We start from the raw sequence: 112353 nt of genomic DNA on the forward strand, positions 1-112353 counted from the left end.
ACGCGTTGCGCCGGGCCGCCGACCGGGAGCCGGCGCCGCGCGGGGACCGCGTCCAGACCGGCTGACCATCCGACGGCAAAGCGCCCACCATGACCCGAAGGTCACGGTGGGCGCTCGCCGGTGGGGCCGGCGGCGGCGGGCAACACTCACCCCCGTAAGCATCGCCCGCTCGCGCCGCCGGTCCAAACAGGTGGGCACCGTCCCCCAACGGTTGATCCACCCGTCCCCTCGCACCTCGCCTGGTGCGCGGATCTGATCGATCCGCCGCTCCCCCGAACGTTTCCAAGCGTGGCGCGGTGCAATAAAGCTAGTTCGGCCGGATTCTGGATTCAACCCAGATGGGCTGTCTCGCCGGTCACAACTGACGAGTATCCCCAGCTCGCGCCTCGGTCTCTGGCAACAGCCGGGTACCCGTCGGGCATTCCCGCAAACACCTCAGCCGTCCTCACGATCGGGTGACTCCGTCCGGAAGAAGTTGCTCTGCCGGCCGTCACGCATCTGCTCCTGATAGATCAGGTTGAGCCGGCGCAGATCGAACGTGTAGAACCAGTCATCCCAGGTGATCTCGCGAATCCGGCTACTTTCCCGGTATCCGGGGATGTTGAAGGTCAACACTCCGGCCCGACCGTCCCGCTCGGTGCCCGCGATGGTCGCCGGCTTCGCGCCGCGCTCCATCGCCCAACGTCGGATCACCTCGTGATTCGCGGTGATCAGGCTCCGCCCCGGCCGCTCCGGCCGGTCGGCCGTCGACGAGATCACCTGCGAGCTGCGGACCGACCGTCCGCTGCCCCGTCCGGTCCGGATCCCACCGGCCGTCGTGCCACCGGCCGACGGTCGGCTGGCCGTGGCCCGCTTCGCCGGCGCCGCCCGCTTCGCCGTGGCCCGCTTGGCCGGTGCCGCCCGCTTCGCCGGCGCGGCCTTCGCAGTGGCCCGCTTGGCGGCCGGTCGCGACGGCGCCTTCTTCGCGGGCGCCTTTCGCGCTGGCGCGGTACGCGCGGTCGTCGACGTCCTGCGTGCGGCGGTCGACCTGGCCGCTGTCGTCTTCTTCGCCGCGGCCGTCTTACGGGCCGCCGTCGACGTCCGTGCGCTGGTCGTCCGCTTCGCCGCGGTCGACCTGCTCGCGGCGCTGGTCCGCTTCGCAGCCGTCGTCTTCTTCGCGGCGCTCGTCCTCTTCGCCGCTGTCGTCTTCTTCGCCGCGGCCCGCTTCGCGGGAGCGCTCTTGTTCGCGGGCGCCGCCTTCGCGCGACTCGGTGCGGCCCGCGACGCCGACTTCTTCGTCGCGGCGGCCCGACCGGCCGACGCCCTGGTGCCGGCGGCCCGACCTGCCGGTCCGGTGCTGCGTCGTCCCGCCCCACCGGCGTCGGAACGCATCGAGCGCACCAACTGTTTCACCAGGTCAGGCTTGCGCAACGCGGAGATCCCAGAGACCCCGCGTTTGCGCAACTGCCCGCGGATGTCGTCCACCCGCATCCGGGAGATCTCCGACTCGGAGACCCCGGGAGTAGCCGGGCTCTGGTTGCCGGCCTGCCGTTTGGTCCTGGTCGCAGTCCCGCCGCGACCTGAGCTGTTCCGCTGAGCCATGAAACGCTCCGCTCCTCGACACTCCGTCATCGGCGCGCGGGGGTCCCTCTGCCGCACCGCGCGGTGCGGCATACCCGTCAGGAGCAGTCCGAACCTCCAGCGACGAACCGGCTCGAACCGAAGCGGTCGGACCCCGGCCGCAAGCCGGTCACCGGGGGACGCAGCGCCGGTCGGCCCCGGTGGAGCGGGTGGAGCGACGCGGGGTCGGCCGTCAGGCGGGGTCGGTGTCGGGACCCGCGCCGGACGGCTCGAAGAGGTGGGCGAAGGCGGCCAGGTTCGCGGTCGACTCACCGCGCTTGACCCGCCACTCGTACTCGCGCCGGATCGAGCTGCCGAAGCCGATCTCCAGCATCGTGTCGAAGGACTCGTCGGAGTAGGTGAGCACCGAACCGAGCAGCCGGTCCAGCTCGTCGGCGTCCACGCCGGCCGGGTTGACCCGCCCGGTCAGGTACACGTCGCCGACCGCGTCGGTGGAGAAGGAGACCCCGTACATCCGGGCGTTGCGCTGCAACAGCCAGGCCCACAGCTCCTCGCGCCGCTCGTCGGGCTGGCGCATGACGAACGCCTCGATCCGCAGGGCGTGCTCACCGACGATCAGGTTGCAGATCGTCTTGAGCTTGTGGGTGCCCGGCAGGGTGACCGCGTACGAGCCGGGCCCGGTCGACTCCCAGGCCAGGTCACGTTCGGCACAGACCGACTCGATCAGAGTCGCAAGATCGCTCTTCGGGCTCACCGGACCCACTCTACGACCGCCCCGGCCCACGCGCCGGATGACGACGAGCCGGCGGACACCCCGGCCGGCGTGCGGTCACCACCGTCCGGGCGGCCGGACCTCTGGTCACCAGGAGCAGGAGAGGGCGGGATCCGCGGCCAGGTCGGCGGCGAGGCGGGCCCGGCGGGCGGCGATCGCCTCGCCGTAGACGTCGAGCAGGCCCGAGACCGTGCGGTCCCAGGAGAAGTGCCGAGCGTGCTGCGCGGCGCCGCGGGACAGCCTGGCCCGCAGGGCACGGTCCGGCAGGAGGCGGCCCAGGGCGCGGGCCCAGTCCACCGGGTCGTGCCCGTCGATGAGCACCCCACTGGCGTGGTCGCGCACGGCCGTGACCAACCCGCCGACGGCGGCGGCCAGCACCGGCGTACCGCAGGCCTGCGCCTCCAGGGCGACGAGCCCGAAGGATTCGTTGTGCGACGGCACCGCGACCAGATCGGCGGCCCGGTACAGGGCCGGCAGGTCGTCGCCGGTGCGCGGCGGCAGGAAACGGACCCGGTCGGCGACTCCGAGCGTCGCGGCCAACTCGATCAGGGCGGTCGGCCGGTCCAGCCCACTGCCGCTGGGCCCGCCGCAGATCACCACTGTCACCTCGTCGGCCAGGACCGGATCACGCTGACGCAATGCGGCGATCGCGCGGATGAGCACGTCCGGCGCCTTGAGTGGTTGGATCCGACCGACGAAGGCCACCACGTACCCGTCGACCGGCAGACCCAGCCGGCGGCGGGCGGCGCGGGCGGCCACGAACCGGTCGCCCGACGCGGGCCGGAACCGGGCCAGGTCGACGCCCGGCTGTACGACGGAAACCTGGTCGGGGACGGCGTCGTACCGCTCGACGAGGTCGCGGGCCTCCACCCTGGTGTTGGCGACCAGCCGGTCGGCCTCGGCGACGACCTGCTCCTCGCCGATCACCCGAGCCTTCGGTTCCGGTCGGTCGTCGGCGGCGAGCTGGGCGTTCTTGACCTTCGCCAGGGTGTGCGCGGTGTGCACGAGCGGCACTCCCCAGCGCTCCTTGGCCAGCCAACCGACCTGCCCCGACAACCAGTAGTGGGAGTGGATCAGGTCGTAGTGCCCGGGTGGGCGGGACGCCTCGGCGCGCAGCACCCCGGCGGTGAAGGCGCAGAGCTGGCCGGGCAGCTCCTCCTTGGTCAGCCCTTCCAGGGGACCGGAGGTGATGTGCCGGACCTGCACGCCGGGGGCCATCTCGACCACCGGGGGGAGATCACCCGAGGTGGCCCGGGTGAAGATCTCCACCTCGACGTCGGCCTCGGCGAGCCGCCGGGCGACCTCCAGGATGTAGACGTTCATCCCGCCGGCGTCGCCCGTGCCGGGCTGGTGCAGCGGAGAGGTGTGCACCGACAGGGTGGCGATGCGGCGGGGCCGGGGCCACGGTCGGGCACCTCGCTGACGACCGACACCGGTGTGCAGTTCCGCCACGTCCGCTCCTTCAGTCACGGTTAATGCCGTCTCGCACGACCGGCGCTTCTCGGTCAACCTGTACGCCGGATGTCATCTTCCCCATCGGGCTACGGAAATGCGTCGGCGCGGCCGGCCGGGGTGACGGACCTCATCAACCGGCGGCCCGCGCGACGGAGCCCCGTGCCCGATCGCAGGGCTTCGGACGACCGGGGCGACAATGACGAGATGACCTCTGTCGCCATCGTCACCGGAGCGTCCAGCGGGATCGGAGCAGCCACCGCCCGCCGGCTCGCCGCCGAGGGTTTCCACGTGCTCGCCGCCGCCCGCCGCGCCGAACGGCTCGCCGGCCTGGTCGCCGAGATCACCGCCGCCGGCGGGCAGGCCACCGCGGTGACCTGCGACGTCACCTCGGACGAGTCGGTGGCCGGGTTGGCCGAGGCCGCCGCCGGTGCGCCCGGGCCGGTCACCCTCCTGGTGAACAACGCAGGCGGAGCGCGCGGGCTGGACCCGGTGGAGTCCGGCTCGGTAGCCGACTGGCAGTGGATGTACGACGTGAACGTGCTCGGCACCCTGCGGGTCACCCAGGCGCTGCTGCCGGCGCTGGAGGCGTCCGGTTCCGGCACCATCGTGGTGGTCTCCTCCACCGCCGGCCTGACCGTGTACGAGGGCGGCGGCGGCTACACCGCGGCGAAGCACGCGCAGACCGCCATCGCCGGCACGCTCCGCCTGGAGCTGTGCGGCAGGCCGCTGCGGGTCATCGAGATCGACCCCGGAATGGTGAAGACCGAGGAGTTCGGGCTGGTCCGCTTCGAGGGCGACGCCGATCGGGCGGCCGCCGTCTACGCCGGGGTGCCGGGGCCGCTGGTCGCCGAGGACGTCGCCGACTGCATCGCCTGGTGCGCCACCCGCCCCGAACACGTCAACATCGACCGACTGGTGGTCCGGCCGCGGGCGCAGGCGGCGCAGCACAAGGTGCACCGGGTCTCCTGAGTCGGGGACCGGACCCATGAGCGGGGCTCCACGACGCCGGCCGCTCGGCGTGGTCACCCGGGGCACGACCAACCCGAACCGGCTGCGCCGGGTGGACAACTGGATCGTCGCTACCTGCGGCGACCGGCTGCGGGCGGCGGTCGATCCGCTGGTGGTGGACCTCGGGTACGGCGCCACGCCGGTGACCGCCGTGGAGTTGCGGGCCCGGCTGGCCGCCGGGGTCCGTCGGGACGTACGCCTGGTCGGGCTGGAGATCGACCCGGCGCGGGTGGCCGCCGCGACCCCGGCCGCCGACCCGCCGGGCCTGACCTTCGCCCGGGGTGGTTTCGAGTTGGCCGGGCTCCGGCCGGTGCTGGTCCGCGCGTTCAACGTCCTGCGCCAGTACGACGAGAGCGAGGTGGCCGACGCCTGGCGCACGATGACCGCAGCGCTCGCTCCGGGTGGGGCGCTCGTCGAGGGCACCTGCGACGAGCTGGGCCGGCTGGCGAGCTGGCTGCTGGTCGACGCGGACGGGCCGCGGACGTTGACCCTGGCCGCGAAGCTCACCACGCTGGGGAGTCCCGCCGAGTTGGCCGAGCGGCTGCCCAAGGCGCTGATCCACCGCAACGTCCCGGGTGAGGCGGTGCACGACCTGATCCGGGCCCTGGACGACGCCTGGCAGGCCGCGGCCCCGTACGCCACCTTCGGCCCCCGCCAGCGCTGGTTGCGGGCCGTGGGCAGGCTGCGGGACGACGGCTGGCCCGTGCGCGACGGCCCGCACCGCTGGCGGCACGGCGAGCTGACCCTCTCCTGGCCCCTCCCGCGCACGCACCCCTGACCTCGCGATCTTGCACTTTCGGTCGGCGTTTTGCCCGATTACATCCGTTATGCCACGACAGAAACTGCAAGATCGCGGAGCGGTGTGGGGGGTGGGGGGTTACAGGGCGCAGTTGATCAGGACCGGCTCGGGGTGCAGGGTTACGCCGAGGCGGTTGTGCACGGTGTCGCGGATGGTGCCGGCGAGAGCCAGCAGGTCGCTGGTGCTGGCGGTGCCGCTGCGGTTGGTCAGGGCCAGGGTGTGCTTGCTGGAGATGGCCACCCCACCCTCGCCGGGGTGGCCCTTGATGAAGCCGGCCTTGTCGATCAGCCAGGCCGCGCTCACCTTGACCAGGCCGTCCGCCCCGGGCCAGGACGGGGGCTCGCCCAGGTCGGTGGAGCGTTCCAGGAGCTGCTCGTACGTCGCCCGGTCGAGCACCGGGTTGGTGAAGAAGGAGCCGACCGAGCGGGTGTCGGGATCGGCGGCGTCGAGCACCATGCCCTTGCCGGCGCGCAGCCGCAGCACCGCAGCCCGCGCGTCGGCCAGTGGCACCCGCTCGCCCACCTCGACTCCGAGCGCCCGGGCCAGCTCGGCGTAGCGCACCGGGCCGGACAGCGGCGAGCGGGTGAGCCGGAAGTCGACCGAGAGCACCACCCAGCGGTCCTGGTACTTGAAGATGCTGCCCCGGTAGGCGAACCCGCACTCGGCCGCGGGGACGACCCGACGGGTGCCGTCGAGCCGGTCGTACACCTCGACGCCGGTGATCGTCTCGGCGACCTCCTGGCCGTACGCGCCGACGTTCTGGATCGGGGTGGCGCCGGTGGAGCCGGGGATGCCGGAGAGGCACTCCAGGCCGGCCCAGCCGTTTCCGATGGTCGCGGCGACCAGGTCGTCCCACGGCTCGCCGGCCTCGACGCGTACGGTGACCGACCCGGCATCTTCGGTGAGGACCCGCAGGCCACCCGAGCGCACCAGCACGACAGTGCCGGGGAAGCCGGCGTCGCCGATCACCACGTTGCTGCCGCCGGCCAGGACGAGGATCGGCTCGTCCGCGACCTGGACCGCCTGGATGATCTCGTCGGCGCTGGTCGCGGCCACGATCCGCCCGGCCGGCCCGCCCATCCGTAGCGTGGTGTAGCCGGCCAGTGGACCCGGAATGGCACGATCGACTTCGGTTGTCGGCTGGGCGGAGGCGTCTGACACGTCTTTCACCTTAGGCTGATGGGCAGCCGTGGCACCCACTGGTGGTCCGGCACCCCCGGGAGGATGGCGATGAGCAGATTGCAGGGCAGCAAGGACTTCTGGATCGGGGCACTGCGGGCCGAGGGCCCAGCGTTCGCCGCGGCGGTCGCCGAGGCGCCGCCCGAGACACCCGTGCTGTCCTGTCCGGGCTGGACAGTCAATGATCTCACCCTGCACCTCGCGGGCATCTACCACTGGGTTTATTCCTTCGCCGGCTCCGGGAAGAACGAGGTGCCGGCCCGCCGGGACACGTCCGTGGCGCCGCCCTCCGGGCTGAGCGCGCTCCAGCTCTGGCAGCAGGGGTACGACCAGCTGATGACCCTCTTCGACGGGCTCGACCCGGAGGCGCCGGCGTGGAACTGGGCACCGCAGCCGAAGAAGGCCGGCTTCTGGCCGCGCCGGATGGCGCACGAGACGGCGGTGCACCGCTGGGACGCCCAGCTCGCCATCGCCGCCGGTGAACCGGTCGAGGCCAAGCTCGCCGCCGACGGGGTGAGCGAGGTGCTGGACACCTGGTTGCCGGCCGGTCGGCGGCAGGTGAAGGGCGACTGGCACGGGGTGGTGCAGCTCGCGGCGACGGACGCGGATCAGGAGTGGTATCTGCGGTTGCGCGGCGAGGGGGTGGCGCTGCTCGACACGGCGACCATCTTCGACCACGACGATCACCACGCCCGCGCGCAGGTCAGCGGCACCGCGAGCGATCTGCTGCTGGCGCTCTGGGGGCGGGTGAGCTTCGAGACCCTCGACGTCACGGGTGACCGTGTGCTGCTCGACGGCCTGCGTACCGGCTGATTCGACACCGGGCGCGGCCCGGTCCACGTTGACGAGGGCGTCACCCCGACGGGGGTGACGCCCTCGTCGTGCGTCGGGGTCGCCGACAGATTCGAGAGAGCGCTCTCTTGACAGTGCCCGGCGAACCCTCCACCCTGACGTGAGAGCGCTCTCTTGGCCTTCTGCCACCACCTGACCACCTTGAGAGAGGTCCATATCCGATGGCTGTCCTTCCGCGCCGCCGCCTCGCCGCGGTGGCCCTCGCCGCCACGACCGCCCTGCTCGTCACCGCCGGCTGCGGCGGCGGCGACGACGCCGAGGCGGACGGGCCGATCACGCTGACCGTCGACGTCTTCGGCCAGTTCGGCTACGACCAGCTCTACCAGGAGTACATGGCCGCGCACCCCGACGTGAAGATCGTCGAACGGGGCACCGGCAGCAACCTCGACGAGTACTCGCCGAAGTTGACCCAGTGGCTCGCCGCCGGCCGGGGCGCCGGTGACATCGTGGCCATCGAGGAGGGCCTGCTCGTCGAGTACAAGGCCAACCCCGGCAACTTCGTCAACCTGCTGGACCACGGCGCCGCCGACCTCAAGGGCAACTTCCTCGAATGGAAGTGGAACGCCGGCCTGACCCCCGACGGCAAGCAGCTCATCGGCCTCGGCACCGACGTCGGCGGCATCGCCATGTGCTACCGCAAGGACCTCTTCGAGAAGGCCGGGCTGCCCACCGAACGGGACGCGGTCTCGAAGCTCTGGCCGACCTGGCAGGACTACATCGCCACCGGCGAGAAGTTCGTCGCGGCCAAGACCGGCGCGTCCTTCCTCGACGCGGCCACCAACACGTTCAACACGATCCTCCTGCAGACCGCCGGCAACACCACCGGCTACAGCTACTACGACACCAACGGCAACGTCGTCGTCGACAGCAACCCGGCCGTACGGCAGTCCTGGGACACCACCATGGACATCATCGACTCGGGACTCTCCGGCAAGTACGGCTCGTGGTCCGAGGAGTGGGTGTCCGCCTTCAAGCAGACGAAGTTCGCCACCATCGCCTGCCCCGCCTGGATGACCGGTGTCATCGAGCAGAACTCCGGCCCGGCCGCCAAGGGCAAGTGGGACATCGCCCGGGTGCCCGGCAACGGCGGCAACTGGGGCGGGTCGCACCTCGCCGTGCCCAAGCAGAGCAAGCACCAGGCCGAGGCCATCGAGCTGGCCAAGTTCCTGACCAGCGCCAAGGGCCAGATCGGTGCGTTCAAGGCCAAGGGACCGCTGCCCTCCTCGCCGCAGGCGCTCGACGACCCGGCGATCGCCGGCTCGACAAACGCGTACTTCTCCGGAGCGCCCGTCGGAACGATCTTCGGCACCGGCGCGAAGAGCCTCAAGCCGGTCTACATGGGCCCCAAGAACCAGGCCGTCCGCACCGAGGTGGAGAACGCCGTACGGACCGTGGAGCTGGGCCAGCGCAGCCCGACGCAGGGCTGGACGGACGCGGTGACCAACGCGAAGAAGGCCGCCGCCAAGTAGCCCGAGCCAGCGTGCGGGCGGGCTCCTGGGAAACCGGGGTCCCGCCCGCGCGACGGAAAGGAGTCCTGAGGGCATGACCGTCCAGCTCGACGCCCGCCCCCCGGTCGCACCGACTGCCGGGCAACCCCGCCGATCCTCGGGTCGGCTCAGCCGGCTCGACACCCGCTTCTCGCCGTACCTCTTCATCGCCCCGTTCTTTTTGATCTTCGGAGTCTTCGGGGCGTACCCGCTGGCGTACACCTTCTGGGTCTCGCTGCACGACTGGGACCTGCTCGGCACCGACCACCCGTTCGTCGGCGCGGAGAACTACACCCGGCTGCTGGCTGACGCCGACTTCTGGCACGCGCTGGTCAACACGATGGGCATCTTCGTCATCTCCACGGTGCCGCAGCTGCTCGCCGCGCTCTGGCTGGCCAACCTCCTGAATCGGGGGCTGCGGGCGCGTACGGGCTGGCGGATGGCGGTGCTCGTTCCCAACGTCACCTCCACCGCCGCCGTGGCGATCGTCTTCGGGGTGCTCTTCGGCCGCGAGTTCGGCATGATCAACTGGCTGCTCGACCTGGTCGGCATGGACGCGATCGACTGGAAGTCCAACCGGGTCGCCTCCTGGGTGGCCATCTCCGCCATGGTCGACTGGCGGTGGACCGGCTACAACGCGCTGATCCTCCTGGCCGCGATGCAGGCCATCCCCCGCGACCTGTACGAGGCGGCGGCGATCGACGGCGCGAGCCGCGCCCGGCAGTTCTGGTCGGTCACCGTGCCGCTGCTCAAACCGACGATCATCTTCTGCACGATCATCGCCACCATCGGCGGACTGCAGCTCTTCACCGAACCCCGGATGTTCAACTCCGGCACCAACCCGATCCGCGGCGGACCGCTGCGCGAGTCGCAGACCCTGACCATGTACATGTTCGAGAACGCCTTCGCCCCGCACTACAACTTCGGGTACGGCTCGGCCGTGGCCTGGCTGCTCTTCGCGCTCATCGCGATCGTCGCGGCGGTCAACGTGCTGATCCTGCGCCGACTCGGCGGCGGGGCCGGCCCTCGAAAAGGAGCAACCCGATGAGCCGGCTCTGGCGGGCGAGCCCGCTCACCTACCTGGCCCTGATGTTCGCCGCCATCCTGTCGATCTTCCCGATCTGGTGGATGTTCGTCATCGCCAGTCGCAGCAACGACGCGATGGGCCAACTGCCACCCCCGGTCACACCCGGCGGCAACCTGGGCGCCAACATCGCCCGCCTGTTCGACAACACCGACGCGTACTTCCTGACCGGGCTGATCAACTCGACGATCGTGGCCACCACGGTCACCGTCTCGGTCGTGTTCTTCTCCAGCCTGGCCGGGTTCGCCTTCGCGAAGCTGCGCTTCCGGGGGCGCAACGCGCTGCTGTTGGTGATCATCGCGACGATGATGGTGCCGACGCAGCTCGGCGTGATCCCGCTCTACCTCCTCATGACCAAGCTGCAGTGGAACGACAGGCTGCCCGCGGTGATCGTCCCGGTGCTGGTCACCGGCTTCGGGGTGTTCATGATGCGGCAGTACGCCGGCCAGGCCATCAGCGACGAGCTGATCGAGGCCGCCCGGATGGACGGCTGCGGCACCCCGCGGATCTGGTGGCACGTGGTGCTGCCGGCGCTGCGCCCGGCGGCCGCCGTGCTCGGCCTGCTCACGTTCATGACCACCTGGAACGACTTCCTGTGGCCGTACGCTGTGCTGAACGACCCGGCGAACCCGACCGTTCAGCTCTCCCTGCGAGCGCTGTCCGACGGGTATTACCAGGACATGTCGCAGGTGTTCACCGGGACGGCCATCGCGACGCTGCCCCTGTTGCTGGTCTTCGTGCTGTTTGGCCGCCAGATCATCGGCGGGATCATGGAAGGTGCGGTCAAGGCATGAGTGAACTCCGGTTTCCCGAGCACTTCCTCTGGGGTGCGGCCACCGCCGCGTACCAGATCGAGGGCGCGGCCCGCGACGACGGTCGCGGCCCGTCCATCTGGGACACCTTCTGCCGTACGCCAGGCAAGGTGTACCAGGGCCACACCGGCGACGTCGCCTGCGACCACTACCACCGGTACGCCGACGACGTGGCGCTGATGGCCGACCTGGGTCTGCGGGCGTACCGGTTCTCGGTCGCCTGGCCCCGGATCCAGCCCGACGGCAGCGGCCCGGTCAACCCGCGCGGGCTGGACTTCTACGACCGGCTCACCGACACACTGCTCGCCCGGGGCATCGACCCGATCGTCACCCTCTACCACTGGGACCTGCCGCAGAGCCTCGGCGACCGGGGCGGCTGGACCAACCGGGAGACCGCCGAACACTTCGCCACGTACGCCACTGCCGTGTACGCCCGCCTCGGCGACCGGATCGACGTCTGGACCACGCTCAACGAGCCGTGGTGCTCGGCCTACCTCGGTTACGGCAACGGGGTGCACGCGCCGGGCGAGCAGGACGGGGCGGCGGCCTTCACCGCCGTACACCATCTGCTGCTCGGGCACGGCCTGGCGGCGCGGGCGCTGCGGGCGGCCGGCGCGCGCAGCGTCGGCATCACCGTCAACCCGGCCGATGTACGCCCGGCGGACCCGCAGAGCGCGGCCGATGCCGCAGCCGTCCGCCTGGTCGACGGCCTGCACAACCGGATCTTCCTGGACCCGCTGCTGGCCGGCGGCTATCCCGACGACGTACGCGAGCACATGGCCCGCATCGTCGAGCCGACGTTCATCCGCGACGGCGACGAGAAGCTGATCGCCGCCCCGATCGACCTGCTCGGCATCAACTACTACGCGCCCACCTACGTCGCCGGCCGCCCCGACGGCGACGGCGACGGCGCGTACCCGGGCACCGAGGGCGCCGTGCACTTCCTGCCGCCGGCCGGGCCGCTCACCGACATGGGCTGGATGATCGAGCCGTCCGGGCTGACCCGGTTGTTGGAGCGGATCGCCACCGACTATCCCGGTGTGCCGCTGTTGATCACCGAGAACGGCGCGGCGTTCCCCGACAAGGCGGGCAGCGACTCGCCGGCCGGGCCGGGCCAGGTGATCGACAACGACCGGATCGCCTACCTCGACGGGCACCTGCGGGCGGCGCACGAGGCGATCTCCCGGGGCGTTGATCTGCGCGGGTATCTCGTATGGTCATTCCTGGACAACTTCGAGTGGGCGGAGGGTTACCGCAAGCGGTTCGGGATCGTGCACGTCGACTACCTGACCCAGCGGCGCACACCGAAGGCCAGCGCCCGGTGGTACCAGGAGGTGATCTCCCGGAACGGGCTGTGACGAGCGGGGGAAAGTCGCGATGACCACGGCTCAGCGGCCGACGCTCGAGGCGGTGGCGGCACGGGCCGGGGTGTCCCGGGCCACCGTCTCGCGGGTCGTCAACGGCTCCACCACAGTCGCCGAACCCATCCGGGAGGCCGTCAACCGGGCGGTCGCCGAGCTGGGGTACGTGCCCAACCTGGCCGCCCGCAGCCTGGTCACCCAGCGGACCGACTCGATCGCCCTGGTCATGCCGGAGGCGGCCACCCGGGTCTTCTCCGACGACCAGGTCTTTCCCGGCATCATCCGGGGCGTCAGTCAGGAGTTGGAGGCCGCCGACAAGCAGCTGGTGCTGATGCTGGCCGGCTCACCGGCCGGGCACCAGCGGGTCGAGCGGTACACCACAGGTCGCCACGTGGACGGGGTGCTCTTCGCCTCGCTGCACGGCGCCGATCCGCTGCCGGGCACGCTGGCCCGCCTCGGCATCCCCGTGGTGGTCAGCGGCCGGCCGCTCGGCGACGTGCCCGTGCCGTACGTCGACGTGGACCACGTCGGTGGGGTCACCACCGCCGTCCGACACATGATCGACGGCGGTCGCCGGCGGATCGCCACCATCGCCGGTCCGCAGGACATGGTCGCCGGGATCGAACGGCTGATCGGCTACCGGGAGACGGTGGCCGCCGCCGGGCTGCCCGAGCTGATCGCCGTCGGCGACTTCACCCGCGAGTCCGGTGCGGCGGCGATGGACCGCCTGCTCACCGACCATCCCGACCTGGACGGGGTGTTCGCCGCCTCGGACCTGATGGCACATGCGGCCCTGCGCACGCTGCGTGCGGCCGGCCGGCGGGTGCCGGAGGACGTGGCGGTGATCGGCTTCGACGACATCGAAACCGCCGCCTACACGGAACCGCCGCTGACCACCGTCCGGCAACCGATCGTGGAACTCGGCCGGCGGATGACCCAACAACTGCTCCGCCTCGCCGCCGGCGAGGAGATCGAGCAGTCGCTGATGCTGCCGACCGAGCTGATCGTCCGCGCCTCGGCCTGACGGGGGCTGCTGCCCCGCTTCAAGATCCGCACGACGCCTCTCCGGGCGCAGGGGTCGCTTAATGCGTCGCTGTGGCGGGCGATCGTCGTTAGCCTCGCCGGCATGCCGGATCCTGTCGCGCTGCTGCACGTCCCCGCCCTGTCCGACGTCGCCGAGTACGCGTACGCCGCCACCGTCGATCCGCCCGCCCGGCTGGTGTTCACCGCCGGCGCGTGCCCCCTGGACGCCGAGGGCCGTACCGTCGCGCCAGGTGACCACGCCGCGCAGGCCCGGCAGGTGCTGACGAACCTCTCCACCGCCCTGGACGCGGCCGGCGCGCGGCTGACCGACGTCGTCAAGACCACCGTGTACGTGGCGTCGTCGCAGCAGAAGGACCTGGTGACCGTCTGGGAGGTGGTCCGGGACTTCTTCGGCGACCACGACCCACCCAGCACCCTGCTCGGGGTGGCCGTGCTCGGCTACACCGACCAGCTCGTCGAGGTCGAGGCCGTCGCCGCCGTACGGACGGGGGCCTGACATGCGTATCCGTGTGGCGCAGCCGGACGACGCCCCGGGCGTGGTGGCCCTGCGGGCGACCGTCCACCCGTACCTGGTGCGTGGGGTCGAGTCGACCCGCAAGATGATCGCCGAACCGCCGCCCGGGGAGGACTGGACGGCGTTCGTCGCCGAGGTGGACGGCCGCGTGGTGGGGTGGGTGTCCGCCGAACGCATCGGGACGACCTCGGCGGCGAACGTCGGGGGCATCAACCTGCTGCACGTGCACCCGGAGCACCGGCGGCGAGGCGTCGGGACGGCGTTGTTGACCGCCGCGACCGACTACCTGCGCCCGTTGGGAATCCGCCGGGTACGTGCCATGGCACAGCCGGACGCGCTGCCGTTCGCCCGTCACCACGGGTACGAGCCCAGTCGGGAGGTGCGCTATTCGGCGCTCGACCTGAATCCGACGCCAGCGCTGCCCGAGCCGCCCCCGGGCGTACGGCTGCATCCGATCGCCGACCTGGACCCACACCTGCTGTACGTGGCGGACGTGGCCTCGGCGGTGGACGAACCGGGCGACGTGCCTGTCGACGCGAAGAGCTACGAGAGCTGGCAGTACGACGTGTGGGACAACCTCGGGCTGGACAAGACGTCCAGCACCGCCGTCGAGGTCGACGGTGCGGTGGTCGCCTTCAGCCTCGTGAAGCGCGACGGCGACCGGATGTGGTCGGACTACACCGGCTCCGTCCCCGCGTACCGGGGGCGTGGGCTGGCCCGGCTGGCCAAGGCGGCGGCGCTGCACCGGGCCGCCGCCAACGGCGTCCGGATCGCGTACACCTCGAACGACGAGGCCAACGCGCCGATGCTGGCGATCAACGCCCGACTGGGCTACCGGCCCGTGGGATCCCAGTGGTCCTGCCTGGCGGAGCTGACCTGACCAGCTCCGCCGGCAGCCTCAGCCGCTGTCGCGGTCGAGGTACGGGCTGAGGACCTCGCGGGCGAGGTTGGTCGCCTCGTCCAGGGCGAGCCCTCCCTCGATCATGCGACTCAGGGCGTAGACGATCGACTGCACCAGTTCGGCCACCCGGACCGGGTCCGAGGAGCCGTGGTCGGTGAGGGCGGCGCGCAGCGGGGCTTCCAGGCGGTCGTGCATGAGTCGGCTGGAGCTGGCGAGTGTCTCGCTGCTGCCGGCCGACGCCAGCGCGCGGGCCAGCGCGTGATCGCCGCGGGCAACCAGTTGCAGGTTGCTGTCCACGTACGCCTGGATCTTCTGGCCGGGGGTGCCGGCCGCGTCCATCTGCTTCTCGACGTAGGCCGACCAGCGGGGGAACGTCTCGGTGACGAGGGCGTCGAACATGTCGGCCCGGGACTTGAAGTACGAGTAGACGCTGGACCGGGCCAGACCGGCGTGCTGGGCCACCTCGGCCAGACCAGGGATCTGCTCGGGGTGTTTCGACAGCAGGGTGCGTGCCGCGTCGAGCAGCGCGGCGCGTTGGGACGCCCGGTGCTCGGCGACGGTCGCGGCCTGGATCTTCGGCACGCCGCCCCCCTCGTTCCGGACGGGCGTGGCCGGCCGGCCTCTGCGGCCGTGCCCCACCCGTCGTCGTGGTCAGCTGCTGGCCGCGAGCTTGCCGTCGACCATCTCGTAGACGGTGTCACAGTATTGCAGGACGTCGTGGTCGTGAGTGACCATGACCACCGCCACCGACCGCTGCCGGGCCTCGTGGGCCAGCAGCTGCACGATCTCGTGACTGCGTGCCCGGTCCAGCGCCGCCGTCGGTTCGTCGACCAGCAGCACGCTGGGCTCGGTGACCAGTGCCCGCGCGATTCCGACGCGCTGGCGTTCGCCGCCCGACAGCTGGTGGGGGCGCCGGCCGGCCTTGTCCGCCATACCGACGTCCGCGAGCAGTTCCAGCGGGTCCCGGCCGGACCGCTGGGACCGCGGCCCCAGCCGCAGGGGCAGCCGCAACTGGTCGGCGGCGGTCAACGCGGGCAGCAGGTTGCCCGACTGGAACACGAACCCCACATGCTGGCGGCGCAGCTCCGTCCGCGTACGGCGACTCGGAACTGTCATGTCCTGACCGGCCACGGTGACGGTTCCGTGGTCGGGCCGGGCCAGGCCGCCAGCGACGGCGAGCAGGCTGGACTTGCCCGCACCGGACGGACCCACGACTGCGGCGAGTTCACCGGGTCGCACCGTCAGGTCGACGTCGTCGAGCGCCTGCACGGTCTCGGCGGCGTTGCCGTGCCGCAGGGACACCGCACGCATCACCAACCCGAGCCGTCCGGGTGCGTCGTCGGCGGGTGTGGTCGAAGCGGTCGGAGCGGGACGGCTGCTCATCGGTTTCCTCCCAGAGCGGTGGCCGGGTCGACAGAGGTGATGCGGATGACCGCCGCGCCGGCTCCGATCAGGCCGAGGACGACGAGGCCGACCCCGGCCGCGGAGATGCTCGGCATGCTCAGAGCGAACGGGATACCGCTGCCGGTGATGAGGGCGCCGAGCGCGAGCCCGATCCCCACGCCGACGGCGACAGCAGCCGCCAACAGCACGAGGGCCTGCGTCAGCGCGTCGCGCAACACCCAGCCGGTCGAGGCGCCCAGCGCCCGCAGGACGGCCACCTCGGGCTTGCGCTGGATCGCCCACACCGCGAAGAACGCTCCGGCGACCAGCGCCGAGATCGCGTACAGGAATCCCTGGATCAGTTGCAGCGTCGTCGTCTCGGCGGTGTATCCCGGCGAGGCGCCGTAGGACTCCTTCAGGGTCAGGCTCTCGGTGCCCGCCGCGGTGTCCCCGGCGGCCAGGTCGACGGACTTACCGTCGTCCGCGCGGACCGCCACGGCAGTGATCTCCGTTGCGGCGCGCTGCGGCAGCGCCGCGCCGGGGGCGGTGCCGGACTTGATGGCCTGCCACGCGGCCAGCGGCACGTACGCCACGTCCACGTGCCCGAAGGTGTCCTGCTGCTCGGTGACGCCGACGACCCGCAGCCGCGTGCCGAGCCGATCGATGGTGACTGTGTCGCCCATGCGCAGGCCCGCGTCCAGCGCCGTGGGGCTGACCACGATCCCGTCCTCGGTTCCCAGTCGCTCACCCTGACTGACCGACGGCGACAGGAACGAGTCGGGCTGGACTCCGAACAGCGCCAGGTCGATCTCCGTTCCCCGGTCCGTACGCGTGTTCACCAGCGTGTTGCCGAAGGGTGCCGCATCCGCGACGCCCGGCTGGGCAGACCACTCGTCCACCGCCGACAGGTCCACCACGCTGCGGGAGAACGCCGAGTCACGCTGGACGTCGTGCGCGAAGGCGAATGAGGTGACCGGCAGGTTCTGCAGCCCGGACACCCCGTCGCGGACCAGGCCGACCGACAGGCCCGACAGCATCACCATCAGCACGGCGATCAGGGCGATCACCGCGCCCATCAGTGCGAAGCGCAGGCGGGCAAAGCTCAGCTCACGAATGGCGAGGAACATCAGCACCCGCCAACAGGGGTTATCGACATCATGTCGACATGTTACCAACATGCTGTTGGCAAGATGGACGTGCGCAGGTGTCGCCCCCACCACACGCCATCCTGCGAAAACAGCCTGGGCGAGCTGACCGTGGACACCAGCCAGGCCGCTAGTGATCAGGCGGGGAGACCCGCCTGCGTCGCGATCAGTCGGCTCGGCTGTCGCTGCGCGGGCGCGTCCACTCCAGGAACCGGGCGACGTACACCGCCGGGTCCGGTCGCAGGCCCAGCCTCAGCGCGTCGGCGAACGCCTCGCGCGCGAGCGTGGTCAACATGAGCAGCATCCCGACCCGATCGTCGCGCCAGCGAGCCAGCAGCGACAGCCGGGCCGCCGAACACGGCCAGTGGGCGCCGCACCGGGTACAGCGCCAGTGCGGCAGGCCCGCGTGATGCGGCCGCGATCGGGGGCTCATCCGACGCACGCTGCCTGGCGGGCGTTCATCAACTGCACGCCCTCGCGCCGCACGTACAGCTCCCGCCGGGCGACCGCGTCACCCCGCGAGCCCAATTCGTACGCGTCGAGCCACACCCACCCGTCGTACGTGTCCCACTCCAACTCACGGATGACCCGCACGGTGATCGGACGCAGGAACTGCACGCTCGCGGTGGGCCGACAGGCGTAGCAGGTCGCCGGCCCGGAACGTCGGTCCTGGTGCTGCGGCCATGCCTCCCCCTCCGGTGGACTAGGAGGGGCCGCCCCTGAGTGCTCGCCCACGGGACGGCCCCGGCTGACACCGCCGCCGGGCTACACCTCCACCAGCAGTGCCGCTCACCTGCCACCCTGCCGAGCGGAGCTGGACGGCTACACCCCGTAGATATACGTTCGGTAGACGTTAGGGACGTCCAGTGGGAGGCGACTATGAATCAGGCGCTACGGGCTGCACTGGCGGACTCGGCGAGACTGTTGAGAGTCTTGCCGAGCAGGTGGGAGTAGATCCGAAGACGGTCACACGGTGGGTCACGCCGGGTAGAGTTCCCCATCCCCGCCATCGAGCGGCAGCGGCGAGTGTCCTGAAGGTTGAAGTGAGGGACATTTGGCCGGACGTTTTGAAGCGCCGTGAGCCGGCGTGGCTGCGGCCATGGGTCGAGACAGAGCTTCAGGCGACCGCTCTCCGCGCGTTCCAGGTATCGGTGATTCCCGGTCTGCTACAGACGCCGGAGTACGCAACTCTGGTCCTCAGCAGCGGGTTGTTGGACGCGGACGAGGTTGCGGGTTACGTGGAGACGCGGCTTCGCCGGCAGGCAGCCGTCCTTAACCGGCGGAAGCCTCCGCTGTTCATCGCGGTCATCGACGAATGCGCGTTGCGCCGCGGGGAGCCCGACATCATGCACCCGCAGCTGGACCACCTGATCGAAATGGCGCAGCGGCCCAACACCTTCCTCCACGTGTTACCGCTTGACGCGGGCATGCACGCCGGACAGGCCGGACCGTTCGTCATTGCAACCACTGAGGATGGCGACGTGGGATATCTCGACGATCAGGCATCGGGCCGGCTGACCAATGAGACAGCCCCACTCTGGGCCATCTGGGATACGCTGCGCTCAGTGGCTCTTCCTCGCCGCCACACCATCGACTTTCTGAGGGCACGAACATGGCTGACCTGAACGACGCCGAGTGGCGTACCAGCACCCGCAGCAGCTCTAACGGCGGCGACTGCGTCGAGGTCGCCGACAACCTGCCGGGCGTCGTCCTCGTTCGGGACACCAAGGACCGCGACGGCGGCACGCTCCGGTTCGCCCCTCACACCTGGCAGGGCTTCGTCGACATGGTGAAGACCCCCGCCCTCTGAGCAGCAACGCCGACAAAGACCCTCGGGCGAGCCCGAGGGTCTTTGCACTATGCCTGGCGACCGCTGTGGCGAACTGTGGTCGCACCAGGAAACAACGAGATCTTGGACAGTTACCGTTCTGAGCGAACGGTAACTGTCCAAGATCTGCGCGGAACCAGCGGAACCAGCGCGACCGGCGCGACCGGCGCGACCGGCGCGACCGGCGCGACCGGCGACGGGACCGGAAGCGCCGCGCGAAGCCTGTCGCGTGTCGAATCCTCGATCACGTGATGCTGACCAAATCCCTACGGTGACTCGCAACCGGTCAGGATCACGTGATCACGCTGCCGGCTACGCCGCCTCGAAGACCTCGCGGGCCGTCGCGTGCGTGTCGGCGCCGAAGAGCACCAGTCGGGCCTCGGTGACGGTTGCTGGGGAGGCCGAGCGCAGCACCGACAGCGCCTGGCGGACCGCGTCGTCGACCGGCCAGCCGTAGATACCGGCGGAGATCAGCGGAAACGCCACTGTGGACGCGCCCAGCTCGTCGGCGACCCGCAGGCTGTTCACGTAGCAGTCGCGCAGCAGTCCCGACCGGTCCTCGCCGGCCGAGAAGACCGGACCGACCGTGTGGATGACCCAGCGGGCCGGCAGGTTCCCGGCGGTGGTCGCCACCGCCTGCCCGGTGGGCAGCCCTCTGCCGTACTTGGCGGCGCGCAGCGCCCGGCACTCGGCCAGGATGGCTGGCCCGCCGCGTCGGTGGATGGCGCCGTCGACACCGCCGCCGCCGAGCAGGGACGAGTTCGCGGCGTTCACGACGGCGTCGACCCGCTGGGCGGTGATGTCCCCCTCGACCAGGGTGATCTCCACGTCAGCTCTCCTCGATCGACTGGCCGAGTGACCGGCGGGCCAACAGGGTGGCACCGGCGACCGCGGCCGGCATGACCAGCACTGCGCCGAGCGGTATGAGGAAGCAGAGGAACACCGCCACCCCGAAGCCGAGCGCCATGGGCCGGTCCGCCTTGAGGATCGTCCGGCGTTGCGGCAGCCGCATGCCACGTCGGTAGAACGGCGCCCCGACCAGCTCGACGGCGAGGAACCAGCCACCCACCGCCGCCCCGATCACCGGCACGACAGTCTGGCCGACCACCGGGATGAAACCGGCGAAGAAGAGCGGGATGCCGACCAACGCCGTGAGGGCCACCAGGCGTACCGAGTCGGCGAGGCTGCGGCGTAGCGACGACCAGAACGGCACGTCCACCGCGTCCGGAGTGCCGCCGAGCCGTTCCTCGACCCGCTCGGAGATCTTCTCGTAGAACGGATCGCCGATGACCAGGGTGACCGCCGTGAAGGCGAGGACACCGAGCAGGCCACCGAGCCCCAGGAAGGCCAGACCGGCGATCACCCGGACCAGGCTGCGGCCGGTGCTCGACCAGTCGTCGGCGAACGGCGTGACAAGCGCGGCCAGGTCGTCCACGAAGTACACCAGGGTGGCGAGCAGGGCCACGAAGAGCGCACCGGAGATCAGCGCCGGCACGATGCCGAGCAGCATCAGCCCGGGGCTGCGGACATAGAGGCCCAGGCCGCGCAGGAGCAGCCTCACCCCGAGGAAGAAGCGTCCGACGACCCCGGTCACCGGGCTGGCGATTCTGCTGGCGTCCACGATCGAGCAGCCTAACCAGCCGTGTCCGAAACCGCCGGGCGGAGCGCTAGCAGCGATGCCGCGCGTCCACATCAACCGATTGACGGACGGCGGCGATCCACCGGGATCGCCGGGGTCCGTCGCCGACCGGTCGATTCGCCGCCGGGTCAGCCCGACGACCCTTGAGGGTACGAAGTCAGCGGCGGCGGAAGGCGGCACGATGCCGGTCATCGAGGTGACCCACCTGAAGAAGCGGTACGGCGATCTGGTCGCGGTGGACGACGTGTCGCTCACCGTGGAGGCCGGGGAGATCTTCGGCGTTCTCGGTCCGAACGGCGCCGGCAAGACCACCACGGTGGAATGTGTCGCCGGGCTGCGCGTCCCCGACGGGGGCGGGGTGTCGGTCCTCGGGCTCGACCCGCGCCGGGACGCGGTCCAGCTGCGGCAGCGGGTCGGGGTGCAGCTCCAGGAGAGCCAGCTGCCCGACCGGCTCCGGGTCGCCGAGGCCCTGGAGCTGTACGCCTCGTTCTACCGCAACCCCGCCGACCCGGCCGCGTTGATCGACAAGCTGGGCCTGGGCGAGAAGCGCAACACCGCGTACAAGAAGCTCTCCGGCGGTCAGAAGCAGCGGCTCTCCATCGCGCTGGCCCTGGTCGGCAACCCGGAGATCGCGATCCTCGACGAGCTGACCACCGGGCTGGACCCGCAGGCCCGCCGGGACACCTGGGGTCTCATCGAGCAGGTCCGCGACAGCGGAGTGACGATCGTGCTGGTCACCCACTTCATGGAGGAGGCCGAGCGGCTCTGCGACCGGATCGCGGTGATCGACCGCGGCCGGGTGGTCGCCCTGGACACCCCGACGGGCCTGGTGTCGGCGGTGGCTCCGGAGCAGCGGGTCCGGTTCCGGCCCTCGGCGCCTGTCGACGACCGGCTCCTCACCGACCTGCCCGAGGTGTCCGACGTGCGGCGGACCGGCGGTCAGGTGGTGGTGACCGGCACCGGTGACCTGCTGCACGCGGTCACCTCGGTGCTCGCCCGCCACCAGATCGTCGCCGCCGACCTGCGGCTGGAGCAGTCCACCCTCGACGACGCCTTCGTCGAGCTGACCGGGCACCGGCCCGTCGACTGAAAAGGGGCAAGCATGCACGCGTTCCGTCAGATCCTGAGGATCGAGGCGCGGCTCTACCTGCGCGACCTGCCGACGCTGCTCACCATAGTCGGGCTACCCACGATGATCCTGGTGGTGCTCGGGTTGATCCCCTCGCTCCGCGAGCCGGATCCGAACTTCGACGGGCAGAACTTCGTCAACTACTTCGCCCCGTCGCTGCTCGTGGTCACCCTGGCCATGGTCGGGGTGAACACGATGCCCATGGCGCTGGCGACCTACCGGGAACGCGGCGTGCTGCGTCGGCTGGCGACCACTCCTGCGCACCCGGGCGCTCTGCTCGCCGCCCAACTGGTGGTGGCCCTGGCCGCGATCCTGGCCAGCGCGCTGCTGCTGATCATCGTCGGCCGGTTGGCGTTCGGGGTGCCGCTCCCGGAGCACCCGCTCGGCTTCGCCCTGGCCTTCGTCCTCGGCACGGCGGCGCTGCTGGCGCTCGGGCTGCTGGTCGCCGCCGTGGCCCGGACGACGAAAGCGGCTCAGGCCCTGGCCGTGCCACTGTTCCTGCTCACCATGTTCTTCGGCGGGGTCTACCTGCCCCGGTTCCTGCTTCCGGACGCCGTGGCGCGGATCGGTGACTACACGCCGCCCGGGGTGCAGGCGCTCCTCGACGCCTGGACCGGCCCCTCGCCGCAGCCGCTGCACCTGGCGATAATGGCGGTGATCGCCGTGACGGCCGGGGCTGGCGCGGCGAAACTGTTCCGCTGGGAGTGAGCGGGGATCCGATGACCAGCAGCGGTGGGTACGACCGGCTGGCCAGCTGGCGAAAGCGCGAGGCGAACGTCTATCGCGTGTTCCCGTACGGCGGGCTGGCGCTGGGCACCCTGCTGGCCCTCGTCGCACCGGCGCCCGCCAGCCCGGGGGCGGCGCCCACCCTCGCCGTCGCCGTGGCTGCCGGCTGCTGGGTCGCCTGGTTCGTCACCCTGCACCCCGACTGGCAGAGCCGGCGCAGGGTGATGGCTGTCTACTACGCCGGGCTGCTCACGTTCGCGGCTGTGCTGGTGGCGGCCAGCCCGTGGTACGGCTTCTTCGCCTGGATCGGATACATCCACGCCTTCCCGGTGCTGCCCGGGCGTTGGCGGGTCGCCGGAATGGTCACCACTGCCACCCTCGTCGCCACCTCGCAGGGCGGCGGTCTGGCCGTGGTGACGTCGCACTGGCCACTCTGGCTGGTGCTGGTGCTCTTCAACCTGCTAGTGGCCGGCTCGGTGAGCTGGTTCGCGACGATGGCCGAGAAGGAGGACGCCAATCGCCGACGGCTGATGGCGGAACTCGGCGAGGCCAACCGTCAACTCACCGAGACGGTCCGGGAGAACGCCGGGCTGCACGCCCAACTGCTCACCCAGGCACGCGAGGCCGGCGTGCTGGACGAGCGCCAACGGATGGCGCGGGAGATCCACGACACCCTGGCCCAGGGGTTGACCGGGATCATCACGCAACTGGAGGCGGCCGAGCAGACCCGGGACCGCTCCGCCGACTGGCGCCGGCACGTCGACAACGCGCTCGCGCTGGCCCGGGAGAGCCTCACCGAGGCCCGCCGCTCGGTGCGGGCGGTCCGCCCGGAGCCGTTGGAGACGGCCCGGCTGCCGGACGCGCTCGTCGAGCTGGGCGGGCGCTGGGCGGCCCTGCACGGGGTACGGGCCGACGTCGCCACCACCGGTACGCCCCGCCCCCTGCACCCGGAGGTCGAGGTGACCCTGCTGCGGGCCGCCCAGGAGGCGCTGGCCAACGTGGCCCGGCACGCCGCCGCGTCACGGGTCGGGCTGACCCTGTCGTACATGACGGACGTGGTCACCCTCGACGTCCGTGACGACGGGACGGGCTTCGACGCCACCGGCCAACCGGCGTCCCGCGAGCCGGGCGGCGGGTACGGGTTGACCGCGATGCGGCAGCGGGTGACCCGGGTCGGTGGCGAGTTGGCGGTCGAGTCCGAGCCGGGCAACGGCACCGCCATCTCGGCGTCCGTCCCCGCGCTGCCGGGAGGTGCCGGTTGACCGCCCCGATCCGGCTGCTGATCGTCGACGACCATCCGGTGGTGCGCGACGGGTTGCGGGGCATGTTCACCGGCGACCCGGCATTCGAGGTGGTCGGTGAGGCGGCCGACGGCTCGGAGGCGTTGACCCTGGTCGCGACGGTGCGGCCGGACGTGGTGCTGATGGACCTGCGGATGCCCGGCATGGACGGGGTGACAGCCATCGGCACGTTGGCCCGCTCCGGCAGCACCGCCCGGGTGCTGGTGCTCACCACGTACGACACGGAGGCCGACGTGCTGCCGGCGATCGAGGCCGGCGCCACCGGCTACCTGCTCAAGGACGCGCCCCGCGAGGAGTTGGTCCGCGCGGTACGGGCCGCCGCCCGGGGTGAGTCGGTGCTCGCGCCGAGCGTCGCCGGGCGACTGATGGGCCGTCTCCGTACGCCGGTCGAGGAGCCGCTCAGCCAGCGTGAGCTGGAGGTGCTCACCCTGGTGGCCCGGGGTGCCTCCAATCGGGAGGCGGCGGCCCGGCTGTTCATCAGCGAGGCCACCGTCAAGACACACCTGCTGCACCTGTACGCCAAGCTCGGGGTCAACGACCGGGCCGCCGCGGTGGCCACCGCGTACGACCGGGGGCTGCTGACCCCCGGCGGGCGGTGAGCGGGGGCCGGGCAGGATGGGCTGGTGCGCGCGTCCCGACTGATCTCGCTGCTGCTGCTGTTGCAGGCGCGCGGATCGATGACGGCGGGTGAGCTGGCGCGGGAGCTGGAGGTCTCCGAGCGGACCGTCTACCGGGACGTGTTGGCGCTGTCCGCCGCCGGGGTGCCGGTGTACGCCGACCGGGGCCGTGCCGGCGGCTACCGGCTGCTCGGCGGATACCGGACGCGGCTGACCGGGCTGACCCGCGACGAGGCGGAGGCCCTCTTCCTCGCCGGGCTGCCCGGCCCGGCCGGCGACATGGGCCTGGCCGACGCGGTGGCCGCCGCCGAGCTGAAGGTGCTCGCCGCGCTGCCGCCGGCGCTGCGCGACGCGCCGGTCCGCGCGGGGCAGCGGTTCCACCTGGACGTGCCGGGCTGGTTCCGGGAAACGCCGCCACCGCAGTGGTTGGCCGAGCTGGCGCGGGCGGTCTGGGGAGACCGGGTGGCGCAGCTGCGGTACCGGCGCGGCGCGCAGGAGGTGACCCGCCGGGTGCAGCCGTACGGGCTGGTCCTCAAGAACGGGGTCTGGTACCTGGTCGGCCGGGTCGGCGACGACACGCGCACCTACCGGGTGGACCGGGTGACCGGTGTCGAGGTGGGCGAGGAGCACTTCGAGCGGAACGAGGGCTTCGATCTGGCCGGGCACTGGCGGGAGCAGGCCGGGGAATTCCTGCGGACCATGCTGCGGGCCGAGGTGACCGTCCGGCTCACCCCCGCCGGCCTGCGCCAGCTCCGGCACCTGGTCGACGCCCCGCACGTGTACGACGAGGTGGTCGCCGCCGCAGGCGAGCCCGACGAGGAGGGCCGCGTGGTGACCCGGCTGCCCGTCGAGTCGGTAGATGTCGCGTACGCCCAGTTGCTGGCGCTGGGCCCGGAGGTGGAGGCGCTCGACCCGCCGGAGCTGCGCGCACGGATGGCGGACGCGGCACGCCGGGCCGCCGCACGCTACGACGGCCCGGCCGTGCCGTGACACCGGTCAGCGAGCCCGCCGGTGACCGGTCAGCGGGTCAGCGGTAGCCGGTGACGTCGGCGGGCTTGCCCGCGTCGACCACCTCGGTGATGTACCGGATGGCCTCCGGCTGGCTGCCGTCGACGTCGGTGAAGCCGTACACCTTCGACAGCGTCCCCGCGTCGACTGACTGACCGTTCCACCGGGCCTTCTCCTCGTCGGCGGCGAGCGCGGCCACCGCGCGGCCGACGAAGGCCGGGGTCTCCGAGATGAGGAAGTGCGGGTCGGTGGCGGCGCCGTCGCGCCAGTTCTCCTCGGTGACGCCGAAGTGCTCCAGCATCGCCTCGGAGCGCAGCCAGCCGGGGGTGAGCGCGACAGCCGTGCCGCCGTGCGGCTTCAGCTCGTGCGCCTGGGTGAAGGCGAGCCGGTTGACCGAGACCTTGGCCAGGTCGTAGAAGACCGAGAGGCGGTAGTTCTCGTCGTTGTACGCCTTGGTGCCGTCGCCGATCTCCACGACCAGGCCACCGGGCTTGCGGATCAGCAGCGGCAGGGCGAAGTGGCTCGTGATGATGTGCGTGTCGACGGCCAGCCGCAGGGTGCGGAAACCCGCCTCCAGCGGCTGCTCCCAGACCGGCTTGTCCCAGGTCACCAGGGGGTCGCCGCCCCAGATGTCGTTGACCAGCACGTCGAGTCGACCCTGCTCGGCGTCGATCCGGGCGACCAGGTCGCGGACCTGGTCGGGCACCAGGTGGTCGACCCGCACGGCGATGCCGGTGCCACCGGCCGCGGTGACCAGCTCGGCGGTCTCCTCGATGGTCTCCGACCGGTCCATCTCCGAACGGCCGGCGCGGCTGCTGCGGCCGGTGGCGTACACGGTGGCGCCGGCGGCACCCAACTGGACCGCGATCTGTCGACCGGCGCCCCGCGTGGCACCGGCGACGAGCGCGATCTTTCCTGCGAGCGGTTGTGTCATGCCTCCGAGGCTGCCAGCGATACCTGACAGCCGTCGTCCGAATTTGTCAGTCCACCAGCCGGACGCGGACCCGACGGTTGGCCCGCCCCTTGCTCTCCACCTTGACCACCTGCACCTTGCCGATCTGGGCGGTGGACGCGACATGGGTGCCGCCGTCGGCCTGGACGTCCAGGCCGACGATGTCGACGATCCGGACCTCCTGCTCGTCCGGCGGAATGAGGTTGGACTGGGTACGGATGATGTCCGGAAGGGCCAACGCCTCGGTACGCGGCAGCACCCGCGTGGCGACCGAGCGGTCGGCCGCCACCTCGGCGTTGACCAGCTCCTCGATGCGGCTCTTGAAATCCGGGGGAACCTCGGGGAGGTTGAAGTCCATCCGGGCCTCGCCCGGTTCCATGTTGCCGCCGGTGACCAGCGCCCCGAAGTCGCGGAACACCACGCCGCAGAGCACGTGCAGCCCGGAGTGCGTACGCATCAGGCGGGTGCGGCGCTCGTCCTCCACCGCGCCGACGACCTCGGTGCCGACCGGCGGTAGCGGGTCACCCTCGGCGGGGATCAGGTACGGGTCGTCGCCCTTGCGGGTGCCGACGATCCGGGTCTGCACGCCCTGCCAGAGCAGTACGCCGTGATCCGGCGGTTGGCCGCCGCCGCCCGGGTAGAACGCCGAGCGGTCCAGGACGATGCCCTGCTCCGGGTCGGCGTGCAGGACCGTGCAGGTCCACTCCCGCAGGGTCGGGTCGGCGAGATCCAGCCGGTGCGTGCGGCCATGTTGTGTGACGCCCATGACAGGGCACGTTACTCGTTGAGGAAGCCGGAGATGCGCCCGCGCAGATCGGCGCGTTCCGACCAGAGAACGCCCGGCCTGTCGTACACGTGCAGGGTGGCCTGGGGCAGCGCGGCGGCGAGCTGCTCGGCGACCTCGACCGGATGCAGGTCGTCGCCGGCGCAGCCGATCACCAGGGCCGGCGCGGTGACCGCCGCCAGGGCGGTGGCGTCGCTCAGCGGCACCTGATCCGCCAGGGTGGCCAGACCGTCGGCCAGACCGTCGCGGAGCAGTTGGTCGAGCCGCTGCCGCAGGTACGCCCAGCCGGCCGGCGTGTTGCGGACCGCCACCGGTAGTTCCAGTGAGACGACGTCGGCGACGGCCGAGGCGTCACCGCTCTCGACGGCCTCCAGCAGGGCGCTGACACGTTCCCAGGCGACCGGCCCACGGGGCTGGTCGAGCACCGCCGGCAGGAAGAACACCAGTTTCTCGAAGCGCTCCGGGCTCTCGGCCAGCAGGGCGCAGAGCGCGCCCGCGCCGAGGCTCGCCCCGAACGCGCGGCTGGCGCCACCGAGATCGGCGATGGCCCGCAGGTCGCGGGCCAGGTCGAGGTAGGTCCACGGGCCGGGCGGCGCCTCGGAGCGGCCGTGCCCCCGGAACTGGAAGAACAGCCGACGACCGGCCACCCCGCTGCCGAACGGTCGCGTGGTGGCGATCCCGTTGCCCAGCCCGTGCGCGAAGACGGTGACCGGATCACCGACGCCGGTGACCAGGCGCTCCAGCTGCACGCCGTGCGGGGTGGCGACCAGTTCCGTCTCCGGCTCCGGCAGAGCGGGCCGGCCGGTACGCGGCCCGCCCGGGCCCGGCCCCCAGGTGCGGGGGCCGCTGTCCGGTGGAGGGGGCCAGCGGAAACCTCTCACCAGAACCCTTTGCCGTCGCTGAGGTCGCGGAGACCGACCCGCACGTCGAGCAGGTAGATGAGCGCGGCGGCGATGCCGATCAGTCCGAAGAGGCTGATCGGACCGCGACTGAGCAGGATCAGCACGAGGCAGACCGCCAGGATGGCGATCCAGCCGCCCTTGGGCAGCGTCCCGATGGCGGAGAATGCGTCGGAGCGCTGCGTGATGGCATGCACCAACGCGACACCCTGGATGATCAACGCGAAGACGAGCAGGATCAGCTCGATCACGTAACGGACTTCGAACGCGAAGATCGGCGCGGCGGTGGCCATGCCGGCAAGTTTATGTCGGCGACCCCGACTACGTCCGTCAAGGACGCCGTCGGGATCGCCGACCTGACGAACTACTCGGCCGCCGGGCGCGTCCGCTTGGTGGCCCGGGGCAGCTTGGCCGACGGGGTCTCGGCTGCCGGCTTGGCGGCCTTCGCCCGGGCGGCCTTCTTGACGGCTGCCGGCTTGGCCTCGGCGATCTCGGCCACCTCGGCCGGGCTCGGCACCTCGGCCGGGGCCGGCGTCGCCGCCGGAGCCGTCGGGGCGGTCGCAGCCGTCGGGGCCGTCGCCTCGGCCGCGGCCGGCGCGGCCTGGGTGGCCTCGATGTCGGCGTTGACCGTCTCGGCGGCCTCCAGCACGCCGGCGCCGACGACCCGCTCGCCACGGGCCACCAGCGCGCCGTACGCGGCGAACGCCCGCTCCTGCGCGGCCTGGGCACCGGCGATCACCACGGCGGCGTTGCGGGTCGCGGCGGCTCGCAACTTGTCGATGTCGGCGACCTCACGGAGCTTGGCCAGGTCGGCCGACTCGCGCAGCTTGGCGAGGTCCAGCTCGGCCTGCGCGCGACCGCGCAGGGTCTCGGCCGTCTCGTTGGCGGTACGCAGCGTCTCGGTGGCCTTCTGGCGCAGCTCGAAACCGGTCAGCACCGCCCGGCCGCCGAGGTCGGCGACGACCCGGGTGCCGTGGAGACCGACGGTCGCGGGCAGCTTGCGCAGCTGCTCGAGGGCCAGCTCGGCGGCACCGGCGGCGGCGTAGATCGGGGCGGGGATGCGGTTGGTCTTCGGCTCGGTCATGACGTCTCCTCCTCGGCCGCCTCGGCGGCCTTCCGGACCGCCGGTCCGGCGGCCTTCTCTTCGGGGGTGCTGCGCTTCTCGGGGGTGCTGGTGCTGCTGCCCGGGGCGGGTGCGGTGCCCGCCTCGGTGACGGCGACCGACTCGAGCACGGCCTCGGTCGGGGTGCCGCCCGCGGTGGTGGGGCCGGTGGCTGCCAGGTTGGCCACGTCGGCCGGCTCGTCGGCGACGTCGGTCGGGGTGGTCGCGGCGGCGGCCTGGGCCTCGGCCTGGGCCTCGGAGAGCCGGGCGTTCTCCCGGCGGAACGTCTCGTAGATCTGGCTGAGCGACTGCTTCTGGGCCATCGTGAGGTCGGTGTCCACCGCGATGGCGGCGAGCACACCGTGGCCCTCCTTGTCGTCGAGCAGCCCGGCCCGCAGGTACATCGCCGGGGTCGAGACCCGCAGCGCGCTGGCCAGTTGCTGGAGCACCTCGGCGCTGGGCTTGCGCAGCCCGCGCTCGATCTGACTGAGGTACGGGTTGCTGACCCCCGCCTGCTCGGCGAGCTGACGCAGCGAGATCTTGGCGTTGCGCCGCAGGTCGCGGATGAACCCGCCGACGTCGGGAAGGTCCTTGGGTGTGGCCATGACCCCGACGCTAGTGCCGCGTGCTAGCTCCTGCAAGCGAAATGCTTGCCAAAGTTAGCAAGGTCTCAGCACCACGTTTGCGCGCCGCTCGCCGGATCCGTACGGTCCGTTGGTGGACAAGATCACAGTCAACGGAGCACTTCTCGCGTACGACGAGGTCGGCACCGGTTCGCCAGTCGTACTGCTGCACGCCGGCATCGCCGACCGGCGGATGTGGCGGGGCGTCGTGCCCGCGCTCGCCGCCCGGCACCGGGTGATCGTCCCGGACCTGCGCGGGTACGGAGACTCGGAGCTTCCTCCGACGCCGTTCGCGCACCACGACGACGTGGCCGGCCTGCTGGACGCCCTCGACCTGCCCCGGGCCGCGCTGGTCGGCTGCTCCTTCGGTGGGTCGGTCGCCGTCGACACCGCGCTCGCGCATCCGGACCGGGTGAGCGCGCTGGCCCTCTTCGACACGGCGGTCTCCGGCAACGAGTGGTCCGAGGAGGCCAACGACCTCTGGGACGACCTGGTCGGCGAGGTCGACCCGGACGACTTCGTCGCCGGGGCGGCCGGCGAGGTGCGGTTCTGGGTGGTCGGGCCCGGCCGCCAGCCGGCCGACGTCGACCCCGGACTGCTGGCGTTCGCGCAGGAGATGGACCAGCGGGCCCTGGCCGCCGAGCTGGCGCTCGGTGCGGTCGAGGTGGGCGAGCTGACGCCTCCGGCTATCAATCGCCTCGGCGAGCTGCGGGTGCCCGTCCTGGTCACCGCCGGCGCCGCCGACGTGCCGGACATCAGCCGCCTCGCCGACCGGATCGCCGCCGAGGTCCCCGGCGCGGTACGGCTGCCGGACGTGCCGGACGCCGCACACCTGTTGCCGCTGGAACGTCCGGAGCCGGTCAGCACCGCCCTGCTCGCGTTCCTGACCTGAACACAAACCCCGACCGCGCCTGGCGCCACCCACCCCGTCGATCATGAAGTTATTGCCACCCACGTCGGCGTGTCATGGCGATAACTTCATGATCAACGGGGTGGGGGCGGGTTACCAGAGCGGGCGGACCGCGCCTACCGGGAGGCCGCCGCCGAAGAGCGGGACCTCGGCGTACTCGGTCAGCACCGGGGCGTCCACGCCGAGCCGGCGCAGCGCGGAGACCAGCACCGGCATCCGGGCCCGGTCGGCCCCATCGTCGATCTTCAGAGCCACCGCGCCGACGCCCGGCAGCCCCACCGCGAACACGCCCTCGGCGCCGACCTTGGCCAGCAGGCCCGGGACACCGCGCATCAGCCGGGTGTCGTCGGCCTGCGTGCCACCGACGATCTCCGGGTGCGCCCGCATCGCGTCGGCCACCGTGCGCGGCACCGAGCCCGGCTCGGCGTCGACCAGCCGGAGGAACGCCCCGGCCAGGCCGGTCAGCGACACCGCCAGCACCGGGGCACCACAACCGTCGACCCCCACCGCCGCCGCCTGCTCACCGGTGAACTCCTCGATGGAGGCCCGCAAACCCTGCTGCAACGGGTGCTCCGGCCGCCAGTAGCCGTCCTGCGGCCACCCGGCGGCCTCGCAGGTCAGCAGCATTCCACTGTGCTTGCCGGAGCAGTTCATCTGCACCCGGCTCGGCCCGCCCCCGGCCCGCAGCACCGCCTCGCGGGCCGCCGCACCCACCGGCAGGTCGGGCGGGCAGTGCAGCGCCGAAGCGTCCAACCCGGCCCGGTGAAGGAGCGCGCCGACCCGGGCCAGGTGGAAGTCCTCCCCCGCGTGGCTGGCCGAGACCAACGCCAAGTCGGCCGGATCGGTCAGCGGCAGGCCGGCGCGGAGCATCCCGATCGTCTGCATCGGCTTGCTGGCCGAGCGCGGAAAGATCGGCGCGGTCACGTCCCCGGCGGTCGCCAACGGCACCCCGGCGGCGTCCAGCACCACCACCGAGCCGCGGTGCGCGCCCTCCACGAACCCGGACCGGACCACCTCGGCGAGCGGCACGCCGCCCTCGTACGTCTTTCCCACGTGCTGGACGGTACCCAGGAGGCTGGACCGCCCGTCGGCGGGGTGACCAGGTCGTCCATCGCCCGGGTGACAGGGGCGCGGGAGGTTGCCGGCCTTACAGCCCGAGCAGCGCGCGGGCCTCGGTGGTGGTCAGCGGCGGACGCTGGGCGAGTTGCGCGAAGCCGACCGCGCGGGCGACCAACTGCATGTTGGACTCGACCGGCCGACCCTTGGCGTACGTCACCGTGTCCTCCATGCCGACCCGCAGGTGCCCGCCGGTCGACAGCGACGCCAGCAGCACCGGGAGCGTGCTCCGACCGATGCCGGTGGCCGAGAAGGTGGTGCCCGCCGGCAGGTCCGCCAGCATCCGGTGGGCGGCGACAAGCGTCTCGGTGGTGCCCGGCATGCCGCCCGGCACCCCCATCACGAAGTCGACGTGCACGTGCCCGCCCGCCGGCAGGCCGTACTTGCCGAGGAGCCGCTGCAACGCGGACAGGTGGCCGAGGTCGAAGATCTCGTACTCCGGCACGATGCCGCGCTCCTGCATCCGGGTGTGCAGGTCGACGATGAACTCCCAGCGGTTGAGGAAGACGTCGTCGCCGAAGTTGACGGTGCCCATGGTGCAGGAGGCCATGTCCGGACGCGCGTCGAGCACGGCGAGCCGGGACGCCTCCGGGTCGGTCACCGCGCCGCCGGAGGAAAGCTGCACGATCAGGTCGGTGCTCTCCCGCAGCGCCGCCACCGTCTCGGCCAGCCGGGCCGGGTCGAGGGTGGGCCGGGCCTCGTCGTCACGGATGTGGACGTGGATCACGGCGGCGCCGAGCGCCTCGCACTCCTTGGCGGTGAGCAGCAGCTCGTCCAGGGTCACCGGCAGCGCCGGCACCTCCGCCTTGGCCGACTCCGCGCCGGTCGGGGCCACCGTGATCAACGTCCCTGTCGTCATGCCGGCGATCCTAGACGCCCCGCTCAGGACGGGTCGATCGCCGCCGCGGTCTCGCCGATCATCAGCGGGGCGTCGTCCGGAACGTTCCGCTTCAGCACCGCGAGAGCGACCTGACCCAGTTCGTGGTGCAGCACGGCGGTCCCCACGAAGCCCACCGCCCGCCCGTCGAGGGTCACCGGCGTACCGGCTGTCGGCGGCTGGTCGGTGGTCACCCCGTCCAGGTGCAGCAGCACCAGGCGGCGCGGGGGCCGACCCATGTTGTGTACGCGGGCCACCGTCTCCTGGCCCCGGTAGCAGCCCTTGTCCAGGTGCACCGCCGGGCCGATGAGGTCCACCTCGGCCGGAATGGTCCGGTGGTCGGTGTCCACCCCGACCCGCGGCTGCCGGGCGGCGACCCGGATCGCCTCGTACGCCCAGAGGCCGGCGACCGGCACGCCCGCCCCACGCAGCTCGGCGACCACCTGCTCCATCGCCGAACGGGGAACCAGCAGGTCCACCCCGAGGACGCCACGTCGCGCCCAGCCGCCCATCGGCAGCGGTCGGACGTCGTACCGGATGCCCGCTCGGGGCGGCACGGCCCCGGCGGCGAACTTCGGACCCGGCACCGGCACCAGGTCCGGCGCGGCCAGCCCGGTCACGCCGAGCGTGCCCAGGGCCTCCGACGCCGCCGGCCCGACCAGCGACAGCAGTGCCCGCTCGGCGGTGGCGTCGCGGGGGTCGACCTTGCTGAAGAACCGCATCTTCTCCAGGTACGCGAGCAGGCCCTCGGTCGCCCCCGGCTCGGTGTCCAGCCAGGTGGTCTCGCCGTCCTCGGCGACCAGGGCGTGCTGCTCGACGTGCCCGTGCGGGGAGAGCACCAGCAGCTCCGTGCCCTCGCCGGCGGCCAGCGTGCTCAGGTGCTGCGAGGTGATCGTGTGCAGCCAGCCGGCCCGCTCCTCGCCGGGCACCGCGATGATCCCCCGGTGCGACCTGTCGACCAGGCCGACAGCGGTGTCCAGGACGCGCTGCTCGCGCAGCGGGTCGCCGTAGTGCGCGGCCACCCCCCGCACCCCGGCCGCGACGTGCGCCGGGTCCGGCTGGTCACGGCTGGCCTCGTCGATGCTCTCGACGGCCACCGCGCCCGCGATGTCGATCATGTTTGATCCCCGTTCTCGCAGCGGTCGCAGACGCCGAAGAGTGACACGTGCCCGATGTCCACCCGGAAACCCCGCTGCTCGGCCAACTGCTCGGCCAGCGGTCGGAGCAGCTCCGGATCGATCTCGTCGATCGCGCCGCACTCCCGGCAGACGAGGTGGACGTGTTGGTGCTCACCCGCCGCGTGGTAGGTCGGCGAACCGTGCGAGAGGTGGGTGTGGGTCACCAGGCCGAGCCGTTCCAGCAGCTCCAGCGTGCGGTAGATGGTGGTGATGTTGACGCCGGCGGCGACCTCCCGGACCGCGGTGTGCACCTGCTCCGGTGTGGCGTGGCCCAGATCGAGCACCGCCTGGAGGACGAGCTGCCGCTGGGCCGTCAGCCGCAGCCCACGGGCCCGGAGCATTTCCGCGAGGGAGGATTCGGACACCATCCGATCATAGTTCGGCGATCGCGCCGACCTCCTGCGCGCGCCCGACCGCCGCTACGCTCGGCGGTCATGGTGACGTCGTCCTCGGGCAGTGTCCCGGCCAGGCCGAGCGCGCGGATCGCGGTGCTGGGGCGCGGCCTGATCCCGACGGACGAACCCCTGCTGCGCGGCGACGACCTGGGCGTCCTGCACGGCGACGGGCTCTTCGAGTCGATGCACCTGCGCCAGGGGCGGCCGTGGCTGCGCGACGAGCACCTGGCCCGGATGGCCAGGGCGGCGGCGGCCGTCGACCTGGACCTGCCCCCCACCGACGCACTTACCGATCTGCTCGACTCGGTGCTCGCGGGCTGGCCGGCGCAGGTGGAGGGCGCGCTGCGGCTGGTCTGCACCCGCGGCTCGGAGGCCGGTGGCCCGCCGACCGTCTACGCCACGCTGACCGCGGTGCCGGCGTCGTCGCTGGCGGCCCGACGGAACGGGATCGCCGTGGCCCTCCTGCCGCTGGGGGTGCCCGCCGCCGCGCGTACCGGCCTGGACTGGCTGCCGGCCGGGATCAAATCCACGTCGTACGCGGTCAACAGCGCCGCCCGCCGCTGGGCGCGCGCCAACGGGGTGGACGACGTGCTCTGGGTCTCGTCCGACGGGTACGCCCTGGAGGGGCCCATCGCCAACGTGGTGTGGCTCACCGGGGACACGATCTGCACGGTGCCCGCCGCCACCACCGGCATCCTGCCCGGCACGACCGTCGCCTGGCTGCTCGCCCACGCCCACGAGCTGGGCCTCGACGGCGCCGAACGGATGGTGACCCCGGCCGAGCTGCACGCCGCCGACGGCGTCTGGTTCAGCTCCTCGGTACGCGGACTCGCCGAGGTCCGGATGCTGGACGGGGTACGCCGGGACCGCTGCCCGCGTACCCCCGCCCTGCACGAACTGCTGGGTTTCCCCGTCGGCTGAGGCGTCAGCCGCCCACCCGGACGAGCCGGGCCGAGAGGTGCGGGCTGAGGGGGTGACCCATCGCCGCCATCTCCTGCGCGTAGAGCAGCGCGCCCTCGACGATGCCGAAGAGGCGGTGCCCGCCGGTGACCTCCTTGGCGGTCGCCGTCCGCACCACCGCGTCGGTGGCGAACTCGACCTGGGTGCCGGTGCGCTTGCCGAGGTGCAGCTCCATCACCCCGGTCGGCGTGCTCAGCAGCGCCTCCAGCTCGTCGGTGGCCCGGCCGTCCACCATGACCGGCCGCCACCAGCCGACCTCACGCCCGGCGGGGCGGACGGGCCGGCTCTGCTCGTCGAGGATCCAGGCGCGCGACTCGTAGTGCAGGAACGGCCGGCCGTCGTGGCTGATCCGGATCTCCTGCGCGTAGTCGAAGTCCTCGATCGTGGGGAAGCCACCCTTGCCCCGGCCACGCCACAGACCGATGTACGGCAACAGGCCGTCCAGCGCCGGGTGCAGCTTCGGGCCGACCCGCAGGTCGTGACTCTCCTCGAACGGGTACTCCTCGACCGGCGGCGCGTTCAGCCACGGCGGCTGCAGCGGGTTCTCGTCGCTCACCGTTCCACCTTCGTTCGCGACTGCGGGGCTCGCAGACCCGGCTCACTCCTCGCGCTCACCAACGTCCCCTCGAAATCTTCACTGCCAGGTAGACCAGGCCGCCAGCGAGCCCGCCCAGGCCGGCGACCAGCAGGCTGACGAACCCGATCTCGGTAACCATCGTGACCATCCTATGCTGGGCCCCATGGCCCGCTCTCTCGTCGTCAAGGTCACCGCTGGGATGGACGCCCCGGAGCGGTGCGCGCAGGCGTTCACTGTCGCCGCCACGGCTGTCGCGGCCGGCGTGGACGTGTCGCTCTGGCTGACCGGGGAGTCGACCTGGTTCGCGCTGCCCGGCCGCGCCCAGGAGTTCGAGCTGCCGCACTCCGCGCCGCTGGCCGAGCTGCTGCACGTCATCCTGACCAGTGGTCGGGTGACCGCCTGCACGCAGTGCGCGGCCCGGCGGGAGATCGGCCCGGACGACGTACTGCCCGGTGTGCGGATCGCGGGCGCCGCGGTCTTCGTCGAGGAGGCGTTGGCCGAGGGCGCGCAGGCGCTCGTCTACTGACCACCGGCACGCCCCGGGGCGACGGCATGGGCGGACTCCGGATACCGACCCGACATCTCGGACAGCTGCCTACGATTCGACTGTGACCGAGGCGACGGAGAGGTTCTTCGAATCGCTGCCGACGCGTGCGCCCACGATCCTGGGCGGCCTGGCCACGGGGACCCTGCAGATCGATCTCGGCATCGACCACCAGACCGAACACTGGCTGGTCCGGATGCGGCCGGGAGCGGTCCAGGCCAGCCGTGAGCGGGGCCCGGCCGACGCCATCTGGTACAGCAGCGCGGCCCTGTTCGACAGGCTGATCACCGGCGAGGCACAGGGACTCGCCGCGGTCCTGCGCAACGAGAGCACCTTCAGCGGTGACGTGGTGCTCTTCCTGGCCTTCCGCCGCTTCTTCCCGAACCCGCCGGGCACCCGTGACCCGCGCGAGGTGGCCCGACAGGCAGCCGGACGGCGGTCGTGAAGGATCTCGTCAGCATCCTGGACGGCAACACCTTCCTCGTCACCGACCACCGCGGAGACATCGAACCGTCCTTCGACTTCCCGACCGGGCTGTTCTCCTTCGACACGCGATTCCTGTCGAGCTGGGTGCTCACCCTCGACGGCGAGCGGCTGCACGCCCTCTCCGTGGACGACAGCGAGTCGTACCGGACCACGTTCTTTCTCGCGCCCGGCGAACCCACCCACTACCTCGACGCCAAGGTGTCGATGATCCGTCGGCGGGAGATCGGAGGTGGCTTCGAGGAGGAGCTGACCGTCCTCAACTACTCCGGCGCGGAGGCCGAGTTCACCGTCCGGGTCGAGATGGGCAGCGACTTCGCCGACCTGTTCGAGATCAAGCACGCCCAGCAGAAGGTCGGCCGGACGACCATCGGGGTGACCAACGACGAGCTGCGGTTGACGTACCGGCGGGAGGCCTTCCACCGCGAGACAGTGGTCCGCTCGACGGTGCCGGCGCAGGTCGACGCCGCCGGGATGACCTTCCGGGTCCGGATCGGGCGCAACAGCGAGTGGACGACCCGGCTGCACGTCTCCACTGTCGTCTACGGGGCGCGGGAGGAGGACATCCGGGCCACCCTGCCGTTCGCGGGCAACCGCGGCGCGGATGCCATCCGCGCCGAGCAGCAGGAGCTGATCGACCGTGCGCCCACGCTCGGCTGTGACTGCCAGCCGCTGGCCGGGGCGTACCGACGGAGCCTCAACGACCTGGCAGCGCTGCGCTACGAGTCGATCGCCCTGGGCGCACGGCTGATCGCCGCCGGGCTGCCGTGGTTCATGACCCTGTTCGGTAGGGACAGCATCATCACCTCGTTGCAGGTGCTGCCGTTCCTGCCGGAGCTGGTCCCGGCGACCATCCTCATGCTCGCCGGTCTCCAGGGGCACCGGGTGGACGACTTCCGCGACGAGGAGCCCGGCAAGATCCTGCACGAGCTGCGGTACGGCGAGACCGCCGGTTTCGAGGAGCAGCCGCACTCGCCGTACTACGGGTCGGCCGACTCGACGCCGCTGTTCGTCATCCTGATCGACGAGTACGAGCGCTGGACCGGCGACACCGCGCTGGTCAAGCGGCTGGAGCCACACGTCCGGGCGGCCCTTGAGTGGATCGACACGTACGGCGACCTGCTCGGCACCGGCTACCTCTGGTACCGCACCCGCAACCCCGAGACCGGGCTGCAGAACCAGTGCTGGAAGGACTCCTGGGACGCCATCTCGTACGCCGACGGCCGGCTGCCCGGCTTCCCCCGGGCCACCTGCGAGCTGCAGGGCTACGCGTACGACGCGAAGATCCGGGCCGCGCGGCTGGCCCGGAAGATCTGGAACGACCCGGCGTACGCCGACCGGCTGGAGCGGGAGGCGGCGGCGCTCAAGCAGCGGTTCAACCACGACTTCTGGATCGCCGACCGGGAGTACTACGCGCTCGCCCTGGACGCCGACGGCCGGCAGGTGGACGCGCTCACGTCGAACATCGGGCACCTGTTGTGGAGCGGGATCGTGGACGAGCCCCGAGCCGGCAAGGTGGTCGGCCACCTGCTCGGGCCTCGGCTCTTCTCCGGCTGGGGCGTGCGGACCCTGGCCGAGGGCGAGGGCCGGTACAACCCGATCGGCTACCACGTGGGCACCGTGTGGCCGTTCGACAACTCGATCATCGCCTGGGGCCTGGGCCGGTACGGCTACCGGGAGGAGGCCGGGCTGATCTGCGACGCGATGCTCGCGGCGTCCCGCTACTTCGACGGGCGGCTGCCGGAGGCGTTCGCCGGCTACGCCCGTAGCCGCACCGGCTACCCGGTGGAGTACCCGACCGCGTGCAGCCCGCAGGCCTGGTCGAGCGGCACGCCGCTGCTGTTGCTGCGGGTCATGCTGGGGCTGGAACCGCAGGGCGAACACCTGATCATCGATCCGGCCGTGCCACCGGGCATGGGCCGGGTGGAGCTGCTGGACATTCCCGGCCGCTGGGGCCGCGTGGACGCGTTGGGTCGCAGCCGAGGCCCGCAGGACCAGCAGACGGGCCGCTGATCCGGGCCCGACGTCCGGCTCAGGCGGGGCAGCCGACGGTGGCGGCGACCCGTGCGGTGTCCGGGCCGAGTTCGGCAAGCACTGTGACGTCGCCGGCGCGGTACGCGTACACCGGGGGGTTGTCCAGCAGTGGGGCGTCCCCGGCCAGCGGGGCGAGCGCGCCGGCGGTGGCCGGGCCCGGCCCGGCGGCGGACCGTGCGGTACGGGCCACGGCGCCGTCCGGGCACGGCGCGGTGACCAGGTCCGGCGCGGCGTCGCCCGGCCGGTCGAGCGCGGTCAGGGCGGCCGTCAGGGCAACGGCCTCCGGGCCGGCGCCGGTGGCCGGCTTCGGGTCGTAGCCGGCGCCCAGCGGCCGGCAGCCGGTGTCGACTGTCAACCGGAGCCGGCCATCCCCGGTCGGTCGTCCCTCGACGGCGACGAATTCGCCCGCGTCGGCGTGGAGTTCCGGCCCGTCAAGGCCGGGGCCGACGCCGGCCCGCCAGGTGGACGGCAGCCGGTCGGCGATGCCGGCCAGCACGGTGCGCTCGGTGCCGGCGGGCGCGAGCACGCCGACCTCGCGCCGCAGCGCGGCGCCGTCGGAGAACGGGGTGACGCGGCAGCCGGCGTCGACCCGCACCGGGCCCAGCTCCAGCAGCCCGGCCGTGCCGGCGGCCCGGGCCAGCTCACCGACGGCCCGGTCGACCACCGGGGCGGCCTTGTCGAGGGACCGCTGCTCGCGCACCGTCGGCGGGTCGTCGCGGACCGACATCCAGGCCAGGCCGGCCAGCAGCACGGCCCACAACACTGTCGCGACCAGCAGCCAGCGCCGCCCACGCCGGGTCGGTGCCGGCGCGGGGGGATCGCTCGACGGGGCCCAACCCGTCTGGACAGCACCGCTCACCCGGCCATGGTGTCACGGGCGGTCCTCCGCACCGGAGGCAGCGGTCGGCGGTCGGGGTGACGGCGGAAGATCAGGCCGGCCGGGGCGGCGGGTCGAGCCGGTAGCCGACCCCGCGCACGGTGTGCACCCGCGGCCCACCCGGCAACCCGTGCAGCTTGCGCCGGAGCCGCTTGATCGCGGAGTGCAGGATCGCCGTGTCGCCGAGGTACGTGCCGGCCCAGACCGCGGCGAAGAGCTGCTCGTGGCTCCACACCACGAGCGGTGGACCGACGAGCCGGGCGAGCAGCTCCCGTTCGGTACGGGTGAGCGGGAGTGGATCGCCACGCCAGGTGACCACGTGCCCGGCCCGGTCGACGACCAGCTCACCCCAGCTGATGCGCCCCTGCGGCGACGGCATGGTGCTCGGTCCGACGGCCGGTGCCGCGCCTGCCGACGGTGGCAACAGCATCGCCCGCAGCTGGGCCAGGTCCGCGCAAGTCACTATCGGACCGTCGAGCTGCCGCAGCACCCGCTCGCGCACCGAGGCGTCCGCACTGACGCAGACGACGATCGGGACCTCCGCACCGGGCCCGCCGACTCCGCCCGCACCACCCGCTACCACCACCCGAAGATAGTGACGGATGCCGATGCATTTCGGGGCCCCGTCGCAACGGTCGGAATGACGCCACGTCACTGACCAGGCACTGACCGGCGTTGTTCACTGTGCACGGCGGTGCGCGCCCGTCCCGAACCCGTCGGGACCCAACGTGGGGAGGAACAGTGCTCCGACCATCAACCCTGAGGTCCGCTCTCTGGCGGACGGCCGTCGCGTGCTGCGCGGCCCTGCTGGCCCTCACCGCCCAGCCCGCGGTGGCCGCCCGACCCGCGCCCCGGCCGACACCGGCCCGCGTGGACCAGCGCCTGCTCGGCCAGCTCGGCACGTCGGGCAGCGCGAGCTTCCTGGTCTACCTGCGGGACACCGCGCCGCTGAGCCGGACGGCGAAGCTGCGCGACCCGGACGATCGGGCGCGCGAGGTGCGCCGGCTGCTCACGACGACCGCCAGGCGCACCCAGAAGGGCCTGCGCTCGCTGCTCACCACCCACAAGGCGCCGTACACCACGTACTGGATCGCCAACGCCGTGCGCGTGACAGGTGACCGGGCGCTGCTCGACCAGATCGCCAAGCGACCCGAGGTGGCCCGGATCGAGCCCAGCCGCAGCTATCCCCTGCTCCGGCCGAAACCGGTCACCGGCGGCCGCGTCACCGCCAACGGCGCCGAGTGGGGACTCACCAACATCAACGCCCCGCAGGTGTGGAGCGAGTTCGCCGACCGTGGCGAGGGCATGGTGGTCGCCAACATCGACAGCGGCGTCCAGTACGACCACCCGGCGCTGGTGGGGGCGTACCGCGGCAACCTCGGCGGTGGCGCGTTCGACCACAACCACAACTGGTACGACCCGGCGGGCGTGTGCCCGAGCGCCGCGCCCTGCGACAACAACGGCCACGGCACGCACACCATGGGCACGATGGTCGGCGACGACCGCGCCGGCAACCAGATCGGCGTCGCACCCGGCGCGAAGTGGATCACCGCGAAGGGCTGCGAGACCGACTCCTGCACCGACTCATCGTTGCTCGCGGCCGGCCAGTGGGTGCTGGCACCGACCGACCTGAACGGCCAGAACCCCCGCCCCGACCTGCGCCCCGACGTGGTCAACAACTCCTGGGGCGGCGCCGGCGGCGACCCGTGGTTCCAGCAGACCATCGCGGCCTGGCGGGCGGCCGGCATCTTCGGCGTCTTCGCGGCGGGCAACGACGGCCCGGCCTGCGGCAGCGCCGGCTCACCCGGAGACAACGCCAACGCGTACGCGGTCGGCTCGTACGACGTGCACGACGCGATCTCCGACTTCTCCGGGCGGGGTGGCGGCACCGACACGTTGTCGTACAAGCCGAACGTCGCCGCACCGGGCAGCAACGTGCGCTCCAGCGTTCCGGGCGACTCCTACGCCGCCTTCGACGGCACCTCGATGGCCGCGCCGCACGTCTCCGGCACCGTCGCGCTGCTCTGGTCGGCGGCGCCGAGCCTGAAGGGTGACGTCACCGCCACCGAGGAGCTGCTGGACCGGACCGCCCGCGACGTCGACGCCACCGCCTGCGGAGGCACCGCCGCCGACAACAACGTCTTCGGCGAGGGCCGGCTGGACGCGTACGCGGCGGTGCGGGACGCCCCGCGCGGCGCCGTCGGGCGGATCACCGGCACGGTCACCGCCGCCGCTGACGGCGAGCCGATCGCCGGCGCGACAGTCGGCGACGGCACCCGCAGCGCCACCACCGGCGCGGACGGCCGGTACGCGCTCACTGTGCCGGCCGGCGCGGCCACTGTCACCGTCAGCGCCTACGGGTACGCCGCGCGGACGGCCACCGTCACCGTCACCGAGGGCGGCACGGTCACCGAGGACTTCGCCCTGACGGCGAACCCGTCGGTCACCGTGAGCGGCCGGGTCACCGACGGCTCCGGGCACGGCTGGCCGCTCTACGCCCGGATCGAGGTCACCGGCCGTCCCGGCGGACCGGTGTTCACCGACCCGGCCACCGGGCGGTACTCGTTCACCGTGCCGGGCAACACCACGTACCGGCTCACCGTCACCGCCCGCTACCCCGGCTACCGCACGGTCACCCGGGACGTGGCCACCGGCGACGGGCCGGTTCCGGCCGACATCGCCGTACCCGTCGAGAGCGCCTGCACGGCGGCCGGTTACACCGGCAGCTTCGGCACGCCGCTCCTGGCCGAAAGCTTCGACGGCGCCGCCGCGCCGGACGGCTGGGCGGTCCGCGACCGCACCGGGGACGGCGGCTGGACCTTCGACGACGCCGGTGAGCGGGGCAACCTCACCGGCGGCAGCGGCGCCTTCGCCATCGCCGACAGCGACCGTCTCGGCTCCGGTAGGACCCAGGACACCGACCTGGTGACCCCGACCGTCGACCTGCGCTCCACGCCCGCGCCGGTGCTGCGGTTCCACAGCGACTGGCGGGCGGTCGGCGTGACCGATGCCGCCGACGTGGACGTCTCCACCGACGGCGGCACCACCTGGACCACGGTCTGGCACCAGACCAGCAGCCGACGTGGACCGCTGCTCGAGGAGGTGCCCCTGGATCCGGCTGCCGGGGCGTCCGCCGTGCAGGTCCGGTTCCGCTTCCACGGCACCTTCGCGTGGTGGTGGCAGGTGGACGACGTGCAGCTGGTCAACCGCGACTGCGTGCCGGCAGCCGGCGGTCTGGTGCTCGGCCTGACCACCGACCGCAACACCGGCACCCCGCTCAACGGGGTCACGGTGGTGAGCGCCGACCGACCGGCGGACCGTGGCACGTCGGCGTCGACACCTGACGACCCGGCCCTGCCGGACGGCTTCTACCGGCTCTTCTCCGGGCTGACCGGGGCGCACCGGTTCACGGCCAGCCGTGCGCCGTACCAGGCGGCCACGCAGACGGCGACGGTGACTGCCGACGAGGTCCGACGGCTGGACGTCGCGCTGGCCGCCGGCAGACTCACCGTCACCCCCACGAACGTCCAGTCGTACCAGTCGTACGGCAGCACCCGGACCACGAAGCTGACGGTCCGCAACACCGGAAGCGCGCCGGCCGCCGTCAACCTGGTGGAGCGCGGCGGGCGGTTCGATCTGCTGTCCAGGGCCGGTGCGCCGCTGCGGGAGCAGCGGATGAAGGGGATCAGCAAGGCCCGCACGGGTACCGCGTACGGCGGGGCGCAGACCGGAACGGAGGCCGTGCCACGGGCGCAGGACGGGTGGACCGGTATCGCCGACCTGCTCGCCGGCGTCTACGACAACGCGGCGGCCACCCTCGACGGGAAGGTCTACTCCGTCGGCGGTGGCGGCGGCAGCGGCCTGGAAGGCAAGGCGTGGCGCTACGACCCCGACACGGACGCCTGGGCCGCGCTGCCCGACCTGCCGACCGCGCGGGCCAAGCCGGTCGCGGCGGCCGTCGGCGGCAAGGTGTACGTCCTCGGTGGCTGGGGAGTCGACGACAACACGGTCGCCTCGGTGGACGTGTTCGACCCTGCCACGGAACGGTGGAGCACGGTGGCCGGAGCGACCAACCCGTTCCCGGCGGCGGCTGCCGGCGGCGCGGTGACCGGTGGGAAGGTCTACCTGGTCGGGGGCTGCCTGGACAACGACTGCACCGACTCGGACCGGCTCGTCGTCTTCGACCCGGCGACCGGCGCGTTGCACACCGGCGCGTCCTACCCGCATCGGGTCTCCTGGCTCTCCTGCGGCGGGATCGGCAGCGCGATCTACTGTGCCGGCGGCACCGGCGGCACCGAGTACACCGACGCCTACCGCTACGACCCGGCGGCGGACGCGTGGCGCCCACTGCCGAACCTGCCGCTGGACCTCTGGGGTTCCCAGTACACGGCGGCCGGGGACCTCCTGGTCCTGGCCGGCGGGGTCACGGCCGCGTCGACAACGGTGACCAACCGGACCATCGCGTACGACCCGGTGGCCGGAGGTTGGCGCGACCTGCCAAACGTCCAGTTCGGCAGGTACCGGGGCGCCGCCGCCTGCGGCGCGTACAAGATCGGTGGTTCGCCGTCGTCCTTCGTGGGCTCCGCCGAGAGTGAGCGGCTGAGCGGCCTGGAGCTGTGCGACGGGGAGGCGGACCTTCCCTGGCTCGCCACGACACCGGGCACCTTCACGCTGGCCGCGGGCGCCTCCCGAACGGTCACCGTCACCATGAGCGCCACTGTCGCGGCCGGCGTGGACCAGCCGGGCACCTACTCCGGCGAGCTGGGCGTCGCATCCGACACGCCGTACCGCGTCTCAGCGGTGCCGGTGCGGATGAACGTGTCGCCGCCGGCCAGCTGGGGCAGGATCCAGGGCACCGTCACCGGGGTCACCTGCGCCGGGGTCACCGTCGGGGTCGCGGCGACGGTCCGGGTGAACCGGGTGGGGACGACTACCGGCTACACCCTGACCGCGGACGCCCAGGGCCGGTACGTGTGGTGGCTGCCGAAGGGCCGCTACGACGTGATCGTCGCCAAGGACGCCTGGGTGCCGCAGACACAGCGCACGCGGATCGAGGCGGGCATCGTCGACACACTCGACTTCACCCTCGATCCGGTCTCGTCCTGCACGAGAGCCACCGGCATCTGACCCGACACGCGTGGGTGGCCGGCGACCTGTCGGCCGCCGGCCACCCGCGCGACGACGACCGGGGCCGGTCACCCTCTGCGGGTGACCGGCCCCGGTCGATCAGAGCGATGGGTCAGGCGACGGTGACGGCGACCTCGTTGATGCCCCGGCCGGCAGTGACGGCGGCGTCGCCGTTGCCGTGCCGGGACAGCGCCCGCAGCGTCCAGGAACCGGGCGCGGCGAAGAACCGGAACTGGCCGGCCGCCGAGGTGACAACCTCGGCGGTGAACTCACCTGTCGAGTCGAGCAGCCGGACGTACGCGCCCGGCACGACCTCGTCCGCCGACGAGCGGACGACGCCGGTGATGACGGTTTCCTTCTCCAGGTCCAGGCTGGCCGGCAGCGGCGCGGCCTGGTCGGGTGCGGCGCAACCCGCGGCGGTGGGAGCAGTCATGGCGGATCAGGCCTCCCCGGGCTCGTCGCCGAGCGCGACAGGCACGCCGACGAGCGAGCCGTACTCGGTCCACGAACCGTCGTAGTTCTTCACGTTGCGGTGACCGAGCAGCTCCTGCAGCACGAACCAGGTGTGCGAGGAACGCTCGCCGATCCGGCAGTACGCGATGGTCTCCTTGCTGTCGTCCAGCCCCGCGTCGCCGTAGATCCTGCGCAGCTCGTCGTCGGAGCGGAAGGTGCCGTCCTCGTTGGCCGCCTTGGACCACGGGACGCTGATCGCGGTCGGGATGTGACCGGCCCGCTGCGCCTGCTCCTGCGGCAGGTGCGCGGGGGCGAGCAGCCGACCGGCGAACTCGTCGGGGCTGCGCACGTCGACCAGGTTCTTGGTGCCGATCGCGGCGACGACCTCGTCGCGGAAGGCCCGGATGGAGGTGTCCGGCTCCTGCGCGACGTACTGGGTCGCCGGGCGGGCCGCCGTCTCGGTGACCAGCGGGCGGGCGTCCAGCTCCCACTTCTTGCGACCGCCGTCGAGCAGCTTCACGTCGCGGTGGCCGTAGAGCTTGAAGTACCAGTAGGCGTACGCCGCGAACCAGTTGTTGTTGCCGCCGTACAGGATCACGGTGTCGTCGTTGCTGATGCCCCGCTCGGACAGCAGCGCCTCGAACTGGGTCTTGTTGACGAAGTCCCGGCGGACCTGGTCCTGGAGGTCGGTCTTCCAGTCGATCTTGATGGCGCCGGCGATGTGGCCGGTCTCGTAGGCCGAGGTGTCCTCGTCGACCTCGACGAAGACGACGCCCGGGGCGTCGAGGTTCTTCTCGGCCCACTCGGCCGATACGAGTGCGGTGTCGCGACTCATCGAATCACTCCCTGGTGAGGATGGATGGTGAGCCAACGCGCGAATATCGATGGGTTGAACTGTCGCACCGCGCGCGGGACCCAGCGGAAGGACGGGATCACGGGTTCGTGCGACGGCGCCGCTGCCGGGCGTTCGGTGGGATCACCGGAAAGGGTCGAGGACCCTGCGTGCCGGTGGCCGCCGTCAGGCGGCCGAAAACAGCCCCGCCGTCAGATGACAGGGCGACACAGGCAGGTGGCCACGCGGCACAGGTCGACCGCGCGCCGTTTGGTGAGGTGGGTCCCCATGAGCACGGAGCCTACCAGCCAGTGACCGGGCTGCCACTGGACCGACCACCATCCGGGATCGTCCGGGCTGCGGGGCAGCTGAAGCGTCCCAGCGGCCCGGACGATTGAGGCGCGACTCAGCCGGCGGAGTTGATCGGCACGTTCTTCGCGTCGGCGGTGACCGCCAGCCCTTCGGGCAACGGCCGGACCTCCCGGACCGCGAGCTGGAACGGCAACTCGGGCAGCGGCACGTCGATGGAGATCCCCTGGGCGTACCGGTTCAGGGCCAGCCGGGCCAGCGGCAGGTTCGGCAGGCCCGCGGCGTCCAGGTTGTTGAAGCGCAGGGCCACCTTGCCGTTCTCGGCGACGGTGACGTCGGCGGTGCCGGCGACTGTGAACTTCTGACCGAGGATGTCGACCGGGGCGGTGACGGCGAGCTTGCCGCCCTGCTCGCCGAGCTTGAGCCCGGGTCGGTTCAGCAGCGCGGCGAGGCTCTCGTAGCTGATCGTGCCGGTGCCGTTGACCGTGTCGGCGACGATGTCGCCCTGCCCGGTCCGCAGCGTGTCGATCGAGGCACGCACGTTGCGGGCGTCCACGTCCAGCACCGGCAGCCGTACGGCGTCACCCTCGACCGACGCCTGCACGTCCCGCAGAGTGATGGAGATCCGCTCGTACCGCCCGTCCAGCACCTGGGTGAGGAACGGCGTCCCGCCGACCTCGACGTCGGGCTTGGCCGACTGCGCCCCCTGCTTGCTGACCTCCTGGCTGACCCGCTCGGCGATGAGCCGCTCGGCCACGCCGACCGCCACGCGGTCGGCGACCACCAGCAGACCCCCCACCACCAGGAGCAGGACGACCAGGCCGATGAGCAGCTTGCGACCGCGCCGTCGGGGCCGGGTTTCGCCAGCCGGATACTCCTGGGCCACGCCGCCTCCTGTCTCCGCCCGCCGCTGATCGGCGGGACGTCCGAACCGGTGCCGCAGCGCGGCGCACCCGTAGGTACCCGACCGGCACCGGCCTCAACCGTGGGCTCAGAGGAACAGCATGCACATGGCGTACGCGGCGGGTGCGGCCAGGGCGAATCCGCCGAGCGGACCCTGCATGTGCCGGGCGACCCACATGGTGGGCGGTTCGCCGGCCATCAGGCGGCCCGCCTCCGCGTACCCCACGGCGAGATCGGAGAGGACTGCGGTGACGGCCGCGACCAGGCCGATCACCGCGGCCCGGGTCGGCGTGAAGGGGGTCACCAGATAGCTGCCGAGGAGCGCGCTGCCCAGCGTGCCCACCATCGCGCCGGCGACGACGCCGGCCGCGCCCCGGGGCACCTGCGGGGCCAGCCGGGGCCACGGCAGCACCGCGTCGGTGAGCCGGGCGACGGTCAGCGCGACCCCGCTCGCGGTCAGGCAGACCGTGATCGCCTGGGTGCCGGCCGGGATGCGGCTGAGCACGATCAGGGTGCCGAAGGCCACGACCCCGACCACGATGAGCAGGGTGGCGCCGAGGGAGTCGGTGACCCGGACCCGGTCGACGCGGCGGACCAGCTGGCCGAGCACGGCGGCGAGGAAGCCGCCGACGGCCAGGTAGCCCAGCGGCGCCAGACCGGCGACGTCACTCTGGACGGCGGCGATGTCGGCGGCCGCGGCGACCGCGGCGCTGATCCCGCCGACCAGCAGCAGCGCGGGTGGGCGCATGGCCATCGTCCAGGCGAGCACGAACAGCAGTTGGACGCCGAAGACGATGAACGCGAACGGCAGGCGGTGACCCGGCCCGGACGTCTGCGCGCCGAGCACCAGACCCACCCCGAGCAGCGCGGCGAAGCCGGCGATGGTCAGGGCCAGCGGCCGGTGCACCTCGACCGGAGCGACCGGCTCCTCCTCCGGCTCGTCGACCTCGTCCTCGGAACGACGGGCCGGCTCCCCGGCGCGGCGGGCCCGGCGCGGCCCACCCCGCCCACGGCGTTCGCCTTCGGCGACGGCCGGTCCGGTGCGCGGCGCGGGCGGATGGCCACGGGTCGGAGCGGCCGGACCCGGGCGGGGACCGTCGGACCACGATTCGCGGCCGGCGTCGGACGAGGTGGAGGGAAACACGCCCCGATCGTGCCAGATGGGCTGCCCGCCGCGCCGGTCACGGGTTTCCGCAACGTTAAAACCTGCGCCACGATCAGGGGCAAGCTAGACAAACGGGAAATGACCTCAAGGCGCAGCCGAGGCGATCGGTTACGCTCAACGCGTTACCCGCCCGTCAGCGACGCCGGGACCACGCTATTTCTCAGCGCACTCTGCCACGAGTGTGTCTGGTCGCGTGCGGCGTTGCGCCGCCGGGACGGAGGTGATCGTGGAGATCCTGCTGCTGGTGACCGCGCGCGCAGGGGAACCGTCGGCTGTGCTGCCGGCGCTCGACCTGCTGCCACACTCGGTTCGCACCGCGCCGCGCGACGTCCGCACCCTGGTTGCCGGGCCCAGCCCCGACGCGGTGCTGGTGGACGCCCGGTCGGAGCTGAGCGAGGCCCGAGCGACCTGTCGGATGCTGCACGCGACCGGGCTCGGGGTGCCACTGGTCGCGGTGGTGACCGAGGCCGGCCTGATCGCGCTGAACGCGGACTGGGGCGTCGACGACGTCATCCTCGCGTCGGCCGGTCCCGCCGAGGTCGAGGCTCGACTGCGGCTCGCGGTCGGCCGCCTGAGCAACGCGACCGCCGGTGCCGGCGGCTCGATCCGGGCCGGTGAGTTGACCATCGACCCCGACACGTACGCCGCCAAGCTGAAGGGTCGCCCGCTCGACCTCACCTACAAGGAGTTCGAGCTGCTGAAGTTCCTCGCCCAGCACCCGGGCCGCGTGTTCACCCGCGACCAGCTGTTGCGCGAGGTCTGGGGCTACGACTACTTCGGCGGCACCCGGACGGTGGACGTGCACGTCCGGCGGCTGCGCGCCAAGCTCGGCTCGGAGTACGAGTCGATGATCGGCACGGTCCGCCAGGTGGGTTACAAGTTCGTCGTCCCGCCGTCGCGTTCCCTGCCCGAGGCGGAGCACGCGCCGCTGCCCGTCTAACCAGCCAGGGCGATTTCCCATATGCCCCTTTTGCGCGGCTCGCCGGTCATATTCTGACTGCCGGGTTGTCGGAAAAGGGGGGCGACGGTGCGGGCAGGTAGCACGGGGGCGAGGGGCCGGCGCGTCCGGCCAGCCGGGCGGAAGCCGTGACGCGGGTCAGCTCGACCGCGCGCGCGGCAGTGATCGTGACGGTGGTGGTGGTCGCGCTGCTCGGCTCGGCGTACGTGCTGGGCCGCAGTCTCGTCCCCGACCAGACCCAGCGACACGCCACAGGTGTCACCACCGAGGGCGACGGCACGCACTACGCCGACCAGCCTCCCGAGAAGCCCTCGACCGGCACCCCGACGGGCAGCCCGACCGCGAGCCAGAGCGCTGGCCCGACCGAGGCCGGCCAGGACGGCTCGGGGCAGAACGCCAGCGGCGACAAGCTGTTCGGCGCCCACACCGACACCGGCAACGCCCGACTCGCGCTGACCTTCGACGACGGGCCGGACCCGCGCTACACCCCGCAGGTCCTCGCGATCCTGCGCGAGTACGACGTCAAGGCCACCTTCTGCGTGGTGGGCGAGAACGCGCAGGATCATCCCGACCTCGTCCAGGCGATCGTCGCCGACGGCCACACCCTGTGCAATCACTCCTGGCACCACGACGTCACCCTGGGCAACAAGTCCGCCGACCAGATCCGCGCCGACCTGGTCCGCACCAACGAGGCGATCCGAGCGGCAGTCCCGGACGCCCCGATCGTCTGGTACCGCCAACCCGGCGGCGCCTGGACGTACCCGGTGGTGTCGGTGTCCCAGCAGCTCGGCATGACCCCGCTGCACTGGTCGGTGGACCCGTCGGACTGGCAGGCCCCGGGTGCCAGCAAGATCGCCGCGACCGTGCTCTCGCAGGTGGAACCGGGTGCCGTGGTCCTCATGCACGATGCCGGCGGCGACCGGCAGGGCACCGTCGACGCGCTGCGCCGGATACTGCCCGCACTCAGCTCGCGTTACGAGTTGGAGGCACTGCCCACCGACCCGACGTGAGCCACTTCCCCCTACTCGGGCGAGAGTCCGGGACGCACCGGACGCAGCGGCTACGGTGATCCAATGAGCAGTGCGGAGCCGACCAGCGACCAGGTGACCCGGACCGACCGACTGGCCCCGACGGAGATCGCCGACGTGCTGGCCCTGGCGCGCACGGCGGGCGACACCGACGGCGCGGACCCGCTCGACGAACACGTCCTGCTCCGCCTGCGCGATCCGCAGGCGCCGGCCGTACACCTGCTGGCCCGCGCCGATGACGGCACCCTCACCGGGTACGCCCACCTCGACACCACCGACCCGGTGGGCGGGATCGGGGTGGAGCTGGTGGTGCACCCCGCGTACCGGCGGCGGGGCACGGGCCGGGCGCTGGCCCGGGGCGTGCTCGCCTCGGCCACCGGGCCACTGCGGGCGTGGGCGCACGGCGACCACCCGTCGGCGGCGGCGCTCGCCGTGGACCTCGGGTTCAGCCGGGCGCGCGTGCTCTGGCAGCTACGCCGGCCGTTGGCCGCCCCGCTGGGCGAGCCGCGTCTGCCCGACGGGGTGACGCTGCGTGCGTTCCGCCCCGGTGCCGACGACGCGGCCTGGCTGGCCCTGAACGCGCGGGCCTTCGCCGAGCATCCCGAGCAGGGGCGGTGGACCTCGGACGACCTGCGGGTCCGCCTCGCCGAGCCGTGGTTCGACCCGGCCGGTTTCCTGCTCGCCGAGGAGACCTCGACCGGTCGGCTGCTGGGCTTCCACTGGACGAAGGTGCACGAGCGGCCCGGGTCGGCCCGCATCGGCGAGGTGTACGTGCTCGGCGTGGAGCCGACCGCGCACGGTGGCGGGCTCGGTCGGGCGCTGACCACCGCAGGGCTCGCGTACCTGCGGGACAAGCGGGGCCTGGACCGGGTGATGCTCTTCGTGGACGACTCGAACACCGGAGCGGTAGCGCTCTACGAGCGGTTGGGCTTCGCCCGCTGGTCCGCGCACATCAACTACCACCTGGGCTGACCGTCGGCCGTCGGGCCGAGCGAGTCACCGGCGGGTAACGGCCGAGCGTCGGCGGGATAACGCTGAACCGGATATATACCCATACTTCCGACAGGTGTATCCCGGTTCACTTAACGGACAACTCACCCTCAGCAAGCGGTCACCTCGGGGGCCGTACGTGTTCACCTTGCGTTCACTTGCGACCGGCGAACCGGCTACCTGGCACTTCTAACTTTCGTGTCAGCCGGTCAAAGCCGGTCCTCGGGCCCCGGGATCGGGGCGCCAAGTCAGACGCGAAGGGAAACCCCTCAGGTGAAGCTCCAGCGGTACGGCGCTATTGCCGGCCTCGCTCTTGCCGCGACGCTCGGCCTCAGCGCATGCGGCTCGGACAACAACGAGCCCGCCTCCGGCGCAACTGCCGCGGGCTCGGCCGCCGCGGTCGACTGCGCTACCGGCACGCTGAACGCCCAGGGCTCGTCGGCGCAGAAGAACGCCATGGCCGAGTGGATCAAGGCGTACCAGCAGAAGTGCGCTGGCACCACGATCAACTACGAGGCTTCCGGCTCGGGCGCCGGCATCCAGGCGTTCATCGCCGGGACCGCCGACTTCGCCGGCTCCGACTCCGCGCTCAAGCCGGAGGAGCAGCCGCAGGCCGACGCCAAGTGCGCCGGCGGCAAGGCCATCCACCTGCCGATGGTGATCGGCCCGGTGGCCGTCGCCTACAACGTCAGCGGCGTGGACAACCTCCAGCTCAAGCCGGCCACCCTGGCGAAGATCTTCGCCGGCAAGGTCACCAAGTGGGACGACGCGGCGATCAAGGCCGACAACCCGGACGCCAAGCTCCCGGCGACCACCATCCAGACCGTCCACCGCTCGGACGAGTCGGGCACCACCGACAACTTCACCAAGTTCCTCTCGAAGACCTCCGAGGCGGACTGGACGCTGGGCAACGCCAAGGCCTGGAAGGCCCCGGGCGGCACCGGCGCCAAGGGTTCGGACGGCGTGGCCAGCTCGGTCAAGGGTGCCGACGGCTCCATCGGCTACATGGAGTGGTCGTTCGCCGAGAACGCCGGCCTGAACATGGCCAAGATCGGCAACGGTAACGGCGAGTTCGCCGCGCTGACCGCCGAGGCCGCTGGCAAGACCATCGCCGGCGCCAAGATCGATGGCCAGGGCGACGACCTCAAGCTGTCGATCGACTACAACACCAAGGAGGCCGGGGCCTACCCGATCGTCCTGGCGACGTACGAGATCGTCTGCAGCAAGGGCCTCGCGGCCGACAAGCTGGCACTGGTCAAGGGTCTGCTGGGCTACGCCGCCAGCGCCGAGGGCCAGAACTCGCTGACCGACCTCGGCTACGCCCCGCTGCCGGAGACGGTCCGCACCAAGGTCGAGACCGCGGTCAAGAACCTCTCCTGACCCGACCCCACCACCTCCGCAACCGAATCGAGCGAGCAGATGGGTGAAACCCCTCACCGCTCGGCCGACGCCGGCACCGGCGGGACGCGCGTGACCCAGAGTCACGAGTGGCCCGCCGGTGCCTCGGCGCGTGTGGCCGAGGCACCAGTCAGCACCCGTTCCCCGGGCGGCGACGGACTGGGCGGCGGCGGCGCACTGCCGCGCAGCCGCAAGTTCGGCGCCGAGCGGGCCTTCCGCGGTCTCACACTGGCCGCCGGCACCGCCGTTCTGGTCATCATCGCCGCCATCGCGATCTTCCTGATCGCCAAGGCGGTGCCGGCCCTGCGCGCCAACACCGAGAACTTCTGGTCCTACGAGGGCTGGTCCCCCAACGAGACGCAGCCGAAGTTCGGCATCGGCACACTCGCCTTCGGCACCGTGCTCAGCGCGGCGCTGGCGCTGCTCATGGCGGTGCCGGTGGCGCTGGGGATCGCGCTCTACCTCTCGCACTACGCACCTCGCCGGCTGGGCACCGCTCTCGGCTTCCTGGTCGACCTCCTCGCCGCCGTGCCGAGCGTGGTCTTCGGCCTCTGGGGGCGGGACATCTTCATCAACCCGGTCCGGGACTTCTCCGTCTGGCTGAACGAGTACTTCGGCTGGCTCCCGATCTTCGGCGGCGACGGCCCGTTCGGTAAGTCGATCATGCTGGGTGCCCTGGTACTCGCGATCATGGTGTTGCCGATCATCACCTCGCTCTCGCGCGAGGTGTTCCTCCAGACGCCGACCGCCAACGAGGAGGCCGCCCTCGCCCTGGGCGCCACCCGCTGGGAGATGCTCCGCACCGCGGTGCTCCCCTACGGCCGCCCCGGCATCATCGCCGCGGTGATGCTCGGCCTCGGCCGGGCGCTCGGCGAGACCATCGCCCTGGCGCTGACCCTCGGCATCACCTTCGGCATCTCGTTCAACCTGATCCAGAACGGCGGCAACACCATCGCCGCCAACATCGCCAACGCGTTCGGCGAGGCGAACGAGACCGGCCGGGGCGCGCTCATCGCCTCCGGCCTGGTGCTGTTCACCATCACGCTGATCGTCAACATCACGGCGCGGGCGATCATCTACCGCCGCCGGGAGTTCACGGAGTCGGCCGCATGACCACAACCGTCACCTCCCACCGCACCCGCCCGCCGGCCCAGCCGTCCTCGCTGCGGGCCCGGCGGCTGCCCGGGTACGCCGCCCCGGCCATCGCCGTGGCAGCCCTGGCGCTCTCCGCCGTGATCGTCTACGGCACCGACATCGGCGGCCCGGTCCTCGTGGTCGTCCTCGGCGCGATCCTCTACCTGGCCGGGCTCTTCGCCGCCGCCAACGCGGTCGAGGGGCGCCGGTCGGCCCGCAACCGCACCTGGAGCGCACTGATCCACTCCGCCTTCGTGCTGGCGGTGCTGCCGCTCGTCTCGGTGGTCTGGACGCTGGTCAGCAAGGGCGCCGAGCGGTTCGACGCCAACTTCTTCCAGACCTCGATGAACAACATCGGCGCCCGGGACCCGAACGGCGGCGCGTACCACGCGATCGTCGGCACGCTGGAGCAGGTCGGGATCGCCACCCTGATCACCGTCCCGCTCGGCGTCCTCTGCGCGATCTACATCGTCGAGTACGGGCGGGGCAAGTTCGCCTTCGCGATCCGATTCTTCGTGGACGTGATGACCGGCATCCCGTCGATCGTCTCCGGCCTCTTCGTGCTGGCGTTCTGGGTGCTGGTCGTGTCGCCGTGGTTCAACGACGGACGGCCGAGCTTCTCCGGCTTCGCCGCCGCGCTCGCGCTGAGCGTGCTCATGCTGCCCACCATCGTCCGGTCCACCGAGGAGATGCTCCGCCTCGTCCCGGCGCCACTGCGCGAGGGCGCGTACGCGCTCGGCATCCCCAAGTGGAAGACCATCCTGCGGGTGGTGGTGCCGACGGCGCTGCCCGGCATCGTCACCGGCGTCATGCTCGCCATCGCCCGCGCGGCCGGCGAGACCGCGCCGGTGCTCCTGGTCGCCGGCGGTGGCGCCGCCATCAACACCAACCCCTTCGAGAACAACCAGTCGTCGCTGTCCCTCTTCGTCTACCAGCAGGCCGGTGACGCGTCGAAGTACGCGCCGGCACGGGCGTGGACGGCGGCACTCACCCTGGTCGCCCTCGTGCTCATCCTGACGATCGCGGCGAAACTGCTGGCCCGTCGCAACAGGCTCAGCCGATGAACCCCGGAGGTACCACCATGGCCAAGCGCGTCTCCGCCTCGAACGTCACCGCCTACTACGGCGGGTTCAAGGCGATCGAGAACATCAACCTGACTGTCGAGCCGAAGACCGTCACCGCTCTCATCGGGCCGTCCGGCTGCGGCAAGTCGACCTTCCTGCGGTCGATCAACCGGATGCACGAGGTGCTGCCGGGCGCCCGGGTCGAGGGCAGCCTGACCATCGACGACCAGGACATCTACCACCGGGACGTGGACGTCACCGCGGTCCGGCGCACCATCGGCATGGTCTTCCAGCGGCCGAACCCGTTCCCCACCATGAGCATCTTCGAGAACGTGGTGGCCGGGCTGAAGCTCAACGGCGTGCGACGCAAGTCGATCCTGGACGAGGCGGCCGAGAAGGCGCTGCGCTCGGCGAACCTGTGGGACGAGGTCAAGGACCGGCTGGGCAAGCCCGGCGCGGGGCTCTCCGGCGGTCAGCAGCAGCGGCTCTGCATCGCCCGGACCATCGCTGTCGAGCCGCAGGTCGTGCTGATGGACGAGCCCTGCTCGGCCCTGGACCCGATCTCCACGCTGGCCATCGAGGACCTGATGTTCCAGCTCAAGGACAAGTTCACGATCATCATCGTGACGCACAACATGCAGCAGGCCGCCCGTGTGTCGGACCGGACCGCCTTCTTCTCCATCGAGAAGACCGGCGACCCGGGCCGTCTCATCGAGTACGACAACACCCAGAAGATCTTCAGCAACCCGAGCGTCAAGAAGACCGAGGACTACATCACCGGCCGCTTCGGCTGAACCTCCCTCTTCCCGTGCGCGACGCAGGCGGTCCGTCTCCGGACGGGCCGCTTCGTCGTTCCCACGGCCGATGACCGCCGATCCGTGAGCTGCCTACGATCATCGGGTGCGTTCACCCGGCAGGCTCCTGCGCGGATGCCGGCCCGACGTGCGGGTCGCCGTCGGCCTGTTCGTCGTGCTCGCGGCGCTGATCCTGGTCACGCCGAACGGTCCACACCACGTGCTCGGCTACGCCGCCGCCCTCGTGTTGGCGGCGGTGCAGGCCAGCACCATCGCGGTGCTGCGCCGCCACCCGGAGGGCGCGATGGCGGTGGCCGTCCTCGCCGGAATCGGCATCGAGGCGCTCAGTCCGGCCATCGGCTGGCTCGGCCAGGTCGCCGCGGTGCTGGCCGGGTACGCGCGCCGGAGGCCACCGTCGCGGTCGCTGTGGGTGCTCGGCCTGCTGCTGGCCGGCACGCCCTGGAAGCTGGCGTACGGCGACTGGCGCAACGTGCTGCTCGCGATCGCCGGCCCGGCGCTCGGCTGGACCCTCGGTGAGCTGGGCCGGACCCGCGCGCTGCGCCGGCAGGACTCCGAGCGGCGCATCGTCACCCAGGAACGCGAACGGATCGCCCGCGAACTGCACGACGTGCTGGTCCACACGGTGTCGGTGATCGTCGTGCAGGCCGGCGCGGCACAGGACGTCTTCGGGCGTCGGCCCGACCTGGCCCGCACGGCGCTCGCCTCGATCGACCTGGCGGCCCGTTCCACCCTGGCCGAACTGCGGGTGCTGTTGCAGACGATGAGCGCCGACGCCGAGCCCGACTCGGCCACCCCGCAGCCCGGCCTGGCGCAACTGGACACGCTGGCCGCGTCGCTGGGTGCCACCGGCCTCACCGTCGAGCTGGACCGGGAGCCAGCCAGGTCACCGTTGCCGGCGGCGGTGGACCTCTCGTCGTACCGGATCGTCCAGGAGTCGCTGACCAACACGCTGCGGCACAGCCAGGCCACGACGGCCCGGGTGCTGGTGCGGTGCTCGCCCCGGTCGGTGCGGCTGGAGATCCGCGACGACGGCCCGGCCCGTCCGAGCGGCCGGGTCGACCGTTCCGCGCACCGGGGGATCGTGGGGATGCAGGAACGGGCCCGGTTGTTGGGCGGGACGCTGGACGCCGGACCGGTGCCCGGGGGCGGCTTTCGGGTACGGGCGGACCTGCCGCTCACCTCGCCATGACGGCGGCGGCCATCCGGGTGTTGATCGCCGACGATCAGGCCCTGGTGCGCGCCGGGTTCGCGATGATCATCGAGAGCCGCGAGGACCTCGAGGTGGTCGGCGAGGCGGGCGACGGCCTGGAGGCTGTCGAACTGGCCGGGCGTCTGCGACCGGACGTGATCCTGATGGACGTACGGATGCCCCGGCTGGACGGCATCGAGGCGACCCGCCGGCTGGTCGCCGCCGGCCAGGCGGCGAGGATCATCATGCTGACCACGTTCGACCTGGACGAGCCGGTGTTCTCGGCGCTGCGGGCCGGCGCCAGCGGCTTCCTGCTCAAGGACATCCGGCCCGACGAGCTGGCCACTGCGGTACGGGTGGTGGCGCGCGGTGAGGCGCTGCTCGCGCCGACAGTCACCCGGCGGCTGCTCGACAGGTTCGCCAGCGAACTGCCCGGCGGCACTCCCCCACCGGCGCTCGACGCGCTCAGCGCCCGGGAGATCGAGGTGCTCACGCTTGTCGCGCGGGCGCTCTCCAACGACGAGATCGCGGAGCGCCTGGTCCTCAGCCGGGCCACCGTGAAGACCCACCTGTCGGCGATCCTGCTCAAGCTCGGTCTGCGTGACCGGGTGCAGGCGGCCGTGCTCGCCTACGAGTGCGGCCTGGTGCGGCCGGGCACCGCTCCGCCCCGGGGATGACCGCGAGTCCCATCCCGGGACTGATCCGGCAGGCCGGCCAGCCTGCCTAATCTCCCTCCAAAGAGGAGGGAAGCATGATCCGGACTGTGCTGGCACTGCTGACCGTCGTACCCCTGATCGTCACGCCGGTATCCGCCACCGACCCGCCTGCCGACAGGTGCGCGGGGTTGGCGCGTGCACGGATCCCGCAGGTGTCGGTGACGTCGGCGGAGCGCGACACCAATGCCGAGGGCCAGGAATTCTGCCTGGTGCAGGGGGTGATCCGGCCGCAGACACGGTTCACCGTCAAGCTCCCCGTCTCCGGCTGGACGGGGCAGTACGTGCAGCAGGGCTGTAGCGGGTTGTGCGGCACGGTGCCCGACCTGACCCTGCCGCTCTTCGGGTTCCAGTGCGCTGCCGCGCGGGACGGCAGGCTGGTGCTGGCCTCCGACGACACCGGGCATACCGGCGACCCGCAGACCACCGAGCCGGCGACCTGGGGCGCCGACCCGCGGGCGCGACTGGAGTTCGGGCTGCTGTCCGAGCACCGGCTGCGGCGGGTGGCGGACGCGGTGATGGTCGCGTACTACGGGCACGGGCCGACGTACCGGTACTTCGACGGCTGCTCGACCGGCGGCCGGCAGGGCCTGATGCTGGCGCAGCGGTTCCCGTCCGACTTCGACGGCATCCTGGCCGGCGCACCGGTACACAACCTGGCGCCGCTGGCGCTGCTCAACGCCTGGGTGGTGCTGCGCAACACCGACGCGTCGGGCCGGCAGATCCTCGGCCCGGAAAAGATCCCCGCGCTGCACGAGGCGGTTGTTCGACAGTGCGGCTCGGTCATCGAGGACCCCCGGCGGTGCGGGTTCCAGCCGTCGTCGCTGCGCTGCCCGCGCGGCACGGACCGGCCCGACTGCCTCACGCCCGCCCAGGTGGCTGCAGTTGTGGCGTTCTACCGCGGCCCGAACGGCCTCTACCCGGGCGGCATGCCGTACGGATCTGAGCTGGGCTGGATCGACGAGTTCGTGGTGCGCTCCGGCGCCCCGGTGGACGGCAACACCGCGAGGATCGCGCTCAACTACCTGAGGTACCTCGCGTACCCGCAGAACCCACCGGCCGACTTCCAGCTGACCGATGTGCGGTTCACCCGGGCCACGTTCGAGCGGCTGAACGTGCTGGGGGACGCCATCTACAACGCCACCGACGCGGATCTGTCCGCGTTCCGCGACCAGGGCGGCAAGCTGATCCTCTACCACGGCTGGGCGGACCCGTCCGTCCCCCCGTTCTCGACCGTCGACTACTACGCGGCGGTGCAGCGCCGCGGCGGCAGCGAGTCGTTCACGCGGCTGTACCTGGTGCCGGCCGGCTACCACTGCCTGTTCGGGCCGGAGCCGACCGAGCACCCGTCGGAGGTCGGCATCCCGGAGTTCCTGCAGCCGCTGATGGACTGGGTCGAGCGCGACGTCGCTCCGGGCGACATCGATGTCCTCACCTACGCGCCCAACGAGGAGCCGGACCAGCAGTTCGTCCGCTTCCTCACGGTGGCGCCGTTCGACGCGCTGGCACCGGCGCACGCCGCTCCGGGCAGCCTCAACGCCGACTACCGCTACGTCGGGCACTACTGACCGACCGGCGGTCCGCCGTACCCCAGGGATACGGCGGGCCGCCGGCCGAGTCAGCCGAGCACGAAGCGGGGCTCGCCGTCGGCCGGGAGGTCCAGGCGCGGAGTGATCGGCGTGGCGGCGTCCCGGTCGGCCGCCGCCCGCGCCACCCCGGCCAGGTCGCCGGCCGCCGCCACCTGGGCCAGCGTGACCACCGTCGGCGGCAGCATGGTCAGCTCGCCCGCCTCGGCGCGGGCCAGCGCGTCCGCCGGACGGATCCAGAGGGTGTGGTCGGCCTCGCCGGAGACGTCGCGGGTCCGCTGCCCCGCCGGCAACAGAGCGACGAAGAAGTACGTGTCGAAGCGGCGCGGCTCGAACTCCGGGGTGATCCAGCGGCTCCACGGCAGCAGCAGATCCGACCGCAGCGTGAGCTGACGGTCGGCGAGCAGCGCCGCGAAGCCCAGCCGACGCCCCTCCAGGTCCTGCCGGGCCGCCTCCCAGTCGTCACCGCTGACGTCACCCACCACCGTCGCCGGATCGGGCCCGGCGAGCAGCACGCCGGCCTCCTCGAAGACCTCCCGGGCGGCGGCGCAGACGATCGCCTGGGCGGCGTCCGGGGCCACCCCGAGCCGGTCCGCCCACTCGGTCGGCGTCGGGCCGGCCCAGTCCACGTGCGCCTCCGAGTCGGAGCGGTCGACCCCGCCGCCGGGGAAGGCGTACATCCCGCCGAAGGTCATCGCGGCGACGCGGCGGATGACGTACACCTCGAAGTCGGTGTCGGTCGGACGCAGCAGCAGCACGGTGGCGGCGACGCGCGGCGTCGCCGGGGTGCCGCCCTCGGCCCGGAACCGGCGGGCGTGCTCGACCAGGGCGGCGGGCGCGATGAAGCCGTCACTGTCGATCGTCATGCCGCGAGCCTAGTTCGCCGCCACACCGCGCTGCCGGGCCGCCGCTGACCCACGCTCAGCTCAGTCCCTTTGCTCTGCTTCAGCGGAGGCGACAGAAACGGCCCGTCGGTGTTGCCTGGGCTGAAGCAGAGCAAAGGGGGAACCCGGGGGGTGGCCGGGGCAGCGAGGGGCGGCGTTCGCCCCGCCGGCACAGGGGTTAGCGTTCCGGCATGACTCGTTGGGGCATCCTGGCCACCGGCCACATCGCCAGCCGTTTCGCCGAAGACCTCCGGCTGGTGCCGGACGCCGAACTGGTCGCGGTCGGCTCCCGCTCCGCCGACAGCGCGCAGCGGTTCGCCGACACGTACGGCGCGAAGCGCGCATACGGCTCCTGGGTGGAGCTGGCCGCCGATCCGGAGGTCGACGTGATCTACGTGGCGACCCCGCACGCCGCGCACCACGAGGCGGCGCTGACCTGCCTGACCGCCGGCCGGGCGGTGCTGCTGGAGAAGCCGTTCACCCTCGAACTGGCCACCAGCACCGAGCTGGTGGAAACCGCGCGCGCCGCGGGGGTCTTCCTGATGGAGGCCATGTGGATGAGGACGAACCCGCTCATCCTCCGCGCGGTCCAGCTGATCGCCGAGGGCGCCATCGGCACGGTGCGCAACGTCCGGGCCGACTTCGGGGTGGCCGGGCCGTTCCCGCCGGAGCACCGGATGCGCAACCCGGCGCTGGGTGGGGGCGCCCTGCTCGACCTGGGGATCTACCCGATCAGCCTCGCGCACCTGCTGCTGGGCGTGCCGCAGCACATCCGCTCCTGGGCGCACCTGGGCCCGGAGGGGACCGACGAGAACACCGGCATCCTGTTCGGCTACGACAGCGGGGCGGTGGCGACGCTGAGCTGCGGCATGGTCGGGGCGAGCTCGTTGGCCGCCTCGATCACCGGCAGCGCGGGCCGCATCGACCTGCCGGAGCCGTTCTTCCGGCCGGCTTCGCTGACCCTGTACCGGGACGGCTTCGAGCCCGAGACGATCTCCGGTGCGGAGGTCGGCAACGGCTACCAGTACGAGGCGATCGAGGTCCAGCGGTGCCTGGCCGCCGGGCTGACCGAGAGTCCGCTGGTGCCGCACACCACGACGCTCGAGGTGATGACCCTGCTGGACACGGTGCGCGAGCAGATCGGCGTGCGGTACGTCTGAACGGCGAAGGGCCCCTTGCCACGGTGAGACCGTGACGAGGGGCCCTTTCCCGAAGGTCAGCCGAAGAGCGGCCGGATCACCAGGTAGGTGAGGCAGGCGATAAGCGCCGCCGCCGGGAACGTGATGATCCAGGCGATCACGATGTTGCCGGCGACGTTCCAGCGGACCGCGGAGAGGCGCTTGGTGGCGCCCACACCCATGATCGCCGAGGTGATCGTGTGGGTCGTGGAGATCGGCGCCTTCAGCACCAGGGCGTTGAAGTAGAGCACCGCGCTGGCCACCGTCTCGGCGGCGAAGCCCTCCGGAGGCCCGAGGTCGATGATCTTGCGGCCGAGGGTGCGGATGATCCGCCAACCACCGGCGTACGTGCCGAGCGCCAGCATGGTGGCCGACGTCCAGAACACCCAGCCCGGGATGTGCGTCTTGCTCTCCTGGAAACCGCCGGTGTAGAGCGCCAGCACCACGATGCCCATCGTCTTGGCGGCGTCCTGCATGCCGTGGCCGACCGACATGGCCGCCGCCGAAACGGTCTGCGCGTGGCGGAAGCCCCGGTTGAGCTTGCCCGGCTGCCCGTTACGGAACAGCCAGAGGATCGCAAGCATCAGCAGATAACCGAGGGTGAGGCCGACGATCGGCGAGAGCACCATCGGCAGGATGACCTTCTCGCCGATGTTGCCCCACTGCACGATGCCGCCGGCGGACAACAGGGTCGCGCCGACCAGGCCGCCGAAGAGCGCGTGCGAGGACGACGACGGCAGGCCGAAGTACCAGGTGATCAGGTTCCAGGCGATGGCGCCGAGCACCCCGGCGAAGACCACCCCGAGGCTGCTCACCCCGGTGGGCAGCGTGACCAGGCCGTCGCCGACGGTCTTGGCGACCCCGGCACCGAAGTGCGCGCCGATGAAGTTGCCGACCGCGGCGAGGCCGAGGGCGATCCGGGGTGTCAGCGCCCGGGTGGAGACGCTTGTCGCGATCGCGTTGGCAGCGTCGTGGAAGCCGTTGGTGTAGTCGAACGCCAGGGCAACCGCGATCACCGCCAGCACGGCGATGAGTTCAGGGGACACCGGCTCAGGACTCCTTGACGGCGATGGTCTCGACCGTGTTGGCCACGTGCTCGAAGGCGTCGCAGGCGGCCTCCAGCTCGTCGGCGACCTCCTTCATCTTCAGCACCGTCAAAGCGTCGTACTCACCTGAGAAGAGGCGGACGAGCAGCTGCCGGTTGATCCGGTCGCCCTCGTTCTCCAGCCGGTTGCACTCGATCCAGTAGTCCTCGAGATCCTTCATCGACTGCAGCCGGGGCATCGCCTCGGCCGTCAGCTTGGCCTGCTGGTCGAGCACGTTGACCATCTCGTGCAGCTCCCGCGGCAGCGCTGGCAGCTCGGTCAGCCCGTACAGGTACAGCAGGTCGCCGACCGCCTCCAGGTGGTCCATCACGTCGTCGAGCAGCGAGCCGAGCCGGTAGATGTCCTCCCGGTCGAACGGCGTGATGAAGGTCGAGTTGATCTTCTTGTAGAGATCGTGCGTGATCTGGTCGCTGTCGTGCTCGACCTCGGTCAGCCGCTCGCTGACCGACTGCACGTCGACACCGGGCAGAGCCAGCTCGTTCAACAACGCGGTGCCCCGGACCAGGTTCTGCGCGGCCCTGGTGAAGAGCTCGTAGAAGGCGCCCTCGGTGGGGCGGAAGGAAAACTTCACAGCACAGACCTCGTCGCGTCGGTGGAAGGGTGGCGGCGTCCGAAGGCGTCCGCTCGGTGAATGCTAGAAAACGCCAGAACCGCAACTTCGCCGGCCCACCCCTGGCCAGGCCACATTCACCGCTCGTTCACCTGCTGTTCATCTCGGGCGTCCCAACCGTCCCCGCACCCCCAGCGGCCAACCGCTCGCGCTCGCGCGCCACGTCGAAATCGGCAGGCGGATACCCCAGATCGAGCGTGTCGAACGTCTCCCGCAGCAGGTGGGCGACCGCCCAGTCCCGATACCACTTGCGGTCCGCCGGCACCACGAACCACGGCGCGGCGTCCGTGCCGCACCGGCTCAGCGCCTCGGCGTACGCGGCCTGGTAGTCGTCCCACTGCGCGCGGGAGTCGACGTCCGACGGGTTGTACTTCCAGTGCTTGTGCGGATCGGTGAGCCGTTCCAGCAGCCGCTCGCCCTGCTCGGCGTACGAGATGTGCAGCATCACCTTCACGACTGTCACCCCGTCGTCGACGAGCTCCCGCTCGAAGGCGTTGATCTGGTCGTAGCGGGCCCGCCAGATCGGCTCCGGCACCAACGACCCGACCCGGGCGATCAACACGTCCTCGTAGTGTGAGCGGTTGAACATCCCCACGTACCCGGGCGGCGGCAGCGCGCGGCGGATCCGCCACAGGAAGTCGTGCCGCAGCTCCTGCGGCGTCGGCGGACCGAACGAGCGGATGTGCAGACCCAGGGGGTTCATCGCGCCGGCGACCCGCTTGATCGTGCCGTCCTTGCCACCGCAGTCCATCGCCTGGAGCACCAGCAGCACCCGGTGCGCCGGCCGGGCCGACTCCGCCTTGGCCATCGCGAACAGCATCTCCTGCTGCCGGCCCAACTCCTCGCCGACCAGCTCCACCTGGGCACGGGCCCAGGTCTTGCGGTGCTCGCCGATGACGTCCGGCGGCGGCAGGCCGGGCGTGGACCGGGGATCGATGGCGGCGAGATCCACCGGCGCGGTCACCCGCAACAGGTCCCGCACCGACCCGCCGTCCGGCGCCACGACAGCTCCGCTCTGCCCTTGCCGGGGTTCGCTCATCCTCGGATCATCGCCCACCCGCCGGCCATCCGCGCGTCGAGGCCCGCCGACGGCAGCCGCCGACGCCCCCTATCGCGTCGAGGCCGCTCGATGCGCCACCGGCCCGCCGTCACGTCCGGGGCCGCCGGCGCGTCCGGTTGGTTGCAGGATGTACGCCAGGCACGTGGCGCTCGGGGGAGGGTGGTGGGTCGTGCGGGACCTGGCGACGGAGTTCGAGGCCGAGCGGGGCCGGCTGCTCGCGGTGGCCCACCGGATGCTGGGCAGCCGCAGCGAGGCCGAGGACGCGGTGCAGGAGACCTGGCTGCGCTACGCCGGGGCGCTCGCCGACCCGGCCGCCCGCGCCGAGATCCGCGATCTCTCCGCCTGGTTGACCACCACCTGCGCCCGGCTCTGCCTGGACGTGCTGCGCTCGGCGCGGGTCCGCCGCGAGGCGTACCCCGGGCAGTGGCTCCCGGAACCGGTCGTGAGCCCGCTGGACGGCGGGCCGCCCACCGGCGGGTACGCCCCCGACCCCGCCGAACACGCCGTCCGCACCGACCAGGTCGGCACGGCGCTGCGGGTGCTGCTGGAACGCCTCGCGCCCGAACAGCGGCTCGCGTTCGTGCTGCACGACGTGTTCGCGGTGCCGTTCGCGCGGGTGGCGGACGTCCTCGGCACCAGCGAGGTGGCCGCCCGGCAGCTCGCCTCCCGGGCCCGCCGGGCCGTCGCCGCGCCGGACGCGCCCCGGCACACCGCCGACCCGGCCGAGCAGCGACGCGTCCTCGCGGCGTTCGTGGCCGCCACCGAGTCCGGCGAGCTGGATCCGCTGCTGCGGGTGCTCGCGCCGGACGTGGTCCTGATCGGCGACTCAGGCGGGCACTTCCCGACGGCCCGCCGGCCGGTGGTCGGCGCGGACACGGTGGGCCGCTTCACGCTCGGCCTGTTCGGCCGGACCGGGCGGTACGCGCGACGGATGCGGTCCCGCCCGGTGCTCGTCGACGGCGTCCTCGGCCTGCTGCTGGAGACGGCGCACAGCGACGGGCGGCCGATCCGGCTGGTCACCGCGTTCTCGGTCGACGGCGGCCGGATCACCGGCATCTTCAACCAGCTCAACCCGGAGAAGCTGGCCGGCCTGCCGCCGCTGGGCGACGACGACACGTGGCCGCCGCGCTGGTGAGCCCGCGCCGGCTCAGACCACCAGCGCCAGCCATTTGCGGTACGAGGTGGCGAACGGCTCGGTGCCGTCGCCGAGGGCGCCGTACAGCCACTGGGCCGCCGCCTCGGCCTCGACCACCACGTCCTGCGGGTAGCCGAAACGGGCCCGGTGCTCGGCGAACTCGTCCTCGTCGAGCAGCTCCACCAGACCGGTGGCCCGTCGCCGGACCACGTCCAGGTCGAGGTCGATCAGGTGGACGGTGTCGTCGGACTCCCAGCGGGCCGGGGTGGCGATGTCGCAGTAGACCTCGCTGGTCCGTGGCGGCGGGTTGAACATGCACGTCCACCAGGCGTGGTGCGGGACCAGCAGAACGAAGGGGATCTTCTCCACCGACGGCCGGCCGTGGTAGACCGACTCGGTGCCGAAGGGGACGCCCAGCCAGATGCCGAGGTCGTCCTCCGCGAGGCGACGGGCCGGGTAGTCACGGTGCGCGCTGCCGTCGTACTTGCGGTAGATCACTCGGACCACGTCGCTCGGCATGATTCGCACCCTAACCGATACTGCCCACGCGTCGTAGCACGGCCGTAACCGGACGGGGTGGACCAGCGGGGTCGATGGGTGGTCCGCGCCACGCGGGCGGATGGGCACGGTCGGTGTCGGCGGCGGCGGGTACCGTCGCACGGTGACTCCGCCCCGCACCGCCACCGGTTCCGCCACCCCGTCGGCCCGCGGCGGGAGCCGGCGGCGTGGTGCCCGGCCCAGCGGCACGGACCTGCTCGCGGCGGCGGTCGGCGCGGTCCCCGGCGGCACGGCGCGGCCCGGCCAGCAGCAGATGACGACCGCCATCGAGGAGTGCGTGACCAGCGGTGAGCACCTGCTCGTGCAGGCGGGCACCGGCACCGGCAAGTCGCTGGCCTACCTCGCGCCGGCCCTCACCGTGGACGGCCCGGTGGTGGTGTCCACGGCCACCCTGGCCCTGCAGTCCCAGCTCGTCGACCACGACCTGCCCCGGCTGGCCGACGCCGTCGAGCCGCTGCTCGGCCGCCGCCCCACGTTCGCGGTGCTCAAGGGCCGGCACCACTACCTCTGCCTGGCCCGGCTGGACAACTCCACCGCGGACGAGCCGGAGGAGACCCTCTTCGACGCCCCGGCCGCCCGCCCCGGCGGCGGCACGAAGTGGCTCGGCGAGGCGGGCCGGCTGGGAAAGCAGATCGAGCGACTGCGCGACTGGGCCGAGAAGACCGACACCGGCGACCGCGACGAGCTGGACCCGGGCGTCGACGACCAGGCGTGGCGGCTGGTCTCCATGCCGTCGCGGGAGTGCGTGGGCGCGACCCGCTGCCCGTTCGGCGCGGAGTGCTTCGCCGAGGCGTCCCGGGCCCGCGCCCGTGAGGCCGACATCGTGGTGACCAACCACAGCCTCCTGGCGGTCGACATGCTGGCCGACCGGCACATCGTCCCGCCGCACAAGCTGCTCATCGTCGACGAGGCACACGAGCTGGCCGACCGGGTCTCCTCGGCGGCGCAGGCCGAGCTGGTGCCGGAGCTGATCGACCGGACCACCCGGCGGGCCCGTACGCTGCTGCGGCCGGAGACCGCCGACGCGCTCACCGCCGCCGGTGACGCCCTCGCCGTCGGGCTGGCCGAGGCCCCGGCCGGTCGACTCACCGCCGGCCTGCCGACGCCGCTGCGCGAGGCGTGCACGCTGCTCGACGCGGCCACCCGCACCGCCCTGGACGCGATCGGCGAGGTCAAGTCGGACGATCCCGACCCGGTCCGCAAGCAGCAGGCCAAGGCCGCGCTGGACGAGCTCTCCACCACCGCCCAGCGGCTCCTCGAAGAGGCCGACCACGACGTGGCCTGGGTGGAGAAGAACGACAGCGGCAGCCGACGGGCCCTGGTGGTCGCGCCCCTGTCGGTCGCCGGCACCCTCGCCACCCACCTGTACGACGAACGCACCGTCGTGGCCACCTCGGCCACCCTGGCGCTCGGCGGCCGGTTCGACACGGTGGCCCGCGCCCTCGGCCTGGACGCGCCGCCGGTCCCCGCGTCGCCGGCCGCCGCCTCGCTGGCCGCCCGCACCGGCTCGGGCCGCCCGGCCGCCGAGACACCGGGCCGCCGGCTGGCCGATCCCGCCACCATCCCAGCGACCGAGGGGCCGGGCTGGCGCTCGCTGGACGTGGGCTCGCCGTTCGACTACGCCCGGCAGGGCATCCTGTACGTCGCCGCGCACCTGCCCCGGCCCAGCGTCTCCGGGCTGCCGGACGCGGCCGGGGAGGAGCTGCTCGGGCTGGTCGAGGCGCTCGGTGGTCGTACTCTCGGGCTGTTCTCCTCCCGGCGGGCCGCGACGCAGGCGGCGGAGCTGCTGCGCGCGCGGACCGACCTGCCGGTGTTGTTGCAGGGCGAGGAAGCGCTGCCGCTGCTGGTCCGCCGTTTTCGGGAGGAGCGGTCCAGCTGCCTGTTCGGGGTGATGTCGCTCTGGCAGGGGGTGGACGTGCCGGGCGACGCCTGCCAGCTCGTGGTCATCGACCGGCTGCCCTTCCCCCGGCCGGACGAACCCCTCGCGGCGGCCCGCGCCGCTGCCGTGGACGCGGGCGGCGGATCCGGCTTCGCGGCGGTCAGCGTGCCGATCGCGGCGGTCCGGCTGGCGCAGGGAGTGGGCCGGCTGATCCGGGCGACCGGCGACAAGGGAGTCGTCGCGGTGCTCGACTCGCGGCTGGAGACGGCGCGCGGCTACGGGCCGTTCCTGCGCCGTTCGCTGCCCCCGTTCTGGTACACGACCCGCCCCGAGGTAGCCCGCGGCGCCCTGCAACGCCTAGCCACAACCTGACCAAGCACCCCTGTCCCGTCCCCCACCCCCAAGACCGCGCCGATCTTGCAGTTTCTGTCGTCGATATGGGGTGGTACGCCCCTTGTGCGGCGACAGAAACTGCAAGATCGCGGAGAAAGGTCAGGGGGCCTGCGCGGCTACCACCACGGCGTCGGGTGGGGTGTCCGGGACCGTGCGGGCGGCCAGTCGGCGGACCGCGGTGTTCAGCACGGCGATCAGTGGCACCGAGACCAGCGCGCCGGTGATGCCGGCGAGCACCACGCCGGCGGCGATGCCGATGATCACCGCGAGCGGGTGGAGGGCGACCGCCCGCCCCATGATCAGCGGTTGAAGCACGTGCCCCTCGATCTGCTGCACGCCGATCACCGCTCCGAGGATGATCAACGCGGTGACCGGGCCGCTGTCGACAAGCGCCACCAACACCGCCACGCCGCCGGAGAGCGCCGCGCCGACGATCGGGATGAACGCGCCGAGGAACACCAGCGCCGCCAGCGGGAAGGCGAACGGCACGTCGAAGATGACCAGGAAGATGCCGATACCGACCGCGTCGATGAAGGCGACAAGCACCGTCGCGCGGACGTACGCGACGAGGGTCTGCCAGGAGGCGCGGCCGGCGTCGTCGACCTTCCACCGGGCGGCCACCGGCAGCAACCGGACCAGGAACCGCCAGATCCGGTTGCCGTCGCGCAGGAAGAAGAACGTCGCGAAGAGCACCAGGAGCGTGCCGGTCAGCACCTCCGCCAGCGTCGCCGCGGTGCTCAGCGCACCGCTGGTGAACTTCGAGGTGTTGTCGTTGATCCAGGCCTGCGCCTCGTCGATGTAGCGGTCGAGCTGGGTGTCGGAGAGGTGCAGCGGACCCGTCTTCAGCCAGTTCTGGATCTGCCGGACGCCTTCCGACGACTTCTCGCTCAGCTCGGGTACGCCGCGAATGAACTCGTTGACCACCAGCGTCAGCGTGCCGATGACTGCGACCAGGCCGCCGACCAGCACCACCGCCGTCGCCAGCGACCGGGGGAAACGGGCCCGCAACAGCCAGCCCACCGCTGGCGCGAGCAACGCGGAGAGCAGCAGCGCGATGGCCAGCGGAATGATCACGATCTTGATCGTGCCGACGATCCTGAGCAGGGCCCAGGCCACCACACCGATCACGATCAGCCGCCAGCACCACGCGGCGGCGATCCGCAGCCCGTGCGGGACGTCGGCGTCGTCCCGGCTGGCGGTGGAGCTGTGCAGCTCCGCCGCAGCATCCGCGCCGTAGACGGTGGCGCTCGGTGCTGCGGTCGGCCCCGGCACCGCCGGCGACGCCACACCGGCCGCCCCCGACACGTCGCTCAACTCCTCACTCAACGTGCCCTCGTCGACGCGCGTCGACTCCTGTCGTGACTGGTAGGCGCGGCGAAGCCGCCCGCGTACCCGCTCGAAGCGGCTCAAACGCACCTCCTGGCAGAAAACCCGGCCCGCCCACGGCGACAGGTCGGACAGCATACGTCCGTTCCCGACACCGTAGGACAGTTCAGCCACACATTGCCCCGACCATCTCCTGCGTAACCACCGGCCGGCCCCCGTCGGCCACACGGTAGCCTCTGCGGCGTGACCGCCGACAACGATCTCGACGCCGGCCTGCCGATCCGCCTACTGCACGACCGCGTGCTGGTACGCATGGACGGCAGCGAGGGCGAGCGCCGTTCCACCGCGGGCATCGTCATCCCGGCGACCGCCGCGGTCGGCAAGCGCCTCGCGTGGGCCACCGCGGTCGGCGTGGGGCCGAACGTCCGCGCCATCGTCTCCGGCGACCGGGTCCTCTTCGACCCGGACGACCGTTCCGAGGTCGAGCTGCACGGCCGCGGGTACGTGCTGCTGCGGGAGCGCGACGTGCACGCCGTGGCCGCCGAGCGGATCGAGAACGACTCCACAGGTCTCTATCTCTGACGCACCTCCCCTGGCCGGCGGACGCCACCGCGCCGTTTGCCAGCCCGTGGCGCGGGAAGCCAGCCGGCGACCGTGGGCCCTGGGGAGGGACGATGCCGGTATTCGTGAAGAAACTGCTGACCTGGGGCAGCGTCGCGTTCCTGATCTACTTCATGGCGTTCCGCCCGGACGGCGCCGCGCAGATGTTCAAGGCGATCGGGGCCGCGCTGATCGCGATGGCGCAGGGGCTCGGTGACTTCCTCACCACGCTGATGACCTGAGCCCGCCGACCGCCGTCAGGGGTGACCGGGCGGCGGCCACGGCGCCGCGGGGCGCAGACCGTGCCAGTTGGCCGGCGCGTAGCCCATCGGAGGCGGCGGCGGGGCGAGCACCACCGGGATCGGCACGACCGGCTCGTCGGGCGCGTCCACCGGTCGCTGCGTACCGTCCGGGAAGCGCAGGTGGTAACGGCTGCCGTCCCAGACACCCACCGGGGCCTGGGGGTCGCGACCCACGAAGTACGACCGGTACGCGGTGATCGCCTCCAGCAGTTGCCGCTCCTCGGCGAACGTCCGCTCCCGGTCAGCGGGCTTCCGGTCCAGACCACGAAGCGTCCCGTCGCGCAGCAGGGCCAGCCGGGTCGCGGCGAGCTGGTATCCGCGCATCGCCCGCACCCCGGCGTCCCCGGCGACCCGGCGTGCCCAGCTACGGGCGGCATGCCGACGGCCCAGGCTGCTCAGCGCGGCCACCTCGGGCGGGCTCAACCAGCCGGCGCGCACGTAGTCGGGCAGCGTCCGCTCGGTGAGCCGCCCCTCCCAGGCGCGCAGCCACACGGCCAGCCCGACCACGCCGAAGAACACCGGCACCATCAGACCCAGGAAGCCGTACAGCATGATCACGGCCTCGCCGGTGGCCTGGGTCAGCGTCGGCAGCAGGTTCCACGTGCCGTGCAGCATCATCGCCAGCAGCAGGCCGGCGATCGGAGCGAGCACCCGGACCCGCCGGTCGGCCGTCCGGGCGGCGACACCGAGCCCCACACCGGTCATCGAGGTGAAGAGGGGGTGGGCGAACCCGAACAGGAGGATCCGCACGATGAAGATGGCGATCACCTGCTGGGCGCCGGTCGCCGGGCCGTACCGGTCGGCGCCGGCCGCATAGCCGTACCCGCCCAGGTAGAGGATGTTCTCCACCATCGCGAAGCCGACCGCGGAGAGCCCGCAGTAGACCAGGCCGTCGGTGATCCCCGACCACTCCCGCCGCCGGAACACCAGCAGCAGGATCGGGCCGAGCGCCTTGGTCAGCTCCTCGATGAACGGCGCCACCAGCACGCCGGTCAGCGCGTCCGGCAGCCCCCAGTCGGCGAACCGCCCGGCGGCGAACTCGTTCACCTTCAACGAGGCGGCGGTGGAGACGAACGCGCCCCACGCGAAGCAGAAGATCAGGTATTTCAGGGGCTCCGGTTCGTAGCGGTCGAGCCAGAGGAAGCACGCGACGAGCACCGGCACCGGCAGGATCGCGGCGCCCACCCCGACCAGCAGCGCCTGTACGCCCAGCGACTGGCCGAGGGTGATGACCATGAAGACCGCGCACGCCGCGATGAACAGCACCACCCCGGCCAGCACCAGGAACCGCAGCCAGCCGAAGCGGCGCGGCGGGATCCCGGTTGACCCGCCGACGGGCGGGGCCGCCGGCGGGTGCGGCGGCGACGGTAGGGGTGCACCGGGCGGGGTGTCGGCCATGCGGTCAGCGTAGCCATCCGCCGCCGGCTGGTTCGGCCGCATCCACAGCCGCTATGCTGCCGGCAGGTCACGAGCGCCAGCGTCAAGCCCCGGCTTGCTGGCCGGCAACCCTCGTCGAGTTCGCGGTGGGGTGCCCCGGGTGATGACCGGGCCCAGCCCGATCGGCGTGCTGGGCAAGCGCGGACCCCGTCCCGAGGCCACACCCGGGGTCCCTGACCCCGGAGGTTCCGGCGTGTCCGTCACCCTCGTACCCTCGCTGCCCGCCCTGCCCACCGTCGCGCCCCAGCCGTCGGCGGCGCTCGACGTGCTCGGCGTGCCCGGCGAGATCAACCTCGACTACGCGGCCACCGCGCCGTGCGCGCGGGCCGCGGCCGACGCGGTCACCGAACTGCTCCCCTGGTACGCCAGCGTGCACCGCGGCGCGGGAGCGCTGTCGCGGCGCTGCACCCTGGCCTACGAGCGGGCCCGGCAGACGGTAGGCGACTTCTTCGGCGCCCGCGCCGACGACCACGTGATCTTCACCCGGAACACCACCGACGCCCTCAACCTGCTGGCCCGGGCGCTGCCCGCCGGCACGACAGTCGTCACCTTCGCGGGCGAGCACCACGCCAACCTGCTGCCCTGGCCACGCGGCTCGGTACGCCTGCCGGTGCCCGCCGACCCCGCCGGGGCGGTACGCGCTCTCGCCGCCGCCCTCACCGAGCTGCGCCGCGACAGCAACCCCGCGCTGCCGGTGCTGGTCGCCGTGACCGGGGCGAGCAATGTGACAGGCGAGCTGTGGCCGGTCGCCGAGCTGGCCCGGGTGGCCCACCGCCACGGCGCCCGGATCGTCCTCGACGCCGCACAGCTCGCGCCGCACGCCCCGGTCGACAGGGACACGCTCGACGTGGACTACCTGGCCGTGTCCGGTCACAAGCTGTACGCCCCGTTCGGCACGGGCGTGCTCATCGGCCGGGCGGACTGGCTGGATGCCGCCGCGCCGTACCTGGCCGGCGGCGGCGCCACCAGCCACGTCGGGCCGGCCACCCACGACGTGACCTGGGCGAACGGCCCGGCCCGACACGAGGGCGGCACCCCGAACCTGCTGGGCGCGGTGGCCCTGGCGGCGGTGTGCGCGGCGCTTGCCGACGCCGACCGGGTCACGCTTGCCGCCCGCGAGCAGGCGTTGCTGGCCCGGCTGCGCGCCGGCCTCGCCGCCCTGCCGCACGTGGTGGAGCTGCGCACCTTCGGCCCCGACGCGCCCCGGGTCGGCATCGTCTCGTTCGTGGTCGCCGGCCGGGACTCCGCCGCGGTGGCCGCCCGACTGGCCGCCGAACACCGGATCGGCGTACGGGACGGGTTGTTCTGCGCCCACCCGCTGGCCCGGCGGCTGCTCGGCGAGGCCGCCGGGCGTACCGGCCGGCGGGATCTTCCGCCGACCGCGTTGCGCGCCAGCATCGGCCTGGGCAGCACCGCCGCCCAGGTCGACCGCCTACTGGCCGCGCTCGCCGAGCTGGCCTGAGCCTGAGCCGAGCTGGCCTGAGCCTGCGCCTGCGCCGGGCTGAGTCCCTGCCCCGGACGCCCCGCCGCCCCGCGCTCAGCCGACCGGCGGGGCGGTGGGTGGCTTCGGCGCCTCGCCCGGCTCGGCCGGTTCGCCGACCGGCCGTTCCTGCTCCCCGAAGGCCGTCCGGATCCACCGGTTCGCCTCCTCCTGCTCGACCCCGGAGGCCACCAGCAGGTCACTCGCCGTGGTCCGGATCTGGGCGATCACGACACTCCCGGAGAAGCCGACCCCCGCCCCGTACGCCCGGCCGGCCTCGCTGACGGCCCGCAGCGAGCGCTCCCGTGCCTTCTGCGGCTCCTCGCCCGCCGCGAACTCGTGCTTGAGCAGCCGGACCGACTCGGCGAGGTGGCCGATCGCGTCCGGCATCGGATCCGGCACCGGCTCGTCGTCCTCGATCAGGGTGACGGACCGGCGGATCAGCGTGCCGCTGTTACGCATGGCGCGGTCGATCGGATCGGCCGCCTCCGCGTAGTGGATCAGCTCGCCGCGGCGGTGCCAGCGGGCCGGCGACAGGGTGGCCGTCTCCTTCGCGCCCTCGATCGCCTCGGCCAGGGTGGCCAGCTCGTCCTTGTTGTTGCGCAGCCGCTCCAGCGCCCGCTGGATGCCGGCCCGGTCCCGGTCGCGCAGCCCGTCGGCGGTGGCGTCGAGCTGGGCGGCGAGCAGGTCCAGCGCCGGCCGGGCGGCCCGGTTGATCACACGCAGTGGGTTCAGCGGCAACAGGACAGCCGTCACCAGCAGCGCGATGCCGCCGCCGAGGAAGGCGTCGACGAAGCGGGGGATCTCCAGGTTCTGGGTGGACGGGCTCAACGTCACGATCAGCACCGCCGTGGCGGCGGCCTGGATGACGATGGCCACGCTCGCCCCGGCGAAGATGGTGAGCAGGATCGCCACCGTGACCACCAGGCCGAGCTGCCACGCCCCGGTGCCGAGGAAGTAGATCAGGAGGTCGCCGACGAACACCCCGACGCCCACCCCGACGATCAGCTCGACGGTCCGGCGGAACCGCTGCCCGACCGACGCGGCGAGCGTGCCGACCGCGGAGATCGGCGCGAAGACCGGCTGCGGGTTGCCGAGCAACTTGTGCGAGACGAGGTACGCCAGCCCGGCCGCCAACCCGGCCTGGACGGCCAGCCCACCCGCCATCCGCACCCGGTGCAGCCGGTCGTGCAGGGTGGCCCGGCCGCGGTGCCGCAGTTGCTGGGTGGCCTCGGCGATGCGCGCCCCGTCGACGTCCACCAGGCCCTCGCGCAGCGGGGTACGCCGTACCACCGGAGGTTTCTTGTCCCGGGCCACCGCCATGGGCGCGACTACCCGTGGCGGGGGCCCTGAATCCTCTCTCCCGCGTGCGGCGCACGGATGCGGCAGACTCGGGCGGTGGCCGATCTGCTGGACCGGTGGCGGGCGGCGGCCCGTGACGCCGGGGCGAGACCCGACGAGCGCTCCACCCGGGCCGGGGAGGAGCTGCTGGCCCGGTGGCGGGAGCCGCACCGGCAGTACCACACGGTGGCGCACCTGAGCGCCGTCCTCGATGTGGTGGACCGGCACGCCGCGTCGGCCGACCGACCCGACCTGGTCCGGTTGGCCGCCTGGTGCCACGACGCGGTCTACGACCCGCGGGCCCCCGGCGACACCAACGAGCGGGACAGTGCCGCGCTGGCCGGGCACCTGCTCACCGGCCTCGGGGTGCCGGCGCCCGCGGTGGCCGAGGTGCGCCGGTTGGTCCTGCTCACCGCCGGGCACGCCGTGGGCCCTGGCGACCCCGACGGCGCCCTGCTCTGTGACGCGGACCTCGCCGTGCTGGCCGGACCGCCGGCCGCCTACGACAGCTACGCGGCGGCGATCCGGCGGGAGTACGCGCACGTGCCCGATCCGGCCTTCCGGACGGGACGGGCCACCGTGCTCACCGGGCTGCTGGCGCTGCCCGCGCTGTTCCGGCTGCCGCCGCTCGCCGACCGGTGGGAGCAGCCGGCCCGCGACAACCTGCGCCGTGAGCTGGCCGCACTCAGCGGATCGCCGACGAACCCGGCTTGACGAGGTGCTTCGGGCGACGCAGTCCCGCGTCGCGCAGCAACCTGACGAGTTCCCGGCTCGGCACCACCCGGGCCCCGAGCCACACCGCCGCCGCGAACCGGTCGGCCGGGATGTCGTAGTGGTCCCGGTCGAAGCCGCGCCGGGGTGCGCCAAGCGCCTCGGCGAAGGCGTGCAACTCGGCGTAGGAGACGTCGCTGATCAGGTGCGACCAGAGTCGACCGCGCCACGGCCAGGCCGGCCGGTCCAGGTAGAGCATGGTGCCCAAGCTAGCCCGCGTTGATGATCGGTGGTCGGCGACCTAGCCTCGGCGGCATGGCCCCCACCGGACTCCTCGACGACCTGCGCGCCGCCCTGGGCGAGAACGCCGTGCTCACCGACCCGGACCTGCTGCGCCTGCACCAGCGCGACGAGGCCGACCTCTGCGCCGCCGGAGTCCCGGCAGTGGTGACCCGCCCCCGCACCACCGAGCAGGTGGTGGCGGTGATCCGGGCGGCGGCACGGCACGGCGTACCTGTGGTGCCGCAGGGCGCGCGGACCGGGCTGGCCGGCGCGGCGAACGCGGTGGACGGCGCGGTGGTGATCAGCACCGTCGCGATGGACGAGATCCGCGAGATCGACCCGGTGGGCCGTATCGCTGTGGTCCAGCCCGGCGTGGTCAACGCCGCGCTCGCCGCGGCGGTCGCCAGGCAGGGCCTCTGGTACCCGCCGGACCCCGGCTCCTGGGAGTCGTCCACGATCGGCGGCAACGTGGCCACCAACGCCGGCGGCATGTGCTGCGTGAAGTACGGCGTGACCACCGAGTACGTGCTCGGCCTGGAGGTGGTGCTCGCCTCCGGCGAGGTGCTGCGCACCGGGCGGCGTACCGCCAAGGGGGTGGCCGGCTACGACCTGACGCGGCTCTTCGTCGGCTCGGAGGGCACCCTCGGGGTGATCACCGAGGTGACCGTGGCGCTGCGGCCGGCCCCGGCCGACTCGCTGACCCTGGTGGCGGTCTTCGGCTCCACGGCGGCGGCCGGCACGGCGGTGGCCCGGATCGCCGCGCGGGGCCTCACGCCCAGCCTGCTGGAACTGCTGGACCAGACCCACCTGCGGGCGATCGAGGCGTACCAGCCGATGGGGCTGCGGACCGACGCGCAGGCGGTGTTGCTGGCCGCCGCCGACACCGGCGACCGGGCGGGCGACGACCTGGCGGCCCTGGCCGAGGTGTGCGAGGCGGCTGGCGCCGAGGAGGTCTACGCGGCCACCGACGCACTGGAGGCCGCGGCGTTGTTGCAGGCCCGCCGCCTGGCCCACCCGGCGATGGAGAAGTTCGCGGCCGACACCCACCCGGGTGGCAACGGCGGCCTGGTGATCGACGATGTGGCGGTGCCGCGGGGCGCTCTCGCCGAACTGCTGGACGGGGTGGCCCGGATCGCGGCGGACTGCGAGGTGCCGATCGGTGTGGTGGGGCACGCCGGGGACGGCAACATGCACCCGAACATCGTCGTCGACCGGGCCGACCCGGCGAGCGTGGAGCGGGGCCGGCGGGCGTTCGACGAGATCATGCGGCTCGGCCTGGCCCTGGGGGGCACCTGCACAGGCGAGCACGGGGTGGGGCTGCTCAAGCGGGACTGGCTGGCGGCCGAGATCGGCCCGGTCGGCGTCCGGGTGCATCAGGCCATCAAGGCGGCGCTGGACCCGGCCGGCCTGCTCAACCCGGGCAAGGTGCTCTGACGGGCCGCGTCAGCCCTTGACCTCGGCGGGTGTCGCCTGGGTGAGCAGCAACAGGATCTCCCCCGCCACCGTCGGGCGTTCCTCACCCGGGCAGTCCTGCGAGGTGACCAGCCCGGACGAGGTGAGCAGGCTGGACGTCAGCGCGTCGATACAGGTGGTCCGGTAGCGCCGGACCTGGTCGGTCTCCTCGGCGAGCCGGGGGTCGGCGAGCAGGACCTGGAGGCGTTCGGTCTGCTCCGCGGCCAGCCTGCCCCGGGAGGTGACCCCGTCGCCGGCACAGTCGAGGCACTGCCATGAGCCGTCCCGCTCGACGCTCAACGTGCGCAGCGGGGCGTCGGCGCCGAGCCGTTGGATCAGGCTGACCTGGCCCGCGGCGACTGTCGTCGGGATCTCGGGCGCCGGCACACCGGCGGCCGAGCCGGCCGGCGGTTGGGCGACCGGCTTGTCGGCGTCGTCGCCGCCGAACAGCGAACACCCGGCCAGGGCGGCGGCGAGCGCCACGGCAAGAAGGGGGGTGAGGAGACGGGGGCGCGCGCGGTACAGCACGCGCGGAAACCTACCCCACCGTAGGTAGCGTTCGAAACCACCATCCGGGCCGGTATCGATAGTTACCACTCGGTAACGTTACTTTTCGGTCATTGTGGCGTGGGGCGCAGCTCGGCCTGGTCGTCGTCACCCCGGTCCGCCGCGTAACCCCGTACGTCAGGTGCGCCCAGTCGGGCCGCGTCCGCCCCGGCGTCGTCCGGCATCAGTTGGGACTGCCGCTCCGCCTCCACCCGCGCACGGTAGTTCTCGACCTCGCGGGCGCTCCTCGCCGCGTCCCACCCGAGCACCGCGCCCATCAGCTCGGCGGTGTGCTCGGCCGACTCCAGGCCACGGTGGCTGGTCTCGAAGGAGATCCGGGTCCGTCGGGTCAGCACGTCCTCCAGGTGCAGCGCACCCTCGGCCCGCGCCGCGTAGGCGACCTCCGCCGCCAGGTACTCCGGAGCACCGGCCAGCGGGGACGCCAGCAACGGGTCGGCGTCGATCAGCGCCAGCAGGTCGAGCGTGAGGGTGCCGTACCGCTCCAGCAGGTGCTCCACCACGCCCACCGGCACGCCGTGCCGGCGGGCCAGGTCGGCCCGGTCGCGCCACATCGCCGGGTAGCCGTCCGCGCCGAGCAGCGGCAGGTCGGCGGTACGCGACGCGCGGGCGCCACCCAACCGGCGTACGGCCCGGTCGACCACGTCGGACGCCATCACCCGGTACGTCGTGTACTTACCGCCGGCCACCAGCAGCAGCCCGAGCATCGGCTCGAACACTGCGTGCTCGCGGGAGAGCTTCGACGTGGAGTCGGCCTCACCGGCCAGCAACGGCCGCAGCCCGGCGTAGACGCCCTCGATGTCGGCGGTGGTCAACGGCCGGTCCAGCACGGTGTTGACCTGCTCCAACAGATAGTCGATGTCGCTGGCCGAGGCCGCCGGGTGGGATCTGTCCAATCGCCAGTCGGTGTCCGTCGTACCGATGATCCAGTGCCCGCCCCACGGGATGACGAAGAGCACCGACCGTGCCGTACGCAGGATGAGCCCCGTCTCGCCGGTGATCGCCGAGCGGGGCACCACCAGGTGCACCCCCTTCGAGGCGCGCACCCGGACGCCGGGCCGCAGGCCCACGTCGTTGAGCATCCGGGACATGTCGTCGCTCCACACACCGGTGGCGGCAATGACCGTGCGTGCCTGCACCTCGAACTCGGCGTCCGGGGACCCGGCGGGCGCCTCCAGGTCGCGGACCCGGACGCCGGTGACCTCCCGCGCCTGCCGGATCAGCCCGACGGCCCGGGCGCTGCTGACCACTGTGGCGCCGAGGCTGGCCGCGGTGCGGGCCAGGGTGACGACCAGCCGGGCGTCGTCGACCTGCCCGTCGTAGTAGCGGATCGCCCCGGCCAGCGCGTCGGCCCGCAGGCTCGGGAAGATCCGCCGGGCCCCCTCGCGGGTCAGGTGCCGGTGCAGCGGCATGCCCCGGCCACCGCCGAAGAGGCCGGCGAAGGCGTCGTACGTGGCCACGCCCGCGCCGTAGTACGAGCGGCGGAAGATCCGCGCGGGCAGGTCCCGCAGGCCGCGGCCGGCCGGCAGCGGCACCAGGAACGGCACCGGGCGGACCAGGTGCGGCGCGAGCCGGGTCGCCAGCAGGCCCCGCTCGGTCAGCGCCTCGTGGACCAGGTGGAACTCCAACTGCTCCAGGTAGCGCAGCCCACCGTGGATGAGCTTGCTGGATCGGCTCGACGTGCCCGAGGCGAAATCGCGGGCCTCGACGAGGGCCACCTTCAGGCCCCGGGACGCCGCGTCCAGGGCGGCGCCCGCACCTGTCACCCCGCCCCCGATGACCAGCACGTCGAAGCGCTCGGCGCGGAGTCGGCGCAGGTCGGCCGTACGGCGAACCGGCGAGAGCTGCCCGGCGACGGATCGGGAGATGTTGGGGTCACGCACCCATCCACCGTAACCGCCGTGCCGGCCGGTCGGCATTCGCCGCCCGCGCAGCCCGCCTCCTTCCGCGTCGCCCCGCGGAAGATCTTGGACAGTTTCCGTCAGCGGCTGCCGGAAACTGTCCCAGGATCTGCGCGGTTCTTCGATTCGCGACTGCTCGGGGTGGTCGTAGGGTTTCCGGATGCATGGTCAACCTGCGCATCCCGGGCTCGGCGACCGCAACTCCCCGTGGCCGGTGGTCGCGGCCGTGTTCGTCGGCTGCTGGACCGTGGCGGTCACGGTGGCCACCCAGACCGGTGGCTGGCTCACCGATCAGGTGCTGCTCGGCTTCGGACGGGACCGGGTGGGCTGGCTCTGGCCGGTGCTCGGCCTGACCGTCGTCGTGCTGGTGGGCACGCCCGCCCTGCTGCTGGCCGTGCTGCCCCGCTCGACCACGGTCCGGGCCACCGGGCGGGTCTGGCTGGTCGGGGCACTCGTGCTCGGGGTGCTCACGGCGCTGCGCGTCGTGCCGCCGGTGCACCACGAGGCGTACCTCGCCGCGCTGGCCGCCGCCGCATCCCTCAGCGCGCTCACCGTGGCCTGGTCGGCGCGACGATCGTCCGGCTCGAACGTCGGCACCGCGCCGGACGCCACCGCGCCGTGGGCCGGCGACGGTCTCGGCGGTGCGGTGCCGAACGGCGACGCCGCCACAGCTCGGGCCATCGAACGGCCCGAGGCGGGCGTCGACGTCGCCCCGTCGGCTGCCGGGGGCCCCGAGCCGGTCCGGGGACAGCGTGGATCGCGTCGGCCCGGGCCGGTGCCGCTGCTCGCGGTCGCCGCCGGGTTGGCGCTGCTGCTGCCGTGGGCCTGGTTGGGCGCGCTCGGCGGGCTCCTGGAGACCGTCCTCGCGGGCCTGGCGGCCGCCGCGCTGGGCGTGCTGGCGGCGGTGCTGCTGGACGCCACCTTCTGGTCCCGGTTCGCGGTCGGCCGGCCGCCCCGGCCGGCCCGCCTGGTGCTGGTCGGTGGCCTGGTGGCCGGGGTGGCGCTGCTGCTGCTCGCGGCCGGGACGGGCCAGTCCGGCGCGCAGTTGCCCGCCCTGCTGACGCTGCCGCCGACGGGCTTCGCGCTGGCCGCGCTGTACGCCGCGACCTGGCGACCGACCGCCGACCAGACCGCGACCGGCCGCCCCACCGCCGACCCGACCGCGACCGGGCAGCCCACCGCCGGCCCGACCGCGACCTGGCGACCGACGGCCGACCCGGCCGGCGCCGCACGCGCCGGCCGGACGGCGACCGGTTGGCTGGTGGGCCTGGCCGCGTTCGGCCCGCTGGCCTTCACCGACCCGGAAGAGATCAGCCTGCTGCTGATCGGCACCCGGGACGTCCCGTTCTGGGTGGCGGTCGCCGCCGGGGCCGGCCTCGCCGTCGCGGTACTGGTCGCCATCGGGTACGCGGTGCTGCTGGCCCGCCCGACGGCACGCACCCCGAGTCGCCGGGTCGCCGCGCTGGCCGCTGCGGTCCTGCTGGTGACCGTGGGTGTCGTCGACGTCGGGCCCGGCCAACCCGGCCTGTACGGGGAGCGGCTGCTGGTCGTGCTGCGTGAGCAGGCCGACCTGAGCGGCATCCCGGCCGGCGCTCCCGGGCAGGCCGGACGGGACGCCCGGGCGGCGGAGGTCTACCGGCTGCTGGTCACCACCGCCGACCGCAGTCAGGCCGACCTGCGCCGCACGGCGGGGCGGCTACGACTCGACCCGGTGCCGTACTACCTGGTCAATGCGGTCGAGGTGGATGGTGGCCCGGCCGTACGGGCCTGGCTCGCGCGGCGACCCGAGGTGGCTCGGGTGCTGGTCAGTCAGCGCCTGCGGCCGCTGCCGGCCCCGGCCGGGCAGAGCCGGGGCACCGCGCCGGCGCCGACCGGCCCGGAGTGGAACATCCGTCAGCTCGGCGCGGACCGCGTCTGGTCCCAACTGGGGGTGACCGGCAGGGGGATCGTCGTCGGCAGCTCCGATTCCGGCGTGGACGGCGGCCATCCGGCGCTGCGGGCCGGGTTCCGGGGCGGGGACGACTCCTGGTACGACCCGTGGGACGGCACCCGAACGCCGAACGACCAGGGCGGGCACGGCACCCACACGACGGGCAGCGCGGTCGGGCGGGACGGCATCGGGGTGGCCCCGGACGCGCAGTGGGTCGGCTGCGTCAATCTGGACCGCAATCTGGGCAGCCCGGGGCACTACCTGGACTGCCTCCAGTTCATGCTGGCGCCCTTCCCGGCCGGCGGTGATCCGTTCACCGACGGCCGGCCCGAGCGCGCCCCGCAGGTGCTGACCAACTCGTGGGGCTGCCCGGCGATCGAGGGCTGCGACCGGGAGGCCCTGCTCCCGGCCACCACGGCGCTGGACGCCGCCGGGATCTTCGTGGTCGCCGCGGCCGGCAACACCGGCCCGTGGTGCGCGTCGATCGACGACCCGCCCGCTCCGTACGCGAACGTGCTGACCGTGGGCGCGGTGGACGCGAAGCGGCGGGTGGCCGAGTTCTCCTCACGCGGACCGGTGCCGGGCGGCATCGGCAAACCTGACGTGCTGGCGCCCGGGGTGGGCGTGGTGTCGGCCATGCCCGGCGGCGGGTACGCGGCGCTGGACGGCACGTCGATGGCGACCCCGCAGGTGGCGGGAGTGGTAGCGCTCATGTGGTCGGCGAACCCGGCGCTGATCGGGGACCTGACCAGGACCCGGCAGATCCTGCGGGACACCGCGACGCCGGCCGAACCGACGTACCGTTCCGACAACCCCACCGACGCCTGCGGCGGCCCGGCGAACGTCACGGGCGCCGGCCAGGTCGACGCGTACGCAGCCGTTCGCGCCGCCCAGGGGTGAACGAGGGCGGGGCCGGTCACCGCCGGCAGGTGATCTAGGGTCGGCGACCATGGACGCCGAGATCACCGTCGCCGAACTGAGCCCCGACCTCGCGCCCACCGTGGCGCGGCTCTGCGCGCAGGCGCTCGACCTGCCCGAGGACGCGGCCGAGGCGGCAGCCATCGTGGACGTGCTGTGGACCCGGGCCGCCGCCGACCGCGCGGTGGTGGGGCTGGGCGCGTACCGGGGGAACGACCTGGTCGGGGTGCTGCTCTGCTCGGTGTCGCCGACCGAGGCGGGCATCGGGCACGTGGACCTGGTCGCGGTGCTCCCCGACCAGCGCCGCCGGGGGGTGGGTCGCGCGCTGCTGTCGCGCGCCGAGCAGGCACTCGGCCAGCGCGGCGTCACCGAGGTGCTGCTGGCCGGGAACCCGCCGTACTACGCCTGGCCGGGCATCGACGTGCGGTACACGCCGGCGGTGTGCGCCGCCCTGGCGCTCGGCTACCACCAGGACCGGACCGCCTGGAACATGACCGCCGACCTGTCGTACGACGGGTCACCGGCCCTGCGGTCCACGGAGGCCGCGGAGCAACGGCTGGCGGGGCAGGGCATCACGGTACGCCGGGCGGAGCCCGCGGACCTGCCGGCGCTGGCCGCGTTCGCCCGGTCCACCTTCGGTGGCACCTGGGACGGCGAGCTGGCCGGGTCGGTGGGCCGCGCCGGGGCCGGCTGCCACCTCGCGGAGCGGGCGGGTGAGGTGCTGGGCTTCGCCGCCTACGGGTCGTCCCGGCCGAGCTGGTTCGGGCCGATGGGCACCGCGCCCTCCGCCGAGGGTTCGGGCATCGGCGGCGTGCTGCTGCGACGTTGCCTGCGTGACCAGCGCGCGGCGGGGGTGGACCGGGCGCAGATCGGTTGGGTGGGGCCGGTGCCGTTCTACTCCGGCAGCGCGGGTGCCCGGATCGAGCGGGTCTTCTTCCTGTACCGGCGGACCCTACCGGTGACGTGAGAGGGCAAATGGGACATGAATCCATTCGCCCGCATGAGCCATCGACGCCCCTTACCGTTTCGGTAGAGGAGGCAGCCATGACCACGGATGACGACCAGACCGAGGACGGCCCGCCGATCACCTGGAAACCGGTCGGCGAACTGCCCGGCCAACTCCCGTTCGACCGGCTCGACTACGGCGACGCCGAGCAGCTGGCCGAGATGACCACCGACGGCGAACCGCTGGCCGAGGAACCGCAGGAGATGGTGGACGCGCCGATCCAGCTGCTCCCGCCGTACGACCGGGCGCAGAAACGCCGTAACCAGCGCCCGCTACCCACCTGACGACGAACGGGGCGGACCGCGTCAGCGGCCCGCCCCGTTCGGTGTGTCGGAACTGGACTCAGAAGTCCATGTCCCCGCCACCCGGGCCAGCCGGGGCAGCCGGGGTCTTCTCCGGCTTGTCCGCGACGACGGCCTCGGTGGTGAGGAACAGCGCGGCGATCGACGACGCGTTCTGCAGCGCCGAGCGCGTCACCTTGGCCGGGTCGATGATGCCCGCGGCCAGCAGGTCGACGTACTCGCCGTTGGCGGCGTTGAGGCCGTGACCCGCTTCGAGGTTACGGACCTTCTCCACCACGACGCCGCCCTCGAGGCCGGCGTTGACGGCGATCTGCCGCAGCGGGGCGTCCAGCGCCACCTTGACGATGTTGGCACCGGTCGCCTCGTCGCCGACCAGGTCCAGCTTGTCGAAGGCGGTCTTGCCGGCCTGCACCAGCGCGACGCCACCACCCGGGACGATGCCCTCCTCGACGGCCGCCTTCGCGTTGCGAACGGCGTCCTCGATGCGGTGCTTGCGCTCCTTGAGCTCGACCTCGGTGGCCGCGCCGACCTTGATCACCGCAACGCCACCGGCCAGCTTGGCCAGCCGCTCCTGCAGCTTCTCGCGGTCGTAGTCGGAGTCGCTCTTGTCGATCTCGGCCCGGATCTGGTTGACCCGGCCCTGGATCTGCTCGGCGTCACCGGCACCGTCGACGATGGTGGTCTCGTCCTTGGTGACCACGACCTTGCGGGCACGGCCCAGCATGTCGACGCCGACGGCGTCCAGCTTGAGGCCGACCTCCTCGCTGATGACCTGGCCACCGGTGAGGATGGCGATGTCGGCGAGCATGGCCTTGCGGCGGTCACCGAAGCCCGGCGCCTTGACGGCGACCGACTTGAAGGTGCCCCGGACCTTGTTGACGACCAGGGTGGCCAGGGCCTCGCCCTCGATGTCCTCGGCGATGATCAGCAGCGGCTTGCCGCCCTGCATGACCTTCTCCAGGATCGGGAGCAGGTCCTTGACCGACGAGATCTTGCTGTTGACGATCAGGAGGTAGGGGTCGTCGAAGACGGCCTCCATGCGCTCCGGGTCGGTCATGAAGTAGGCCGAGATGTAGCCCTTGTCGAAGCGCATACCCTCGGTGAGCTCCAGCTCCAGCCCGAAGGTGTTGCTCTCCTCGACGGTGATGACGCCTTCCTTGCCGACCTTGTCCATCGCCTCGGCGATGATCTCGCCGACGCTGGAGTCACCAGCGGAGATGGAGGCGGTGGAGGCGATCTGCTCCTTGGTCTCGACGTCCTTGGCGAGCTTGGACAGCTCCTCCGAGACGCTCGCGACCGCGGCCTCGATGCCCCGCTTCAGGGCCATCGGGTTGGCGCCGGCGGCCACGTTGCGCAGGCCCTCGCGAACCAGGGCCTGGGCCAGGACGGTCGCCGTCGTCGTGCCGTCACCGGCGACGTCGTCGGTCTTCTTGGCGACCTCCTTGACCAGCTCGGCGCCGATCTTCTCGTACGGGTCCTCGAGCTCGATCTCCTTGGCGATGCTCACACCATCGTTGGTGATGGTGGGGGCACCCCACTTCTTCTCGAGCACGACGTTGCGGCCCTTGGGGCCGAGGGTCACCTTTACGGCGTCGGCGAGCTGGTTCATGCCCCGCTCGAGGCCGCGGCGAGCCTCTTCGTCGAAAGCGATCATCTTGGCCATACGGCGTTGTCCTCCTGGACACTCACGGGCCACCCGAGATGTGTCCCCCGGATGGGCCGCCTGGTGTACGCACCTTGGGACGTCGCCACCTGGCGACGACGACGTCCTTCGGCCGGGCCGGATAGCCCGCGACGACCGGCCATGTGCCGCCCCGGCGTCTCCACGCCCGGGCAACCTGGCCCCACCGTCCCGACCATTGGCACTCACGGTATGCGAGTGCCAATGACTTGTTTAGCACTCTCACCTGCCGAGTGCAAGCACGATGGACCCGCTCAGCCGAGTTCCGCAGCCAGTGCGGCCCCGTTCACCGGCGCCTCATGGGCGCGTTGCTCGGCGTACGTGATCAGCAGGCCGATCAACTGGGCGAGGTGGGCCGGCAGCGCCAGCACCGCCGTGACACCGATCACCGCCACCACCAGAACCGCGGTGCCCGGGGACGCGAACGGGTCCGTACCGATCCCGGTGGTGCCCACCGACTCCAGGACGCCCGGAACCACGGTGCCGACGATCACAGCCCCGCCCACCAGTGCCACCCGGCCGAGCAGCAGCCCGAGCCGGGCGTGGAACATCCCGAACGACCTGCCGATCGGGTTCTGCCGCTCGAACAGGTAGACCGGACCGGCCATGCTCAACGCGAACGCCAGGTAGATGCTCGGCAGGACGCAGAAGCAGAAGCCGATACCGATGAGCACACTGACCAGCAACGTCCAGCCCCACAGGCCGAGCGCCCGGCGCAGGCCGTACCGCAGCGCCGCGTCGACGCTGGCGGGCTGGCCGGTCGCCTGCTGGGTGATCACCCAACTGCCGGCGGCCCACCCCACGGCCTGCACCAGACCGATCAGCAGACTGCCGCCGACCAGCACGGCGACGAGGGTTACCAGGGTGGCGGCGAAGTTGTCCGGCAGTCCGGCGGCCGGGTCCATCTCGGCCTGCGCCTCCCAGCCGGGCGACGGGTCCAGGCCCAGCGAGACGACGGACAGCACCGCCGCCGGCAGAACCTGCGTGAGCAGCATGATCGGCACCAACTGCCGCCAGCCCCGCCGCAGCGCGCCACCGCACCGCTCGAACCAGGCCCCGACGCCGGCGCCGGGCGGAGTGACCAGGGCGTCGTTCGGGTCGAGCCCGTGACCCGGCGGGTACCAGCCGACCGGCGCCCCCGGATACCACGGCTGCCCACCGTAGGGGCCCGCCCCGGGCGGGTAGCCGCCGGTGGGCGGATAGGCCCAACCCTGCGGCGGCGCACCGGCCGAACCCCAGCCGCTCTGCGCCGGGTCCCAACCGGGCGGCGGCCCGGCCGGCGGACCCCAACCGCCCTGCGCGGTGGGATCCGGCGGACCGGCCTGGGGGGTGGGTCCCGGCGGCATCGCGGGGCCGGGGCCGTGTGCGGGCGGCCCGGGGTCTGCGCCGGAGGCCGGTGACCCGCCCGGAGCCGCGCCGGAGACGGGTGAGGTGGGGTCGGACGGGCCCGGCTCACCCGGCCCGGAGGGCGTGGTGGGTGGGGGCGACTGGTCGGTCATGAACCCTCCTCAGCATCGGCTGGAACGGCTCACGATCTTCCCGGGTGGGCGTCCGCACCGCCAGCCCCGACCGGTCAGCCGATCGGGGGCGATCCGCCAGCGAGGAGGCCGGGAATTCGCTCAGGCGATGACGCGTACGTGTTCCGCCTGCGGGCCCTTCTGCCCCTGGGCGATCTCGAACTCCACCCGCTGGCCGTCGTCCAGCGCCTTGTAGCCGTCCATCTCGATCGCGGAGAAGTGAACGAACACGTCCTGACCGCCGTCGACGGCGATGAAGCCGTAGCCCTTCTCGGCGTTGAACCACTTCACGGAACCCTGTGCCACTGTGCACTTCCCTCACTCTTGCGCAGCGTTGCCTGCCCGGGCGCGCGGCACGGCCGGACGCCCTCGAACCACCGCCTCAGCGATCGACGACGGCCGCTGAAAGGGTGACCGAAATCGCACGCTACACGAGGAGTGACGGCCGCGCACGACCCCAAATCGGGCGTATTCCCGGGCGACCCGACCGGGTCCCGGGACGGGCCGGAACGGGCCCCGGACGTCCGGTCCCGGGGGTCCTCGGCGGCCCGCCAGCGGGGCGGGCCACGCCCCGAGGCAGCTCCGGCCCCTGTGGTAGGCATGCAGGCATGACCACCGATATCGGCTCAGCCGCCGTTCGGCAGGCCGAGATCCACCGGGTCCGGCCGGAGGACGCCGCCCGGATGCGGGCACTGCGCCTGGAGATGCTCGCCGACGCGCCGTTGGCCTTCCTGGAGACCCTGGCCGACGCGGCGGCCCGACCGCACAGCGAGTTCGCCGCGCGGGTGGCGTACACGTCGGTCGGCCCCCACAACGCGCAGTTCGTCGCGGACCCGGGAGGCCGTCTGGTCGGGCACGCCGGTGGCACGGTCGCTCCGAACGACCCGGGGTTGACAGTCATCTACGCCGTGTACGTGACGCCGGCCTGGCGGGGCAGTGGGCTGCTCGGCGAGCTGATCGACGGGGTGGCCGCCTGGTCGCGGGCCTGCGGCCGACCGGAGCTGCTGCTGGAGGTGGTGGTGGGCAACGACCGCGCCTACCGGGCCTACCAGCGGCTGGGCTTCACCGACACCGGCGTGCGGGTCCCCCACCCCACGATCCCCGCGCTGAACGAACTACAGATGCGCCGCCCCGCCTAAAAACAAGAGAACCGCCGCGGAAACAAAGAACCGCCCCGGAGCCAAGACAACCGACCCGGAGCCAGGAGAACCGCCCCGGAAACAAAGAACCCATCCCAAGGCAGAACCCCGGTGATGTCTCCCAAAGCCGGATGCGTGAGCGACAACAGTGCCCACGCCAGGGTTTCCGGGGCAGCCCGCCCCGCGCAGGGATCAAGCCTGACCGCCCGGAGCGGGGCGGGCTGCCCCGGAAACCCCAACCGCAACCACCGGAAACCCCAACCGCAACAATCAGACAGGCCGCCGCGACTGCACGATCCGGAACCGGTTGGCCACGTACGCCCCGTCGGTGAGCGCCGAGTTCGCCGCCGCGTTGGCGCCGCTGCCGTGGAAGTCGGAGAACGCCGCCGACTGGTTCACGAAGACCCCGCCGGTGAGGTTGCAGGACAGATGCACCCCGACCTCGATCGCCACCGCCTCGGTCGCGTCCAGCACGGCCTCGTCGGTCGAGTAGACCCCGGCCGTCAGCGCGCCCTTCTCGCCGACCGTCCGGCGCAGCAACTCCAGGCTGTGCGCGGTGGAGTCGGTGGCGATGGCGAACGAGATCGGCCCGAACCACTCCCGGCCGTACGTCTCGGCGTCGTCCGCGCGCAGCTTCACGATCGTCGGGGTACGCACCACCGCGTCGGCGTACGCCGGGTGGGCCACGGCCCGTGACTCCAGGACCGGCTCACCCACCTTGGTGACCTCGGCCAGCCGCTCCAGCACCCCGTCGTTGACGATGGCGCCGGTCAGCTCGACGCCCCGGGCAGGGTCGGCGGTCAGCTTGCCGACCGCCGCGGCGATCCCGCCGGCCACCTCGTCGAAGCTCTTGTGGCCCTGGTCGGTCTCGATGCCACCGGCGGGGATGAGGATGTTCTGCGAGGTGGTGCACATCTGGCCGCTGTAGAGGGTCAGGGTGAAGCCGAGGTTGCGGCACATGCCGGCGAAGTCGTCGGTGGAGTCGATGACCACCGTGTTCAGTCCGGCCTTCTCGGTGTAGACCGACGCCTGCCGGGCGTGCGTCTCCAGCCAGTCGCCGTACTCGGTGGAGCCGGTGAAGTCGACGATCTTGACGGAGCGGTGCAGGGCCAGGTCGCTGGCGAGCTTCTCGCCGGGCGCCTCGGCTGCCAGCATGATCAGGTTCGGGTCGAAGCCGGCCTCGGCGAGCACCTCCCGGGCGTACTTCACCGTGATGGCCAGGGGCAGCACCGCGCGCGGGTGCGGCTTGACGATCACCGGGTTGCCGGTGACCAGCGAGGCGAACAGCCCGGGGTACGAGTTCCAGGTCGGGAAGGTGTTGCAGCCGATCACCAGCGCCACCCCACGCGGGACCACGTGGAAGGTCTTGGTCATCCGCAGCGGGTCGCCCTTGCCGGCGGCCTTCTCCCAGCCGGCCGTGCCGGGGTGCCGGGTCATCTCGGCGTACGCGTACGCCAGCGCCTCCAGCGCCCGGTCCAGCGCGTGCGCGCCGCCGGCCTGGAAGGCCATCACGAACGCCTGCCCGCTGGTGAACTGCACCGCGTTGGCCAGCTCGAAGATGTTCTTGTGCAGCCGGTCGAGGATCTCCAGGCACACGCCCACGCGGGCCTGCGGGCCGGCGTCGCGCCAGGCCGGCAGCGCGGCGGAGGCGGCGGCGATCAGCTCGTCGGTGCCGGCGTGCGGGTAACGCACCGCCAGCTCGACCCCGAACGGGCTCGTCTCGGTGGCGATCCGCTCGCCGGTGCCCGGCTGGTCGAGCGGAAAATCACCACCCAGGTACGCCTCGAAGGCGGCCTTGCCGTCGGCGGCGGCGGTCTCGCCGTACACGCGGGGGCTGGGGGACTCGGGATAGGCGGACCAGTAGCCCCGCTCCGTGATCGCGGTCAGCGCACGGTTGAGGGTGTCGGCGTGCCTGTCGTACAGGGGATGCGGGGTCTCCGTCATGGCAGCCATCATGCCTGAGTCCGGTCGGCGAGCAGTAGCGCCGATACCCGTCAGAGGGTGAGCTGCCAGTTGTTCCAGGCGTCCACCGGGCGGAAGCCGAGCTGCTCGTTGATCGCCACCATGTAGCTGTTGCTGGCCGCGTTCCAGGTGTCGATGACGCGTACCGCCGGCTCGTGGGTGAGCAGGTGGTGCAGGTTCTCCGCCTTGGCGATCAGGCCCAGGCGGTGCCCACGGTGGGCCGGGTCGACGATGGTGATCTGCTGGAAGGCGTGCCAGTCGGCGGAGGCGCCCACGTCGAGCAGTGTCCAGGCGACCAGCCGACGGGACGCTTCGTGCCGCATCCCGAGGTGGTAGCGCCGCCGGCCCCGGGCGTCCAACGCGCGCTCGTTGCCCCGGATGCGCTCGGCGTCCACCTGTTCCGGCTCCCACTGCACGTCACCCATTGGCGCGTCCATCAACAGCCGGCTGTCCAGGTAGGCGATGTCCGCCACGTACTCCTGCGGCGTGCTGCCCTGCCAGCAGACCGACCGGTAGCCCTCGGCCCGCGGCCCGGCCTCGGCGAGCGCCGCCCGCAGGGCAGGTCGGTCGATGTCGGCGATCTCCAGCCGGCGACGCACCTCGGCCAGGGCGGACTGCGCGCCGGTCGAGGCGGCGAACGCGTCGCCCGCCCCGGAACGGGCCGCACCGCCGGGCAGCGCGCGGACGGTCATCGCGACCACCCGCTTGCGGCCGTGCTCCCGCAGCAGTCGCACCCCGTACTCGTGCAGCGCCCGGCCGACGCCGCGCCGCCGCAGGTCGGGACGCACCGTCAGCTCGGCGGTGGCGTTGTCGGTGTTGTCGAGCTGCGGCAGGTCGAGTTGGAGGTATCCGGCCGGCACCCCGTCCAGCCGGGCCAGTGCCCAGAGCGATCGGGTGCCGGGTGCCGGGGTGTGGAACAGCGCGTCGAAGCGACGCCGGCAGAAGGGCGGGAAGTCCGGTAGGTCGACCTCGTTGGCCGCCGCCCCGACCCGGTACGCCTCGTCGACCGCGGCCCAATCGGCGCCGTCGAACGACGTGATCGTGATGCTCATGCCCGGGAGCCTGACAGCCGTAAAAGCGATGAGGCCAGCGAATATTCGCTGGCCTCATCGGACGTGGTCGGGAGGGACACTCGCACAACGCCTCCGGCGTTGGGTCGCAAGAACTTCAAAAGTCTCCGGCGAAATGCCCTCCCGCACGGAGCATCTTGCGCCGTCCGGTTCCTGCCGTCAAGTCCAGACCGGCGGGTTTTCCATACTCACAGCGAAAACCCAGTTACGGGCAGGTCGCCCGACGCGGCACGGGGGTCAGCCGAGGAGGCCGGCGTCGCGGGCGGCGCGAAGGCTGGGCTTGATGTGGTGGGTCGGGCCGACCTGACTGGCCACCGCGTCGATGGTCTTCAGGCCCTCGCCGGTGTTGAACACGACAGTCTCCGCCGTGGGGTCGAGTCGCCCGGACTCGACCAGCTTGCGCAGCACCGCCGCGGTCACCCCGCCCGCCGTCTCCGCGAAGACGCCCGTGGTGCGGGCCAGGTCGCGGATGCCGGCGCGGATCTCGTCGTCGTCGGCGTACTCCATCCAACCGCCGGTGCGCCGGACCGCCTCCAGGGCGTAGAGGCCGGCTGCCGGGTCGCCGATGTTGAGCGACTTGGCGATGCCGGTGGGCTTGACCGGGGTGATCGTGTCCGTGTCGGCGTGCAGCGCGGCGGCGATCGGGTTGCAGCCGGCCGACTGTGCGCCGAAGACCTTCCAGCCGCCGGCCGGCGCCTCGACCAGGCCGATCTCGACCAGCTCGGAGAACGCCTTGTCAATCTTGGTGAGCAGCTCACCGCTGGCCATCGGGATGACCACCTGGGCCGGGATACGCCAGCCGAGCTGCTCGGCCACCTCGTAACCGAGGGTCTTGGAGCCCTCCGCGTAGTACGGCCGGACGTTCACGTTGACGAACGCCGTGTCCTCGAATTCGTCGGTCTCCACCAGCTCACCGCAGAGCCGGTTGACGTCGTCGTACGAGCCGTCGATGGCGACCAGCTCGCCGCCGTAGACGGCGGTGGTGATGACCTTGCCCTGCTCCAGGTCACTGGGAATGAAGACCACCGAGGGCACACCGGCTCGGGCGGCGTGCGCGGCCACCGAGTTGGCCAGGTTGCCGGTGGACGCGCAGGCGAACCGGGTGAAGCCGAGTGCCTTCGCGGCGGTCAGCGCCACCGAGACGACCCGGTCCTTGAACGAGTGGGTCGGGTTGGCGCTGTCGTCCTTGACCCACAGCGGTGCGGTGATGCCCAGCTCGGCGGCGAGGTGCGGGGCCGCCACCAGCGGGGTCAGCCCCGGGTCGAGGGTGACCCGGGTGGCCGGGTCCTGGCCGGCGGGCAGCAGCGCGGCGTACCGCCAGATGTTGTTCGGGCCCGCCTCGATCTGCTCGCGGGTGACAGTGGCCAGGGCCGCGGTGTCGTAGTCCACTTCGAGGGGGCCGAAACACTCGTAGCAGGCGTGCTGGGCGGCGAGCGGGTAGCGGGCCGAACAGGCGCGACAGACCAGGGCGCGGGCGGGGCTTGCGGAGGTGTCGATGCCGGAGGCGGCGAGCGTCGACGTCATGTCGAGAGTCCTCTCATCTTTCCCCGCATCGCACGGTGCGGCGGGGACGGAATTGGCACCTGCCCCGCCTGTCGCTCAGCGGTGAGCGCGCGGGGTGGTTGCCGGGGCGTCGTCGGGCCGTATCCCTCAGCCCCTCTGGATGAGGTATGCAGTTGTGCCGTCGAGTCTAGGCAACGTTGCCTGTCGCCTCCACCGGGTATCCCAGTGAGTGGGTCAGCGGGCGGCCACCGCCACCGGGTCGACCACCGCGGCCGGGTCGGTGACCGCCGTGGGTTGCGGCAGGGACGACGACCGGGTCCGTGCCCTGGTGGCGAGGTTCGCGGCGACCAGGGCGGCGATGGTGATCGCGGCGCCGACCAGCTCGATGGCCTCGGGCCGGTAGCCGCGGGCGATCTGCACGACGAAGGTGGTCACCGGGACCAGGTTCATGAACAGGGCCGCGTTGGCGGAGCCCAGCCGCTGCACACCTGTGTTCCAGGCCAGCACCGCGACGACGGCGGCGACGATCACGGCGTACGCCAGTTGTGGGGCGACCGCCACGAGGTCGGCGGCGGCCGGCGCGTGCTGCCACCCGACGGCGTCGGCGCCGATGCTCGCGGCCAGCATGGCGGCCGTGCCGGCGAGCGCGGTAAGCGTGGTGAAGCGCAGCGGCGACCAGGCGCCGAACCGGCTGGCGCCGTGGGTGTAGATGCCCCAGCCGAGCACCGCGCCGATCATCATCAGGCCGCCGAGACCGAACTGGCCGAGACCGGCCAGGCTGCCGCGGGTGATCACCAGGCCGACTCCGAGGAGCGCCACCAGGGAGAGAGCCAGCAGAAGCGGCTTCGGTCGTACGCCGTCCCGCGCCCACCGGACCAGCTGGGTGATGACCGGTGTGGTGGCCACGAAGAGGGAGATCTGCTGCGGGGCGGCGTGTTCGAGCGCCAGGTTGGTGAGCAGGTTGAAGCCGGCGAAGCCGACGACGCCGAGCACCACCACCTCGACTCCCCGACCGCCGAGCCGCAGCGCGGCGGCGCCCTCGCGGACCAGCAGGATGGCGACCAGGATGACGGCGGCGAACAGGTAGCGGGCGGTGGTCAGGTTGAGTGGATCGACCCGGCTCAGCGCGCTGGCCAGGATCGGAAACATCGCGCCCCAGGCGAGCACGGCGAGCAGCGGATAGGCGGCGGCGCGGGATCGCATCGTCAGCTCCAATGTTCGAGTATCTTCGAACCAACGACACCGACCATAGGGTGTTGTTCGAAAGTTGTCGAACAAGGGTTACACTGGTCACATGGAGCCGCACGAACCCGACCTGACCGCCGTACCGGTCACCGCCGTGCTTGCCGCACTCGCCGACGACGTGCGGCTACAGATCGTTCGGGCGCTCGCCGAGGGCGGCGAGGCCGCCTGCGGCAGCTTCGACTTCGGCGTCTCCAAGGCGACCCGCAGCCACCACCTGAAGGTGCTACGGGAGGCGGGCCTGACCCGCACCCGGGCCGCCGGCACCAGCCGACTGGTCCGGCTGCGCCGCGACGAGGTGGACCAGCGGTACCCGGGCCTCCTGGACGCGGTCCTCGCCCCGCGCCCTCCGGCCTGACGCCCGCGCCCGCCTGCTCCCGCCTCCGCCTCCGATCGACCCGGCCGACCCCGGCCCGACCCCGACCCCGACCCGACCCGACCCGGTCCCGACCGGGCGCGTCGCCGGAGCCGCCTCGTTGAGGCTCCGGCGACGCGCGGTTTCGGGTGCGGTCAGGCGGAAACCGGGGCGGGGTCGCTCACCGAGGCCGGTGGGGCGTCGGCGCGACGCCGGGCGAGCAGCGCGTCGAGCGCCCAGGGGCCCGAGCCGAGTGCCGCGACCAGCAGGAACGACCAGCAGAAGAGCGCCGACAACTCACCGCCGTTGCGCAGCGGGAGCAGGCCTTCGGGCTGATGGACCACGAAATAGGCGTACGCCATCGAGCCGGAGGCGAGAAGCGCGGCGGGCCGGGTGAAGAGCCCGGCCAGCACCAGCGCGCCGCAGATCAGTTGGATCAGCGCGGCCCACCAGCCCGGCCAGGAGCCGAGCGGGATGGCCGCACCGGTCATGGGGTTGCCGCCGAACAACCCGAAGACCGAGGACAGGCCGTGCAGCATGAACAGCAGGCCGGTCACGATGCGGAACAGGGACAGGGTCGGCCCGCCGAGCCGAGAGACGTTCATGGAGACCTCCATCGAAGGGGACAGATCTCTTCAATGGTGGGCCACGAATGTATCGAAGTTAATAAATTCCTTGCTGGTGGGAAAATCCCCGATCGGAATATATCGCAGTATGGGAGCGCTCCCGCCAGAACGTATCGCCCGCCGGGGGGGGGCCGTACAGCCTGTCGAGCTGCCCCAGCTGTGGGGCGGAGGACCACCGGCGAGGCCGAGCGGATCGCCGGTGGCACCAGCACCTGACCGTAGCGAGCGCGGGGCCGGCCTGCGGCGGAACGCCCGGGTGGGCGAGGATCGGCGGATGATCTCCCTCGGTACGGCAGCACGGCGACGGGTCGTCGCGGCGGTCGCGGCGGCCTTTCTACTCACCGCCTGCACCACCGACGAACATCGGGACGCGGGCGGGGACCCTACGGGCCCGCCACCGCCCAGGCCCGCCACGACCCCGTCGGCGAGCGCCGACCCGGTCCCCGAGTGCCCGGCCTCCGGCGTCCGGATCCGGTCCACCGGCGGGGACGCGGCGATGGGCCTGCGCGCCCTCGGCCTGGAACTGGTCAACTGCGCCGACCGCCCCTACCAGCTCAACGGCTACCCGGTGGTGTGGGTCCTGAACGAGCAGCGCAAGCCGATCATCCTGCGGGTGGTGAACGGCGCGAAGGAGATCACGTCGGGCTTCGATCAGCCGCCGCAGCCGATCACGCTGCACAAGGGCGAGCGGGCCGTCGCCACCGTCCTCTGGCGCAACCTGGTCACCGATCCGACGGTGGTGGCCACCGCCGGGGCGTACCTGACGATCGCGCCCGCCGCCGGTCAGCCGGCCGAGGAGGTCGACCCGCACGGCCCGGTCGACGTGGGCAACACCGGCCGGATCGGCGTGAGCGCCTGGAAGGCGGCTACGACGTGATGTCCTTGCGGGTGAACCGCCAGAACGCCAACCCCCAGAACAGCGTCGCGTAGCTGATCGCCGAGATGCAGCCGCGTACCACGTCGTCCGTCTGCACCGGCGTGGAGAGCAGCCCCAGCCAGGCGGTGCTGAAGTGGGTGGGCAGGAAGTCACGCAGACCGCCCAGCGCGGTGATCTGGTCCAGGATGCTGGACAGGATCCAGAGCAGGACCGCTCCGCCGACCGCGCCGAGCGCGGCGTCCGTCGTCACCGACAGCAGGAACGCCAGGCCGGCCACCACCAGGAGTACGACCGCGAGGTACCCGAGCACTGCCAGCAGCCGGAGCAGCCCCTCGGTCGGCTCCAGCTCGGCGGCGACAGTGCTGCGCAGCGGCGACCAGCCGTAGCGCAGCGTGCCGGCGACCAGGGCGGTGCCGGCCAGCAGCAGCAGGGCCAGCCCCGAGTACGCGAGCGCGACCACCAGCTTCACCGTCAACAGCCGGGCCCGGGGCACCGGGATGGCCAGCAGGTAGCGCAGGCTGCCCCAGCTCGCCTCGCTGGCCACCGTGTCGCCGCAGAACAGCGCGACGACCACGACCAGCAGGAACGACGCCGACACGAAGATCGAGAAGAGGGTGAAGTTGAGCCCGCCGGAGGTGGCCAGGTCGACCAGGCTGGCGAACTCGTTGTTGCCGTTGTCGTCGTCGCCGCCGGAGTTGAACTGGAAGGCGACCAGGATGATCAGCGGCAGCAGCACCATGAACCCGAGCGCCAGCTGGGTCCGCCGCCGGGACGCCTGCCGGCGGAACTCCGCCGCGAAGGGCATCGTGGCCGAGGGGCGGTAGCCCCGGGCCGCACCGGCCGGGTCGGTGACGCCCACCGGCGCCTCGACGGAAGATCCAGCCATCACCGGTCACCACTTCCCCGAGAGTTCTCGCCCACCAGGGCGAGGAACGCGTCCTCCAGGCGTCGCCGGGGCACCACCCGGTCCACCCCGATGCCGGCGCGCACCAGCTCCGCCACCACCTCGCTGCGGGCCGTGCCGTTGGTGTCGACCACCAGCTGCCCGTCGCTCTCCGGCAGCACCCGTACGCCGTGCAGCCGGTCCAGCACCGCCCGCGCCGCCACCGGATCGGTCACGTCGAACAGCACGCTCGGCGACTCGCCGACGATCTCCTGCACCGGCCCGGACGCCACGATCCGGCCCTTGTTCACCACCACGGCGTGCGTGCACGTCTGCTCCACCTCGGCCAGCAGGTGGCTGGAGACCAGCACCGCGCGACCGTCGGTGGCGTAGCGCTGGAGCACCCGGCGCATCTCGGCGATCTGCGGCGGGTCGAGCCCGTCGGTCGGCTCGTCCAGCACCAGCAGCTCGGGAAGGCCGAGCATCGCCTGGGCGATGGCGAGCCGCTGGCGCATGCCGTGGCTGTAATTCTTGATCTTCCGGTGCACCGAGTCGCCCAGCCCGGCGATCTCCAGAGCCGTGTCGAAGTGCGCGTCCTCGGCCGGCCGGCCGGTGGCCTTCCAGTACGCCTTCAGGTTGTCCAGACCGGACAGGTGCGGCAGGAAACCGGGCCCCTCCACCAGCGCGCCGATCCGGGACAGCACCGGCGAGCCGGGCACCAGCCGACGACCGAAGACGTAGATCTCGCCGGCGGTCGGCTGGGTCAGCCCCATCAGCACCCGCAGGGTGGTGGTCTTACCGGCGCCGTTCGGCCCGAGCAGACCCACGACCTGACCGGGGTGCACCTCGAAGTCGACGTTCGACACCGCGACGAAGCCGTCCGCGTACTCCTTGCGCAGCGCGCGTACGGCCAGCGGGGTGTCCGCGTACTCCGGATGCACCGAGCGGTCCTGGCGGCGGTGCCGGCGGCGGACCAGGGCGACGACCACGACGAGCCCGATCACGATGGCGGCGAGCAGGCCGGCGAGCACCCAGCGCCAGATCGTGGCGGCGGTGGGGATCGGCTCGCCGCTGACGGTGGGCAGGCTGACCGCGCCGTCCGCAGCCACCGTGTAGACGGTCGGCGCGGCCGGCGTGGTGTACGCCTGGTCGGAGGTGGCCACCACCAGCCGCAGCCGGTGGCCGGCCTCGACGCGGCGGACGATCCCGGGCAGCGTCACGGTGACCGGGCGGGCGTCCTGCACCCGCTGCGGCAGGCCGGTGAGCCGGATCGGGGCGACCAGGCCGTTCGGCAGGGTGGCCGCGCCGTCGGGGTCGACGTCGTAGAGCTTGACGAAGAGCACCGCCTCCCCGGTCGGCGAGGCGGCCCGCACCGTGACGGTGGGTGCGCCCGCCACGTCCACCGCCTCGGTGAGCGGTGCCGACTCGAACCGGGCGTGCTGGCCGGGCACGTCACCGGCCACCCCGTCCAGCAGCGAGGCGAGCCCGCCCGCGAACGGGATCGAGGAGATGGCGGCCGGGTTGCCGTTCGGCGGGTTCGCGATCGGCTGCGCCGGACCGGTGACCGTCACCTCCCGGCGGGCGTTGCCGCCCAGGCCCGGATAGTCGGCGCGGCGGAAGCCGGTGGCGACCAGGCCCCGGTCGAGCGCGTCGAAGCCGGCGATCCGCGACCAGGTGAAGTCGTCGCCGGGCGCGTCGCCCTCGCCCTTGACGTAGTGGTCGAGCCACTGGACGGTCAGGAACTTCACCCGGTCCGAGTCCGAGCGGGGTCCACTGCCACCGTCGTGGCCGCCGGTGAACCAGGCGACCCGGACCGGGGTGCCGGCGGCGGCGATGCCCTTGGCGTTCGCGTCCGCCTCACCGAGCGGGAAGAGCGTGTCCGCCTCACCCTGCACCAGCAGGGTGGGGGCCTTGATCCGGTCCAGCACGCCCGCCGGGCTGGAGCGGCGCAGCAGGTCCACGGCGGCCTGGTCGGCCTGGCCGGTGGTGGCGATCCGCAGGTACGCGGCGCACACGTCGGCGGCGAACCGCCCGCAGGACGGGTCGGCGGCGCCGGCCGGGGCGCCACCGGGAGCGGTGCCCGGGCCCGCACCCGGGCCCGGGCTGGGCGGGCCGGCCGACGCCGGCGCCTGCTCGGGCTGGGCCGCGGTCGTACCGGAGAGGCCGGCCGGGCCACTGCCCACGTTGCCGCCCCCACCGAAGAAGAGACCCGCCCAGCCCTTCTTGAACACGCCCTCGGTCGGTGCCGCGCCGGTGCTCTCCGGCAGGAACGCCCGGGACAGATCGTTCCAGGTGATCATGGGGACGATAGCGTCCACCCGCCGGTCCTGGGCGGCCAGCAGCAGCGCCAATCCGCCGCCGTACGAGCCGCCGACCACGCCGACCTTCGGGTCACCGGGGGCGTCGGTGCGCACCTCGGGCCGGGCGGCCAGCCAGTCCAGCAGCCGCTCGGCGTCGCGCACCTCGTAGTCCGGGTTGTCCAGGTGGATCTCGCCGCCGCTGCGGCCGAAGCCCCGCGCGGTCCAGGTCAGCACCGCGTAGCCGCGCCCGGCGAACTCCTCCGCGTCCGAGCGCACCGACTCCTTTGTACCGCCGAACCCGTGCGCCAGCAGCACCGCCGGCACCTTCCGGCCGGACGAGGCGTCGTCCGGCAGGTAGAGGGTCGTGTCCAGATTCACCGGCTGGTCGCCGGCTGGTCCGGAGCGGACGGTGAGCATCGCGCTCTCGGTGCGTACGCCCGATCCCTGTGGCCACACCGCCCAGGTCACGGCGGCTGCCAGCAGCACGACGACAGCCACTGCGGCGATCGCGCGGCGGCGGGTGGGCAGGGCACGCCGGAACCACGCGGCCGGCGAGGGCGGTCTCATGCGGCACACGGTACGGGCCGCAGGCTGAGCGTTGGCTGAGATCCGCCGTACGTCCGTCCGGTTGCTCCGATCGGTGATCCACTCCGGTGCGACCGCCCATCCTCCGCCGCGGCCGGGTGAGTTGAGTTCGGATCCCGTGAATTCCGATCTTCCGCGGATATCCCCCTCGATCCCTTCATGTCACACACATCGACGGAACACAGCGTGCTCGGAACCCTGACGAACGGTGACATCGCTCGAACTGACGCAAACCTGACTCACCGGCAACCGGTCGACCCCCACAGGGTTCGGTTAGTTTTCCGGTCCGGTGGACGGGACCTGTCGGCGAGCCCGACGCCGTGCAGTTCCCCCGCCCGACGCCGGAGGAGACACACCATGACAGTCCCCGCGCCGCGGGCCCGTCGACGGACGTCCATGCTGGGCCGGTCGATGCCGTTGCTGCTCATCGTCGCGCTGCTGGCACCGGTGGGGCTGCTCTTCGCATCCACGTGGCGGCACACCGGTGACGACCGGAGCCTTGCCGACTCCGAGCGACTCGGCGTGCAGTACCTGCGCGCCCTGGCCCCGGTCACCGAGGCACTTGTGGAAGCCCAGTCCGCGGCCGTGGCCGGACGCCCCGTTCCCGGCGAGCCGCTGAGCCGCGCGGTCGAGCAGGCCGCCACGGTGGACGCCCGCATCGGCGGGAAACTGCGCAGCCAGGAACGGTGGGCCGGGCTACGGGCCAAGGTGGAGGCGCTGCGCGACCGCAGCCCCGCCGACCCGGAGGCCGCCTACACCGCGTACGGCGAGGTCACCGACCTGCTGCTCGCCCTGCACCGCAAGGTCCGGGAGAGCTCGGGACTGGGCCGTGACCCGGGCGCCGACTCGTTCTTCCTGCAGGACAGCGCCGGTCAGAAGCTGCCCGAGGCGGTGGTGGCCGCCGGCCGGCTCGCCGACCTGGGTGCGCTCGCCACCCGACGGCCGGCCGCCGAACGGCCCCGCAGCCTGATGGAGCTGACCGGCCTGCGGGTGTCCGCCCTGTTGCCCGCGAACGAGGTGGTCGACAACCTGCGCTCCGCCGTGGACAGCTCGGAGAGCACCGACCTGGGCGCCAACGTGCTGACCCCGCTGGACGCCTATCAGCGGTCGGTGGAGGCGCTGGCCCTGTACTCGACCCCGAGCGGCGGGGGCACCGTCGACCAGGGTCAACTGACCGCGGCGGCGCTCAACTCCCGCAACGCCGCGCGCCAGCTCCAACCGGTCATCCTCGGCGAACTGGACGCCCTGCTCACCGAGCGGAGCGACGGGCTGGCCCGGGACCGTTGGCTGGCGGCTGGAGCGGGCGTGGCAGCCTTCCTGCTGCTGGCCTGGCTCGCCTGGATACTGATCGCCGCCGGTCGACGCGCACATCGACGGGCCGCCACGCCGGACGCCGGGAACCCCACCACCCCGCCGCCCGGCGACCCCTGGCAACCGTCGGCCCCGACCGGCCAACCGGCCGAGCTTCGACCGCTGCAACCGGTCGGCGCGGCCCACGAGCCGATCCTCGCGCAGTGGGGGCCGTTCGATGCTTCTCGGTAGGCTCCGGATCCGCGGAAAGCTCGCGCTGCTCGTGGTGATCCCCCTGCTCAGCATGGTCGGCCTCGCGGTGCCCGTGGTGCTGGACCGGGTGGCCGCCGCGCAACGCGCCGCCGACATCACCGAGCAGGTGCGGCTCGCCAGCCGGGTCGGCAGCCTCGTCCAGGACCTGCAACAGGAACGCATCCTGTCGGTCGGCTTCCTCCTGCGCCGGGTCGACCGCTCCGAGGTGATCCGCAAGGCCGCCGACGTGGACGATCGGGTGGCCGACCTGCGTGCCGACGGCGGCGACGCGCTGACCGAGCAGGTCGACCACGCGCTCGACGGGGTGTCCAGGCTCGGCGACCTCCGCAGGGCGGTGCTGGGTCGGTCCGCGAACCCCGGCCAGGTCATGGACGCGTTCGGCCCCGTCAACAAAGAGTTGATCGGATCGCTACGGCTGGTCTTCAACGTGGACACCGAGACGTTGCCCGGCCGCCAGGTGCTCGCCCTCGACGGGCTGCTGCGTGCCGACGAGGGCATCGGCACCTGCGCCACCCTGAGCATCCTGGTCAAGGCGATCGGCACTCCGGACACCACCGCCGGCTACGTGGCGTGCATCGCCGCACTTCAGGTCGACAACGCGCGCTTCCGCAGCCTGATCACTCCGGAGCAGCTCAAGGTGGCCCAGCTCAACGACGCCGCGGTGGCCGCGCGTACCAGCCCCGACTTCCTGATCACCAGCGCACGGGACCCGGCCGGCGCGGTCCGCGACGTGCCGTTGGAGGCGCTCTTCCCGGCCGTCCGCACGATGATCCGGCTCGGCCAGTTCGTCGAGAAGAAGATCGTCGCCGACGTTCTCGCCGAGGTGAAGGCCGACCAGCGGCGGGCGCTTACCGCCGCGTACCTGGTGGGTGCCGCGGCGGCGCTGATCCTGGCGCTTGTGGTGCTGCTCAGCGCGGCGGTCGCGCGCACGGTGGCCCGACCGCTGAGTCAGCTCACCCGCTCCGCCGACCGGGTCGCCCGGGTCGCCGAGGCGGAGTTGGTCCGGGTCACCGACGACGAGACGGAGCACGTCCAGTCCGTCCGGTTGGAACCGGTGGTCGTCCGGTCCAACGACGAGATCGGTGACCTGGCCAAGGCCTTCGACCGGGTGCAGAACACCGCGGCCCAGCTGGTCGAGCGGCAGGTCGCCGGCCGGCGCAACGTGGCGCAGATGTTCGGCCACGTCGGTAGGCGTACGCAGAATCTGGTGAGTCGCCAGCTCGCGCTCATCGACCGGTTGGAGCAACAGGAGGCCGACGCGGGCCGCCTGGAACACCTGTACCGGCTCGACCACATCTCCAGCCGGCTGCGACGCAACGCCGGCAGCCTGGTGGTGCTCTCCGGCTCGGCCGGCGCCGACGCGCACACCGCGCCGGTGCCGCTGGCCGACGTGGTCCGGCTGGCGCTCGGCGAGATCGAGGACTACACCCGCGTCGAGGTGCAGGTGCCGGCCGGCATCGCCGCCGCTCCGGCGGTCGTCGGTGACCTCGTCCTGGCGCTGGCCGAGCTGATGGAGAACGCGACAGTCTTCTCCCCGCCGCACACCCGGGTGCTGGTGGCCGGCGAGACGTCCGGGCGGGGCGCCCGGATCACGGTGGTGGACAACGGCATCGGCATGAGCGAGCAGCGACTGGCCGAGGAGAACGCCCGGCTCACCCGGCGCGAACGTCTCGACCTGGCGCCGACCGAGGTGCTCGGCCTCTTCGTGGTGGGCCGGCTGGCCCGCCGCCACGGCTGGGAGGTGAGCCTCGCCGCCACCGCGGGCGGCGGGGTGACCGCGCAGGTGGAGATCCCGCAGACGTCGCTGGTGCTGCGCCGCGCCGACCGGGCCGGGGCGACTGTCGCCCGGGCGGCCGTGCCGGACCGGGGCCGACGGCCCGCTCTCGACTCCGCCCGCGAAACCCGCACCCGCGCCGCCGTCGCGGCACCTGCCGGATTCGACACGGACCTGCTCAGCCGGGCCACCCGCAGCCTGGAGTCGGGCCAGTCCTGGGACGCGTTCGGCGCTAGGGAAATCGTCGACACCGGCGTTCCCACCGCTACGGCAGCGGGTCCGGCCGCCACGGCACCCGGTCCGGCCGCCGCCCCGGACAGCCCGGCGACGGCGGCGGGTGCGACCGCCAGCCCCCGCATCCGGCAGCGGGTGCCCGGTGCCAGCCTCCCGGCCACCGCCACGCCGGCCCGGCCCGCAGACGCCAGCAGCGCCGACCCGGACGCGGCTCGCGCACTCGTCGAGGCGTTCCAGTCCGGCGTACGCCGGGCCGAGCTGAGCGTCCCGCCGGCCGCCGGCCGCGCCGTCGGGCAGTGGTCGATGCGGACGGCCACCGAGCCGACCACCAGCGCCGGCCCCACGCCGGAGGATCCGGGCGAGACGGTCGACCTGCCGGCCACCCCGGGCGGCCTCGGCCCCACGGTGGCGGACACCGCCGGCCCCGCCCGGATCCGTCCCCGACTGAGCCGTCGGGTGCCCGGCGCCAACCTCACGGTCTCCCCACCCTGCCAGCCGCCCAGCCAGCACCTCGGGGATCCGGCCGAGGTGCGCGACCTCATCACCGAGTTCGAGGCGGGCGTCGCCCGTGCTCTCCGCGAAGTCAGCCCAGACCGTCGGAACGAAGAAGGATCATCACGGTGACCAGCCCCTTCCTGCACGACAACGTCGAACACCAGAGCCAGCCCGGCGCCGTCGGGGACCTCAGTCCCGAGGCGCGCACGTTCAACTGGCTGCTGGACTCCTTCACCTCCAGCACAGCCGGGGTGCTGGAGGCGATCGCGGTCTCCTCGGACGGGCTGCTGATGGCCATGTCGGCGATCAAGGACCGCTCCAACGCGGAGCGGCTGGCCGCAGTGGTCTCCGGCATGACCAGCCTCGCCGGCGGCGCGGCCAGCTGGTACGCGCTCGGCGGCCTGAACCGGGTGATCGTCGACATGGCCGACGGCTACCTGCTGATCAGCGCGATCAGTAGTGGTTCCGTACTCGGCGTCGTCGCCGACCGGTCGGCGAACCTGGGCACCGTCGCGTACGAGATGACGCTCTTCGCCGGTCGGGCCGGTGGTGCGCTGACCCCGCGACTGATCGCCGAGCTGAAGAACGCCGTCCAGCAGTGACCCCCGACGTCGCCGGCGAGGACCCGGACCCGGAGCCCGGGACCCGGATCCGCCCCTACCTGCGCACGCCGCACCCGGGTGGGGGCGGCGTGCCGGCGGCGCCGGAGCCGCAGCAGAGCGGTGGCGGCCCGACAGGTCCGCGCCCGTTCGTGCTCACCTCCGGGCGGGTGGCCGGCGCGGATCCGGCGATCGGGCTGGAGACGCAGGTGACCCTGCGCCCGGACGGCGGCCGGTGGACCGAACCGCCGGTCGGCCTGCTGGCGCCGGAGCTCCAGGCGATCATCGCGCTCTGCGCCGAGCCGATCTCGGTGGCCGAACTCTCCGCCCGGACCCGGCTGCAGTTCGGCGTGACCCGGGTCCTGGTCGGCGACCTGCGGGCCGCCGGGCACCTGGACGTGCACGTCACCGACGCCGACGACGCCCTCGACCCCGACCTCATCCTGCGAGTGATTGATGGACTTCGTGCGATCTCCTGAATGGCCGGGCGTCCCGATCGGAGGGCTCGCCGGCAACAGCGCCACCGCCCGCTACAGCACGGCCCCGGGAACTCCTCCGGCGCTCGGGCGTGCCACGCCCCCGCCGCCGGGCCCACCACCGCCGTACCGGCCGCCGGCGGGCGACGGACCGCCCAACCGGCCACCCGCGGCGCCCCCCGTGCCGGTCAAGATTCTCGTCGCCGGCGGGTTCGGCGTGGGCAAGACCACCACTGTCGGGGCGATCTCCGAGATCGCGCCGCTGACCACCGAGGCCGAGATGACCAGCGCCGGGATCGGCGTGGACGACCCGGGCATACGGTCGACCAAGACCACCACGACCGTGGCGATGGATTTTGGTTGCGTGACCATCGACCGCAGCCTGAAGCTCTACCTGTTCGGCACTCCCGGGCAGGCGCGGTTCGGTTTCATGTGGGACGACCTGGCCCGGGGTGCGCTCGGCGCGCTGGTGGTGGTCGACAGCTCCCGACTGGACGACTGTTTCCCGGCGATCGACTTCTTCGAGCGGGCAGGGTTGCCGTTCGTGGTCGGGGTCAACGCGTTCGACGGACGACTGGCCCTGGAACTCGGCGAGATCCGGTGGGCGCTCGCCATCGGCGATCATGTTCCCCTGGTGCAGTTCGACGCCCGGGACCGGCTCTCGGTACGGGACGCTCTACTGGTCGTCCTGGACCGGGCGTTGGACCGGGCCACCCGGGACAGGAAGGCCTGAGCCGACCGGCTCCGGCCGTGGCGGGAAGGGGTGAGCTGTGAGGGGCGACCTGGACGAGACGCTGGCCCGGTTGGCCCGGCGCGAGGAGGCGCTGCGCCGGCGGGTCACCGATCGGGACGACACCGCGCCACCGCCGGGCCCGACCGCCGGGCAGGGCGCCGCCACGGGTGGGCGCAACGCCGGGCCCGCCCGGCACGATGGTCGCCACGCGGAACCGGAGAGCCCCGGCGACGTCGTCGGGTGGGGTCCGGTCGAGGAGGTGGCCGAGGCCGTCCGCCAGGTCGTCGGCGCCCACCCGGGCCTGGCGGTGACCGTCCGCGTCGAGCACGACGGTCGGACGTACCCGCTGCGGGTCTCCTGGAACGGCCCGGACGTCACGGTCGGCCCGGAACCGCCCGCGGCCCCGGTGCAACCCCCGCCGTCCTGGCCGCTGTCCGGTCGGACGGTTCCGGCGTGGGCACCCGGCCCGGACGGGTTGACCCCGGACCCGGCGGCCCGGCTGGCAGAGCTGATCCGGCGGGATCCGTCGCTGCTGGATGAGCTGGATCCGCGGCGCTGACCGCGCCGACGTGCTGACGGCGGCTACGGTCGGGCGGTGGCCCAACCCGACCTGACCCTGACGGCGAGCCTGCGGCCCGCGGCGCTGGACGCCCGACGGGGCATCGTGCGGCTGCACCCGGAGGCGCTGACCGCGCTGGGGCTGCGCCCCGGCGACCCGGTGCGACTGACGGGCCGCCGGGAGACCGCCGGGATCGTCGCCGCTGCCGGGTCGGGCGCGAGCAGCGCCCTGCTGTACGCCGACGACCTCACGCTGGGCAACCTGGGCCTGCGGGACGGCGCTCCGGTGCGGGTGTCGCCGCTGCCGCTGACCCCGGCGGCCCGGGTCACGTTGACCGGGCCGGTGCAGGTGCTGGCGTCGGTCAGCCCGGAGATGCTCCGGCTCGCCCTGCTCGGCAAGGTGGTCACGGCGGGCGACGACGTGTCGCTGCTGCCGCAGGACGTGCTGCCGGACGCCTCGACGCGCGGCCTCGTCGAGGCGGCCCGGCGCAGCCTCGCCACCACCGTCGGCTTCGCGTGGACCAGCACCCTGCTCACCGTGGTCGCCGTCGAGGAGTCCGCCGGGTCGCTGGTCACCATGGACACGGTGGTCGCCTGGGAGCACGGCCCGGCCACCCACGGCGAGCCCGCCGCGGCCCCGACGGTGGACGCGGCCGGCGACGTGCCGGACGTGGACGAGCTGCCCGGCCTGCGCGCCCAGGCCGAGGAGCTGACCGAACTGTTCGATCTCGGCTTTCACCACCGGGAGGTGCTGGGCCGGCTGGGCACCGCCATCTCGCTGGGCGTGCTGCTCTCCGGTCCGGCCGGTTCCGGGAAGTCGGCGCTGGTCCGGGCCGTCGCCGCCCGGGTGGGCGCGCGCGTCCACCCGCTGTGGGCGCCCGAGGTGGCCGCGTTGACCAACCAGGCGGCGGCCGACCGGCTGCGCGCGGCGGCGACGACGGTTCGGGCCGGCGGACCGGCGGTGCTGCTGGTCACCGATGTGGAGGCGTTGGCACCGGCGGAGGAGCCCGGCCCGGTGGCCACGGTGTTCCGGCAGGTGCTCGCGGAAACCGTCCGGGCGGGTGTCGCAGTGGTCTGCACGACCGGGCGGCCCGAGGCGGTCGACCCGGCGCTGCGCGCACCGGACCTGTTGTCGCTGCGGATCAGCGTTCCGCTGCCCGATCCGGCCCTGCGCCGTGAGCAGCTCACCGTGCTGACCCGGCAGGTGCCGCTCGCCGACGACGTCCGGCTGGACGAGGTGGCCGGGCGTACCCCCGGGTTCGTGGCGGCGGACCTGGCCGCGCTGGTCCGGGAGGCCGGGGTACGCGCCGCGCTGCGGCAGAAGTCCGCGCGGACGCCGACGGTGGCGATGGCCGACTTCACCGCCGCCCTGGAGGTGGTCCGGCCGACGACGATGGCGGCGTCCACCCTGGAGCTGGCGTCGGTGACCCTGGACGACGTCGGCGGTCTGGACGAGGTCAAGCAGACGCTTACCGAGTCGGTGCTGTGGCCGCTGACCTACCCGGACACGTTCGCCCGCCTCGGCGTGCAGCCACCGCGCGGCGTGCTGCTCTACGGCCCACCCGGCTGCGGCAAGACCTACCTGGTCACCGCGCTCGCCGGTTCGGGACGGGCGAACGTGCTCTCGGTGAAGGGCGCGGAGCTGCTCTCCAAGTGGGTGGGCGAGAGCGAACGTGCGGTACGCGAGTTGTTCCGCCGCGCCCGGGAGGCCGCCCCGACGCTGATCTTCCTGGACGAGGTGGACGCGTTGGCGCCGGTACGCGGGCAGGCGACCGACGGGGGCACCACCGATCGGGTGGTCGCCGCGCTGCTCACCGAACTGGACGGGGTGGAGACGCTGCGCAACGTGGTGGTGGTCGGGGCCACGAACCGGCCGGACCTGGTCGACCCCGCGCTGCTGCGACCCGGCCGGTTGGGGCGACTGGTCTACGTGCCGCCGCCGGACGGGCCGGCCCGCGCGGAGATCCTGCGCGCCGCGGCCCGGCACGTGCCGCTGGCGCCCGACGTCGACCTGGCCGCGCTCGGCGCGGAGCTGACCGGCTTCTCGGCGGCGGACTGCGCGGCGGTGGTCCGGGAGGCGGCGCTCGCGGCGATGCGGGAGTCCCTGGCCGCCGCCACGGTCACCGCCGCGCACGTGGCGGCCGCCCGCGAACGGGTCCGGCCGTCGCTCGATGCGGCCCAGGTCGCCTGGCTCGCCGCGTACGCCGCCGGCAGGGACTGAGCGCCGCGCCCAACCTTTTGCCGTACCCGGCGCGTTACCAGAGCGGCACGTTCCTCAGTGGAGAGATCCACTCGACGACAGGCGGTGTTCCTCTTGCGCAGGCTCCTCACTCTTCTCGTCGTCCCTCTGGTGGCCGCGGCCACCCTCACCACTGTCGGCTCGGCGGCGGCGCACCCGACGCCGTCGTTCCCGTCCCGGATCGCCCTGCCGGACGGGTTCAGCCCGGAGGGTCTGACCATCGGTCGGGGCACGACCGTCTACGTCGGTTCGGTCGGCAACGGCGCGGTCTGGCGGGGCGACGTCCGTACCGGGCGCGGCTCGGTGCTCATCCCGGGTGCGCCGGGCCGGGAGAAGGCCGGTCTCAAGCTCGACCCGCAGGGCCGGCTGTGGACCGCCGACTTCTCCTCCGGCGGAGCCAGCGTCCACCACGGCGGCACCGGCGCCCAACTGGCCCACTACCAGTTCACCGACGAGCCGGGCAGCATCGTCAACGACCTCGTGGTCACCAGCCGCGCCGTCTACTTCACCGACTCGGCCCGACCGGCGCTGTACGTCGTACCGCTGCTTCCGGGTGGTCGGCTGCCCGCCGCCGGCGCCGCGCGGGTCCTGCCGCTGCGCGGCCCGGCCGCGACGCCCGACGCGTTCAACAACGGGATCGTGGCGCTGCCCGACGGTGACCTGCTGGTCGCGCAGATGCTGACCGGCCGGCTGGTACGCGTCGACCCGCGCACCGGCGCGAGCCGTGTCTTCGACCTCGGCGGCTACTCGGTGGACCGGGCTGACGGGCTGGTGCTGCGCGGTCACACCCTCTACGTGATCCGCAACCTGACAAACGTCATCGCTGTCGTCGGGCTGAACGCCGACTACACCGTCGGCGTGGTGCGCCGGGAGATCACCGGTCCGGCCCTGCGGTCGCCGGCCACCGGCGACCTGCTCGGCTCGGCGCTGTACGTGGTGAACGGCCGGTTCGACGTCGAACCCGGCCCGGACGTCGACTACGACATCGTCCGTCTCCCGGCCTGATCGAGCGCGGTCGGCGGCGGCCCGTCCGGGTCACCGCCGACCGTCCCGGCCCGGGCCGATCGGGCGCGGGTCAGTCCGGCACGGGTCAGTCCGTGGGGAGGAGCGGGCCGAGCGGGCCGAGGTCCAGGTTCAGGTCCTCCGGGGCCAGACCGAAGTGCTCGCGCAGCCCCGCCATCTGCTCCTCCAGCGCCATCAGGGTGACGCCGATGCGCTCGACCTGCTCCTCGGTGAGGTCACCGAGGTCCACCCGGCGCAGCGCCTGCCGCTCCATCAGCTGGCGCAGCAACTCGACGACGGTGAGCACCAGGCTGGCCAGTCCCCGCTCGACCGAGTCACGGTCCACCGCGATCCGGCGGTCCAACGGCGTGACCCGGGGTGGCCGCCACGACTGCGCGTCGAGCGCGGCGATCAACTCGCCCGCGTCGTCCCGGCCGGTCATCCGACATCCTCAGGTGGCGTCAGCGCGCCGACCGACGCGACGAGCGCCCGCAACGAGATCCGGACCAGGTCGACGTCGGCGATGGACAACGTGATGTCGCCGCTGATCACCACGCCGGTGGCGAGCACCCGGTCGAGGAGGTCGACCAGGGCGACCGGCCGGTAGGCCAGCGGATCGTCCGCGCTGCTCGGCGCGAGAGCGGTGGTCACCGCGACTCCCCGCCAGCGCCGGCGGGCTCCGGCCGTTCCGCCACGAAGGAGTACGCCGGCCACGGCCCGGTCAGCTCCAGCCGCAGGCCCGGATGACGGGAGCCCAACGAGCCGACCAGGTCGGTGAAGCGGGGCAGCGCCGCGGTGTCGACGAGGTACGCCCCGTTGAGCGCCATCGGTGCGGGCACCCCGGAGAGCCGCCGGTCCTGTGGGGCGTGCCGGCGTCCCGCCACGGCCACCTCGCACAGGGCGACGTGCACGGCGTCCGCTGCCGCGCTCGCCACCTGCTGGTGTTCCTCGCGGGCGGTCAACTGGGCACGCCTGCGGCGCAGGTACGCCGTCCCCACCCCACCGCCGCCCACCCCGGCGACGCTGGGCGCGGACGCCCCCGGCACCAGGTAGCCCTTGACGCCCCACTCGCCGCGCCCGGTCAAGCGGGCCAGGGTGGCGGACAGCTCGGCCCGCCGGGCCGCGAGCGACGCGGCGACCCGCCCGTCGTCGGTGTGCACGGTGGCGAGTCGGGCCGGCACCACCGGCCCCTGTCGGGCGAGCGCCTCGACCACTGCATGGTGCGTCCGCGCGGCCCGCTCCAACCAGACCAGGTCCTCCAGGTTGCGGCGCAGCGGCTCCTCGCCGTACTCGTCGAGCGGGGCGGTGCTGACGACCGCGACCAGCCCGGCGGCCGACACCGCGCGGACCGGGACGCCACCCATCCCGGCGACCGTCGCCAGCGCCACCCGGTCGACGTCCCGCACCACGCCGTGCAGCCAGACCCCGGTCACCGCGGCACGCCGCTCGGGAGCCACCTCAGCCGTCGAACTCATCCCACTCCTCCACCTCGGCGTCGCGACGTCGCGCCCGGGCCGCCACCCGGGGCCGCCGCTCCGCCTCGACCTGCTCCGGATCGCGCGGTCCCGGCTCCACCGGAGGGCGGGCACGGGAGCTGAGCCACGGGTCGTGCTCCCACCAGTCGATGCCGATCTGGCGTGCCGTGTCCACCGATGCGATGACCAGCCGCAGCTTCAACGTCAGCAGCTCGATGTCGAGCAGGCTGACCCGGATGTCCCCGGCGATGACGATGCCCCGGTCGAGCACCCGCTCCAGGATGTCGCCCAGGTTGGCCGGCTCGTGGCCGGCGGGCAGCACCTGGCCCGAGTTCTGCACCACCGAGGGCGGCTGCCCAGCGGTCATCTCAGCCCACCTCACCCTTTCCGCGCTGGTAGCGGCGCACCCGCCGATAGCCGAGCAGGTTCCCCTCGATGTCCAACTCCACCTCGTACAGGCCGAGCAGGTCTGTCGAGTTGGGGATCCGGCGTGCCTCCACCACCTCCACCCCGACCAGCCAACCGTCCTCGGTGGGCTCCAGCGACGTGGTCACGGAGGGCTCGCGGCCGGTCAACTCGACGAGCTGCCGCAGGCCCGCACGAGCCGCCTCGGCCGCCGACACGGGCTGCAGGTAATCCTCGTCGGCCGGCTCACGCTCGCGGGCCCTCGCGTCGTCGGTCACGGCGCACTCTCCTCTCCCGGACTGGGCCACGAGATCGTCCGTCAGCGGACGCCGAGCCCTCGGAACGCCGGCCCGCTCCCCCGGTGAGCCGGTCCAGCACCCGCTGCTCGGCGCGGTCGCGTTCCTCGGCGCTGAGTTCGCCGGCCGCCACGGCGGCGTCCAGCTCCTCCAGCTCGCGCCGGACGTTCACGGGGTTCCGCTGACGCGACTCGGCCTCCCGGGCCACCACAGCGACCACTGCGGTCAACCCGCGCACGGGGGCGTACGGCAGGGTCAGCAGCGCCCAGAGCAGGTCCACCGTCAGCCCGCCAACTGGTGGGCGTCGACGAAGTCGTACGGGGCGAGCGGCCCGAGCAGTCGCAGCCGCAGCAGCCCCCGCCGGTCCTGGGCGTACTGCTCCAGCACGTCGATGAGGTCCGCCTCGGTGTCGGTGTCCACCAGCAGCGCCACGTGCCCCGCGTCCATCTCGTGGGTCGGCGGGCGCAGTTGCGTGGTCACCACGTACTCGGCCGTGACGTCGAGCAGCCGCCGGTTCTCCGCCTCACGGCGCAACTCCACAGCCTGGCTGATCAGCTCCCCGAGTCGGATCCGGGGCTCCCTGCTGGCCGCCTCGCCCCGACCCCGTACCTGCTCGGCGAGCCGAGCGGCGTTCGGGTTCTCGTCGAGGACGGCGCGCAGCAACGCCCGCTCGTCGAAGCGGCCCTGCACCACGTACTGCACCCGGCCCTCGAACTCGGCGAGCGCGGCGGCGAACCGGTCGTGGTGCGGCCGGAGCAGGTCGAGCACCGCGTCCGGCCCGGTGACGACGGTGCCGAAGCGCACCGGCAGCACCGGCGCCACGGCCGCCG

At 72.6% G+C, this 112353-nt stretch carries 114 protein-coding genes and 2 riboswitches (2 of these 116 cut by a window edge); of the genes, 56 read left to right on the forward strand and 58 right to left on the reverse strand.

Features of this window, described 5'->3' with window-relative positions; genetic code table 11:
• A protein-coding gene (locus AB0B97_RS17990) for an MFS transporter (protein WP_357494714.1) crosses the window boundary here: on the forward strand, nucleotides 1–65 show its end. 1225 nt of this gene lie to the left of the window's left edge; the window shows 65 of its 1290 coding nt (coding positions 1226–1290); its start codon lies off the left edge, out of view; its stop codon occupies nucleotides 63–65.
• A 370-nt stretch (nucleotides 66–435) separates the two neighbouring features.
• On the opposite strand, the gene AB0B97_RS17995 is transcribed toward AB0B97_RS17990, so the two are convergent.
• From AB0B97_RS17995 to mshA, 3 genes are all read right to left on the reverse strand, one after another.
• Nucleotides 436–1470 (reverse strand): hypothetical protein, encoded by a 1035-nt coding sequence (locus AB0B97_RS17995; protein WP_357494971.1) that lies wholly within the window; start codon nucleotides 1468–1470, stop codon nucleotides 436–438.
• A gap of 322 nt (nucleotides 1471–1792) precedes the next feature.
• Entirely contained in the window at nucleotides 1793–2314 is a 522-nt protein-coding gene (locus AB0B97_RS18000) for a YbjN domain-containing protein (protein ID WP_357494716.1), read from the reverse strand.
• A 105-nt stretch (nucleotides 2315–2419) separates the two neighbouring features.
• Entirely contained in the window at nucleotides 2420–3784 is a 1365-nt protein-coding gene (mshA, locus tag AB0B97_RS18005; protein WP_357494718.1) for a D-inositol-3-phosphate glycosyltransferase, read from the reverse strand.
• A gap of 207 nt (nucleotides 3785–3991) precedes the next feature.
• Between mshA and AB0B97_RS18010 the strand changes: the two genes are divergently transcribed.
• Nucleotides 3992–4756: an SDR family oxidoreductase gene (locus AB0B97_RS18010; protein WP_357494720.1), complete on the forward strand. Its 765-nt coding sequence runs from the start codon at nucleotides 3992–3994 to the stop codon at nucleotides 4754–4756.
• Nucleotides 4757–4772: 16 nt separating this feature from the next.
• Nucleotides 4773–5573 carry a class I SAM-dependent methyltransferase gene (locus tag AB0B97_RS18015; protein ID WP_357494722.1) on the forward strand — a complete coding sequence of 267 codons (801 nt, stop codon included), beginning with the start codon at nucleotides 4773–4775 and terminating at the stop codon, nucleotides 5571–5573.
• Nucleotides 5574–5672: 99 nt separating this feature from the next.
• Here the strand turns inward: AB0B97_RS18015 and AB0B97_RS18020 are convergent, their stop codons facing one another.
• Complete coding sequence (locus AB0B97_RS18020; RefSeq protein ID WP_357494723.1) at nucleotides 5673–6755, reverse strand: UDP-N-acetylmuramate dehydrogenase; 1083 nt, start codon at nucleotides 6753–6755, stop codon at nucleotides 5673–5675.
• A 69-nt stretch (nucleotides 6756–6824) separates the two neighbouring features.
• On the opposite strand from AB0B97_RS18020, the gene AB0B97_RS18025 reads away from it, so the two are divergent.
• From AB0B97_RS18025 to AB0B97_RS18060, 8 genes are all read left to right on the forward strand, one after another.
• A complete protein-coding gene (locus tag AB0B97_RS18025; RefSeq protein ID WP_234582337.1) occupies nucleotides 6825–7586 on the forward strand; it encodes a maleylpyruvate isomerase family mycothiol-dependent enzyme in 762 nt (253 codons plus the stop codon).
• 200 nt (nucleotides 7587–7786) lie between these two features.
• Complete coding sequence (locus AB0B97_RS18030; RefSeq protein WP_357494726.1) at nucleotides 7787–9094, forward strand: extracellular solute-binding protein; 1308 nt, start codon at nucleotides 7787–7789, stop codon at nucleotides 9092–9094.
• A gap of 73 nt (nucleotides 9095–9167) precedes the next feature.
• Nucleotides 9168–10160 carry a sugar ABC transporter permease gene (locus AB0B97_RS18035; RefSeq protein ID WP_357494728.1) on the forward strand — a complete coding sequence of 331 codons (993 nt, stop codon included), beginning with the start codon at nucleotides 9168–9170 and terminating at the stop codon, nucleotides 10158–10160.
• Complete coding sequence (locus tag AB0B97_RS18040) at nucleotides 10157–10990, forward strand: carbohydrate ABC transporter permease (protein ID WP_357494730.1); 834 nt, start codon at nucleotides 10157–10159, stop codon at nucleotides 10988–10990. The genes AB0B97_RS18035 and AB0B97_RS18040 overlap by 4 nt, the downstream gene beginning before the upstream one ends.
• Complete coding sequence (locus AB0B97_RS18045) at nucleotides 10987–12366, forward strand: GH1 family beta-glucosidase (RefSeq protein WP_357494732.1); 1380 nt, start codon at nucleotides 10987–10989, stop codon at nucleotides 12364–12366. The genes AB0B97_RS18040 and AB0B97_RS18045 overlap by 4 nt, the downstream gene beginning before the upstream one ends.
• A gap of 19 nt (nucleotides 12367–12385) precedes the next feature.
• Nucleotides 12386–13393, forward strand: a complete 1008-nt coding sequence (locus tag AB0B97_RS18050; RefSeq protein WP_234582332.1) for a LacI family DNA-binding transcriptional regulator — start codon at nucleotides 12386–12388, stop codon at nucleotides 13391–13393.
• 102 nt (nucleotides 13394–13495) lie between these two features.
• Nucleotides 13496–13909 carry a RidA family protein gene (locus tag AB0B97_RS18055; RefSeq protein WP_234582331.1) on the forward strand — a complete coding sequence of 138 codons (414 nt, stop codon included), beginning with the start codon at nucleotides 13496–13498 and terminating at the stop codon, nucleotides 13907–13909.
• 1 nt (nucleotide 13910) lies between these two features.
• Entirely contained in the window at nucleotides 13911–14807 is an 897-nt protein-coding gene (locus tag AB0B97_RS18060; protein WP_357494734.1) for a GNAT family N-acetyltransferase, read from the forward strand.
• 18 nt (nucleotides 14808–14825) lie between these two features.
• Here the strand turns inward: AB0B97_RS18060 and AB0B97_RS18065 are convergent, their stop codons facing one another.
• The 5 genes from AB0B97_RS18065 to AB0B97_RS18085 all read right to left on the reverse strand — a co-directional run bounded on the left by AB0B97_RS18065 (nucleotide 14826) and on the right by AB0B97_RS18085 (nucleotide 17974).
• Entirely contained in the window at nucleotides 14826–15410 is a 585-nt protein-coding gene (locus AB0B97_RS18065; RefSeq protein WP_357494736.1) for a TetR/AcrR family transcriptional regulator, read from the reverse strand.
• 69 nt (nucleotides 15411–15479) lie between these two features.
• The gene (locus AB0B97_RS18070) at nucleotides 15480–16211 is read right to left on the reverse strand and encodes an ABC transporter ATP-binding protein (protein WP_357494738.1); all 732 of its coding nucleotides are present in this window, start codon (nucleotides 16209–16211) and stop codon (nucleotides 15480–15482) included.
• The gene (locus AB0B97_RS18075; RefSeq protein WP_357494973.1) at nucleotides 16208–17338 is read right to left on the reverse strand and encodes an ABC transporter permease; all 1131 of its coding nucleotides are present in this window, start codon (nucleotides 17336–17338) and stop codon (nucleotides 16208–16210) included. The genes AB0B97_RS18070 and AB0B97_RS18075 overlap by 4 nt, the downstream gene beginning before the upstream one ends.
• Nucleotides 17339–17522: 184 nt before the next feature.
• On the reverse strand, nucleotides 17523–17789 hold the full coding sequence (locus AB0B97_RS18080) for a flavin reductase (RefSeq protein WP_357494740.1): 267 nt from the start codon (nucleotides 17787–17789) through the stop codon (nucleotides 17523–17525).
• Nucleotides 17786–17974: a hypothetical protein gene (locus tag AB0B97_RS18085; protein ID WP_357494742.1), complete on the reverse strand. Its 189-nt coding sequence runs from the start codon at nucleotides 17972–17974 to the stop codon at nucleotides 17786–17788. Before AB0B97_RS18085 ends, AB0B97_RS18080 begins: the two co-directional genes overlap by 4 nt.
• 425 nt (nucleotides 17975–18399) lie before the next feature.
• On the opposite strand from AB0B97_RS18085, the gene AB0B97_RS18090 reads away from it, so the two are divergent.
• Both AB0B97_RS18090 and AB0B97_RS18095 read left to right on the forward strand, forming a co-directional pair.
• Nucleotides 18400–18981, forward strand: a complete 582-nt coding sequence (locus AB0B97_RS18090) for a DUF5753 domain-containing protein (protein WP_357494744.1) — start codon at nucleotides 18400–18402, stop codon at nucleotides 18979–18981.
• Entirely contained in the window at nucleotides 18969–19166 is a 198-nt protein-coding gene (locus AB0B97_RS18095; RefSeq protein WP_357494746.1) for a DUF397 domain-containing protein, read from the forward strand. The genes AB0B97_RS18090 and AB0B97_RS18095 overlap by 13 nt, the downstream gene beginning before the upstream one ends.
• Nucleotides 19167–19496: 330 nt before the next feature.
• On the opposite strand, the gene AB0B97_RS18100 is transcribed toward AB0B97_RS18095, so the two are convergent.
• A complete protein-coding gene (locus AB0B97_RS18100; RefSeq protein WP_357494748.1) occupies nucleotides 19497–20012 on the reverse strand; it encodes an O-acetyl-ADP-ribose deacetylase in 516 nt (171 codons plus the stop codon).
• 1 nt (nucleotide 20013) lies between these two features.
• Entirely contained in the window at nucleotides 20014–20805 is a 792-nt protein-coding gene (locus AB0B97_RS18105; protein ID WP_357494750.1) for an EI24 domain-containing protein, read from the reverse strand.
• Nucleotides 20806–21004: 199 nt separating this feature from the next.
• Here AB0B97_RS18105 and AB0B97_RS18110 point away from each other — a divergent pair, with 199 nt between their 5' ends.
• The 5 genes from AB0B97_RS18110 to AB0B97_RS18130 are packed head-to-tail and all read left to right on the forward strand — an operon-like array spanning nucleotide 21005 to nucleotide 25586.
• A complete protein-coding gene (locus tag AB0B97_RS18110; RefSeq protein ID WP_357494752.1) occupies nucleotides 21005–21913 on the forward strand; it encodes an ABC transporter ATP-binding protein in 909 nt (302 codons plus the stop codon).
• 12 nt (nucleotides 21914–21925) lie between these two features.
• The gene (locus AB0B97_RS18115; protein WP_234582323.1) at nucleotides 21926–22660 is read left to right on the forward strand and encodes an ABC transporter permease; all 735 of its coding nucleotides are present in this window, start codon (nucleotides 21926–21928) and stop codon (nucleotides 22658–22660) included.
• Nucleotides 22661–22671: 11 nt separating this feature from the next.
• Nucleotides 22672–23940, forward strand: a complete 1269-nt coding sequence (locus AB0B97_RS18120; protein ID WP_357494754.1) for a sensor histidine kinase — start codon at nucleotides 22672–22674, stop codon at nucleotides 23938–23940.
• Complete coding sequence (locus tag AB0B97_RS18125) at nucleotides 23937–24578, forward strand: response regulator transcription factor (RefSeq protein WP_357494756.1); 642 nt, start codon at nucleotides 23937–23939, stop codon at nucleotides 24576–24578. Before AB0B97_RS18120 ends, AB0B97_RS18125 begins: the two co-directional genes overlap by 4 nt.
• Before the next feature lie 24 nt (nucleotides 24579–24602).
• Nucleotides 24603–25586: a YafY family protein gene (locus AB0B97_RS18130; protein ID WP_357494758.1), complete on the forward strand. Its 984-nt coding sequence runs from the start codon at nucleotides 24603–24605 to the stop codon at nucleotides 25584–25586.
• A gap of 37 nt (nucleotides 25587–25623) precedes the next feature.
• Here AB0B97_RS18130 and AB0B97_RS18135 read toward each other — a convergent pair whose 3' ends face one another.
• The 6 genes from AB0B97_RS18135 to AB0B97_RS18160 form a co-directional block, all read right to left on the reverse strand.
• Nucleotides 25624–26538, reverse strand: coding sequence for an SDR family oxidoreductase (locus AB0B97_RS18135; protein ID WP_357494760.1), 915 nt, complete (start codon nucleotides 26536–26538; stop codon nucleotides 25624–25626).
• Nucleotides 26539–26584: 46 nt separating this feature from the next.
• Complete coding sequence (locus AB0B97_RS18140; protein ID WP_007465709.1) at nucleotides 26585–27322, reverse strand: alanyl-tRNA editing protein; 738 nt, start codon at nucleotides 27320–27322, stop codon at nucleotides 26585–26587.
• 11 nt (nucleotides 27323–27333) lie between these two features.
• Nucleotides 27334–28221 carry an alpha/beta hydrolase gene (locus AB0B97_RS18145; protein ID WP_234582318.1) on the reverse strand — a complete coding sequence of 296 codons (888 nt, stop codon included), beginning with the start codon at nucleotides 28219–28221 and terminating at the stop codon, nucleotides 27334–27336.
• A complete protein-coding gene (locus AB0B97_RS18150; RefSeq protein WP_234582317.1) occupies nucleotides 28218–28532 on the reverse strand; it encodes a DUF2516 family protein in 315 nt (104 codons plus the stop codon). Before AB0B97_RS18150 ends, AB0B97_RS18145 begins: the two co-directional genes overlap by 4 nt.
• A gap of 71 nt (nucleotides 28533–28603) precedes the next feature.
• Entirely contained in the window at nucleotides 28604–29323 is a 720-nt protein-coding gene (locus tag AB0B97_RS18155) for a hypothetical protein (RefSeq protein ID WP_357494763.1), read from the reverse strand.
• On the reverse strand, nucleotides 29320–29946 hold the full coding sequence (locus AB0B97_RS18160) for a helix-turn-helix transcriptional regulator (RefSeq protein WP_234582315.1): 627 nt from the start codon (nucleotides 29944–29946) through the stop codon (nucleotides 29320–29322). Before AB0B97_RS18160 ends, AB0B97_RS18155 begins: the two co-directional genes overlap by 4 nt.
• Before the next feature lie 112 nt (nucleotides 29947–30058).
• On the opposite strand from AB0B97_RS18160, the gene AB0B97_RS18165 reads away from it, so the two are divergent.
• The gene (locus tag AB0B97_RS18165; RefSeq protein ID WP_357494765.1) at nucleotides 30059–30856 is read left to right on the forward strand and encodes an alpha/beta hydrolase; all 798 of its coding nucleotides are present in this window, start codon (nucleotides 30059–30061) and stop codon (nucleotides 30854–30856) included.
• 111 nt (nucleotides 30857–30967) lie between these two features.
• Here AB0B97_RS18165 and AB0B97_RS18170 read toward each other — a convergent pair whose 3' ends face one another.
• The 4 genes from AB0B97_RS18170 to AB0B97_RS18185 all read right to left on the reverse strand — a co-directional run bounded on the left by AB0B97_RS18170 (nucleotide 30968) and on the right by AB0B97_RS18185 (nucleotide 34413).
• Nucleotides 30968–31927, reverse strand: a complete 960-nt coding sequence (locus AB0B97_RS18170; protein WP_357494767.1) for an asparaginase — start codon at nucleotides 31925–31927, stop codon at nucleotides 30968–30970.
• Between the two features lie 94 nt (nucleotides 31928–32021).
• Nucleotides 32022–32849 carry a 3-keto-5-aminohexanoate cleavage protein gene (locus AB0B97_RS18175; protein ID WP_357494769.1) on the reverse strand — a complete coding sequence of 276 codons (828 nt, stop codon included), beginning with the start codon at nucleotides 32847–32849 and terminating at the stop codon, nucleotides 32022–32024.
• A 23-nt stretch (nucleotides 32850–32872) separates the two neighbouring features.
• Entirely contained in the window at nucleotides 32873–33985 is a 1113-nt protein-coding gene (locus AB0B97_RS18180; RefSeq protein WP_357494771.1) for a folate-binding protein, read from the reverse strand.
• The gene (locus AB0B97_RS18185; RefSeq protein ID WP_357494773.1) at nucleotides 33982–34413 is read right to left on the reverse strand and encodes a Fur family transcriptional regulator; all 432 of its coding nucleotides are present in this window, start codon (nucleotides 34411–34413) and stop codon (nucleotides 33982–33984) included. Before AB0B97_RS18185 ends, AB0B97_RS18180 begins: the two co-directional genes overlap by 4 nt.
• A 66-nt stretch (nucleotides 34414–34479) precedes the next feature.
• Between AB0B97_RS18185 and AB0B97_RS18190 the strand changes: the two genes are divergently transcribed.
• Entirely contained in the window at nucleotides 34480–35361 is an 882-nt protein-coding gene (locus AB0B97_RS18190; protein WP_357494775.1) for an aminotransferase class IV, read from the forward strand.
• A 4-nt stretch (nucleotides 35362–35365) separates the two neighbouring features.
• Here the strand turns inward: AB0B97_RS18190 and AB0B97_RS18195 are convergent, their stop codons facing one another.
• Entirely contained in the window at nucleotides 35366–35956 is a 591-nt protein-coding gene (locus tag AB0B97_RS18195; protein WP_357494777.1) for an FABP family protein, read from the reverse strand.
• Between the two features lie 55 nt (nucleotides 35957–36011).
• On the reverse strand, nucleotides 36012–36116 hold the full coding sequence (gene mtfM / locus AB0B97_RS18200) for a small membrane protein MtfM (protein WP_305076120.1): 105 nt from the start codon (nucleotides 36114–36116) through the stop codon (nucleotides 36012–36014).
• A gap of 12 nt (nucleotides 36117–36128) precedes the next feature.
• Here mtfM and AB0B97_RS18205 point away from each other — a divergent pair, with 12 nt between their 5' ends.
• From AB0B97_RS18205 to AB0B97_RS18215, 3 genes are all read left to right on the forward strand, one after another.
• Nucleotides 36129–36503 (forward strand): DsrE family protein, encoded by a 375-nt coding sequence (locus AB0B97_RS18205; protein WP_357494779.1) that lies wholly within the window; start codon nucleotides 36129–36131, stop codon nucleotides 36501–36503.
• Nucleotides 36504–36585: 82 nt separating this feature from the next.
• Nucleotides 36586–36966 (forward strand): SCP2 sterol-binding domain-containing protein, encoded by a 381-nt coding sequence (locus AB0B97_RS18210; RefSeq protein WP_357494781.1) that lies wholly within the window; start codon nucleotides 36586–36588, stop codon nucleotides 36964–36966.
• A complete protein-coding gene (locus AB0B97_RS18215) occupies nucleotides 36963–39017 on the forward strand; it encodes a glycogen debranching N-terminal domain-containing protein (protein WP_357494783.1) in 2055 nt (684 codons plus the stop codon). Before AB0B97_RS18210 ends, AB0B97_RS18215 begins: the two co-directional genes overlap by 4 nt.
• Before the next feature lie 19 nt (nucleotides 39018–39036).
• Here the strand turns inward: AB0B97_RS18215 and AB0B97_RS18220 are convergent, their stop codons facing one another.
• Together AB0B97_RS18220 and AB0B97_RS18225 are read right to left on the reverse strand one after the other, a co-directional pair.
• A complete protein-coding gene (locus AB0B97_RS18220; protein WP_357494975.1) occupies nucleotides 39037–39801 on the reverse strand; it encodes a hypothetical protein in 765 nt (254 codons plus the stop codon).
• Nucleotides 39802–39967: 166 nt separating this feature from the next.
• A complete protein-coding gene (locus AB0B97_RS18225) occupies nucleotides 39968–40447 on the reverse strand; it encodes a winged helix-turn-helix domain-containing protein (RefSeq protein ID WP_357494977.1) in 480 nt (159 codons plus the stop codon).
• Between the two features lie 209 nt (nucleotides 40448–40656).
• On the opposite strand from AB0B97_RS18225, the gene AB0B97_RS18230 reads away from it, so the two are divergent.
• A complete protein-coding gene (locus tag AB0B97_RS18230) occupies nucleotides 40657–45042 on the forward strand; it encodes a S8 family serine peptidase (protein ID WP_357494785.1) in 4386 nt (1461 codons plus the stop codon).
• Nucleotides 45043–45154: 112 nt separating this feature from the next.
• On the opposite strand, the gene AB0B97_RS18235 is transcribed toward AB0B97_RS18230, so the two are convergent.
• From AB0B97_RS18235 to AB0B97_RS18255, 5 genes are all read right to left on the reverse strand, one after another.
• A complete protein-coding gene (locus AB0B97_RS18235; protein ID WP_357494787.1) occupies nucleotides 45155–45475 on the reverse strand; it encodes a DUF1416 domain-containing protein in 321 nt (106 codons plus the stop codon).
• A 6-nt stretch (nucleotides 45476–45481) separates the two neighbouring features.
• Nucleotides 45482–46330 carry a sulfurtransferase gene (locus AB0B97_RS18240; protein ID WP_357494789.1) on the reverse strand — a complete coding sequence of 283 codons (849 nt, stop codon included), beginning with the start codon at nucleotides 46328–46330 and terminating at the stop codon, nucleotides 45482–45484.
• A gap of 209 nt (nucleotides 46331–46539) precedes the next feature.
• The gene (locus AB0B97_RS18245) at nucleotides 46540–46617 is read right to left on the reverse strand and encodes an Ms5788A family Cys-rich leader peptide (protein WP_310503780.1); all 78 of its coding nucleotides are present in this window, start codon (nucleotides 46615–46617) and stop codon (nucleotides 46540–46542) included.
• A 116-nt stretch (nucleotides 46618–46733) separates the two neighbouring features.
• Nucleotides 46734–47522, reverse strand: a complete 789-nt coding sequence (locus AB0B97_RS18250) for a DUF2993 domain-containing protein (RefSeq protein WP_357494791.1) — start codon at nucleotides 47520–47522, stop codon at nucleotides 46734–46736.
• Nucleotides 47523–47627: 105 nt separating this feature from the next.
• Entirely contained in the window at nucleotides 47628–48683 is a 1056-nt protein-coding gene (locus tag AB0B97_RS18255; RefSeq protein ID WP_357494793.1) for a hypothetical protein, read from the reverse strand.
• A gap of 241 nt (nucleotides 48684–48924) precedes the next feature.
• Here AB0B97_RS18255 and AB0B97_RS18260 point away from each other — a divergent pair, with 241 nt between their 5' ends.
• The 10 genes from AB0B97_RS18260 (at nucleotide 48925) to AB0B97_RS18305 (ending at nucleotide 59561) form a co-directional block, all read left to right on the forward strand.
• Nucleotides 48925–49644 carry a response regulator transcription factor gene (locus tag AB0B97_RS18260; RefSeq protein WP_179781168.1) on the forward strand — a complete coding sequence of 240 codons (720 nt, stop codon included), beginning with the start codon at nucleotides 48925–48927 and terminating at the stop codon, nucleotides 49642–49644.
• 146 nt (nucleotides 49645–49790) lie between these two features.
• Nucleotides 49791–50672, forward strand: coding sequence for a polysaccharide deacetylase family protein (locus tag AB0B97_RS18265; protein WP_234588344.1), 882 nt, complete (start codon nucleotides 49791–49793; stop codon nucleotides 50670–50672).
• A 63-nt stretch (nucleotides 50673–50735) separates the two neighbouring features.
• On the forward strand, nucleotides 50736–51662 hold the full coding sequence (gene mshD / locus AB0B97_RS18270; protein WP_357494796.1) for a mycothiol synthase: 927 nt from the start codon (nucleotides 50736–50738) through the stop codon (nucleotides 51660–51662).
• Nucleotides 51663–51953: 291 nt separating this feature from the next.
• Nucleotides 51954–53060 carry a phosphate ABC transporter substrate-binding protein PstS gene (pstS, locus tag AB0B97_RS18275; protein WP_234588342.1) on the forward strand — a complete coding sequence of 369 codons (1107 nt, stop codon included), beginning with the start codon at nucleotides 51954–51956 and terminating at the stop codon, nucleotides 53058–53060.
• Nucleotides 53061–53099: 39 nt separating this feature from the next.
• Nucleotides 53100–54191 (forward strand): phosphate ABC transporter permease subunit PstC, encoded by a 1092-nt coding sequence (pstC, locus tag AB0B97_RS18280; protein ID WP_234588341.1) that lies wholly within the window; start codon nucleotides 53100–53102, stop codon nucleotides 54189–54191.
• Entirely contained in the window at nucleotides 54188–55276 is a 1089-nt protein-coding gene (gene pstA, locus AB0B97_RS18285) for a phosphate ABC transporter permease PstA (protein ID WP_357494798.1), read from the forward strand. The genes pstC and pstA overlap by 4 nt, the downstream gene beginning before the upstream one ends.
• Before the next feature lie 17 nt (nucleotides 55277–55293).
• Nucleotides 55294–56070, forward strand: coding sequence for a phosphate ABC transporter ATP-binding protein PstB (pstB, locus tag AB0B97_RS18290; protein WP_234588357.1), 777 nt, complete (start codon nucleotides 55294–55296; stop codon nucleotides 56068–56070).
• 106 nt (nucleotides 56071–56176) lie between these two features.
• Nucleotides 56177–57280, forward strand: a complete 1104-nt coding sequence (locus tag AB0B97_RS18295) for a histidine kinase (protein ID WP_357494800.1) — start codon at nucleotides 56177–56179, stop codon at nucleotides 57278–57280.
• Complete coding sequence (locus tag AB0B97_RS18300) at nucleotides 57277–57957, forward strand: response regulator transcription factor (RefSeq protein ID WP_357494802.1); 681 nt, start codon at nucleotides 57277–57279, stop codon at nucleotides 57955–57957. The genes AB0B97_RS18295 and AB0B97_RS18300 overlap by 4 nt, the downstream gene beginning before the upstream one ends.
• A 74-nt stretch (nucleotides 57958–58031) precedes the next feature.
• The gene (locus AB0B97_RS18305; protein ID WP_357494804.1) at nucleotides 58032–59561 is read left to right on the forward strand and encodes a tannase/feruloyl esterase family alpha/beta hydrolase; all 1530 of its coding nucleotides are present in this window, start codon (nucleotides 58032–58034) and stop codon (nucleotides 59559–59561) included.
• Between the two features lie 50 nt (nucleotides 59562–59611).
• Here AB0B97_RS18305 and AB0B97_RS18310 read toward each other — a convergent pair whose 3' ends face one another.
• Nucleotides 59612–60445, reverse strand: coding sequence for an NUDIX hydrolase (locus AB0B97_RS18310; protein WP_357494806.1), 834 nt, complete (start codon nucleotides 60443–60445; stop codon nucleotides 59612–59614).
• A gap of 209 nt (nucleotides 60446–60654) precedes the next feature.
• On the opposite strand from AB0B97_RS18310, the gene AB0B97_RS18315 reads away from it, so the two are divergent.
• The gene (locus AB0B97_RS18315) at nucleotides 60655–61623 is read left to right on the forward strand and encodes a Gfo/Idh/MocA family oxidoreductase (protein WP_357494808.1); all 969 of its coding nucleotides are present in this window, start codon (nucleotides 60655–60657) and stop codon (nucleotides 61621–61623) included.
• Nucleotides 61624–61679: 56 nt separating this feature from the next.
• Here the strand turns inward: AB0B97_RS18315 and AB0B97_RS18320 are convergent, their stop codons facing one another.
• The 3 genes from AB0B97_RS18320 to AB0B97_RS18330 all read right to left on the reverse strand — a co-directional run bounded on the left by AB0B97_RS18320 (nucleotide 61680) and on the right by AB0B97_RS18330 (nucleotide 64396).
• Nucleotides 61680–62687: an inorganic phosphate transporter gene (locus tag AB0B97_RS18320; protein WP_357494810.1), complete on the reverse strand. Its 1008-nt coding sequence runs from the start codon at nucleotides 62685–62687 to the stop codon at nucleotides 61680–61682.
• Nucleotides 62688–62691: 4 nt separating this feature from the next.
• Complete coding sequence (locus tag AB0B97_RS18325) at nucleotides 62692–63318, reverse strand: DUF47 family protein (protein ID WP_007465788.1); 627 nt, start codon at nucleotides 63316–63318, stop codon at nucleotides 62692–62694.
• 127 nt (nucleotides 63319–63445) lie between these two features.
• Entirely contained in the window at nucleotides 63446–64396 is a 951-nt protein-coding gene (locus AB0B97_RS18330; protein ID WP_357494812.1) for a PPK2 family polyphosphate kinase, read from the reverse strand.
• Nucleotides 64397–64586: 190 nt separating this feature from the next.
• Between AB0B97_RS18330 and sigJ the strand changes: the two genes are divergently transcribed.
• Complete coding sequence (gene sigJ, locus AB0B97_RS18335; protein WP_357494814.1) at nucleotides 64587–65552, forward strand: RNA polymerase sigma factor SigJ; 966 nt, start codon at nucleotides 64587–64589, stop codon at nucleotides 65550–65552.
• Between the two features lie 12 nt (nucleotides 65553–65564).
• Here sigJ and AB0B97_RS18340 read toward each other — a convergent pair whose 3' ends face one another.
• The gene (locus tag AB0B97_RS18340) at nucleotides 65565–66071 is read right to left on the reverse strand and encodes a DUF402 domain-containing protein (RefSeq protein WP_234588325.1); all 507 of its coding nucleotides are present in this window, start codon (nucleotides 66069–66071) and stop codon (nucleotides 65565–65567) included.
• 100 nt (nucleotides 66072–66171) lie between these two features.
• Between AB0B97_RS18340 and AB0B97_RS18345 the strand changes: the two genes are divergently transcribed.
• Nucleotides 66172–68361 (forward strand): ATP-dependent DNA helicase, encoded by a 2190-nt coding sequence (locus AB0B97_RS18345; protein WP_357494817.1) that lies wholly within the window; start codon nucleotides 66172–66174, stop codon nucleotides 68359–68361.
• 120 nt (nucleotides 68362–68481) lie between these two features.
• Here AB0B97_RS18345 and AB0B97_RS18350 read toward each other — a convergent pair whose 3' ends face one another.
• On the reverse strand, nucleotides 68482–69846 hold the full coding sequence (locus tag AB0B97_RS18350; protein ID WP_357494819.1) for an AI-2E family transporter: 1365 nt from the start codon (nucleotides 69844–69846) through the stop codon (nucleotides 68482–68484).
• Between the two features lie 105 nt (nucleotides 69847–69951).
• Here AB0B97_RS18350 and AB0B97_RS18355 point away from each other — a divergent pair, with 105 nt between their 5' ends.
• Nucleotides 69952–70290: a co-chaperone GroES gene (locus AB0B97_RS18355; RefSeq protein WP_234588322.1), complete on the forward strand. Its 339-nt coding sequence runs from the start codon at nucleotides 69952–69954 to the stop codon at nucleotides 70288–70290.
• A gap of 92 nt (nucleotides 70291–70382) precedes the next feature.
• Entirely contained in the window at nucleotides 70383–70550 is a 168-nt protein-coding gene (locus tag AB0B97_RS18360) for a hypothetical protein (RefSeq protein WP_234588321.1), read from the forward strand.
• A gap of 15 nt (nucleotides 70551–70565) precedes the next feature.
• Here the strand turns inward: AB0B97_RS18360 and AB0B97_RS18365 are convergent, their stop codons facing one another.
• Nucleotides 70566–72050, reverse strand: a complete 1485-nt coding sequence (locus AB0B97_RS18365; RefSeq protein ID WP_357494821.1) for a PrsW family intramembrane metalloprotease — start codon at nucleotides 72048–72050, stop codon at nucleotides 70566–70568.
• Nucleotides 72051–72073: 23 nt separating this feature from the next.
• A riboswitch (SAM riboswitch) is annotated at nucleotides 72074–72194 on the forward strand.
• Between the two features lie 79 nt (nucleotides 72195–72273).
• On the opposite strand from AB0B97_RS18365, the gene AB0B97_RS18370 reads away from it, so the two are divergent.
• A complete protein-coding gene (locus AB0B97_RS18370; RefSeq protein WP_357494979.1) occupies nucleotides 72274–73509 on the forward strand; it encodes an aminotransferase class V-fold PLP-dependent enzyme in 1236 nt (411 codons plus the stop codon).
• Nucleotides 73510–73584: 75 nt separating this feature from the next.
• On the opposite strand, the gene AB0B97_RS18375 is transcribed toward AB0B97_RS18370, so the two are convergent.
• A complete protein-coding gene (locus tag AB0B97_RS18375) occupies nucleotides 73585–74787 on the reverse strand; it encodes an FUSC family protein (RefSeq protein WP_234588355.1) in 1203 nt (400 codons plus the stop codon).
• A 138-nt stretch (nucleotides 74788–74925) separates the two neighbouring features.
• Between AB0B97_RS18375 and AB0B97_RS18380 the strand changes: the two genes are divergently transcribed.
• Nucleotides 74926–75582 (forward strand): metal-dependent phosphohydrolase, encoded by a 657-nt coding sequence (locus tag AB0B97_RS18380; protein WP_357494823.1) that lies wholly within the window; start codon nucleotides 74926–74928, stop codon nucleotides 75580–75582.
• On the opposite strand, the gene AB0B97_RS18385 is transcribed toward AB0B97_RS18380, so the two are convergent.
• On the reverse strand, nucleotides 75554–75838 hold the full coding sequence (locus AB0B97_RS18385; RefSeq protein WP_357494825.1) for a DUF4031 domain-containing protein: 285 nt from the start codon (nucleotides 75836–75838) through the stop codon (nucleotides 75554–75556). The genes AB0B97_RS18380 and AB0B97_RS18385 overlap by 29 nt on opposite strands.
• Before the next feature lie 56 nt (nucleotides 75839–75894).
• Here AB0B97_RS18385 and AB0B97_RS18390 point away from each other — a divergent pair, with 56 nt between their 5' ends.
• The gene (locus AB0B97_RS18390; protein WP_357494827.1) at nucleotides 75895–77295 is read left to right on the forward strand and encodes an FAD-linked oxidase C-terminal domain-containing protein; all 1401 of its coding nucleotides are present in this window, start codon (nucleotides 75895–75897) and stop codon (nucleotides 77293–77295) included.
• A 9-nt stretch (nucleotides 77296–77304) separates the two neighbouring features.
• Here AB0B97_RS18390 and AB0B97_RS18395 read toward each other — a convergent pair whose 3' ends face one another.
• Nucleotides 77305–77841, reverse strand: a complete 537-nt coding sequence (locus AB0B97_RS18395) for a hypothetical protein (RefSeq protein ID WP_357494829.1) — start codon at nucleotides 77839–77841, stop codon at nucleotides 77305–77307.
• Nucleotides 77842–77930: 89 nt separating this feature from the next.
• Nucleotides 77931–79745 carry a glycerol-3-phosphate dehydrogenase/oxidase gene (locus AB0B97_RS18400; RefSeq protein WP_234588354.1) on the reverse strand — a complete coding sequence of 605 codons (1815 nt, stop codon included), beginning with the start codon at nucleotides 79743–79745 and terminating at the stop codon, nucleotides 77931–77933.
• A gap of 193 nt (nucleotides 79746–79938) precedes the next feature.
• Between AB0B97_RS18400 and AB0B97_RS18405 the strand changes: the two genes are divergently transcribed.
• From AB0B97_RS18405 to AB0B97_RS18415, 3 genes are all read left to right on the forward strand, one after another.
• Nucleotides 79939–82608, forward strand: a complete 2670-nt coding sequence (locus tag AB0B97_RS18405) for a S8 family serine peptidase (protein ID WP_357494831.1) — start codon at nucleotides 79939–79941, stop codon at nucleotides 82606–82608.
• Between the two features lie 49 nt (nucleotides 82609–82657).
• Nucleotides 82658–83593: a GNAT family N-acetyltransferase gene (locus AB0B97_RS18410; RefSeq protein ID WP_357494833.1), complete on the forward strand. Its 936-nt coding sequence runs from the start codon at nucleotides 82658–82660 to the stop codon at nucleotides 83591–83593.
• A gap of 77 nt (nucleotides 83594–83670) precedes the next feature.
• Nucleotides 83671–83916, forward strand: a complete 246-nt coding sequence (locus AB0B97_RS18415) for a hypothetical protein (protein ID WP_234583310.1) — start codon at nucleotides 83671–83673, stop codon at nucleotides 83914–83916.
• Between the two features lie 58 nt (nucleotides 83917–83974).
• Here the strand turns inward: AB0B97_RS18415 and groL are convergent, their stop codons facing one another.
• From groL to AB0B97_RS18430, 3 genes are all read right to left on the reverse strand, one after another.
• The gene (gene groL / locus AB0B97_RS18420; protein ID WP_234583311.1) at nucleotides 83975–85597 is read right to left on the reverse strand and encodes a chaperonin GroEL; all 1623 of its coding nucleotides are present in this window, start codon (nucleotides 85595–85597) and stop codon (nucleotides 83975–83977) included.
• A 272-nt stretch (nucleotides 85598–85869) separates the two neighbouring features.
• Complete coding sequence (locus AB0B97_RS18425; protein WP_357494835.1) at nucleotides 85870–87114, reverse strand: hypothetical protein; 1245 nt, start codon at nucleotides 87112–87114, stop codon at nucleotides 85870–85872.
• A 120-nt stretch (nucleotides 87115–87234) separates the two neighbouring features.
• Complete coding sequence (locus tag AB0B97_RS18430; protein WP_088950422.1) at nucleotides 87235–87438, reverse strand: cold-shock protein; 204 nt, start codon at nucleotides 87436–87438, stop codon at nucleotides 87235–87237.
• A gap of 302 nt (nucleotides 87439–87740) precedes the next feature.
• Here AB0B97_RS18430 and AB0B97_RS18435 point away from each other — a divergent pair, with 302 nt between their 5' ends.
• Nucleotides 87741–88271, forward strand: a complete 531-nt coding sequence (locus AB0B97_RS18435; protein WP_357494837.1) for a GNAT family N-acetyltransferase — start codon at nucleotides 87741–87743, stop codon at nucleotides 88269–88271.
• Between the two features lie 270 nt (nucleotides 88272–88541).
• Here the strand turns inward: AB0B97_RS18435 and paaN are convergent, their stop codons facing one another.
• From paaN to AB0B97_RS18455, 4 genes are all read right to left on the reverse strand, one after another.
• Complete coding sequence (gene paaN / locus AB0B97_RS18440; RefSeq protein WP_357494839.1) at nucleotides 88542–90215, reverse strand: phenylacetic acid degradation protein PaaN; 1674 nt, start codon at nucleotides 90213–90215, stop codon at nucleotides 88542–88544.
• 50 nt (nucleotides 90216–90265) lie between these two features.
• The gene (locus tag AB0B97_RS18445; protein ID WP_357494841.1) at nucleotides 90266–91285 is read right to left on the reverse strand and encodes a GNAT family N-acetyltransferase; all 1020 of its coding nucleotides are present in this window, start codon (nucleotides 91283–91285) and stop codon (nucleotides 90266–90268) included.
• 255 nt (nucleotides 91286–91540) lie between these two features.
• Nucleotides 91541–92827: a threonine synthase gene (gene thrC / locus AB0B97_RS18450; protein WP_234583316.1), complete on the reverse strand. Its 1287-nt coding sequence runs from the start codon at nucleotides 92825–92827 to the stop codon at nucleotides 91541–91543.
• A 10-nt stretch (nucleotides 92828–92837) separates the two neighbouring features.
• A riboswitch (SAM riboswitch) is annotated at nucleotides 92838–92973 on the reverse strand.
• A gap of 67 nt (nucleotides 92974–93040) precedes the next feature.
• Entirely contained in the window at nucleotides 93041–94009 is a 969-nt protein-coding gene (locus AB0B97_RS18455; RefSeq protein WP_357494843.1) for a DMT family transporter, read from the reverse strand.
• Nucleotides 94010–94100: 91 nt separating this feature from the next.
• Here AB0B97_RS18455 and AB0B97_RS18460 point away from each other — a divergent pair, with 91 nt between their 5' ends.
• The gene (locus tag AB0B97_RS18460; RefSeq protein ID WP_357494845.1) at nucleotides 94101–94406 is read left to right on the forward strand and encodes a metalloregulator ArsR/SmtB family transcription factor; all 306 of its coding nucleotides are present in this window, start codon (nucleotides 94101–94103) and stop codon (nucleotides 94404–94406) included.
• Between the two features lie 152 nt (nucleotides 94407–94558).
• Here the strand turns inward: AB0B97_RS18460 and AB0B97_RS18465 are convergent, their stop codons facing one another.
• Nucleotides 94559–95008, reverse strand: a complete 450-nt coding sequence (locus tag AB0B97_RS18465) for a DoxX family protein (protein WP_234583319.1) — start codon at nucleotides 95006–95008, stop codon at nucleotides 94559–94561.
• A 295-nt stretch (nucleotides 95009–95303) separates the two neighbouring features.
• Here AB0B97_RS18465 and AB0B97_RS18470 point away from each other — a divergent pair, with 295 nt between their 5' ends.
• Nucleotides 95304–95906, forward strand: a complete 603-nt coding sequence (locus AB0B97_RS18470) for a DUF4232 domain-containing protein (RefSeq protein ID WP_357494848.1) — start codon at nucleotides 95304–95306, stop codon at nucleotides 95904–95906.
• On the opposite strand, the gene AB0B97_RS18475 is transcribed toward AB0B97_RS18470, so the two are convergent.
• Nucleotides 95896–96792 carry an ABC transporter permease subunit gene (locus AB0B97_RS18475; protein ID WP_234583321.1) on the reverse strand — a complete coding sequence of 299 codons (897 nt, stop codon included), beginning with the start codon at nucleotides 96790–96792 and terminating at the stop codon, nucleotides 95896–95898. The genes AB0B97_RS18470 and AB0B97_RS18475 overlap by 11 nt on opposite strands.
• Nucleotides 96792–99656 (reverse strand): alpha/beta fold hydrolase, encoded by a 2865-nt coding sequence (locus AB0B97_RS18480; RefSeq protein ID WP_357494850.1) that lies wholly within the window; start codon nucleotides 99654–99656, stop codon nucleotides 96792–96794. The genes AB0B97_RS18475 and AB0B97_RS18480 overlap by 1 nt, the downstream gene beginning before the upstream one ends.
• 375 nt (nucleotides 99657–100031) lie before the next feature.
• Here AB0B97_RS18480 and AB0B97_RS18485 point away from each other — a divergent pair, with 375 nt between their 5' ends.
• From AB0B97_RS18485 to AB0B97_RS18520, 8 genes are all read left to right on the forward strand, one after another.
• Nucleotides 100032–101216, forward strand: coding sequence for a hypothetical protein (locus tag AB0B97_RS18485; protein WP_357494852.1), 1185 nt, complete (start codon nucleotides 100032–100034; stop codon nucleotides 101214–101216).
• Nucleotides 101203–103869 (forward strand): nitrate- and nitrite sensing domain-containing protein, encoded by a 2667-nt coding sequence (locus AB0B97_RS18490; RefSeq protein ID WP_357494854.1) that lies wholly within the window; start codon nucleotides 101203–101205, stop codon nucleotides 103867–103869. The genes AB0B97_RS18485 and AB0B97_RS18490 overlap by 14 nt, the downstream gene beginning before the upstream one ends.
• Nucleotides 103866–104342: a roadblock/LC7 domain-containing protein gene (locus AB0B97_RS18495; RefSeq protein ID WP_234583325.1), complete on the forward strand. Its 477-nt coding sequence runs from the start codon at nucleotides 103866–103868 to the stop codon at nucleotides 104340–104342. Before AB0B97_RS18490 ends, AB0B97_RS18495 begins: the two co-directional genes overlap by 4 nt.
• Entirely contained in the window at nucleotides 104339–104818 is a 480-nt protein-coding gene (locus tag AB0B97_RS18500; RefSeq protein ID WP_357494857.1) for a DUF742 domain-containing protein, read from the forward strand. Before AB0B97_RS18495 ends, AB0B97_RS18500 begins: the two co-directional genes overlap by 4 nt.
• Nucleotides 104796–105548 carry an ATP/GTP-binding protein gene (locus tag AB0B97_RS18505; protein WP_234583327.1) on the forward strand — a complete coding sequence of 251 codons (753 nt, stop codon included), beginning with the start codon at nucleotides 104796–104798 and terminating at the stop codon, nucleotides 105546–105548. Before AB0B97_RS18500 ends, AB0B97_RS18505 begins: the two co-directional genes overlap by 23 nt.
• Nucleotides 105549–105585: 37 nt before the next feature.
• The gene (locus tag AB0B97_RS18510; protein WP_234583328.1) at nucleotides 105586–106107 is read left to right on the forward strand and encodes a hypothetical protein; all 522 of its coding nucleotides are present in this window, start codon (nucleotides 105586–105588) and stop codon (nucleotides 106105–106107) included.
• A gap of 36 nt (nucleotides 106108–106143) precedes the next feature.
• Complete coding sequence (locus AB0B97_RS18515) at nucleotides 106144–108327, forward strand: AAA family ATPase (RefSeq protein ID WP_357494859.1); 2184 nt, start codon at nucleotides 106144–106146, stop codon at nucleotides 108325–108327.
• Nucleotides 108328–108420: 93 nt separating this feature from the next.
• Complete coding sequence (locus AB0B97_RS18520) at nucleotides 108421–109350, forward strand: superoxide dismutase (RefSeq protein ID WP_357494861.1); 930 nt, start codon at nucleotides 108421–108423, stop codon at nucleotides 109348–109350.
• Nucleotides 109351–109435: 85 nt separating this feature from the next.
• Here the strand turns inward: AB0B97_RS18520 and AB0B97_RS18525 are convergent, their stop codons facing one another.
• The 7 genes in view from AB0B97_RS18525 to AB0B97_RS18555 are tightly spaced (at most 2 nt apart) and all read right to left on the reverse strand, a layout consistent with a single transcriptional unit that may run on beyond the window.
• The gene (locus AB0B97_RS18525; RefSeq protein WP_357494863.1) at nucleotides 109436–109789 is read right to left on the reverse strand and encodes a gas vesicle protein K; all 354 of its coding nucleotides are present in this window, start codon (nucleotides 109787–109789) and stop codon (nucleotides 109436–109438) included.
• A complete protein-coding gene (locus AB0B97_RS18530; RefSeq protein WP_357494865.1) occupies nucleotides 109786–109998 on the reverse strand; it encodes a gas vesicle protein in 213 nt (70 codons plus the stop codon). The genes AB0B97_RS18525 and AB0B97_RS18530 overlap by 4 nt, the downstream gene beginning before the upstream one ends.
• Nucleotides 109995–110822: a GvpL/GvpF family gas vesicle protein gene (locus AB0B97_RS18535; protein ID WP_357494867.1), complete on the reverse strand. Its 828-nt coding sequence runs from the start codon at nucleotides 110820–110822 to the stop codon at nucleotides 109995–109997. Before AB0B97_RS18535 ends, AB0B97_RS18530 begins: the two co-directional genes overlap by 4 nt.
• Entirely contained in the window at nucleotides 110806–111189 is a 384-nt protein-coding gene (gene gvpJ, locus AB0B97_RS18540; RefSeq protein WP_234583334.1) for a gas vesicle protein GvpJ, read from the reverse strand. Before gvpJ ends, AB0B97_RS18535 begins: the two co-directional genes overlap by 17 nt.
• A 1-nt stretch (nucleotide 111190) precedes the next feature.
• Nucleotides 111191–111505 (reverse strand): gas vesicle protein, encoded by a 315-nt coding sequence (locus AB0B97_RS18545; RefSeq protein ID WP_234583335.1) that lies wholly within the window; start codon nucleotides 111503–111505, stop codon nucleotides 111191–111193.
• The gene (locus tag AB0B97_RS18550) at nucleotides 111474–111803 is read right to left on the reverse strand and encodes a gas vesicle protein GvpG (RefSeq protein ID WP_357494870.1); all 330 of its coding nucleotides are present in this window, start codon (nucleotides 111801–111803) and stop codon (nucleotides 111474–111476) included. Before AB0B97_RS18550 ends, AB0B97_RS18545 begins: the two co-directional genes overlap by 32 nt.
• 2 nt (nucleotides 111804–111805) lie before the next feature.
• A protein-coding gene (locus AB0B97_RS18555) for a GvpL/GvpF family gas vesicle protein (protein ID WP_234583337.1) crosses the window boundary here: on the reverse strand, nucleotides 111806–112353 show its 3' portion. It continues 208 nt past the right edge of the window; the window shows 548 of its 756 coding nt (coding positions 209–756); the start codon falls outside the window, past its right edge; it ends in the stop codon at nucleotides 111806–111808.

The organism is Micromonospora sp. NPDC049004 (genome assembly GCF_040649315.1).
Classification (GTDB): Bacteria; Actinomycetota; Actinomycetes; order Mycobacteriales; family Micromonosporaceae; genus Micromonospora.

Coding starts and splice junctions, on each gene's coding strand:
- AB0B97_RS18415 (WP_234583310.1), top strand. CDS start 83,671: ATGACCACGGATGACGACCAGACCGAGGACGGCCCGCCGATCACCTGG.
- AB0B97_RS18390 (WP_357494827.1), top strand. CDS start 75,895: ATGGCCCCCACCGGACTCCTCGACGACCTGCGCGCCGCCCTGGGCGAG.
- AB0B97_RS18490 (WP_357494854.1), top strand. CDS start 101,203: ATGCTTCTCGGTAGGCTCCGGATCCGCGGAAAGCTCGCGCTGCTCGTG.
- AB0B97_RS18045 (WP_357494732.1), top strand. CDS start 10,987: ATGAGTGAACTCCGGTTTCCCGAGCACTTCCTCTGGGGTGCGGCCACC.
- AB0B97_RS18360 (WP_234588321.1), top strand. CDS start 70,383: ATGCCGGTATTCGTGAAGAAACTGCTGACCTGGGGCAGCGTCGCGTTC.
- groL (WP_234583311.1), bottom strand. CDS start 85,597: ATGGCCAAGATGATCGCTTTCGACGAAGAGGCTCGCCGCGGCCTCGAG.
- AB0B97_RS18110 (WP_357494752.1), top strand. CDS start 21,005: ATGCCGGTCATCGAGGTGACCCACCTGAAGAAGCGGTACGGCGATCTG.
- AB0B97_RS18465 (WP_234583319.1), bottom strand. CDS start 95,008: ATGAACGTCTCTCGGCTCGGCGGGCCGACCCTGTCCCTGTTCCGCATC.
- AB0B97_RS18505 (WP_234583327.1), top strand. CDS start 104,796: ATGGACTTCGTGCGATCTCCTGAATGGCCGGGCGTCCCGATCGGAGGG.
- gvpJ (WP_234583334.1), bottom strand. CDS start 111,189: ATGACCGCTGGGCAGCCGCCCTCGGTGGTGCAGAACTCGGGCCAGGTG.
- AB0B97_RS18240 (WP_357494789.1), bottom strand. CDS start 46,330: ATGAGTCGCGACACCGCACTCGTATCGGCCGAGTGGGCCGAGAAGAAC.
- thrC (WP_234583316.1), bottom strand. CDS start 92,827: ATGACGTCGACGCTCGCCGCCTCCGGCATCGACACCTCCGCAAGCCCC.
- AB0B97_RS18035 (WP_357494728.1), top strand. CDS start 9,168: ATGACCGTCCAGCTCGACGCCCGCCCCCCGGTCGCACCGACTGCCGGG.
- AB0B97_RS18235 (WP_357494787.1), bottom strand. CDS start 45,475: ATGACTGCTCCCACCGCCGCGGGTTGCGCCGCACCCGACCAGGCCGCG.
- AB0B97_RS18435 (WP_357494837.1), top strand. CDS start 87,741: ATGACCACCGATATCGGCTCAGCCGCCGTTCGGCAGGCCGAGATCCAC.
- mtfM (WP_305076120.1), bottom strand. CDS start 36,116: ATGGTTACCGAGATCGGGTTCGTCAGCCTGCTGGTCGCCGGCCTGGGC.
- pstB (WP_234588357.1), top strand. CDS start 55,294: ATGGCCAAGCGCGTCTCCGCCTCGAACGTCACCGCCTACTACGGCGGG.
- AB0B97_RS18300 (WP_357494802.1), top strand. CDS start 57,277: ATGACGGCGGCGGCCATCCGGGTGTTGATCGCCGACGATCAGGCCCTG.
- mshD (WP_357494796.1), top strand. CDS start 50,736: ATGAGCAGTGCGGAGCCGACCAGCGACCAGGTGACCCGGACCGACCGA.
- AB0B97_RS18160 (WP_234582315.1), bottom strand. CDS start 29,946: ATGGCCACACCCAAGGACCTTCCCGACGTCGGCGGGTTCATCCGCGAC.
- AB0B97_RS18310 (WP_357494806.1), bottom strand. CDS start 60,445: ATGACGATCGACAGTGACGGCTTCATCGCGCCCGCCGCCCTGGTCGAG.
- AB0B97_RS18410 (WP_357494833.1), top strand. CDS start 82,658: ATGGACGCCGAGATCACCGTCGCCGAACTGAGCCCCGACCTCGCGCCC.
- AB0B97_RS18060 (WP_357494734.1), top strand. CDS start 13,911: ATGCGTATCCGTGTGGCGCAGCCGGACGACGCCCCGGGCGTGGTGGCC.
- AB0B97_RS18115 (WP_234582323.1), top strand. CDS start 21,926: ATGCACGCGTTCCGTCAGATCCTGAGGATCGAGGCGCGGCTCTACCTG.
- AB0B97_RS18150 (WP_234582317.1), bottom strand. CDS start 28,532: ATGGCCACCGCCGCGCCGATCTTCGCGTTCGAAGTCCGTTACGTGATC.
- pstC (WP_234588341.1), top strand. CDS start 53,100: ATGGGTGAAACCCCTCACCGCTCGGCCGACGCCGGCACCGGCGGGACG.
- AB0B97_RS17995 (WP_357494971.1), bottom strand. CDS start 1,470: ATGCGGGTGGACGACATCCGCGGGCAGTTGCGCAAACGCGGGGTCTCT.
- AB0B97_RS18480 (WP_357494850.1), bottom strand. CDS start 99,656: ATGAGACCGCCCTCGCCGGCCGCGTGGTTCCGGCGTGCCCTGCCCACC.
- AB0B97_RS18345 (WP_357494817.1), top strand. CDS start 66,172: ATGGGCACGGTCGGTGTCGGCGGCGGCGGGTACCGTCGCACGGTGACT.
- AB0B97_RS18040 (WP_357494730.1), top strand. CDS start 10,157: ATGAGCCGGCTCTGGCGGGCGAGCCCGCTCACCTACCTGGCCCTGATG.
- AB0B97_RS18340 (WP_234588325.1), bottom strand. CDS start 66,071: ATGCCGAGCGACGTGGTCCGAGTGATCTACCGCAAGTACGACGGCAGC.
- AB0B97_RS18135 (WP_357494760.1), bottom strand. CDS start 26,538: ATGACACAACCGCTCGCAGGAAAGATCGCGCTCGTCGCCGGTGCCACG.
- AB0B97_RS18350 (WP_357494819.1), bottom strand. CDS start 69,846: ATGCTGTCCGACCTGTCGCCGTGGGCGGGCCGGGTTTTCTGCCAGGAG.
- AB0B97_RS18525 (WP_357494863.1), bottom strand. CDS start 109,789: ATGACCGGCCGGGACGACGCGGGCGAGTTGATCGCCGCGCTCGACGCG.
- AB0B97_RS18365 (WP_357494821.1), bottom strand. CDS start 72,050: ATGCGGCCGAACCAGCCGGCGGCGGATGGCTACGCTGACCGCATGGCC.
- AB0B97_RS18120 (WP_357494754.1), top strand. CDS start 22,672: ATGACCAGCAGCGGTGGGTACGACCGGCTGGCCAGCTGGCGAAAGCGC.
- AB0B97_RS18475 (WP_234583321.1), bottom strand. CDS start 96,792: ATGGCTGGATCTTCCGTCGAGGCGCCGGTGGGCGTCACCGACCCGGCC.
- AB0B97_RS18385 (WP_357494825.1), bottom strand. CDS start 75,838: ATGCTCTACCTGGACCGGCCGGCCTGGCCGTGGCGCGGTCGACTCTGG.
- AB0B97_RS18330 (WP_357494812.1), bottom strand. CDS start 64,396: ATGAGCGAACCCCGGCAAGGGCAGAGCGGAGCTGTCGTGGCGCCGGAC.
- AB0B97_RS18010 (WP_357494720.1), top strand. CDS start 3,992: ATGACCTCTGTCGCCATCGTCACCGGAGCGTCCAGCGGGATCGGAGCA.
- AB0B97_RS18425 (WP_357494835.1), bottom strand. CDS start 87,114: ATGACCGACCAGTCGCCCCCACCCACCACGCCCTCCGGGCCGGGTGAG.
- AB0B97_RS18080 (WP_357494740.1), bottom strand. CDS start 17,789: ATGAGCCCCCGATCGCGGCCGCATCACGCGGGCCTGCCGCACTGGCGC.
- AB0B97_RS18535 (WP_357494867.1), bottom strand. CDS start 110,822: ATGAGTTCGACGGCTGAGGTGGCTCCCGAGCGGCGTGCCGCGGTGACC.
- AB0B97_RS18055 (WP_234582331.1), top strand. CDS start 13,496: ATGCCGGATCCTGTCGCGCTGCTGCACGTCCCCGCCCTGTCCGACGTC.
- AB0B97_RS18315 (WP_357494808.1), top strand. CDS start 60,655: ATGACTCGTTGGGGCATCCTGGCCACCGGCCACATCGCCAGCCGTTTC.
- AB0B97_RS18185 (WP_357494773.1), bottom strand. CDS start 34,413: ATGGTGTCCGAATCCTCCCTCGCGGAAATGCTCCGGGCCCGTGGGCTG.
- AB0B97_RS18155 (WP_357494763.1), bottom strand. CDS start 29,323: ATGACCGAGCCGAAGACCAACCGCATCCCCGCCCCGATCTACGCCGCC.
- paaN (WP_357494839.1), bottom strand. CDS start 90,215: ATGACGGAGACCCCGCATCCCCTGTACGACAGGCACGCCGACACCCTC.
- AB0B97_RS18070 (WP_357494738.1), bottom strand. CDS start 16,211: ATGAGCAGCCGTCCCGCTCCGACCGCTTCGACCACACCCGCCGACGAC.
- AB0B97_RS18015 (WP_357494722.1), top strand. CDS start 4,773: ATGAGCGGGGCTCCACGACGCCGGCCGCTCGGCGTGGTCACCCGGGGC.
- AB0B97_RS18190 (WP_357494775.1), top strand. CDS start 34,480: ATGGTGACGTCGTCCTCGGGCAGTGTCCCGGCCAGGCCGAGCGCGCGG.
- AB0B97_RS18455 (WP_357494843.1), bottom strand. CDS start 94,009: ATGCGATCCCGCGCCGCCGCCTATCCGCTGCTCGCCGTGCTCGCCTGG.
- AB0B97_RS18485 (WP_357494852.1), top strand. CDS start 100,032: ATGACAGTCCCCGCGCCGCGGGCCCGTCGACGGACGTCCATGCTGGGC.
- AB0B97_RS18140 (WP_007465709.1), bottom strand. CDS start 27,322: ATGGGCGTCACACAACATGGCCGCACGCACCGGCTGGATCTCGCCGAC.
- AB0B97_RS18405 (WP_357494831.1), top strand. CDS start 79,939: ATGCATGGTCAACCTGCGCATCCCGGGCTCGGCGACCGCAACTCCCCG.
- AB0B97_RS18305 (WP_357494804.1), top strand. CDS start 58,032: ATGATCCGGACTGTGCTGGCACTGCTGACCGTCGTACCCCTGATCGTC.
- AB0B97_RS18445 (WP_357494841.1), bottom strand. CDS start 91,285: ATGAGCATCACGATCACGTCGTTCGACGGCGCCGATTGGGCCGCGGTC.
- AB0B97_RS18245 (WP_310503780.1), bottom strand. CDS start 46,617: ATGGGGACCCACCTCACCAAACGGCGCGCGGTCGACCTGTGCCGCGTG.
- pstA (WP_357494798.1), top strand. CDS start 54,188: ATGACCACAACCGTCACCTCCCACCGCACCCGCCCGCCGGCCCAGCCG.
- AB0B97_RS18205 (WP_357494779.1), top strand. CDS start 36,129: ATGCTGGGCCCCATGGCCCGCTCTCTCGTCGTCAAGGTCACCGCTGGG.
- AB0B97_RS18025 (WP_234582337.1), top strand. CDS start 6,825: ATGAGCAGATTGCAGGGCAGCAAGGACTTCTGGATCGGGGCACTGCGG.
- AB0B97_RS18175 (WP_357494769.1), bottom strand. CDS start 32,849: ATGACGACAGGGACGTTGATCACGGTGGCCCCGACCGGCGCGGAGTCG.
- AB0B97_RS18095 (WP_357494746.1), top strand. CDS start 18,969: ATGGCTGACCTGAACGACGCCGAGTGGCGTACCAGCACCCGCAGCAGC.
- AB0B97_RS18470 (WP_357494848.1), top strand. CDS start 95,304: ATGATCTCCCTCGGTACGGCAGCACGGCGACGGGTCGTCGCGGCGGTC.
- AB0B97_RS18050 (WP_234582332.1), top strand. CDS start 12,386: ATGACCACGGCTCAGCGGCCGACGCTCGAGGCGGTGGCGGCACGGGCC.
- AB0B97_RS18030 (WP_357494726.1), top strand. CDS start 7,787: ATGGCTGTCCTTCCGCGCCGCCGCCTCGCCGCGGTGGCCCTCGCCGCC.
- AB0B97_RS18075 (WP_357494973.1), bottom strand. CDS start 17,338: ATGTTCCTCGCCATTCGTGAGCTGAGCTTTGCCCGCCTGCGCTTCGCA.
- AB0B97_RS18460 (WP_357494845.1), top strand. CDS start 94,101: ATGGAGCCGCACGAACCCGACCTGACCGCCGTACCGGTCACCGCCGTG.
- AB0B97_RS18180 (WP_357494771.1), bottom strand. CDS start 33,985: ATGATCGACATCGCGGGCGCGGTGGCCGTCGAGAGCATCGACGAGGCC.